The organism is Daejeonella oryzae DSM 19973, from assembly GCF_000422945.1.
GTDB classification, from domain to species: Bacteria; Bacteroidota; Bacteroidia; order Sphingobacteriales; family Sphingobacteriaceae; genus Daejeonella; species Daejeonella oryzae.
On the sequence record NZ_AUHA01000002.1, the window covers coordinates 807,398 to 922,740 of the forward strand.

Genomic DNA, 115,343 nt, shown 5'->3' on the forward strand with positions numbered 1-115,343 from the left:
GCTTTTGTACAATTTTTAGACAACAACATTCTGATGCCACGAATAGTAGGCTCTAAAGTAAAAATAAATGCCCTAAGTGCAATTGTGGGCGTTTTTATTGCAGGATCCCTTGCAGGGGTTTCAGGAATGTTTTTAGCATTACCTGTTATTGCAGTTCTGAAGATCATCTTTGACCGGACTGAAATATTTAAACAATGGGGTGTTTTACTCGGTGATGATATGCCTGCAAGAAGTCCAATGGGTTTTCCGGGATTGCGAAAAAAACGAAAACTTGAAGAGAAAGAAATTAAAGATTAAGTCATGACGGTTCTGTGATGCTTATTATCTTTTCGAAACAATATCTTTAAACCATCAAATATGATTATGAAACAAATATTTCTTTCTATAATTCTGCTGGCATTTTTAAGTTCTGCGACTCCGCCAAAGCAGAAAATTATTTATGATTTCAAGATCAAATCTATTGACGGCGGAACAATTGATTTCTCAAAATTTAAGGGGAAAAAGATCCTGCTGGTAAATACTGCTTCTAAATGCGGATATACCCCTCAATACAAAGCGCTTGAAAATTTATATCAGAAGAATAAAAAAAATCTGGTGATTATTGGATTTCCTTCAGATAATTTTGGAGGACAAGAATTTGAAAATGATTTAGATATCAAAGCTTTTTGTGAGAAAAATTACGGAGTTAGCTTTCCACTCACCACACGGGTAGATGTAAAAGGAGAAAAAATAACACCAGTTTTTAAATATCTTTCTAACAAGTCAGAAAATGGAGTTTTAGACGCAAAAATTGGATGGAATTTCAATAAATTCCTGATTGATGAGAAAGGGAAATTAATTGCACATTTCGGCAGCAATACAAAGCCTGATAGTGAGGAAATTTTAAAATATCTTAAGTAATAAATATCTTCTCAGTAAACCATTTACTGAGAAGATATTCTAAATTTTACTTTAATCCTAAAACATCAATTCCTTGTTCAAACACTATATCAACAGGAATTCCTTTTTCTCCCAGACGGTTTAAGTCAGATTGAAGCTCGGCCGGAATTATTGCATAATCTTTTTCAACTTTTTCAACTGCCGTTTTATCACCATTGCCCTGCAGTGTTAAAATAACCTTGCTTAGATCATTCATTGCAGTAGCAAATTTTTCAAAATTAACTTTATACGTTCCGTTGCTTGTGCGCTCAAATGCACCTTTTTCTTTAAAGAAATTAAAACATTGCATATTGGCTTTTCCGTGTGCACTGGCAGCGCCAAAACGTACTGAACGGAGAATTCCTGCCATGAATGTGGTATAATAATCCTTAATATCACCCTGCAATTCGCCTTTTTTAAGCAGACTGGTTACCATATATAAACCCAAAATATCGGCTTTGCCTTCTTCCAGCCAAGAGTTTTGTTCCTGTAAAGCTGCTCTCACATACCCTTTTCCATTAACGGTAGATTTAATTCCTAAACCATGTGCAACTTCATGAAACATTACATTTGAAAAGAAGGCATCAAATTTTATGTACTGCTGCTGCTCTTTATCAATGAGTTCATTTGCAATTGGAACCAGGATTTTATCGAATTTAGCACGCATAGCGTTTTTTAATTGCGATCTGCGGGTACCTTTCTTTTGCTGAATATCCTCATCATTAGGAAGATTTACAGCAATAGTTTTTGATCCTGCATTGCAATCGCCTGCGTAATAAACAATATCATACGCATTCAGATCTGAATCTGTACCTGGCTTTTCTGCTTTGTATTTTTCTTCAACGGGTAAGCCTTTTTGCAATTCGGGCAGCATGGTTACATATTTTGCAAGACGCTGGCTCCACTGCTTATCTTTTATCAGTACATAAGATTCAAAGGAAGAACGGGCACTGAATAATTTATCTTCGTAATTTTCAATCGGACCAATAATGATATCGATTCCATTATTTTTCATATCCATCCAGGCATAATCACTTGCTGTATAATTACTGCTGGTGAGTGCCTCAGCACGTAAATTCAGATATTTTTTTAATCCTGCATCTTCTGCAAGTTCTGCTGCCTGCTTTAATAAACCTGAGGCTTTTTGCAATTCATCTTTGTAAATTACATGATAAGGAATAGATTCCAGCTTTCCGGAGGCATTCCTTCGAATTACCGAATACTGCCCTTTTTTATCCTTTACATCAGATTTTTCGAGTTCTTCCTTCGTCATCCCGATAGGATAAAATCCCGCACCTTCGGGTTTTGGTCCAATCCCGTTAATAAATGGTTTATCCCCGTTTAATCTATCCCAGGGACCATAGTTCATTGTAAAGAATTCACGTGCTTTATCATCTTTAATGGTATTTAACAAGCTGTCTTTCTGCGGATAAGCCTGTTTCCAGAATAATTCATCCATTATTTGCGCCGCCTGAATTAACAGCGGAATCATTTTGCGCTCACTTTCAGAAAGACTTTGCATATCTGCAGTAAGTTTAACATTTTCATAAATTGGAAGCCTGTTATTCACATAGGTTTGCAACGAATCTACCGAGTCTGCAGATGCAGTGCTTTGCTGTCCGCCTGTATTGTTGCTGGTACAGGAGTTAAAAGTAATTCCCATCCCTAATCCCATAATTAAAATATTCCTGAATTGTCTATTCATTGTTGTCCTGATTTTTATAAAGATAAATATAGAATAAAATTCAGGAGAGCCTGAAAGAGGTGATATAGGTATTCACGTAATTACAAGCTAAATAATTAGAAGAACAACCGTTTAATTTTTAACGATGGTTAGTTCTACATTATTAGTCCCCTTTACTTTCATGGTCAAAGGATCAGAATCTTTTACAAACTGTCCGGTGTATTTAACTCCGTTCTCCGCTCCGCTGCTGAAGGTAAACTGGATGTCTAAATTATTGAATGAACCCGTAAATGTATTGCCATCCTCATCGCCGGTAAAATCTCCTTTGCTTACATTGGTAGCAGTTGGCAAAAACTGAAATAAAGTTCCGCGTGAACTTGACCATAAATTAGAAAAATTGGGGAAAAACAGACCCGCTGCTCCTCCTCCATCTTTGCCGCAGCCTGTTAACAAAATAAATAACAGGCAGGCTTTTATTAAAAGTTTTGTTTTCATGATATGAGTTTTATTAATTCTCTACTAAATCTGTATTTGTTAAGAGCGTAGTAAAACTTGCTATCCGCTCACCCAGACTATTTAACTTACGGCCTAAAGCTGCTGAGTGCTGGGATATATCCATTTCTAAAGCTTTCCCAAGATCCCGCTTCCGGGATTTGCTGGATTCTTTACTGTACTCATTTATGCGATCAAAAAAGGTGTAATTAATTTCTAGCAAATATGGTTTATGGATTTCCTCAATTGAATAGTCAAGCAAACTTGAAAATTTTAAAGAAAGCTCTTTGCTCTTCCAATAGGTGTTAATAGCCTGTTCATATGTACTTTTATTACTGTTCAGTAATTCAAAAATCTCGTTATAGCTTAAAATTGCTTCAGTAAATTGCTGTACGGCAGCACCATTTTCGGGATCTCTTTTTAAAGATGAAAAAGCATCGTTGGCATCCCGGGCTTCATTTAAATATTGATATAGCGCACTTGATATAAGGGGAAGAAATTCCATTCGTCCTTTTGCAAGCAATTTATCATCAATCTTAACCCTGCTACTTAGTAAAGAAACTATAGAATCATATCCTCTCCGGCTTTCTTCCTGCAGTTTCTTAATCAGCACCGCATCTGAACCTGCTTTTATCCTCGTCATTTCTCTCATCACTATCTTAACCGGATCGGGACCCGGTTTTGAAACATAAATATCTACAAATACTAAATTGTCTTTGGGAAGATTTGCTCTTCCTTCCATCGGATATTCGATGATATATTGTTTTGGATTGGAACTTCCAATATTGGCAAAGGTGATTTGATTAGGAATACTCAGGTTAATAATTCCCTGCGGATCTGTAGTAAGCTGCTGGCCATTTATCAGAAATTTAGAATTGGATAAAGCACTGTAATTAGAATAACGGATGCGGAATTTGTAGGAAGTAGTCTGAGCATTCGCCTCCAGCAAAATTAAATTTAAAAATATGATCAGATACTTAATCATGATCTTACTAGTTAGCAGATATACTTAAAAAATCATTTTCGCTTATTGTCCTCAAACTATTATAGATCTCCCGATTTCCTTTACTCACAATAATTCTGGTTTCAACCCCCGATTTGAAAGGCAGGATGGCTGAAAAATCACCGATACTATCCGTTTTGTATGTCTGCATTACTCCCTGGAATCTCACGGAAGCTCCGGCAATACCCGTTCTGCCGGGCAGCCGGATTACATTGCCCCGAACAGCAATGGAATCGAGTTTCTTTTGAAGATTCAGAGTTAAATTGGTATAAACTCCCGAATCGCTTAATACATAAACCGGCTTACCAACCAAATTATAACCTGGAATATCGGCACTGAGATCAATTTTTAAGCCTTTGTATTGGGGATTAATCCCTGTGAATGTTGCGGTACCTTCATTATCAACCTGCTTTAAACTGCTGTATTGCGCAATGCGAACTCGTACCTGCCCTTTTTTAATTGATTCTTCTAAACCTTCTGGGCCATTTAATAAAACAGAAAGGCTCAATGGACTATTTTCACCGGTACTTTCAGGCCGGTATTTATATCCCAGGTAAATAATTATAAAAAATATAACCGCCGGACCCGATAAATATAAACTTCGGTTTTGAGAACTGGCCTTAAAACGGGCTACAGATTTCATCGCTCCCGATAAAAAGGCTGTGGAGATTAAAGCAATAATCACCACAAGAAAAAAATAAAGCGGCATGCTGATGCTGATATCTTTACTGTAAACAATCAGCATATAGAAAAAAGCAACAAATAAGATAAAACCTATCAGCGAGACAACTATCCACAAGAGTGAAGAAGATTTCTGCATACGATCAATACTTAAAAAACTGGTATGAAATTAAGCCCCGGGATCTGAGTTTTCAGGACGTTAAACAGAAAAGAATACTAATTATTTTTCAGGCTTAATTAAAACTAAAATTGGTAATTGAAATTACAAATAAATTAGCTAAAGTGCTGAAATTTATAATTTTAAAAATCATTTTAAATCTCAGAGAACGATTTAAAAATGAATTCTTATTTAAAATCAGATGGCTTACGGCTGGCATTTACAATCAGTAAGCTTAACCTTTTAAATAATTTTGAAGACTGGGGAATTGGAATTGTAAACTCAATATTGGTTTTAATCCCAAATATTAATTTACTCACAAAACTGCGTTTTAAAACCATTTCGTATAGTAAGCTTATCAGGATAAATGTGCCTGAAAGAATCAGTATAAATTTAACGGCAACAGAAGTATCCATACGGATAACATAATAGCCTAAAATAACAATTACCGTTTGATTGAGAATGTAAAAAGGATAGACGGCAGTATTGGCGTATGTTAATGCTTTGTGCCCTATGTTTAAATATTGCTGCGAAAAACCGGTAATTGCAATGAGCCAAAACCACTGGTTTAAGGAAACTGCAAATAACTCTATTTTATGACTTATTACTTCGGGTAAGCCTAATGAAAATAAGTTTTGTCCGTCAGATCCTTTATACCAGAAAAAGCAAAATAATAAACCTGTAAACAAGCAACCTAAAAAAAATGCTGCTTTACGGTTGATCATGATAGATTTACTCACCAAACTACTGGTTAGAAAAAGAGCTCCGAATATAAAGAAGGGAAAATAATAGGCCATACTAGCTACATTGCTTCCTGGCTTGATGGAATTTAGTATGTAAAATGGGATTTGAAAAATAAGTATGGAAACAAAAAGCATGATCGGATGAGAAATTGCTTTTGTTAAATTATTTAATATTTGCTGAGTGCTTTCAGATTTTAATAATTGTAAAATTGGCAGTAGGATTAGCGTGTAAACAAAGATAAATGCCAGAAACCATAGATGCAGCCAGTGTAAATTTCCCTTTGGAAACCATTTAAACTCAAGTATACCGAGATAAAAATCATAATAACTTTGAGTAGATCCTCGAAAACGTTCTATGAAATAGATTTGCGGAGGAATTATCAATAACATTCCTGCAATCAGCGGAATCACAATTCGTATAAAACGATCTTCTATGAATTTGATGATAGATTTACGTTTCATTACAATGGCAATGGTAGCACCAGAAACCAGAAATAATAATGGCATTCGCCACTGACCTAAAAAGTTAAGAATATGATCAATACCTATAAAAGTTTCGGAATTTTGAATCCACCACATGTCATCTGCAAAAACCCTTGCGCTGTTAGAAACGATAAGTAAAGAAAATGCCAGAACTCTGAGCCAGTCTAAATAATAGTGACGAGGATTTTTATGGGTTTCGCCCGGGGTAATTTGATTCATAAACATATCTGAACTTTAGAATCCGTCAGATATTCAATAATAACAATTATTTACTGTTAGTTAAAAAATGATAGGATATTGTGACTTTTACACTATAGTTCATTTTGGCAATATCATGCTTCAAAGGATTTAAATACATATTTCAAATATTTCGACAGCAAAATTGTTACATTAAACTCAATAATTTTATATCGATTTCATGCTCTATAATCCTTTGCAAAAAGCAATTTTGCATTTCAGTTCGATTGTATTTTAAATTCAATATTATGAAATTACCCATTTATCAAATTGTTTCCGCCTGCCTTCTGGCAGTAACTATTACTTCCTGCGCCTCCAATCCATATGCAGTAACTAATCGCATCTATAAAAAACAAACCAAGGAGCTTGCAAAAACTATCCGGGAGATACCCGCAACTCAGGCAGGTCAGGATTGGGCCGGAACAACAAATTTCAGTTTAAGAAAACCCAATTATGTAATTATTCATCATACTGCACAAAATTCCGCAGAACAGACTCTCAAAACGTTTACAATGCCCAAAACGCAGGTAAGCGCCCATTACGTGATTGCCAAAGACGGAAAAGTGTACCATATGCTAAACGATTATTTAAGAGCCTGGCATGGAGGATCGAGTAAATGGGGAAACGCAACCGATATAAATTCATCTTCTATTGGAATTGAGTTGGATAACAACGGATACGAAGCATTTTCGGAGTCACAAATGGGCAGTCTGGTAAATGTATTATCTTCTTTAAAAACCAATTACAGCATTCCCACAGCAAATTTTATCGGACATTCTGATATTGCTCCCGGAAGAAAAGTAGATCCAAATGCTAATTTCCCTTGGAAAGATTTATCCGAAAAAGGGTTTGGACTATGGCCTGATGCCGTACTGGATTCAGTTCCTCAAAACTTTAACCCGCCGGAAGCCCTTCGTATTATTGGATATGATATTAAAAATTTAGAGTATGCAATTCGCTCCTTTAAGCTTCACTTTATACAGAATGACCTGAGTCCAATGCTTACAGAATTTGACAAACAGGTTTTATATAATTTGTATAAAAAATATTTATAAAAAATTCCTTCCGGTCAGCCAAATACACTGAGCTTACCGGAAGGAAAATTTCGTTAATTGAATCACTCTAAAATCAGTTCTTTTTTACTTCTTTAGCCCAGGCGTCTTTTAAAGTAGCTGTGCGGTTAAAAACAAGTTTTTCAGGAGTTGAATCTGTATCCAGTGTAAAGTATCCTTTCCGGATAAACTGATACCCTTTCCCGGGAATTGCATGAGTTAAATCAGGTTCGATAAATACATTCGGAATAATTTTTAAACTTTGCGGATTGATATAATTTTTAAAATCTCCCTCTTCTGAAGAAGGATCTTCTACCTGAAATAAGCGGTCATATAATCTGATTTCAGCAGTTTTTGCATGGCCTACACTCACCCAATGAATGGTTCCCTTAACACTGACTCCGCTTGTATCGCTACCACTTTTAGATTCGGGGATGTAAGTACAATGAACTTCTGTCACATTTCCGTTTTCGTCTTTTCTAAAATCGTGACACTTTACTATATACGCATTCTTTAAACGTACGCTCAAACCCGGACCAAGGCGGAAGAATTTTTTAGGTGCTTCTTCCATAAAATCTTCACGTTCTATCCATAGTTCTGCACTGAAAGGAATCTCGCGGCTGCCATCGCCATCTTCTGCTTCTGGATTATTTTCGCCGTTTAATATCTCCGATTTCCCTTCCGGATAATTGGTAATAATCAATTTTATAGGATCCAGAACAGCCATGCGTCGCCATGCAGATTTATTCAAATCCTCGCGAAGGCAAAACTCCAGCAAACTATATTCTATAATGTTTTCACGTTTGGCAACACCTATCCGCTCACAAAAATTGCGGATGGACAAAGGAGTAAATCCCCTTCGGCGAAGTCCGCTGATAGTGGGCATACGCGGATCATCCCAGCCTGTAACATGATTTTCATTTACAAGCTGAAGCAGTTTGCGCTTGCTCATAACTGTATAATTCAGGTTCAAGCGGGCGAATTCGTATTGTTTGGAAGGAAATATTTCCAGTTGCTCTATAAACCATTCGTATAAAGGACGATGAGGTATAAATTCAAGAGTACATACAGAATGGGTGATCTTTTCGATAGAATCACTCTGTCCATGGGCAAAATCATACATCGGATAAATACACCAGTCATTACCGGTACGGTGATGATGTGCATGCCTGATTCTGTACATTAATGGATCACGCATGTGCATATTGGGAGAAGCAAGATCAATTTTTGCTCGTAGTACTTTGGCACCATCGGGGTATTTACCCTCTTTCATCTCTTGAAAAAGCTGTAAGTTTTCTTCTGCGCTTCTGCTTCTGTTGGGAGTTGGAGTTCCCGGTTCCGTAGGAGTTCCCTTTGCCGCAGCAATTTCTTCGGCCGTACTGTCATCCACATAGGCAAGACCTTTGCCTATCAACATTTGAGCAAAAGCATACATCTGATCGAAATAATCAGAAGAATACAATTCCTTGTCCCATTCAAAACCAAGCCAATGGATATCCTGGCGAATGCTGTCTACATATTCGGTATCTTCTGTGGCCGGATTTGTATCATCAAAGCGGAGATTGGTTTTGCCATTATATTTTTGAGCCAGTCCAAAATTAAGGCAAATGGATTTTGCGTGGCCTATATGTAAATAACCGTTAGGCTCGGGAGGGAAACGGGTAAGAACCCGTCCGTCATTTTTTCCCGAACGGATATCATCCTCAATAATTTCTTCAATAAAGTTCAATGATCTTTCTTCGCTCATATTTATGCTACACTAAAAAAAGGCAGTATTTGCAAAAGTAGTAAAATTAGGATTGCCGAAATTCATTGATTATCAAATAGGCATAGAAATGGCCACAATCCATTTTTCTTATTACTTTTACTTCATATGAGTAAAGACTTTAATCGCCCTGTTCGTGTACTGGTAGCAAAAGTAGGTCTTGATGGCCATGACCGCGGAGCAAAAATCATTGCCACTTCCTTACGGGATGCGGGCATGGAAGTTATTTATACCGGTTTACGCCAAACCCCTGAAATGGTAGTCAATACTGCTTTGCAGGAAGACGTGGACGCTATCGGTATTTCTATCCTATCCGGAGCACATATGACTGTTTTCCCTAAAGTAATGCAAATAATGAAAGATAAAGGGCTGGATGATGTATTGGTTACTGGCGGCGGGATAATCCCCGATGCAGACATGGCCGCTTTAAACCAAATGGGTGTGGGTAAATTATTTGCTCCGGGCACTCATACAGCTGATATTGTTACCTATATTAAAGACTGGGTAAAAACCAACCGTAATTTTTAATTTTTATATCTTCAACCATCTCCCGGAATTTCCAATATAAATTCCTTTTAACTCTCTGTATTATGACTTACCAAAATCTTCTTCTTAAAATTAAGGACGGAATTTTATTTATCACCATAAATCGCGAAAGCAAGCTTAATGCTTTAAATAAAGCAACATTAGGGGAACTTCATTTCGCTGTGACTGATTCTTTTCATGATGATTCTGTTGCCGGAATAATTATTACAGGAGCTGGAGAAAAAGCTTTTGTTGCCGGTGCAGACATTTCAGAATTTTCTGATTTTAATGAGGATGAAGGCCGCAATCTGGCCCGTGAAGGTCAGACCAAAGTTTTTGATGTAATTCAAAATAGCGAAAAGCCAGTAATTGCTGCGATCAATGGCTTTGCGCTGGGCGGAGGATTAGAACTTGCTTTAGCATGCCATATTCGTATAGCCGCTGATAATGCAAAATTAGGTTTGCCCGAAGTGAGCCTGGGTTTAATTCCCGGATATGGAGGAACTCAGCGCTTAACCCAACTGGTGGGCCGCGGCAAAGCTTTAGAAATGATCCTTACCGCTGATATGATTTCTTCGGAAGAAGCATACCGGATTGGCTTAGTAAATTATTCTGTTCCTGTAGCAGAGTTGCTTCCTAAAGCAGAAGAGTTACTTCAAAAAATATTGAAGCGATCTCCTTTAGCAATTGGTGCTGCAATCCGTGCCGTTAACGCCGGATTGACTGATGGGGTGAATGGCTTTGATCAGGAAATTCAGGAATTTTCTAGTTGCTTTGGAACCCTTGACTATCAGGAAGGAATTCTTGCATTTAAGGAAAAAAGAAAACCTGATTTTCGAAAAAAATAGAATACTTTACAACAAGTTTTCAAATTTTAAGTATAAGGGATTAAGAGGAACGAAAAGACTCCACAATAAGGGTATGTAGTTTTAGAAAACACCAGAGTTTTAATAATGAAATTGCCGAATAAGATTAATACTTCTAATGAATAAAATTTTAATTATTGACGATGAGATCACTATCGGGGCACTGCTTTCTAAATTTTTATCCCGAAACGGGTTTGAAGTTAATGTTGCAACTTCCGGCCTTACAGCTTTCGAGTTTCTAAGTAAAGAAAAATACGATCTGGTTATATGCGACTATCGCCTGGAGGATACCGATGGCAGGGAAATCCTCAAGAAAATAAGGCTGGAGCATCCCGAAACAAGCGTTATTATTATTACAGGCTATTCTGACATTAAGATTGCAGTCGAATTAATTAAAATGGGTGCATATGATTATATCACCAAACCACTTTATCCTGATGAAATTTTAAATACAATTAATCAGGCGTTAGAACATCAAAAAAATAGCTCTACTGGCAAGGATGCAGAAAAAAGGCATATAATAAATGTCGATACGAGTAAATCGCAAACTGAACTGGATAATTTCATTACCGGAAAAAGTAAAGTTTCTCAGGAATTGGTCAGGCAGATAGGTTTAGTTGCTCCCACAAATTACAGTGTCATCATATCCGGCGAAAGCGGAACAGGAAAAGAATTTGTTGCTAAAAGCATCCACTTAAACAGTTTGAGAAAAGACGGTCCATTTGTAGCAATGGACTGCGGATCACTGACTAAAGAATTAGCCGGAAGTGAGTTTTTCGGTCATGAAAAGGGATCATTTACAGGGGCAATGTTCACTAAAATTGGCCACTTCGAATTAGCTAACGGAGGAACTCTTTTTTTAGATGAAGTAGCCAATTTATCATACGATTTGCAGGCAGCATTATTACGCACTGTCCAGGAAAGAAAAGTAAAGCGGATTGGAAGCACTAAAGAAATAGATCTGGACGTACGAATCATTGTAGCCACAAATGAAAATCTTTTAGAAGCGATTCAAAAAGGTCGTTTTAGAGAAGATCTTTACCATCGTTTTAATGAATTTAATATCTCTTTACCTCCATTAAGGGACCGCGAAAACGATATAATGGCCTTTGCCGAGGATTTTTTATCACGCGGAAATATAGAGTTGAACCGGGAAATTAAGGGCTTTTCTGAAGATGTTACTGAGTGTTTTAAAACATATGGCTGGTCTGGCAATATCCGGGAATTAAAAAATGTAATTCGCAGGGCTATGCTTTTAACAGAAGGAAATATTATCCAGCTAAATACTTTACCGCTGGAAATTTCAACATTTGCGAAAAATTCCTTTATTGAGAATGTGCTCAGTCAGAATATAAGTTCTACAGAAGTTACTAATCAGGGATATCTTAAAAACGTATCTATGGAAGCAGAATACGAAACTATTTTGCGGGTATTAAAAGAGGTGAAGTTTAATAAAACAAAAGCGGCCCAAATACTCAACATAGATCGTAAAACTCTCTATAATAAAATGAAATCAGTAAACCTCGAATAATTTATTTTATTACTGATATAGCTTTAAATAAGTCATTTAAACCCTTTTCTTTATTATAACACATTCCGCGATTTATAAATCTGAATCTTCAAAAAGATTTCAATAAATTGGCATGATGCTGGTATTGCCGGGTTTATTAAATTAATCATCCGGTTTTAAGGCAAAACATCCTTTATTTATGTCCATTTATAGTTATAAACAGCGCAATACGATTGTGCTGGCCATCCTTATTTTGCTTGGCTGTTTCGTTATTTATTCACTTCGAACAATTGCCGGTTCAGTTTTAAGTACAATTGTTTTATACACTATTTTGAGGCCCGTATTTATACACCTTACCGAAAAATGGATGTTAAAACGCTGGTTGGCTGCACTTCTTATCATTGTAATTTCACTCGTTTTAATTGTTGTACCATTTCTCACCCTCAGCTTTTTGGTTATTGGCAAAATATCAGAATTCAATAAAGACCCAATGCGTATTAAGGTCATTATTCAGAAAATAGATGATTTTGCAGGTTCTAAATTTAATCAGCCCGATCTGGTTGATAAGGGAATCCAGAAGTCAAGCGAAATTGCCACAGAATTATTCCCCTCAGTATTAGGCGGAGCAGCAAGCATTTTCCTTGGACTGGTTGTCATGTATTTTCTGTTATATTTTATGTTTGTTCAACGGGAAACGTTTGAAGGCGGATTGTTAAAGTATGCTCCTTTCAGAGAACAGAATGCATTAAAATTTGCCACAGAATTGCGAAATACAACCTATTCAAATGTTTTAGGTCAGGGATTCATAGCTGTTGTTCAGGGTGCACTGGTAAGTTTAGCATTCTTTATTTTTGGTATAAATGATGCCATATTTTGGGGAGTGATTTCTACATTCCTTTCATTTTTACCTGTAGTTGGTGCTCCCTTAATTTTTATTCCGGCTGCACTTATTGAACTGGCCAACGGTAATAATACAGCTGGTTGGGGAATTCTGTTATTTGGTTTCATTATTATTACCAATATTGATAATGTGATCAGGCTGTTGATTGCCAAAAAAGTTTCAGATACCCATCCAATAATTACCGTTGTTGGCGTAATCATTGGTATACCTATATTCGGAATTATGGGTTTGGTATTCGGACCATTATTGCTTTCCTATTTTATACTAACCATCCGGATTTATGAAACTAGTAAACTTGCCTCGGAGCGTTTAGAGCGGATTAAATTAGAGGAAGATGAATAATAAAAACAGTTTATTGACTTGAATTGTATATTATATTAATTAAACAGAACAATTTAAAAACTTTAAAATAAGAAAATCATGAATGATAATTCAAAAGTATTAGCCGCATTACTTGCCGGAATGGCTGCAGGTCTAGCAGTAGGATTTTTATTTGCCCCAGAAAAAGGATCAGAAACACGTGATAAATTAAATGATTCTTTAAAAAATCTAGCTGATAGCATCAAAGACAGAACTTCTGATGAACTAAGTAATTTATCCCACCTAAAAGATAAAGTAGTATCTAATGTAAAATCTAAATTTTCAACTGCAGAAAACGAAGCAGCAAATCTGGCCGATGATGCAAAATCAACTTTCAACAAAGCAGCTGATAGTGCTGGAAATAATTTTAATCAAGCTTAATTGCTTATCTAATTAGTGAACATGAAAGAAGTGGAAGAAGAAGAACCCGGACTTGTAGATAAAGTTAAAGAGTATATCCGGATCCGTAAAGATTTGGCCATGCTAATGATTGCAGATAAAGCCTCACAAGCAGCAGGAGGTTTAATTTCAGGTGCAATTCTTATATTCCTTGGATTTTTTGTTTTCCTCTTTGCAAATTTTGGTTTGGGATATTACCTGTCAGAAATTATAGGTAACAGTTATGCCGGATTCTTTATTGTTGCAGGTATTTACCTGTTAATTGCAATAATCGTTCTCCTCGTTAAAGAGAACAGTATTGAGAAACCATTTGCTAACAGAGTTATTAAAAAGATATTAGCAGAACGAAACGAAAGTATATATGAAAAGCAGAATTGAAACTACAGAAGATTTACATGCTGAGATACTTCGTTTAAAATTATTAAGGTATCATCAGGAAGCCGCAATTGAGCAGGATATTAAAGGGATTACTGATAAATTTCGCATTCCGGCTCTTTTACTCCACAGAATTCAGGGCTGGTTTGGCGATAATTCCGCAACTCATGCCAAAGGAGAACCGGAACACGATTGGGTAACCAATGCATTCCGTATCGGGCTGCCGGTACTTTTAAATAAAATGGTGTTTGGTAGAGCCGGATTTTTTATAAAGTCATTAGTCGCTTTAGCATCTCAAAAAGCAGCCACTAACGTTAATAAAGATGTGGTTACACATTGGATTGATAAAGCTGCTGATTGGATAAGAGGCGCATCTAAAAATCCTAAATCAAATAAAAATTTCGATTACGGAATTCCGCCTGATAGCGAAACTTATTAATTATAAGCCCGGAAAACCGGGCTTTTTTTATGCCTTATTTTTTATAAAATCAGCGTAAGCTAATTTTATCCCTTGTTCAAGCTCAATTGTATGTTTCCATCCTTTAGAATGAAGCTTAGAAACATCCATTAATTTTCTGGGAGTTCCGTCGGGCTTGCTTGAATCGAATACCAGCTCACCACTAAATCCAACTACATTCTGGATGATTTGTGCAAGTTCCTTAATACTTACATCTTCGCCGGTACCAATATTAATCAGGTTTGGCTCATCATAGGTTTGCATCAAATAATAACATGCCTCTGCAAGATCATCAGCAAATAAAAATTCACGCTTCGGATTTCCTGATCCCCAGATGGTAACAGAGTCTGCTCCACTCACTTTTGCTTCATGAAATTTCCGGATAAGAGCAGGAAGAACATGAGAATTTTCCGGGTGGTAGTTATCATTATAGCCATATAAATTTGTAGGCATTACCGATATGAAATTGCAATTATATTGATCCCGATAGGCGTCGCACATTTTAATACCGGCAATTTTTGCAATGGCATAAGGCTCATTTGTGGGTTCTAATACACCAGTAAGAAGGTATTCTTCTTTTAAAGGTTGGGGTGCCAGTTTGGGATAGATACAGCTGGACCCCAGAAAAAGCAGTTTTTTAACTCCGTTTAAATATGAATTATGGATAATATTATTTTGAATGGCAAGGTTCTCATACAGAAAATCGGCCCGATAGGTATTATTTGCCACAATTCCACCAACTTTAGCGGCAGCCAGGAAAACATATTCAGGTTTCTGGTCACTAAAAAAATCAGTTACCTGCTGCTGATTTCTAAGGTCAAGTTCTTTTGAAGTTCTGGTAATCAGATTGGTATAGCCTTCATTGGTTAACTTTCTTAAAATGGCTGATCCTACCATTCCACGATGCCCGGCGATATATACTTTAGCGTTTTTTTCCAATTGTTTTTTTGTTGAGAGGCAAATATAAAACTATTTTTGCAGGCTTAAGAACGATAGAATGGGTAAGGATAAATTACGGCGCTACGCAGAGATCTCCGATTTTAATAACGTTCATGAACTTGAAGAAGGGAAAGAACTTAAAGGAGCGTGGAATAAAATCCAGTTTGCCAATGAGCTTCCTGTAATTTTGGAACTTGCCTGCGGAAAAGGTGAGTATACGGTAAGTCTTGCCAAACTTTTTCCTGAGAAGAATTTTATAGGGATTGATTACAAGGGTAACCGAATTTGGAGGGGCGCAAAGACCGCTTTAGAAGAAAAAATACCCAATGTTGCATTTTTAAGAATCCAGATTGAACATATACTGGATTATTTTGAAGATGGCGAGATTTCTGAGATATGGATTACTTTTCCGGATCCGCAACCGCAGGAGAGCAGAGAGAAAAAAAGACTCACATCTCCCCGCTTTTTAGAAATGTACAAACGCATTTTAAAAAAAGGCGGAATTCTGCATCTTAAAACAGATAATGATGCCTTACATGCATATACGCATGAAAAAATCGCCGAACTCGGTTTACAGCTTCACGTACGAACGCAAGACTTATACCGTTCTGACTTTGCAGATGAAGTACTTTCAATAAAAACGTATTATGAGAAAAAGTATCTTGCTCATGATAAAAACATCAATTACCTGAAGTTTAGCTTCCAGCATTGACAACTGACTCTTTTTATGACCGTGTGCACCAAGTTGTGCGCTTAATTCCAAGTGGAAGGATAACAACTTACGGTGCTATTGCTGCATACCTCGGATCTAAGGGTTCATCAAGAATGGTGGGCTACGCCATGAATAATTCATTTACGGCAATCCCTCAGGTTCCGGCACACCGGGTTGTAAACAGACAGGGCTTACTCAGCGGGAAAGCTCATTTTGGCTCACCAACTCTAATGCAGCAATTACTGGAAAATGAGGGAATAAAAGTTATTGATGATAAAGTAGTCGATTTTAAAATTTTATTTTGGGACCCTGCTACAGAACTTGATTTCTGATTTACTCGGATAATTACATAATTTAAAAAATTTATTATGGGAAAACTAATAGAAGAATTTAACGGATATCGTAGCAAAATGAACGACCGGATCATGGAAAGTGCAAATACCAATATGAAACGGTTTTTAGCACTTGATACCACCACCTATGCCGAGGGCGCTTTAGATGTTAAAACCAAAGAGATGCTGGGTCTGGTAGCTTCTATGGTTTTACGCTGCGACGATTGCATCAAATATCATTTAGGCAAGTGTCATGAAGCTGGAGTAAACAGCACAGAGATGAATGAAATTTTCATGATCGCCAATTTGGTAGGTGGTTCTATTGTAATTCCGCATTACCGCAGAGCGGTTGAATATTGGGATGAATTATGTGCGCAATAGGGTTTAAAACAATTGATTTTGTTAATTTCATTTTTTAAGTTCTTGCTGCATGACAGACACTTCAAACTTGAATGATCCAAATATTACCCGCTGCACCTGGTGCGGTACAGATCCGCTGTATGTAGAATATCATGACAAGGAATGGGGAAAACCGGTATATGATGATAAAATCCTTTTTGAATTTTTGATACTGGAAAGTGCGCAAGCGGGATTAAGCTGGATTACAGTTTTGCGTAAACGCGAAAATTACAGAAAGGCTTTTGTTGATTTTGATGCAGAAAAAATAGCAAATTTCTCTGCAGATGACATTGAGCGTTTAATGCTTGATGCCGGCATTATCAGAAACAGACAAAAAATTGAAGCTGCAATAAATAATGCAAAGCTGTTTTTAAAAATTCAGGAAGAATACGGCAGCTTTTCTGATTATATGTGGGGATTTTTGCCTGATAAAAAACCTATACTTAATTCCTGGGAACAGAATTCCGGTTTACCTGCCCGGACAGAATTATCCGACAGAATAAGTTCGGATATGAAGAAAAAGGGCTTCAAATTCTTTGGAAGCACCATATGTTATGCGCACATGCAAGCCACCGGAATGGTAAATGATCATATTACCGGATGCATTTCACGCTAGTCCAATAAACATACTGCAATAAATCAGGATGTTATTAAATTTGAATGATCCTGACAATGGATAAAATTCTATACAATATACTTTAATAGCTCCGGCTAATGCTGAAGGTAGTAACAGCAATAAAGAACAATTTATACCAATGAAAAAACTATTTCTTTTAGACGCCTTCGCATTAATATACCGGGCACATTTTGCATTAAGTAAAAATCCAAGATTTACTTCCGGGGGATTGAATACCTCGGCCATTATGGGATTTACTAACACGCTTCTGGAAGTGCTGAGAAAAGAAAATCCAAGTCACATGGCGGTGGTTTTCGATACAGATGCCCCAACGGAACGGCATACAGATTACGCTGCGTATAAAGCACATCGTCAGGCCATGCCAGAAGATCTGGCATTGGCTATACCATACATTGTGCGCCTCATTGAAGGATTTAACATTCCGGTTATATTTTCTGATGGATATGAAGCCGACGACTTAATTGGAACTTTAGCCAAAAAAGCCGAGAAAGAAGGTTTTACAGTTTTCTGCATGACTCCTGATAAGGATTTTGGCCAGCTGGTTTCAGAAAATATTTTCATATACAAACCGGCCCGCATGGGCAACGGTATGGAAATCCAGGGAGTGAAAGAAATCCTGGAAAAGTGGGATGTTGAAAACGTGGAGCAGGTAATAGATATCCTGGGATTATGGGGTGATGCGGTGGATAACATTCCAGGTATACCCGGTGTGGGCGAAAAAACTGCCAAATTACTTATCAAGTCATACGGATCTATTGAAAATATTATTGCCAATAGTCATGAGTTAAAAGGAAAACTCCGCGAAAATGTGGAGCAATTTTCTGAGCAGGCACTTATTTCTAAGAAATTGGCAACCATCATGCTTAATGCTCCGGTAGATCTGGATGTAGATTCCTTACATGTAGATGAGCCAAACCGGGAAGTTTTAGAGCCATTATTTGCCGAACTAGAATTCCGGACCATTGGCAAACGTGTTTTTGGCGATGAGTTTAAGGTAACCGAAATAAGCACAGGGAGCACTTCGGGGCAGATGGATCTTTTTGGAACGGCTTCTACAAAGGAAAATACAGTTAGTAATGAAATCACTCCGCAGGAAGCTGCTCCTTTAAGGAATATTAATAACACAACTCATGAGTATCATCTGGCGGATTCGAAAGAGAAAAGACAGGACTTAATATCCATTCTCGGGCGGAATACCTCTTTTTGCTTTGATACAGAAACTACTCACCTGGATGCTAATGATTGTGAGCTGGTTGGATTATCTTTTTCTATTAAAGCGGGCGAGGCCTGGTATGTCCCCCTGTCTGCAGACCAGACTGAATGTCAAACCTGTATTGATGAATTCAGGGAGCTTTTTGAGAATGAAAGAATCGCCAAATCAGGTCAAAATTTAAAATATGATATATTGGTTCTCAGCTGGTATGGAATCAATGTAAAAGGCGAATTGTTTGATACCATGCTTGCCCATTATTTGCTCGATCCGGATTCAAGGCATAATATGGATCTTCTTTCAGAGAATTATCTGGGATATTCGCCGGTAAGCATTACCTCACTAATTGGAAATAAAGGCAAGAAACAAGGCAATATGCGTGATGTTGAGCTGGAGCTGATTAAAGAATATGCAGCCGAGGACGCGGATATTACGCTTCAGCTAAAAGATGTTTTTGAACCTCTGCTAAAAAAGGTTGATGCCGATAAGCTTGCCAAAGATGTAGAAAACCCATTGATTTATGTGCTTTGTGATATGGAACGCGAAGGCGTTAAAGTAGATCAGGAAGCTCTTGCCGAATTTTCTAAAACATTAAAAACAGATCTTAATCTGCTGGAGCATACCATATATGAAAAGGCCGGAGTCAAATTCAACATCGCTTCACCAAAGCAATTAGGCGAAGTTTTATTTGACAAATTACAGCTTGATCCAAAAGCTAAAAAAACAAAAACCGGGCAGTATCAAACCGGGGAAGATGTTTTAACAGGCCTGGCAAATAAAAGTGATATCGTTAAAGAAATTCTGGATTTCAGACAATTACAGAAATTAAAATCTACCTACGTAGACTCTCTTCCCCTATTAATCAACAAAAAAACCGGAAGAATCCATACTTCCTATAATCAGGCTGTTGCATCTACCGGGAGATTGAGTTCTAATAATCCCAATCTTCAAAATATTCCAATCAGAACTGAACGTGGACGTGAAGTAAGAAGAGCTTTTATTCCAAGGGATGAAAATCATGTTATTCTTTCTGCGGATTATTCACAAATCGAACTTCGCTTAATAGCCGAGATCAGCCGGGATGAAAACATGATGGAAGCTTTTGTACAAGGTCTGGATATCCACACGGCAACAGCTGCAAAAGTGTATGGCATTTCATTAGATGAGGTAACATCTTCTCAGCGGCGTAACGCCAAAGCGGTAAACTTCGGGATTATTTATGGACAGTCGGCTTTTGGGCTTTCCCAGAGTTTAGCTATTCCCAGAAAAGAAGCAGCCGAAATCATTGATAACTATTTTAACCAGTATCCGGGAATCAAAAAATACATGAATGATACCATGCAGTCGGCACGTGAAAATGGCTATGTAGAAACCATTATGGGCCGCCGCCGCTACCTGCGGGATATTAATTCTGCCAACGCAACCGTAAGGGGATTTGCAGAACGAAATGCAATAAATGCTCCTATACAAGGTTCAGCCGCTGATATGATAAAGATTGCCATGATTCATATTCATCAGGATATTATCGATCAGAAATTACAGTCAAAAATGACCATGCAGGTTCATGATGAATTGGTGTTTGATGTTCTGCGTGCTGAAGTTGAACCCATGAAAATAATTATCGAGAACAGAATGAAACATGCTATAAAGACTGAAGTGCCTATTTTGGTAGAAATTGGCCAGGGAAATAACTGGCTTGAGGCGCACTGATAATTCTATAAGTTCCAATTTTAATTCTGTTTACTGTATGATGACTGCTTAGGCTTCTATCCTCACTTAAATTTTACAACCATAAAATCTCTCTGATTCATCGATAAAACTTATTTAATTGATTAAAGAAGATTTTTTATTAATTGAATGTTTACTATATTGATATTCAATTATTCTTCCATGAATGTAATCCACCTGAGTGCCGAATGTTACCCTGTTGCAAAAGTTGGAGGCTTGGGCGATGTTGTAGGGGCCTTACCTAAATATTTAAATTCATTGGGCATAAATGCCTGCGTAGTGCTTCCGTATTACGATCGCAAATTTGTAAGGGAAAGTAATTTCGAAACCGTGTATGAAGGTTGCGGCAAATTAGGTCATCAAAAATTCGATTTTATTATTCTTAAAGAAATTACAGATAAGCTGGGGTTTCCATTATATCTCATCAAAATTCCGGGCCTTCTTGACCGTCAGGAAGTATATTCCTACCCTGATGAAACAGAACAATTTGTGGCTTTTCAACTGGCATTTTTAGAATGGATGGTTCAAACGAATAATGAACCTGATGTAATTCATTGTCATGATCATCATACGGGTCTTATTCCCTTTCTTGTTTCCCATTCTTCTCTTTATAATTCGTTAAAAAATGTTCCAACTATCTGCACTATTCACAATGGTGAATATCAGGGATGGATTGGATGGGATAAAGTAAGTTATCTGCCCGAGATTGATCTTTCAAAATCAGGTTTATTAGATTGGGGAGGATGTATTAATTCTCTGGCAACTGCTGTTAAATGCTGCTGGAGATTTACAACCGTATCGCCGGGTTATTTAAAGGAACTATCTGTTAATTCGAACGGACTTGAATTGCTTTTTCAGATGGAAGAAAAAAAAGGCATCGGAATTATTAACGGGATAGATACACAGGTTTGGGATCCAAAAACAGATGAACGATTAATCAAAAATTATGATGTTAAAAGCTTTACCGCGGGGAAAAAAGAGAACAAAAAACATTTGTGCAATCAATTTGAACTTAATGCAGATCTGCCGCTGATAGTATTTATCGGAAGGCTGGTAGGAGAAAAAGGTGCTGATCTTTTGCCTGAAATCATTAAGCAAACCTTTAAAGCCTATCAAAATAAAGTAAGCATACTGATTCTGGGTTCAGGAGAAAAAATTATAGAGAAGGAACTGCTGTCTCTTAAAGCTAAATACAAAAAACAGTTTGCTTTATTCATTGGTTACGATGAAGATCTTGCCCACAGAATTTACGCCGGAGCTGATTTTATTCTGATGCCATCGCGTGTTGAACCCTGTGGATTAAATCAGCTTTATTCCTTAAGATACGGTACCTTACCAATTGTTAACAATACAGGCGGATTAGGAGATACTATCATTGATTTTGAGGAAGCAAATGGATACGGAATTTTGTTTGATCATGCAGCTGTGTCTGACGCCATGACTGCTGTTGCAAGAGCAATTACACTTTATAATGATGAGAAAAAACTATCTCTGATAAGAAAAAAGATGATGAATTTGAATTTCTCCTGGGATAAATCAGCAAAAGAATATATACAATTATATAAAAGCTTAATAAAAGAAAAACATGGATTATAAAGTAATTTGCGTAGTACTTGGCGGCGGACAAGGTTCACGGCTATACCCATTAACATCAACCCGCTCTAAACCTGCTGTTCCAATTGCCGGAAAATACCGACTGGTGGATATCCCGATATCCAATTGCATGAATTCAGGTATCGAACGTATTTTCGTGGTTACCCAGTTTAATTCTGCTTCATTAAACAAGCATATAAAAAACACCTATCACTTTAGCATTTTTAGTGATGCATTTGTAGATATTCTTGCTGCAGAGCAAACTCCTCATAATACAACCTGGTTTCAGGGTACTGCCGACGCAGTTCGACAATGTGCGCATCATTTTGCTCAGCATGATTATGACTATTTGTTAATCCTTTCGGGAGATCAGTTATACCAGATGGATTTTCAGCAGATGATTAAAAACCACGTTGAAAATGGCGCAGAAATTTCTATAGCTACTATTCCGGTTCATGAAAGAGAAACATCTGCTTTCGGGATTTTAAAAACAGATAAGGATCATTTTATAACTGAATTTATAGAAAAACCTAAAGGTGATGTATTAGGAGATTGGGTATCTGATACCGGAGAAGCAATGAAAGCGCAGGGCCGGAATTATTTGGCTTCCATGGGGATATATGTATTCAATCGCGGGCTGTTATTAAGCCTTTTATCAGAAAATGATTATACCGATTTTGGTAAGGAACTAATTCCTCAATCTTTAAAAGAGCATAAAGTTATTAGCTATCAATACGAAGGGTATTGGACCGATATTGGAAACATTCATTCGTTTTTCGAAGCAAATATTGGACTAACCGATGATATTCCGCTGTTTAATTTATTCGATAAGCATCCTATTTTTTCCAGAGCCAGAATGCTCCCGCCAAGTAAAATTTCTGGTACTACATTAGAAAAAACAGTTATTGCAGATGGCTGTATCATTAATGCGAGCCGGATAGAGCGCTCAGTAATCGGAATCAGAACTCGTATTGGGTACGGAACTACAATTGTAAATACCTACGTAATGGGTAGCGATTATTATCAAACTTTAGACAAGCTGAATGAAGCCAAATCCGCAAGTCATCCTATAATGGGTATTGGCGAGCGCTGCTATATCAAAAATGCAATCCTGGATAAAAATTGCTTTATTGGAAATGATGTAAGGATTATTGGAAAGCCCGAAATGCCTGACGGGGATTTCGATAGTTATACCTGCAAAGACGGGATTATTGTAATTAAGAAAGGTGCCATTATCCCAAATGGAATGGTAATATCTTAAGCCTAATAAGTAGAAAACAAAAAAGCTCTCAAAGGGCTTTTTTGTTTATTAAAGAATTATAGAATCTCCAATAGGGAGAATCTTTAAATTTATTCCGGCAGCAGAAAACTTGCGTTTGGTTTCTTCCTCATCAATCATGATTACCGGGAAAGTGTTGTAATGGATAGCCACTACATTCTTACAGTTAATCAAACGACTTGCTTTTATAGCGCCATCAACTCCCATTGTAAAATTATCCCCGATAGGTAAAAATGCCCAGTCAAGGTGCTCGTCTGCCAGAAATTGCATGTCGGAGTGTAAAGCTGTATCACCTGCAAAATAGATTTTTGTTCCATCAGCATCAACGATAAATCCAGCCGGATTTCCTCCATAAGTCCCATCAGGCATTGAGCTTGAATGTAAGGCATGCACCATTTTCACTTGGCCGAAATCAAATTGGTATGATCCTCCGATATTCATAGTATGCGTATTAGAAATCCCCTTTGAGGATAACCAGGATACCATATCAGCAATGCAGATTACCTTCGCAGAACTGTTTTTTTGAATTTCTTCCAAATCAGCAATATGATCTTCATGACCATGCGACAGTAAGATATAGTCTGGTTTTAACTGGCTTACATCTATATGAGCAGCCAGCTTGTTAGGCCTGATGAAAGGATCAAAAAGCAATACATTAGCCGAGAGTTCCAGCTGGATGCAGGAATGACCTAAGAAAGTGGCTTTCATAATTTCTTCTTACTTACCAAAAATATTGCCTAATCCACCCATCATATCGCGGGTAGCAGCCTGCATTTCATTCTGACTAACTGTTTCTGCCTGTACCAATACTTTATTCATTACTGTTACCAGCAACTCTTCAAGTTCTTCCTTTTCGGCAGATTTTAGAAATTCAGAGTCAATTTCTATAGAGGTGATGGTTTTACTTGCAGTAGCATGTACTTTAATTTTTCCACCTTCTATTTCAGCGTTAACCGAAATATTATCCAGGTTTTTTTTTATCTCTTCTGCCTTCTTCTGAGCTTCTAATAGTTTATCGAACATATCATTTTGATTTATTCAAAATTAACATTCTTAATTCATAAAGGTTTAAATAGTGCTGCGGATAATATCCGGAGATAATGGTTTGGATATAAATCCGCTGACGGAAGAATATGTATGTGATCTTAAAATATCTTTTTCGTCAACAGATGAAGTCACAATAAAAATTCGGATGATTTTTATAAGTTCCAGACGAATAGTCTCAAACAGATCCAAAAAATCCCAACCATCAATAACGGGCATATTGAGGTCTAAAAGAATCACATCAGGCAATGCCTGAATATTTTTTTTATTGTTTTTTATAAAATCAATTGCTTTCTCAGCTTCTGTAAAGCTGGTGTAATCATCAAAAAGCTGATGCTTTTCGATCATAATTTGTGCTATCCGCTGATGTATTGAGTCGTCGTCAATTATAAATACTTTGCTCATTTTACTGGTAACGCCTCATAAATAATTTATTTCCAATTCTTCTGATATCCCAATGGCGATTAAGATATGAGAGCTAAAGGTATTATGTTTTGCGATATAAATCCTCTGGATTATTGGACACGTATTCAGTTTACGTTTAAAGATGGCTTAGGTTACAATAAAACTCTCTGATTTATTGGAGGATAATTAACCAAACCGTCCTATAATTATTTAAAATTTAATCATCCGAAGAATCTGAAGCTGTAATAGCAGAACCCCCGTTGCCGTAATAAGCGCTTTTTCGAACTACGGGCATATCAACCATTTTATATAATTCATCCAGCTTTAATAAACTTCCGTTTGTTAAATTACTCAGTAAAACTATAGTTACGTCATTTTTCATATCCCGAAGGTAAATATGCCTGAAACCATGCCACCAGCCTGTATGATATACAACCTTGTGGCCCCTATCATCAAACATTCTCCAACCGTAACCATAATTAAAATGTCCTCTTTCCATTTCGTTATGAGGTGCGTACATTGAATCTAAAGAGCTTTTCTTTAATATGCGGCCCTGGCGCATGGCACGGTCAAAAAGAAAAAGATCCTGAACAGTGCTGTAAACACCCTTATCACCAACCGGACCATCTAAAAAATTCTGCACTACTGAGCGTCTCCAGATCCTATCGTGCCCAACTACATCAACCGGAATTTTATCATACTTGACTTTCGAAAATACGTTGGTATTTTTCATTCCGCTTGGCTTGAAAACACGTTCTTTCAAAAACTGAGCGTATGTTTTGCCTGAAACTTTTTCGATTATAGCTCCCAATACCATATAATTGGAATTATTGTAATGGAATTTCCTGTCAGGCTTGTTGTAAGGTACCGGCTTATGTTCAGAAATTAAATTCATCACATCTGTATTAGACATTCCTTTACGCTTGTCTTTCCAAATATTGTCGGTAAAATAAACATAGTTCATCATCCCCGAACGATGAGTTAACAGCATTTTTACAGTAATGCCTTCATATGGAAAGTTGGGGAAAAATTCCTTTACATTCTGACTAAGTTTCAGCTTACCCTCCTCTACAAGAATCATGATAGCTGTAGCTGTAAAAGGTTTTGTTACAGAGGCCAGTTCAAATACAGAATTTATCTTTAAGCTATCGCGATGAAGATAATCTGCCCATCCAATTGCATTCTGATATACGATCTTGCCCTTTTGAGCTACCAGTACATTTCCGTTAAAAGCATACTTTTTATGAAGATTCTTCATGAATTCATCAATCTTTTTATTCCCTTTTTTGGGATTATAGATTAATGACAAGCTGTCGGCCTTTTTATAATCAACAGCATCAGCATGACTAATAATATTCTTTGAATTAGAAGAGTTACAGGATTGCAGAGTTAAAAAAGCAAGAATCAGAAAAAAAGTATGTCGCAAAAAACAGGTCATTATTGTAGTATCTGGATTATAAAATAAGAAAGTGGAAAATTAAAGATTATTGTACTGAAGATGGCAAAAGAGTTTTAAACAGTTATATGTACGGTTTTATTGCCACATTGTTTTTAAATTATTGTATTAAGGCAGATATGAAACTGTATAAGCTGGCCTCATTGTAATTAAAAAATATAAATTTGCAGCAAATCAAAAACTCACTCACGATGACTTACAGAGTAGAACATGATACCATGGGCGAAGTACAGGTACCCGCTGAAAAATATTGGGGTGCCCAGACTCAACGATCCCGAAATAATTTTAAAATTGGGCCGGAAGCATCTATGCCGGCAGAAATAATTGCAGCATTTGCATATTTAAAAAAGGCAGCGGCCTTTACCAATACTGATTGCGGAGTTCTGGCTTCTGAAAAACGCGATTTAATTGCTGCTGTATGCGATGAAATTCTGGACGGAAACCTTCGATCAGAATTTCCTCTGGTTATCTGGCAAACGGGTTCCGGAACCCAATCGAACATGAATGTAAATGAAGTTATTGCTAACCGGGCACACGTTTTACAGGGAAATAGCCTGGGTGAAGGAACCATGCTTGTTCATCCAAATGACGATGTAAACAAGTCGCAATCTTCTAATGACACTTTTCCAACGGCTATGCATATTGCAGCCTACAAAATGGTTGCCGAAGTAACTATACCGGGTGTTCAGAAACTTCGTGATGCACTGCAGGCTAAAACTGAAGCATTTAAAGATGTAGTTAAGATCGGTCGTACACACCTGATGGATGCCACACCTTTAACTTTGGGACAGGAATTTTCAGGATATGTTTCTCAGCTTAACCATGGATTAAAGGCATTAAATAATACATTAGATCACCTTTCAGAACTTGCTCTTGGCGGTACTGCGGTTGGAACCGGAATTAATACTCCAAAGGGATATGATGTAAAAGTTGCAGATTATATTGCACAGTTCACCAATCTTCCATTTAAAACTGCTGAAAATAAATTTGAAGCTTTAGCAGCACATGATGCCATTGTAGAAACTCACGGAGCATTAAAACAACTTGCGGTTTCCTTAATGAAAATTGCTAATGATATTCGGATGCTTGCTTCGGGTCCACGCTCAGGAATAGGTGAAATCCACATTCCGGATAATGAGCCGGGATCATCAATTATGCCGGGCAAGGTGAACCCAACACAAAATGAGGCTGTAACCATGGTTGCCGCCCAGGTAATGGGTAATGATGTTACAATTTCTATCGGTGGCTCTAATGGCCATTATGAGCTGAATGTTTTTAAACCTGTAATGGCGGCTAACTTTTTGCAGTCGGCCAGATTGATTGGTGATGCATGCGTATCATTTACAGATCATTGTGTGGTGGGAATTGAACCTAATTTTGCCGGAATTAAAAAGCATCTTGAAAATTCCCTAATGCTCGTTACTGCTTTAAATCCTCATATAGGTTATGAAAATGCTGCCAAAATTGCAAAAAAAGCTTTAAAAGAAAATAAGTCTCTCCGGGAAGCAGCTGTTGATTTGGGTTTATTAACAAATGAACAATTTGATCAATGGGTGCGTCCTGAAGATATGATTGGCGGACTAAAATAATTTTAAATACATCTCCCGAAAGGGAGATTTTTACCATTTGTATGAGTAAACTTTTCCCTGTATTTTTTCTTCTGCTGCTACTAATTTCTTCTTGCAAATTTAATCCCAATGTGCAGGATAAGGGAACTGAATATTTACAGGGAATTTGGCAGGAAAATAAGATTGAATATCAGGATCAGTTGCTGCAATATACTGCTCATACTTTTAAGTTCAGCTGCGACTCATTTTATATTACTTTCAATACCAAATCTAAGGTTAACATTTATCCGGACAGCTGTTTTAATAATGGAATATGGACTGAATATGCCAAGGGCGGATATGTCGTACAAAATGACACCTTATTTCTTTCAGGAACATATGCTAAATCAAATTTTAAGCAAAAAATCAGCGGCTGCTATCGAAACGGGCAATATCTTGAAACGTATATAATTAAAAAACATTCGGCTGATAGATTATATCTGGAAGGCCTGCAACAACATCAGCTTATAAAAATGTCATTAAACCAGAAATTAATCTGCAATCCTAAACCTGTAAAATAATATTTATGAAATCTACTGTTTTAACAAAGCTTGCTTTTATATGCCTGTTAATTTATGCACCCATTCAAACTATGGCCTGGGGCATGACCGGCCACAGAATTGTTGGTGAAATAGCGTCGTGCTATGTTAATAAACATGCCCAAAAAGAAATATCTCTGATTCTGGGATCGGAATCTTTAGCGATGTCTAGTAACTGGGCTGATTTTATAAAATCGGAGCCCGCATTTAATTATCTGGGCACATGGCATTACGCCAATTTTAAAGATCAGCTAAACTATCAGACGTTGAAAGATCAAATGGAACAGGATACAACCCTGAATATTTATAACAGAATCAAATTTATCAGCTCAGAACTTAAAAACAAGAATCTCGATAAAAGTAAAAAACAATTGTATTTGAGATTGCTGGTACATTTTGTTGGTGATATTCATCAGCCAATGCACATGGGTAAAAAAGAAGATAGCGGAGGTAATGGAATTAAGGTTTTCTGGTTTAACCAGCCATCAAATCTGCATCGGGTTTGGGACGAACAATTAATAGAGTATCAGCAACTGAGTTATACTGAATATACAAAAGTCATTAATCATGCAACTTCGCAGCAGGTAAAAAACTGGCAAAAAGATGATTTGGCAATCTGGGCGCATGAATCTTACGTGGCCAGCCGGAAGCTATACTCTGAAATAAACCCTGAAGAAAAATTGAGCTATAAATACAATTACGTAAATGTTGAGCTTCTGAATGAACGTTTATTAAAAGGCGGAGTTCGGTTAGGCGGTTTATTAAATCAGATTTTTTCAAATTAGTCAGAAATCTATCATCTGACTCATCTTTAAATGAGCTTCAATTTGATCAAATATCTGCAATAGATATTCTCATCCTTTTGAAGCTCATTTCCTTTAGTTGATAATTGTTTTTTACTGCAACAATTTCCGGGGGCAAATTAAAACTTAACCAGAGCATGGCTTTACACATTCTCTTAGTTTTGTACCTTTGGCCCCATGTCTAATATAAAGCCTGCTATTCCAAAAGGTACACGAGATTTTTCACCATCTGAAATGGTGAAACGCAATTACATTTTTGATACCATTAAATCCGTTTTTAAAAAATTCGGATATCAGGAAATTCAAACTCCAACTATGGAGAATTTATCCACATTAACCGGCAAATATGGTGATGAGGGGGATAAGCTGATATTTAAGATTTTAAATTCAGGTGATTATTTGGGCAAAGTAACATCTGATAAACTTTTAGACCTGGATTCCAATGGTCTGACATCACAAATTAGTGAAAAAGCGCTTCGTTATGATCTGACAGTTCCTTTTGCGAGGTACGTAGTGATGCATCAGAATGATATTTCCTTCCCATTTAAAAGATTTCAAATACAGCCTGTCTGGAGAGCAGACAGACCTCAAAAAGGTCGCTATCGCGAGTTCTATCAATGTGACGCTGACGTGGTTGGTTCAGAAAGTCTTTTAAATGAAGCAGAATTTATTTTAATATATGACGAAGCTTTAAAAAGTCTTGGCCTTACCGATTTCACCATAAAAATCAATAACCGAAAAATTCTTTCCGGAATTGCCGAAATAATTGGGAAACCCGAGCTTATAGTTGATTTGACTGTTGCTATTGATAAGCTGGATAAAATTGGTCTTGATGGGGTTTGTAAAGAATTAATAGAACGAGGGTTTAGTGAGGTGGATATTGATATTTTGAAGCCTGTTATTTTACTAGAGGGATCAAATACTGAAAAGCTGGATAAGTTAAAACAGGTGCTGGGTTCATCAGAAATAGCATTGAAAGGAATTTCTGAAATTGAAACCATATTTAACTATTTAGCCCATTTCAAAAAATTAAACGGAATATGTGAGTTAGATATAACTCTTGCAAGAGGGTTAAACTATTACACAGGTGCTATTTTTGAAGTCAAAACCAATGAAGTAGCTATGGGAAGTATTGGAGGCGGAGGCCGCTATGACGATCTTACCGGTGTATTTGGTTTAAAAAATCTTACTGGTGTAGGGATTTCCTTCGGTGCAGATAGAATTTATGATGTGTTATTGGAGTTAAATTTGTTTCCTCAAAACACTGAAGAAACAACGCGGGTTTTGATAAGCAATTTTGATTCCCAAGCTGAATTATTCGCTTTACCCATTCTGCAGCAACTAAGAGAGGCGGGCATTGCAACAGAGCTTTATCCATCTAATGCAAAGCTTAAAAAGCAAATGAGCTATGCCAACGACAAAAAAATACCTTTTGTTATTTTAATTGGCAGCGATGAAATGGCAAAAAATGTGGTTACACTAAAAAATATGGAATCCGGGGAGCAGACAAGAATACCAATACAAGATCTTGCTAAACAATTCTGATCCCGGTCTTTAAACTAAACAAAAAAAGCCTTGCAATATTTGCAAGGCTTTAAATATTTTAAAAAAATATTATTTAGTCACGACATGGGCAATGGAAGTTGATAGTAGTAACTTGTTTCGAAGCTACTTTTTCTCCATTGTCATTATAGGTTTGATTTGTTTTTTCTTGTTTCCAGGTCATCATTTTTGTATCTACATAAACAACCTCATAAGTTTGTGTTGATCCATTTTGTGTAAATGATATATAATTTTTACCATTTACATTTGATACAGAGTATGCAGAAGAAAATACAGCTTTATCCTGATTATCAAATTTATTAATGTTTTCGTTAATTATAACCTTTGTACCAGGCGTTGAATTTTGTTCAAAAACCTTGTTATTACTGGCATCAAAATAAGCCGAGTTTTCAGAAATAGTTAACCAGGTTCCGTGAAGTTGTTCAGAAACTGGTTTATTGATTTCTTTCTTTTGATCCTTTTTACATGCAGATGCTGTAAATAATGCGAGCAGGGATAGTAAAATAAGTCTTTTCATAGTAGTAGAATTAAAAATAGATAGATAATAATTATATATTAAAGATAGAAACTTTATATTGAATAAACAGATTCCGGTTAAAATGGTTTTAGTATAGTTTAAGTAAAAAATATAAACGAGTTAAAAATTTCTTTTAATCAATATAGGTATTAACAATAAATTTCATGCCAATATTTCTTTAAGTATGAAATTTATTGTGATAATTTCCGTATATTATTCAATAATATAGGTGTTTTAAATTCATGAATGAGCATTATCTGTTTTTAGTTAGCAAGCTGGATGAATTTATAAGGAAATATTATCTAAATAAAATTCTGAAGGGAAGCCTATACCTTCTTACTACTTTTTCAGGAGCCTACTTACTAGTTACATTTGCAGAATACTGGGGGAATTTCAATCAGCTAACCAGGGCTATTCTTTTTTACAGTTTTTTATCATTCAATTTATTTCTTCTCATCTACTTTATTGTTATCCCATTGCTGGCTTATTTTAAACTGGGGAAAATTATAAGCTATGAGAATGCTTCTATAATAATAGGCAACCATTTTCAGCCTGTGAAGGATAAACTTTTAAATACACTTCAATTAAAAAAACTAGCTCAGGAAGATATTGATCATCGCAGTTTAATTGAAGCGAGTATTAGCCAAAGAGTAAAGGAGCTTCAGCTTATACCCTTTTCTTCTGCAATACACCTTAAGGATAACACGAAGTATATTAAATATGCACTGATTCCCTTATCGGTAATTTTTTCGCTTTTATTTTTGGCTCCGTCGATATTAAATGACAGCACCAAGCGATTGCTTCATTTCAATAAAAACTTCATTAAAAAAGCTCCATTTGAAATAGAAATCCTCAATAAAAATTTAGTCGCACTTGAAGGAGAAGACTTTGAAATAAATATTAAGCTTTCAGGAAATGAAATTCCTCAGGAAATTTATATGGAGGATGGGAATAATACCTTTAAACTGGAAAAAGAATCTCTGGTGAGGTTCAAATATCAATTTAAAAATATTCAGCAGAATAAAACTATTCAGTTTTTAGCGGGAGATTATTTATCGGAATCATATATTATTAAGGTAAAAAAAAGACCCTCTCTTTTAAACTTTACGACCCGTTTAATTTATCCTGCATATCTTAATAAAAAGAATGAGGTTGTAAATAACACCGGCGATTTGAGAGTTCCTGTTGGCACAAACCTTATCTGGGATATCAAAACACAAAATACCGATCAGCTTAAATTTAATACTGAAGGAAGAAATACTACAATAAATCCCAATGCGGAGGGTTCTTTTAAAATAATTAAAAGAGCTTTAAGTAATTTCTCGTATAGCTTTATTCCTCTTAATGATGAGGTTAAAACCACCAATGATATCAGCTATACTATTCAGGTGATTCCTGATTTATATCCCGATATTATAGTAAAACAAAATGCTGACTCCGTTAATAACAAACTGATTTATTTTATAGGCCAGCTAAACGATGACCATGGTTTTAGCAAACTGACTTTTAATACAGTAGTAAGGGAAACAGATAAAGTCATTAAACGGAAAGTATTGAATATTCCCTTTAACAAAACCTCTAATCAAAGTTCTTTTTTTTATCCGTTTAACGTTAATAATCTGGAAGCCAATGCTGGTCAGACTATAGAATACTATTTTGAAATTTGGGATAATGATGGAGTAAATGGTCCTAAATCTAAAAAATCAGATATAAAATTATATACTCTTTTATCTGCAACTGAAACCGAAAAAAAGCTGGATGACGGAACGGAATCCGTAAAAAACAAAATCGAACAGGCAATCCGAAAAGCAGCTCAGGTTGAGAAAGAAGCCAGGCAGATAAATCAGTCCTTGCTGGAAAAGAAAAATCTCAGTTATGAGGACAAAAAACAGATTGATCAATTACTATCCAGGCAAAAAGAACTTGAAAATCTGGTGAAAGATATACAGAAAGAAAATAAACAGAATTTATTCAATCGGGAGGAGAATCAAGATCAGCGGCAAGAAATTCTTAAAAAGCAAAAGCAGATAGAGGATTTATTTAATAATATCCTCGATGAAAAAACCCGCGAAATTCTTAAGAATATCGAGAAATTATTGGAACAAAATAATAAAAACCTCACCAGAGATGAATTATCTAAAATGCAGGTTGATCAAAAATCTCTGCAAAAGGAACTTGATAGAATTCTGGAGCTATATAAACAATTAGAGTTTGATCAGAAATTGGCTGCCGCTACAGATAAACTTAAAGACTTAGCTAAAGACCAGGAAAATTTAAGTACCAAAACTCTTCAAAATAAGTCTGAAGTAAATCAGTTAAAACAGGAGCAAAAAGATTTAAAAAGTAAATTCTCTGAAATCCGTGAGAATCTAAATGAACTGGAAGAAAAAAATAAATCACTTGAACATCCCAATGATTTCACAAATCCGGATGAAGATCAGGAATCTATAGAAAACCTGCAAAAGCAAAGCAGTGAAAATCTGGATAAGCAAAATTTAAAATCATCGTCAGAAAAACAAAAAAAAGCCGCTGAGCAAATGAGTGAACTGGCTCAGAAATTAGAGAATATGCAGCAGCAGGAAGAAATGGAAGAAAATGAAATTAATATTCAGAGTTTAAGAGAAATTTTAGATAATCTGATCAGTACATCATTTGATCAGGAAAAAGTGATGCAGTCTCATCGCAACACAAATGTAAATGATCCCATTTATTTTTTAAATATTCAAAAACAAAAGGATATAAAAGATCATTTAAAGATGATTGAAGACAGCTTATATTCTTTGAGCAAGAGAGTGCCGCAAATTCAAACGGTTGTAAATAAAGAGATTCAAACTATTAATTTTAATGTTAAAACTGCTTTGGAAAGTTTAGCAGATAGGCAAACTGCTGAAGCTAACAGAAGCCAGCAGTTTGCAATGACTTCTATCAATAACCTTGCTCTTATGCTAAGCGAGGCATTAGATCAGTTACAAAAGGCTCAGAAAAACGCTAAGTCCGGATCTAAAGGAAAGAAAAGTCAAAGTCTTTCTCAGCTAAGCAAAATGCAGGATCAGCTAAATAAGAACATGCAAAAGGCCCGTCAACAAATGCAACAGGAAGGCAAAAATGGACAAGCCCGACAAGGTAAAGGCTCCATGAGTGAGCAGTTGGCAAAAATGGCCAGAGAGCAACAAATGATAAGGCAGGCTATGCAGGAAATTAACAGAGAATTAAATAAAGACGGTCAGAGTGGATTGGGGAATTTAGATAAGGTAATGAAACAAATGGAACAATCAGAGACCGATCTCGTAAACAGAAAAATCCAGCAAGAAACAATAATCAGGCAGCAGGAAATTTTGACAAAATTATTGGAAGCAGATAAAGCAGAAAGAGAGCGGGAACAAGACATTAAAAGAGAGAGTAAAAAGGGCATAGAATTAGCGCCAGATTACAAAATCTATCTTAAGGAATATCAAAAAATTAAACAAAAAGAAACAGAATTATTAAAAACAGTACCACCTTCTTTAAATTCATTTTATAAAATAAAAGTGGGAGATTATTTTAAATTCTTAAATTCGGGTAATTAATGAGCAGCAACTTGATTGATTTTTCAGATAGCACAGGTTTATATACCTTACAATTACCCTCCAGGTTAGACAGTATTACTACGGTTGAGAATTTTATTGATACCCTGCGTGATAAATATGACCTGAATGAGGAAACATATGCAAATGTCCTTATTTGCCTTAGTGAGGCCGTAATTAATGCCATCGTTCATGGCAATAAAGAACAGGAGGATAAAATGGTTTATCTTAACCTGGAGGTTGTATCAGGCAAGCGGCTTATTTTCACTATTGCCGATGAAGGCGACGGTTTTGATTATAATAATCTTCCCGATCCAACAGCCCCGGAAAATCTTGAAAATTTTAGCGGCAGAGGCGTGTTTATTATTAAAAAATTAGCAGACCAGTGTATTTTTAATACTAAGGGAAACGAATTGGAATTACATTTTAAAATCTAATGCCCCTTTATCCAATACATTTTTTTTCTGAAGACATTGTTTTTACCCTCAAACATAAATTACTTATCCGTTCCTGGATTGCTCAAACTATTAAATCAGAAGATTATACTCTAGGAGAGTTAAATTTTATTTTTTGCAGTGACGATTATTTGCTAAAAATTAATCAGGAATTTCTTAATCACAATACCTACACCGATATTGTCACATTTGATAATAGTGAGACTCCCAAAAATATTATTGGTGATATTTTTATAAGCATTGAACGTGTACGCGAAAATGCACTTAAATTTAGAGTATCACAAAGAGATGAGCTACATCGTGTAATTATACATGGAACGCTTCATCTCCTTGGATATACTGATAAAAATAAAAAATCTAAAACACTGATGACTCTGAAGGAAGACGAATATCTTGCTAAGAGGTCATTTTAATAAACATTATTGCATCGGAACTTCAATGATTAAAATCTGAGAATCTTCCAAAATATTAATATTTATATCACCCGTTTCAGAAATCCCAATAGCATCTCTTTTATTCAGCACCTCTCCTTCAACATCTATTTTTCCCTCAATTAAAAAGATGTAAGCTCCATTGCCGGGATGTTTAATAGTATAAGTTTCAGAAGCACTTGCATCAAATTTTCCCATAGAAAAAAATGCATCTTGATTTATCCACATGCTGTTTTGCTCTTCAGTTGGAGACACAAGCACATTAAATCCATTTCTATTGTTATCCAGATCAAATTTTTTCTGATCATATCTTGGATCAATATTATGATCTTTAGGAAATACCCATATTTGTAGTAAATTAACTTCTTCAGAATTAGATCCATTATATTCCGAATGCCTGATTCCTTTACCGGCCGACATAACCTGTACCTCTCCGGGGCCAATTAGACCCTCAGATCCAAGACTATCTTTATGTGCCAGCGCACCTTTAAGCGGAATGGTGACAATTTCCATATTATCATGTCCATGAGTACCAAAGCCCATTGATGCTGCAACTACATCATCATTTAAAACACGTAATAAACCAAAATTTACTTTGGCCGGATCATGATAATTTGCAAAACTAAATGAATGTGCCGCCTTTAGCCAGCCATGATTTTGAATGCCCCGATCTTCGGCCCGGTGAATTACCTTTTTCATATTTAAAAATTTAAATTACATGTTTAAACACACAACTTTTATTCCAAACTTCTTAATGCGTACCTTTGCAGCTATTTACAAATAAATTATGTCTAGTAAAGCGATTTTAATTGGAGCTAGCGGACTTATTGGCAGTCATTTATTAGAATTATTGCTTGCAAGTTCAGATTTCTCTGAAGTCATTACATTTTCAAGATCAAAATTACCTGTATCTGATAATAAATTAGAGGAGCATATTATTGATTTTGAAGAGCTTAATAAATATAAGGCATTAATTAAAGGAGATGTAATATTTTCTGTTTTGGGTACTACAAAAAGCAAAACATCTAATACTGCTGATTACCGGAAAATTGATTTTGAATATCCTGTTGAGTTAGCAAAATTCGGTTTAGAAAATGGGGTTAAACAATTTCATATAGTAACTTCTTTAGGAGCCGATGATAAATCTTCAAATTCCTATCTGAAAATGAAAGGTGAACTCGAATTAATACTTAAAAAGCTTAATTATCCATCTTTACATATTTATCAACCCTCTTATTTAGAGGGTGTTAGAAAAGATATCCGAATTTCTGATCGTATAATGCAGCCATTAATGAAATTTATTAATCCGCTGTTAAAAGGAAATTTAAAAAAATACAGGAGCATAAAGGCTTCTGAAGTGGCCAAAGCAATGATCAATCAGTCAGTTAAAGATTTATCAGGAACTTTTGTCTATACATCCAATAAAATAAAAGAATTAGTGTGAGTATTTTATCTACAGAACAATTAGGCCATGCATTTAATGATGCCTGGCTATTTAATGATTTATATGTTGGCTTTGCCAAAGGCGAACGGGTGGCTTTGGTTGGTGTTAATGGCACAGGCAAATCAACTCTGTTAAGAATTTTGTCAGGCTTGCTTTCCCCTACCGCCGGAAAGGTAGTTACTGAGAGGGATCTCCGAATAGGATATTTAGAGCAAGATCCCCAATTTAATAATCAGGTAACAATAAGCGATTTCATCTATTCAATAGGAAATATCCAGCAGCAACTGATACGGAAATATGAAGAAGAGCTTGAAAAAGTTCCTCATAACGAAGAAGTACTAAGCGAATTAATGGACGAGCTTAGCAACGAAAATGCCTGGGAATACGAATATGAAATTAAAACAATACTAGGAAGGCTCGGAATTCAGCATCTAGATCAGGAAATTTCGACACTTTCTGGCGGTCAGCGTAAAAGACTTGCTTTGGCAAAGCTTCTAATTGATGATCCTGATGTTTACATTCTGGATGAGCCGACTAACCATCTGGATATTGAAACCATAGAGTGGCTCGAGAACTTTCTGACCACCGGGCAAAAAACAATTATTTTAGTAACTCATGATAGATATTTTTTGGATAATGTTTGCAGCCAGATAATAGAATTAGACAGAGGGAAGCTCAGCCCTTATAAGGGTAACTACAGTTATTATCTCGAAAGAAAAGCTGAGCAAAATGCTGCAGATGACGCCTCTTTTGAAAAGAACAGTAACTTACTGAGACGAGAGCTAGAATGGATGAGAAGGCAACCTAAAGCCAGAACTACAAAATCCAAATCCAGAATTGATGCGTTTTACGATCTTGAAGATAAAACATCAGGGAGACAAGTAAAATCCAAATTAGAACTAAGCGTAAATGTTTCCCGACAAGGCAATAAAATACTTGAGTTGGAAAATGTAAGCAAAAGTTTTGATGGTAAAGTAATCATGCAAAATTTCAGTTACACCTTTAAAAAAGGTGATAGAATTGGTGTAGCAGGAAAAAACGGTTCCGGAAAATCAACATTGTTAAATTTAATTACAGGCCTTTATAAGCCTGAGTCCGGAAAAATTAATTTGGGGGAAACTACTTCATTTGGATATTACCGTCAGGGTGGTTTAGAATTTAATGATGACGACCGCGTAATAGATGTTGTTAAAAATGTAGCAGAGTATATTACAATGGCTGATGGTAAAAATCTTACTGCCGGTCAGGTTTTGACTCATTTCTTATTCCCTCCTGCTAAGCAGTACGGATATGTGAACAAGCTAAGCGGAGGCGAAAAAAAGAGGCTACAATTAATGCGGGTGCTTATGAAAAATCCAAATTTCATGATTCTCGATGAACCTACCAATGATTTAGATATAGATACATTAAATGTGCTTGAAGAATTCCTTTTGAATTTTCCAGGCGTTTTAATGCTTGTTTCACACGATAGATATCTTATAGACAGACTTACTGAGCAACTTTTCATATTTGAAGAGGGTGCAAATGTTAGAATCTATTCTGGCAATTACACAGACTATCGTTTTGAGCAGGAAGAATTAAAATCTATAAAAAAGGATGTAGCCAAAGTGGTCGAAACTGAAACTAGAAAGCCATCTAAAAAGTTAAGTTTTAAAGAGCAAAAGGAGTTATCTGATCTTGAAGAAGCCATTCAAATAGCTGAAGAAACTATAAACAATTTGACAATTCAACTTAATTCAGGATTAACCGATCATGATGAACTTAGAGCTTTAGCAACTAAAATAAAAGGTCTGAATTTAGAAATAGAGAATAAAACCAAACGCTGGCTCGAATTATCAGAACAATTATAAAATGAAATTATCTGATATTATCGCCTCAGCAGGTGTAGGCTTATTGTTAATCGCATTCCTTTTAAATTTATATAAAGTACTTGATACTGAAAGCAAATTATATATGATCTTAAATATCGCAGGGGCAGGTCTTTGCGGAATTTCATCGTATATGATCCAATTCTACCCCTTCGTTATCTTAGAAGGAGTATGGGTTGCTGTTGCGGCAGTATCGCTTTTAAAAAGTGTTTCACGTGAAACACAAAAATAAACACACTTAATAATTCGTTCCACGTGGAACAAACAATATCATGTTTAAAAAATATAACGTCATAGTAGTAGGTGCTGGTCACGCAGGTTGTGAGGCAGCAGCAGCAGCAGCAAACCTTGGATCATCCGTTTTACTTATTACAATGAACATGGGGACAATAGCCCAAATGAGTTGTAATCCTGCAATGGGTGGAGTTGCAAAAGGACAAATTGTAAGAGAAATAGATGCTTTAGGAGGTTATTCGGGAATAATTACTGATAAAACAACCATTCAATTTCGGATGTTAAACCGTTCAAAAGGACCTGCAATGTGGAGCCCGCGTGCTCAAAACGACAGAATGCGTTTTGGTGAAGAATGGAGACTTATGCTAGAACAAACTCCGAACGTTGATTTTTGGCAGGATACTGTAGTGGATCTATTATTAAATGGGGATAAAGTCTGCGGCATCAAAACCTCTTTGGGAATTGAAATCCAGGCAGACTCAGTTATACTCACCAACGGGACATTTTTAAATGGAATCATTCATATAGGTGAGAAAAAATTTGGAGGTGGAAGAACCGGAGAAAAGTCCGCTACAGGTCTTACAGAAAAATTAGTTTCTTTAGGCTTTGAAGCGGGCCGTATGAAAACGGGAACCCCACCACGCGTTGACGGAAGATCTCTTGATTATTCTAAAATGGAAGAACAATGGGGTGATCCGAATCCAGGGAAATTTTCATTCACTGATACAGCACTACCAATCAAACAAAAATGCTGCTGGATTACATATACTAATTTAGCAGTACATGAAACATTAAAAGAAGGATTTGAAAAATCCCCGATGTTTACCGGCAGAATTAAAGGATTAGGTCCACGCTATTGTCCCTCAATTGAAGATAAAATTAATCGCTTTGCTGAGCGTGAACGTCATCAGATATTTGTAGAGCCTGAAGGCTGGGATACCGTAGAAATATATGTTAATGGATTTTCAACTTCATTGCCGGAAGACGTACAGTATAAAGCAATAACTAAAATTGCAGGTTTTGAGAATGCTAAAATGTTCAGACCTGGTTACGCTATAGAATATGACTTCTTTCCACCTACTCAACTTGATTTAACGTTAGAAACCAAAAGAATCAAAAACCTTTTTCTGGCCGGTCAGATTAATGGAACCACAGGTTATGAAGAAGCAGCATGCCAGGGATTCATGGCAGGAATAAATGCACATCAAAAAATTAATGACCTTCATGAACTAATTTTAAAAAGATCAGAATCTTACATTGGAGTATTAATTGATGACCTGGTTACCAAAGGTACGGAAGAACCTTATAGGATGTTTACATCAAGAGCTGAACACAGATTACTGCTAAGACAAGATAATGCTGATATTCGTTTAAGTCCTATTGGATTTGAATTGGGACTAATAACTGAAGAAAGATTAGCTAAAGTGAATGCAAAAGTTAACAACTCAGACAAAATAGTTTCGTATTTGAAGCAAAAAGCAGTTCAACCAGGACAAGTTAATCAAATGCTCGAAGAACTTGGTACTGCACCTATAAATCAAAATGTTAAAATGTTTCAACTTATAACTAGGCCGCAAGTTACATTTGCCGACATGCGAAAATCTGATGTACCATTTGATGAATTACTAAATAAATTTGATCAGGAAACTATTGAACAAGCAGAAATTAAAGTGAAATATGAAAGCTACTTTGAAAAGGAACTGGAAATTGTGAACAAGATGAAACGTATGGAAAATCATGAAATCAATCCTGAGTTTAATTATATAAATTTAGTTTCACTATCAAAAGAAGCACGTGAAAAGTTAATGAGAATTAAACCAAGAACATTAGGACAAGCATCCAGAATTTCAGGTGTTTCGCCTTCAGATATTTCAGTTTTGATGGTGCATATGTCAAAATAATTATAAATTACTGATTTATAATCAGTTATATAAAATAAAAACAACATCAAATAATCGCGTATAAGCAATTATAAATTCTTTTTTGAATTATCTATTTCCAGACACTTTAAATTCGCCTAATGGCTTATAAATGGCTAAAAATAAAATCCTTCAATTTCACAAAATAATTTCACTTCATATTTCAATTATTTTTTTTGTTAGTGGCTGTGCGAGTGTTCAACAGCCAAACGGAGGACCCAAAGATACCCAGGCACCAAAAGTAACTAAAGAAGTTCCAGGAAATTTGACTAAGAATTTTAAATCTGAAAGAATAGAAATTCAATTTAACGAATTCGTTAAATTAAATAACGAATTTTCTGAAATAAGTATCTCCCCTGCCGTAGATGAGATGCCAATATTTAAGGCAAGAAAAAATATTCTCGATATTAAATTTGACAAACCACTTGAAGAAAGAACTACTTACACAATTAACTTTGGAAAATCAATCGGGGACGTTAATGAAAATAATCTGTTAAAAAATTATACGTATGTATTTTCTACCGGCGATCAGATTGATTCACTTTCAATATCAGGAACTGTAAGCAATTCATTAACTAAAGAAAAGTTAAAGGATGCCACAGTATTTATATTACCGGTAAGCAGGGACTCCATTTTCGGAAAGAAAAGAGCAAACATATTTACAACAACTGATTCCTCCGGGAATTTTGAATTAAAAAACCTTAGAGAAGATAAGTATCTCCTTTACGCACTTCTTGAGCAAAGCGGTGATCGCATATATAATTCTCCAGAGGAAGAAATTGGTTTTATTAAGGATACACTTAACCTTAATAAAAATATTAAAGACTTAACCATTGAAGTATTTAAAGAGCAGCCTGATATTTTCAGAGTACTTGATAAGAAAATTGAAAATGACGGCCGAATATTAGTGGCTTTTAATTTAGCCCTTAAAAATCCTTCTCTGGAAATTATAGAGCCGAAAGGTTTAAATTCTGAAAAAACGACAGAGTTTAGCAGTAAAATGGATTCGGCTATAATCTGGTTGCCAAATCTAACTTTTGATTCATTAAAAGTATCACTATCTGATCAGGGAAAAGCTATAGATACAATAAGCATTTATCGCAACAAAAAGGACACCTACAAAAGAGCCGTTTCCGTCAGTGATAATATGCCGGCTGCAAAACTAAAGCCAGGAACCAATCCCCAACTAATTTTTACATCACCGCTTGCATCTTTTGATCAAAGCAAAATTACTTTACTTTTAGATTCAAGTGCAGTTAAAACTTTTCAAATAGTAAAAGATAGTACGTCATCCAGAAGGTATGTGATGAAAAACTCCTGGAAACAAGGGAAAGAATATGATTTAAAGCTTGCAGAAGGCGCATTTAGTGATATATATGGAAATAAATCAAAAGTATATTCCAGAAAATTTACAGTAGATACAGAAGAAAATTATGGAAATATAGCCATTGAGATAACAGTACCTGATACAAGTAAAACGTACGTTATTCAATGGTTAAATGAACAAAATGTTCTGTTGCGAAAAGATGTGATTACAAAAAATACAGTTTTAAACTATAACAGATATCCTACCGCCAAGTATAAAATTAGAGTAGTTTATGATGCCAATAAAAATGGTTTATGGGATACCGGAAGTATAAAATTAAAGCTACAACCGGAAAAAGTATGGAATTTTGACAAGGTTTTAACTCTTCGGCCAAACTGGGATTTAGAGGAAAAACTTATTATTCCCCCTCTTGAGTAAACCATTTAGAATACATTATATAATTGTGAGGCAGTTTTTCTAAGAGCTCTTTCTGCTCACTGGTAATTGGTTTAATTTTTCTGGCTGGAATACCAGCGTACAAATAACCCGATTCGCAGACCGTATTTTCAAGAATAATGGCACCGGCAGCAATAATACAATACTCATTCACAATTGCATTATCCATTACTATAGCACCCATTCCAACTAAAACATGATCGTGTAAAACACATCCGTGTACAAGTGCATTATGACCAATAGAAACATTATTTCCAATCGTAGTTCCAGCCTTTAAATATGTACAATGAATAACAGCACCGTCCTGTATATTACTGTTATTACCAATTCGTATGTAATTAACATCCCCACGAATAACCGTGTTAAACCAAACCGAACAATTATCACCAATTACTACATCCCCTACAATTGTAGAATTTTCTGCAATAAAGCAATCATTACCTAATTTAGGATGAATTCCTTTTACAGGAAGTATTAAAGCCATAATAATAAATTTAAAAAACTGTATCCTCGGGAATATCCTTATGTACAGGATAATCTGTTGTATAATGCAATCCCCTGCTCTCCTTACGAAGCATGGCAGATTTTATAACTATAAATGAATTTTGAATAACGTTTCTCAATTCACATAACTTTAAGGATAACTTGGTTTCTTTATAAAAACTTTCTGTTTCCACATATAGCAAACCTAAGCGTCTCATAGCTCTTTCCAATCTAAAATCAGAACGAACAATTCCCACGTAATCACTCATTACCTTCTGAGTTTCCCGCAGGTTATGCGTTACAAGAATATCTTCATTAGATAACTGAGTATTGGTTTCGTCCCATTCAGGTATATTGTCAGGAATGGAAAACTGATTAAAATTTTGAGATGCATCCAGATAAATCCGATGGGCAAAAACAGCCGCTTCTAATAAAGAATTTGATGCAAGCCGGTTTGCACCGTGTAAACCAGTAGAAGCACATTCTCCACAAGCATACAACCTGGATATAGAAGACCTTCCATTCTCATCCACCATAATTCCTCCACACATATAATGCGCTGCCGGAGTCACCGGAATCATATCCTTTGTCATGTCGATTCCAATACTTAAACACTTTTCATAAATATTAGGAAAATGAGCTAGAATGTCTGATTTTAAGCGATGTCTTATATCCAAATAAACAAAATCATCTCCTGATTTTTTCATTTCTGCATCTATAGCACGGGCTACAATATCACGCGGAGCAAGTGATAACCGCTTATCATAAAGATGCATAAAATCATTTCCATTCTTCGTTTTTAATACTCCTCCAAAACCGCGAACAGCCTCAGAAATTAAAAAAGATGGATACTCTCCGGGATTATATAAAGCAGTAGGATGAAACTGAATAAACTCCATATTTCTAACCTTTCCTTTAGCACGATAAGCCATTGCTATCCCATCACCGGTTGCAATAACCGGATTAGTTGTATTATAATATATATGGCCTGCCCCGCCTGAAGCCATTACCGTAACTTTGGCCAATATCTTTTCAACTGTATTAATAGTAGTGTTAAGGGCATAAATGCCATAACAAACAATATCATCAGAACTTTTATCAATAAATTCTCCAAGATGGTGCTGGGTAATTAGCTCCACAGCAAAATAATGAGTTAATATTTCAATATTGGGATCTTTATGGATTTGTTCAAGCAAAGCCCTTTCAATTTCATATCCTGTAATATCCTTATAATGCAATACACGATGCTCGGAATGGCCTCCTTCTTTAGCCAGGTCAAAAATACCCTGCGTATTTTTATCAAAATGAGTTCCGTATTTTATAATTTCTTCGATCCGCTCCGGACCTTCTTTAACAACAATTTCAACTATATGCTCATCGCAAAGGCCATCTCCTGCTATTAAAGTATCTTCAATATGTTTATCAAAGGAATCTTCCTTATCTACCACTACAGCTACTCCACCCTGGGCATATTTAGTATTGGATTCATCTTCGTTAGCTTTGGTAACAATTAAAACTTTACCGTGACGGGCTGCTTTTAAAGCAAAACTCAATCCTGCAATTCCAGATCCTATAACTAAAAAATCTATATCCTTCATGTATTACACATTTATTATCGTGGTTTAAACATAATGTTAACAACCGTACCAAAGATGTTAATAATGTATTAGTACTATTTTAAAAGTTTTAAATCTTGTCGATAATTACTGAACCCCACCCTTTTTTAGTTTATTTTTGAAAAAGTTATCAGACCAAAAATTAAAGTTGTTCTACTTTTAAAAATTATAATAATTGAACATATAAGATTTAATAAAAAATTAGGGCTTATAAATAAATCTGATAATCAAATAGATATAACAATTAAAGTGTTAGCAAAATGTTAGTAAAAAGCTTAAAACAAGTATAGCAAAAAAAAGTATAGCTACTTTCTAACATAACTAACACACTAATAAACAATAAGAATCTATTTAAAGATTTAATTGTATTTATTGATGATGTTGAAAATGGATACCTTCGAAGAATTAAATGTGAAAGGTTTTATAGATGAACCGATAGATCCCACTATGGATCTTTTTGAAGAAATTAATAAGTTAAAAAAAGAGAAAAATGCTGTAATACTAGCCCATTACTACCAGGAACCTGATATACAGGATATTGCTGATTATATTGGAGATAGTTTGGGTCTTTCTCAGGAAGCGGCCAAAACTGATGCGGATATTATTGTTTTTGCCGGGGTTCATTTTATGGCCGAAACGGCTAAGATTTTATCTCCCGATAAAAAGGTTTTATTGCCTGATTTAAAAGCAGGATGTTCTTTGTCAGATAGTTGTCCGCCTCAATTGTTTGCAAAATTTAAAGAGAAATATCCCGATCATCTGGTTATAACCTATGTTAATTGTACTGCAGAACTGAAAGCATTAAGTGATATAGTTTGTACGTCATCCAATGCGGTTCAAATTGTAGAAAGTCTGCCAAAGGATCAGAAAATAATATTTGGACCCGATAGAAATTTAGGTGCATGGGTAGCTAAAAAAACTGGTCGTGATTTGGTTTTATGGAATGGCGCCTGTATGGTTCACGAAATATTTTCGCAGCAGCGCATTTTAAAATTGAAACAAAGACATCCGGAAGCAAAGTTTATAGCTCACCCCGAATGTGAAGAGGTTGTATTGCAAATGGCTGATTATATTGGCTCTACAACCGGATTATTAAAATATACAATTAATAATCCGGCAAATGAATTTATTGTAGCTACAGAAAGTGGAATTATTCACCAGATGGAAAAGGCAAATCCGGGGAAAGTATTTATTCCTGCTCCTCCTAACAATGCCTGTGCTTGTAATGATTGTCCACATATGAAGCGTAATACTCTTGAAAAAGTATATTTATGTTTAAAGAATGATTTGCCTGAGATTACAGTTCCTATGGATATAATTATGAAGGCTAAAAAACCAATTGAGAGAATGCTGGATATTTCAGAAAAATTGGGATTATAAGATTATAAAAGATGTTTGAAAATAAAGGTCGTACAGAGATTGAACAATTAGGTGAATTTGGTTTAATAGATCACCTGACTAAAAATATAAAATTAACAAACAAAACCTCTGTTAAGGGAATTGGTGATGATGCCGCAGTTCTAAATTTTTCGAATAAAAAAACGCTTATCTCAACAGATTTACTACTTGAAGGAATTCATTTTGATCTGGCGTATACACCACTTAAACACCTTGGATATAAGGCCGTACAAGTGAACTTAAGTGATATATATGCAATGAACGGTACTGCCAGTCAGATAACTGTTTCTATTGGAATATCAAGTAAATTTCCGCTTGAAGCAATTGAAGAATTATACCAGGGTATTACAATTGCATGCGAAAAATACGATGTTGATTTGGTTGGAGGAGATACCACATCTTCAAAACAAGGATTAGTTATTAGCATAACTAGTATTGGCTATGCTGATGAAAAGTCTATTTGCTATCGTAATGGTGCTCAAGAAGGAGATCTTCTATGTGTATCTGGCGATTTAGGCGGAGCTTATATTGGTTTGCAATTATTAGAAAGGGAAAAGAATATTTTCCTTGACAATCCGCAGATCCAGCCAGATTTGGAAGGGAAAGATTATATAGTTGAAAGACAATTAAAGCCTGAAGCAAGAAGAGACATTGTGGATGCTCTTCAGCTCATGAAAGTAAAACCAACTTCTATGATTGATATTTCTGACGGTTTGGCTTCAGAAATATTGCATTTATGCAAGCAATCTGACAAAGGGTGTAATTTGTATGAAGAGAAAATTCCCATTGATCCTATGACCTACGACACTGCAAGAGATTTTGGAATAGATCCAACAGTTTGTGCATTAAATGGTGGTGAAGATTACGAGTTATTATTTACTGTAGATCAGAAAGATTTTGAAAAAATAAAAAATAACCCGGATATATCGATCATTGGTCATATGACCGAACCGGCATCAGGTGCTCATTTAATTTCCAAATCGGGAATTGTTCATCCAATTAAAGCACAGGGCTGGAATTCATTAAAGCCAAATGAAGAATAAATTTGAGTTAATTTTCGTGATCAGCTAAAAATTTCTGGTCAATCTGCTTGCTTGCTTTGGCACCAAGATTTTTAATTTTATTAGCTGTATTGGTAAGATTTCCAGTACCGTTTGATAATTTATTAAGCGCTTTATCATAAGCTTCATGACTTTGCCTGATATTTTTACCAATATTATCCATATCAGTAAGAAACCCTACAAATTTATCATACATCTGCCCGCTAAGTCGGGCAATTTCCATTACATTTCTATTTTGCCTTTCCTGTCTCCAAATACTGGCTATGGTTCGTAATGTGGCAAGTAAAGTCGAAGGACTTACAATTACTACTCTCTTATCCCAAGCATAATTAAATATTTCAGCATCTTGTTGTACCGCTATACTGAAGCAAGATTCAATAGGGATAAAGAGCATGACAAAATCGGGTGAATTTATTTTTTGCAGATCGCTGTAATTTTTTGATGAAAGATCATTAATGTGCGTTTTTATGGAAGTTATATGCTGCTTTATAAAGGCGTTTCTATCTTCTTCTACATCACATTCAACTAATTTAGAATAAGCTATTAAAGATACCTTAGAATCTATAATAAGGTGCTTATCATCAGGTAATTCAATAATAACATCTGGCTGGAACCGAAGTCCATCTGCAGACAGATAACTATTTTGAATTCTGTACTCCTGATCTTTAACTAATCCTGATCGCTCTAAAATACGCTCAAGGATCATTTCGCCCCAATTACCCTGTTTCTTATTATCACCTTTTAATGCTTTGGTTAGATTTTGAGTTTCCAGGCTCATTGTTTTATTTAAATCAACCAACTGACTGATAACACCTTTTAAAACATTCCTTTCATCAGCTTCAGTTTTATAAACCAGATCAACTTTATTTTCAAATGCTTTAATATTTTCTTTAAGGGGATTTAATAAAATATCCAGATTAATACGGTTCTGTTCGGTAAATTTTTGAGTTTTTTCATCAAGAATTTTAGCTGCTATTAATTCGAAATCCTTGTTAAATCGCTGTTGATTTTTTTCTCTCTCATCATTTAGTTCTGCAATTTTTTCTTGCTGCGCTTTGTAATATGATTTAGAACTTTCAAGCGATTGGTTTGCCAGAGATAATTTGTCTCGTTCCTGCCGAAGTTCTGAATGCAATCTCTCCTGATCTGATTTAAGCAAACGGGTAATATTCTCCTTCTCTAATTCTATATTTTCTGCACGTTCTTCTGCTTTTGCAAGTTTCATTTTTAAAGCTTCATTTTCATGAATGAGTACAGTATGATCTGTGTGTATACCTGAATTTGGCTTTTTAATAAAGAAAAATAAAAGAACAAGAAAAATAGCTGTACAAGCTAATAAAACGGAAATATCCATGCTAAAATTTTTATTACGAAGATACTTAAAATGAATTTATTCTCAAGATAGTACTAATTTAATTAGATATTTTATGAGGATAAAATAAGATTTGCTACCTGCTCTCCCATCAAACTTCCAATAGCTATTCCCATTCCGTTGCACCTTACAGCGCAAAAAACATTAGGTTGCAGTTGTGTAATTATTGGTTTTAAAGTTTCTCCGAAAGCCATAATTCCACTCCAGCGTTGTTCTATTTTAACCTTTATTCCTGGTAATATTACTTCCTGTAAAAGGTTTTCAAGTTGAAATTGTAAATGATCAGTTATTCCCATTTGCTGAGTTTCTTCTGCTTTAAAATCTAAATTTCGCCCTCCTCCAATTAAAATTCGGTTATGAATATTTCTGAAGTAATAGTATCCTTTGTCATAATGAAATGTTCCTTTTATTTTTAAATCTTTAATAGGTTCGGTAATCAAAACCTGCCCCCTTCCAGGTTTAACATCCAGGTCTGGAAATAAATTTGAAATAAAGGCATTTGTAGCTAAAACCACTTTTTTTGTTTGAAAAATTCCCTGATTACATATCAGATTTAGGTGAGAATCTGTTTGTTCAATACGCTGTAAATTGCAGTTATTAAAAATAGAAACTCCTAGGTATTGAACTCGTTGGATAAAGACTTTCATCATTTTTCCGGTATCTATTTGCCCTTCATATTTATTTTGAATTATAGTTCTAACATCCCCAAAACCAAATTCTGATATTTTAGCATTATTTACTGCAAAAATGTCAGGCATGGGTAATACGCTATTCAGTAATTTATTGAAGTAGTTAATCTTATCTGTACATAAATCAGAGAAGTTGGTTTCAGCATTTCTAAAAATTTCGTAACCGGAATTCAATTGATAATCAATCGGTTGTTTACCTACATATTTAAGTAATCTTTCCAGGCCTTTCCAGCGCATTGAAACAACTTCTAAAAGTTCATCTTCAGTAGATGTTTCTAATTCCTCTATCATTTCAGAAATGCTTCCAAAGCATGCAAAACCAGCATTTTTTGTACTTGCGCCGGAAGGTAAAAAGCCGGCATCGAGTATGGCGATGTTTAGCAAAGGCTGGGCTAATTTTAAATTCAATGCTGCACTTAAACCTACTATTCCGCTTCCAACAATAATTACGTCATAGTTTGAAAAAAAGGAATTTTGTTCCCAATAGGAAATGGAAGTATTCATACAGTCTTTATATCTAATTCCGGATTTGGTAAGCTAATTGAAAACTTAATGTAAAATTTTAAAAGAAATTGTAGTATTATACTGCTAATAATAAATAGGAATACTTTTTGAACAGCATTAATAAAATTAATAAAATATGAGTGCATTAGTGTTAATGATAGGTATTGCGGTGATAAGTTTCATTGTGCAATGGCGATTCAAAAGTAAATTTAAAAAATACTCTGAGATGCCGCTTAGTTCCGGTTTAAGCGGCAAAGAAATAGCCGGTAAAATGTTAGCTGATAATGGAATCTTTGATGTGGAAGTAATTTCTGCCGAGGGAAAATTGTCTGATCATTATAATCCTGCAAATAGAACAGTTAATTTAAGTCCTGAAGTATATCACGGCCGAAGTGTAGCGGCTGCCGCGGTTGCCTCTCATGAATGTGGTCATGCGGTACAACATGCTAAAGCATATTCCTGGCTGCAGTTCAGATCAGCAATGGTTCCAATAGTAACTGTTTCATCAACAATTATACAATGGACCTTAATGATTGGTGTATTATTAATGATTTTCTCCGGAAATATTATGGTTCTGGCAGTAGGAGTTGGAGCTCTTGCACTAGTTACCTTATTCAGCTTTATTACTTTACCGGTAGAATTTGATGCAAGCAGAAGGGCATTAGCCTGGTTACAAACAAATAGGGGAATTATGCAATCTGAAGTTGAGAATTCTCAGGCTAAAGATGCATTATGGTGGGCTGCAATGACCTACGTAGTAGCTGCATTAGGATCGTTGGCAACATTAGTATATTATGCAAGCATGCTTGTTGGACGAAGAGATTAAAATATATTCTAACAAAAAAACCCGCAGATTTCTGCGGGTTTTTTTTTCTTCTGCCAGGATAAGTAACAGAAATTATTTCTAATTTAATTTGTAAGGTGCGATTAAATAAAACTCCGGAATGCTTACCAAAAATCTTTCTTCATCAAGCATTCGTTTCATTTCATAAAAGCCTTTCATACTTCCTATATCAGTTTTTAAATTACATCCGGACACATACTCATGGTTTTCACCTGGATCAATAACCGGTTGTATCCCTACAACACCTTCTCCATCTACTTCCCGATGCGCACCGTTAGAATCGAATATATCCCAATGACGATTTAGCAGCTGAACACTGTAATCTGTCATGTTTTCTATATTTACTTTATAAGCGAACATGAAATGTTCGTTTCCGGGATTTGAATATTCAGGTTGGTAAATAGTTTCTACCGACACTTTTACACCCTCTGTAATTGCGGTTACCATAAAACAATATTTTTATTCAAGTTAATAATATAATTTCAATACCTAAAACTAGGCCAAAACAGAATCGAACTGCTCACCAATTTCAGTGAGAACAGTATGAATCTCCTCAATGTTTTCCAGAGACACCAATTTCATTCTGTATTCTTTAAAATTTGGAATTCCTTTGAAGTAATTTGAATAATGTCTGCGCATTTCAAAAATTCCTGTTTTCTCACCTTTCCAGATAACTGATTTCTCAAAATGAGTACGACAAACATCTACCCTTTCCTGAATTGTGGGACCGGATAAGTATTCTCCGGTTGCAAAAAAGTGTTTAATTTCTCTGAAAATCCAGGGATATCCAATTGCTGCACGGCCAATCATAATGCCGTCTATTTCATACTCAAGTTTCCAGTTGGCTGCCTTTTCTACGCTGTCAACATCTCCGTTTCCAAATATTGGTATTTCAATTCTTGGATTTCTTTTAATCTCGCGTATCAAAGTCCAGTCGGCGCTGCCTTTGTACATTTGCGATCTGGTCCTTCCATGAATGGTTAGAGCTTTAATACCAATATCCTGTAATCTTTCGGCTACTTCGTAAACATTTTTAGTATTGTCATCCCAGCCCAGCCTGGTTTTCACCGTTACAGGAAGATGGGTGGCTTCTACAACAGCTTTTGTCATTTTCACCATTTTGTCAATATCCTGTAAAAGGCTTGCTCCGGCACCACGGCAGGCTACATTTTTAACCGGACAGCCGTAATTTATATCAATAAGATCAGGCTTAACTACAGTGGCAATACGTGTTGCTTCACGCATGCTTTCAATATCACTTCCAAAAATTTGAATTCCAATAGGGCGTTCATATTCAAAAATATCAAGTTTCTGCCGGCTTTTAGCGGCATCACGAATTAATCCTTCAGAAGATATAAACTCTGTATACATCATATCTGCGCCGTTTTGTTTACATACAAAACGGAATGGCGGATCACTTACATCTTCCATAGGCGCCAGCAAAAGCGGGAACTCTCCTAAATCTATATTTCCAATCTTAACTGACATTAGCTATCTTCAACGCGATTATTCTGATATTCTTCGAAAGCGCAAAATTACAAATATTTACTAACCATGCCGGTATACGGGTCAACTGAACGTCATCCTTTAATATCCTTAATATTATTGTTATTGCTAATTCTGGCCGGCTTGTTTGTTTTTACCTTAATCGGGATCATTGCAGGTGGTATTTTATACGGTAGCCAAGATCTTTTAAAATTCTTTTCAGGCGATTTCTCAAATAACCTGAATCTTACAAAACTGATTCAGATAGTCTCTGCTATAGGAATGTTTATTGTGCCTGCCTTGTTTTTTGCCAGGCTAGAAAGTGTAAACTGGATGCGGTATTTAAAATTTAATTCTGCATCACCACTATTATTTTTACTTGTGGTTCTGCTGATGTTCAGTTCCACACCTATGCTGGAGCTTTCTGTAGAAGTCAATCAGAATATGAAGCTTCCGTCATTTATGCAGGATCTAGAAACCTGGATGAGAAATCAGGAAGACCATCTGGCCGAATTAACCAAACAGCTTCTTAAAATGAACAGCGCTACAACATTGGCAGTAAATCTGCTTATGTTAGCCGTTTTGCCTGCTATTGGCGAAGAACTTATTTTTCGCGGAAGCCTGCAAAAAATCTTTACAAAAATGATTGCCAATTATCATTTTGCAATCTGGATTACAGCTATAATTTTCAGCGCTTTTCATATGCAGTTTTATGGATTTTTGCCTCGAATGTTGCTGGGAGCAATGTTTGGATATTTGCTGGTATGGAGCAATTCTATCTGGATTCCGATCTTAGCTCATTTTACTAATAATGCAATCGCGGTAATGTCTGCTTACCTTTACCAGCAACAAGGACTTTCTTTGGAGAAGATTAATGAATCTCAATCATTTTCACCCGTGTTTTATTTGGCAAGTTTAATTTTAACTGCAGTTTTGCTCTGGTTTTTTTACAATCAATCTAAAAGATCAATACTCACCGAAAACACAAATGGAACAGGGCTGGATTAAAATATATACCTCAAATGATTTTTTTAAATCGGAAATTGTACGCCAGGTTTTAATTGATCATGAAATGGAGGCCATCCTTATGGACAAGCAGGGATTTCCATATCGTATTGGTGAGGTTGAAGTATATATACACAGAGATAATTTTAACAAAGCAATAGAACTGATTGTAAAGAACGAATTATAATAAAAATGAAGACAAGGGCAATTACCGGATTTTTTTTTGTGGCTGTTATGCTCGCTTCAGTTTTACTGGGAGCCTATGCTTTTACTCTATTTTTCTTAATTCTGAGTGTTTTAAGTGTAGAAGAGTTTTATAAACTGGTAAGCACCGAAACTGTTAAACCCCAAAAGAGATGGGGTTCTGCTCTGGCCATCAGTATATATTTACCGCTTAGTTTATATTTTTTTAAGGATGAGCCGCTAATTTATGTTCTTATTTGTGTGCCGGTTATAATTCTGATTATAGTTGCCGAGTTGTATCGTAAGCATCTCAATCCCTTTCATAATATAGCTTATACCCTGTTTGGTGTAATATACGCAGTATTGCCATTTTGCTTCTTTTATGGATTGGCCTTTACAGATGGCACATATTCAGGAAATTATCCATTAGGTTTTTTAATTCTTTTATGGGCTAGCGATACCGGTGCTTATTTGTTCGGCGTCAATTTCGGGAAACATAAATTATTTGAGCGGCATTCTCCCAAAAAAACCTGGGAAGGTTTTTTTGGCGGTATGATCACCAGTGCAGCTGCAGCACTGATTTTCAGTTTTTATTTTACCGAGCTAAGCCCATTAAATTGGATTGTTATTTCTGTAATTATTGTAACCGGCGGAACATTGGGTGATCTTTCTGAATCAATGCTGAAAAGAAGTTTATCAGCTAAAGATTCCGGAACCATGCTTCCCGGTCATGGAGGAATTCTCGATCGTTTTGATGGATTGCTATTAGCTGCACCTTTGGTATTTGTATATTTGCAATTTATAAAGGCTTTTTAACCTCAGCATATTTATTAAATTGATATCCAACAAGATATTTTAAGTGTTGCAAAAGTCTGGAATGATTTTTAACATCACTTTATACGAACATTCATTTAATGGAACATCAAATCAACCCATCTCCAGAAGATTATTCTGATAAATCAATTAAGAAAGACAGGTCTTTACTTTACATGGGAAGTATTCTTGCTGTGATCATTTTAGTGATGGGTTACTTAACCTTTTTTGTAGATGATGTTAGTAAGCTTTTTTCATCAAAAGAAGAAACGGTTAATCTGGTGGACGATAAATCTGACATTTTAGATGAAAATGCTGCCATGAGCGATGCCGAAGTCCGGAGATCTCTTGTAAAATTTATTGAAGCATTTTATTTTGATCAGCGCAGAGGCTATTTTGATCCGCCAAGTTATTTTGCCAGCATTACCCAAACCTATTATAATTTTCATAATCTAACGTATCAGCGCCTTCGCGATATTCATAATAAGCGATTAAAAGAGATGCGCAATCTCGATCAAAATTGGATTGTTTCTTCCTTAGATTTTAAGCGTGAAGGATCAAAGCTAGTTGCCACGTATTGGTTAAAGGTTAGTTATTTCAAACCTGCTTGGAATAAGCAGGAATCGGCCGATATAAAACATGAAATGATTATTGAAGAGGATGGCAAAATATCTTCACTAAGAGAACTGGAAGTAAAAAACTTTAATTCTTATGAGGTTGCGCCAATTATTGATACTTTGGGAGGAGAGGATACCAGCTGGCAAGATCCGCAGGGGAATATAGATGAACCCGTTCAAAATTCTGAAGCCCCTTCCACAGAATCTGAGGCAACTAAATACGAAGGGAGATTATATGATTTAGGTTCCGTAGAAACCTCTCCGGAGTATCCGGGAGGGAACAAAGCTCTCGGCAAATTTCTGGGTTTAAATTTAAAGTACCCGCAGGCGGCTCGCGAAAATAATACGCAGGGAAAAGTTTATGTTGGTTTTGTAGTGGAAAAAAGCGGACAGTTATCCGATCTCAAAATTATTAAAGGTATTGGGTACGGATGTGATGAAGAAGCTTTAAGAGTTCTTAAAAACAGTATTGCATGGACGCCGGGTATGATTGGAGGTAAACCTGTCAGAACTTCTTACACGCTCCCAATTACCTTTCAGGTTGCTAACTAACAAGTTGTGGCTGTGCAATTTCTTCCAGAATCTGTATGGCCATATCTAATGATCCAACGTGTTCAACCGACAGGCGAAGTGTACTTTTTATTTCTCTGAGATTACTGATACGTGGGTGAGCCTGTAAAAATTGTAATACTCTATTAAACTGCTCGGTTTCAAAATAAGCAGACTGCTGGTTGCTTATAAAGTATCCTTTCAACACATTTTTCTTTAAAGAAAGCTTTTCAAAACCAATCTGTTTTCCCAGCCACTGTAACCTCCAGGTTTTAAGCAACTCGCTAACCGGTGAAGGAATAGGGCCGAAACGATCAATTAATTGCTGCTCAAATTTTGAAAGTTGTGCCTCATCTTCTACTTTAGAAAGTTCAGTATATAAATTATATCGTTCTCCAATATTGGTTACATATTCATCAGGAATTAATACTTCCAGATCTGTATCAACCTGGGTGAATGTAATAAATGGCCTTGGTTTCTCATCCGTAAAAAGGTCCTTGAATTCATCATCTTTTAATTCCTGGATGGCTTCGTCCAAAATTTTATGATACATATCGAAGCCTATTTCGGCAATAAAACCACTTTGCTCGGCTCCTAATAAATTACCGCTTCCGCGGATATCCAAATCCCTCATTGCTACGTTAAAGCCGCTTCCAAGATCTGAGAATTCTTCAATAGCGCTCAGCCGTTTGCGTGCTTCATTTGTTAAAGTAGATAATGGCGGACTCAGCAGATAACAAAATGCTTTTTTATTGGACCGGCCCACCCGTCCCCGCATTTGATGCAGATCGCTCAAACCAAACATATGGGCGTGATTTATCAGAATTGTATTTGCATTGGCGATATCCAAACCAGCTTCAATAATAGTTGTGGCCACCAAAACATCAAATTCGCCATTCACAAATCTCATCATTACATCTTCCAGAGCATCTCCTTCCAATTGTCCGTGTGCTATACCTATCCTAGCTCTTGGAACCAGCGTACTAATTAAACCACCCAATTGCATCAGATCCTGAACCCGATTATGGACAAAGAAAATCTGACCACCGCGATCAATTTCATATTCTACGGCCTCCTTAATTAGCTTTTCATTAAATACATGTAGTTCTGTAACTACGGGTTGCCTGTTAGGCGGCGGCGTGCTGATTATACTCAAATCACGTGCACCCATCAGAGAGAAATGCAGCGTTCTTGGAATTGGTGTGGCAGTGAGGGTTAATGTATCTACGTTCACCCGAAACTGCTTTAACTTTTCTTTTACGCTAACGCCAAATTTTTGCTCCTCATCAATAATCAGCAATCCGAGGTCTTTAAATTTTACATCTTTGCTTACAATTCTGTGCGTACCTATGATAATATCTACTTTTCCTTCCGCCAGTTTTTGAAGCGTTTCTTTTATCTGTTTATTGGTTTTAAAACGGTTGATGTAATCAATATTGCATGGAAAATCAGCTAACCGGGATGAGAAGGTTTTAAAATGCTGCAGGGCCAGAATAGTAGTTGGAACCAGAATGGCAACTTGTTTACTATCGGCAACAGCCTTAAAAGCGGCCCTTATAGCGATTTCAGTTTTGCCGAATCCAACATCACCGCAGACCAGACGATCCATTGGGTGAGGTGCTTCCATATCCCGCTTAACATCTGCAGTGGCTTTTACCTGATCAGGCGTATCTTCATAAATAAAAGAAGCCTCCAGTTCTGTTTGTAAATACGTGTCGGGATAAAAAGCATTCCCGGTTTGAGATTTCCGTTTAGCATATAGCTTAATCAGATCACGGGCAATATCCTTAACTTTTTTTTTGGTTGTTTTTTTTAACTTATCCCAAACATCTGTTCCCAGTTTATTCATTTTAGGGACAGCCCCATCCTTGCCCGAATATTTTGAAATCCTGTTAAGCGAATTGATATTTACATACAACAAATCGTTATCGGCATAAACCAAACGAATCATCTCCTGGCTTTTTCCATTAACCTCTACTTTTTCAAGTCCGGCATATTTCCCAATTCCATGGTCGATATGAGTTATGTAATCGCCGGGTTTTAATTCTCTTAATTCTTTTAAGGTGATGGCCTGGGTACGTACATACCCTTTTTTTAATTTGTACTTATAATAACGATCGAAAATTTGATGATCTGTATAGCAGGCAAGTTTAAGTCCCTGATCAATAAAACCTTCTCTTAAGGATAAATGAACCGGAGTGAATTTGGTTTTTTTATCAATGTCTTCAAAGATGCTGTATAGCCTTTCTATTTGTTTGGTTGAATCTGTAAAAATGAAATTCTGAATATTCTGCTCTTCATTTTGCTTCAGATTATGGATTAAAAGGTTGAAATCTTTGTTAAAAGATGGCTGAGGCTTAATATTGAAATTTATTACCTCAGTTGGGTGGTAAAAAAATTGTTTACCAAACTCAAGAATTGTGAAATCATGCAGCTGATCGGACAATAGTTTTTCATCTGTAAAACTAAATATTGGATCGAGCCACTGAGGATTTTGTTTCTTATCGGCATCTGGTAAGGCTTTCCAAAATTCTGTTGCTTTCTTAAATCCGTCACGAATTACATCCAGTGAAAATTCTACATCCTTAAACCATACCAGAGTATCCTGCTCTATGTATTCAAGTAATGAAATATTATGTGTGCTTAAAAATTTTGATTGAACGTTTGGAACAATCGTGATGCTTTTAACCTGTTCAACCGATAACTGATCTTCAATTTCAAAGGTTCTGATGCTTTCTATAAAATCAGCAAAAAACTCAATTCGGTAAGGAAGATCATGAGAGAAAGAAAAAATGTCAACAATTCCGCCGCGGATGGAAAACTGCCCGGGCTCATACACAAAATCGACTCTGTCAAAATCATATTCTATTAAAAACTCGTTGATAAAATCAATATTGAGTTTATTGCCGGTGGCAATTTCGAGTGTGTTTTTTTCTAGTGCTTCACGGTTTATTACTTTTTCGGCTAAAGCTTCCGGGTATGTAACAATTAACTTTCCAAATTCTGACGAATGATTTAATTCATTTAAGACTTCGGCCCGCTGTAACACATTGCCACTGTCTACCTGAGTAAATTCAAATGATTTTCTGAAAGATGAAGGGAATAGTAAAACTTCTTTCTGAAGCAGGTTTTCCATATCACTTAGAAAATAAGCGGCCTCTTCCCGCTCGGGCAGTACAAAGATCATACTGCGATGCTGTAAAAAATACAGGGCTACAGCAAGAACGGCATCACTTGATCCTACGAGGCCTTTTAAATGAAGTCGTGAGTTTTTGCCGGCATTAATCAGTTTAGCCAGGCCATCAACACGATTGTCAGATTTATATAAATTTAAAATATCACGAATATCCACACAGCTAAATTTCGAAGCAAATATACAAGTAACGAGGTTTATAAACAGGTTAACCAATCAAAGTTTAGTTGGTTTCTATTAATACTTTACTTTTTTTTAACTTAGATCAATGCCTGATGTTTTATGAACAGCATATTTTTTACCATAATTTATAAACTATGAGAAACGCAATTAAATATGGCCTTCTGATTGGAATTTTTAGTGGGATCTGGATACTGATTATGCATTTTGCAGGAGTTTATAATAAGGATTATCCAAGAACAGATAATTTATCATGGCTTGAATATGCTTCAATAATTATTCCCTTTACCGGATTGTATCTGGGTATTAAAAATTTCAGAGATCATATTAATACGGGCCGTATGGAGTTTTTTGAAGGACTTTTTGAAGGTTTTAAGATCATAATTGTGGGAGGTGTAATTACTGCTTTTTTTGCCGTAGTATATGTTCAATATTCGCCAACAGTACTCAATACTGATTATATGGGGCGTATTGGCGGAGCCGGATTGATAGGTATATTGTTTAATCTCATCATATCTTTAATGTTGATGAACAAGCAAAAAAACCTCTAAGATGTTCCGGAACATTCCCCTTGAATTGCTCATTTGGATTGCCGCGTTAACAATCTTAATTTTTTCTAATCCATACTATCATTATTCAATTTGCCCATTAAAAAATCTGCAGGTAAACTGGTGTCCGGGCTGTGGTTTAGGTCGGTCTATATATTATATTTTCCGAGGAGATTTGCAATCTTCCATAAATCATCACTGGCTTGGAGTTCCGGCAGTATTCATTCTTTTTCAGCGAATCTTTCAATTATTCCGGATGTTTTTTAATCAATCTGTTCTAATAAAATCTTAAAATGATAGATCAATCTTTATTTATGAATTTAAAAGGGGTTACTCCAGATGAATATCAATTCCTGCAAAAAATAACCGAAGGTTTGGATGAAAGCCAGGCCAGATTTTTTATGATGTATTACTCAGGCAAAAGGAAAAGCCCTCAGGATATTTTATTATTTACGTTGCTGGGTTTTGTGGTTGTAGCCGGTGTTCAGAGGTTTGTAATCGGACAGATTGGTATGGGATTATTGTATTTACTTACTTTCGGCTTATGTTTCATTGGCACAATAGTCGATCTGATAAATCATCGCAGCCTTGCCGAAGAGTATAATAGGCACACCGCAATTGAATGTGTAAAATTAACTCGTTACAGTGTCAATTCTGCAGATAATTTTAATAGATGAAAATTGTATTTAAAATTTCAGGCTGTAAATTCCCATTATAATTACGATTCCTGTAAATGCGCTGTTTTCCTTATTAATCCAAATTTGGAGATCGTTTCAGTAATAGAGTAAATTCGCAGTATGAAATTATCGCAGATATCCACTTTTTTAGAAAAGATTGCTCCATTATCTTATCAGGAAGATTATGATAATTCGGGGCTAATAGTTGGTCATCCGGATCAGGTTGTCAGCGGAGCTGTAATTTCAGTGGACTGTACTGAGGATGTGATTGATGAAGCTATACAAATGGGATTTAACCTCGTTATTTCTCATCACCCTATAGTTTTTAAAGGGATGAAAAAGTTTACGGGAAAAAATTATGTGGAAAGGGTAATTATTAAAGCAATCAAAAATGATATTGCAATTTATGCCATCCATACAAATTTTGATAATGTACTTAATGGGGTTAATAAGAAGATTTGCGATATTATTGGACTGGTTAATTGCAGTATTCTTTCCCCTAAAACTAATTTGTTGAAGAAGCTAGTTACTTTTTCTCCCATATCTCACGCCGAACAGGTAAGAAAGGCATTATTTGAAGCCGGCGCAGGAAATATTGGGAATTATTCAGAATGCAGCTTTAATGCAACCGGGAACGGCACCTTTCTGGCCGGCCAAAATACAGATCCTTATGTCGGCCAAAAAGGCATCAGGCATATTGAAGAAGAAGTTAGAATAGAAACCATTTTTCCGGGGCATATTGAGCGTGAAATACTGCAGGCACTGCATTTAGCCCATCCATACGAAGAAGTAGCCTATGATCTTTATAATCTGGAAAACAAATATAGAGAGGTAGGATCTGGAATGATTGGCAATCTGGAGATAAGTATGGATGAAGATGCCTTCCTGAATCATGTTAAAAACAAGTTAAATGCTAAAGTTATCAGGCATACTCAATTAAGAACCAGAAAAGTGAACCGGGTAGCAGTATGCGGCGGGTCGGGAGGATTTCTTTTACCAAAAGCTATTGCTGCCGGAGCAGATATTTTTATAACTGCCGATTATAAGTATCATGAATTTTTTGATGCAGATAAAAAAATAGTGATTGCCGATGTCGGACACTTTGAAAGTGAGCAATTTACACAGCAACTATTATTGGAAATAATTACAGAAAAATTTCCTAACTTTGCCCTCCGTTTAACAACACAAAATACAAACCCCATAAATTATTTGATTTAATGGAACAAACTGTAGAACAGAAATTAAAAGCATTATACGAGCTTCAAACTATTCACACCCAGATTGATAAAATTCGCCAGGTTCGTGGCGAACTTCCAATGGAAGTATCTGATTTGGAAGATGAAGTTGCTGGTTTAGAAACCCGTATTCAAAAAATAAAAGGCGAACTTGATGAGCTTGAGGATTCCATTGTGACCCGCAAGAACATGATCAAGGAAGCATTGGCTGCTACTAAAAAGTATGAAACCCAGCTTAACGATGTAAAAAATAATCGTGAGTACGATGCTATTTCGAAAGAAATAGAAATTCAGGGTTTAGAAGTGCAGGTTTCTGAAAAGAAAATCAAGGAACACGGTTTTGAAATTGCCAACCGCACGGATGGTTACCAAAAAGCTTTAGCTGATCTTGCCGAACTTAAAAAGAATTTAGAGCTTAAAAAAGCAGAATTAGATACCATTACTTCAGAAACCGAAAAGGAAGAAGCTGTTTATCTGAAAAAAGCAGAAGAAGCAGAAAAACATACCGATGAGCGTTTGTTAATTGCTTACAACCGTTTACGCAACAATGCAAAAAATGGTCTTGCTGTTGTAACTATTCAGCGTGATTCATGTTCAGGTTGTTTTAACCAGATTCCTCCTCAAAGACAATTGGATATTCGCCAGCGTAAAAAAATTATTGTTTGCGAGCATTGCGGACGTATTTTAGTTGACGAAGGTTTTGCACTGGAAGAAAATCCGGTAGCTGAATAAGTTGTAATTCAAATCATATAAAAAAAGCGATCCGTTTTCCGAATCGCTTTTTTTATACTTAAAGCTGAATTGTTTATTAAAATCTGTAAACCATAGAATTGATATTCATTCCCGCTCCTACCGAGGCTAAAACTACTATATCGCCGCTATTGATTTCATGGTCTTTCAATTGGTGCTTCAATATCAGATCTAACAATGTTGGAACGGTTGCTACAGAACTGTTTCCGTATTTGGCAATAGTCATCGGCATAATAGTAAAGGGCACTTCTTTAATATCGTAAAGCCTGAACAATCTTTTAAGAATAGCCTCATCCATTTTCCCGTTCGCCTGATGTACAAGCACCTTTTTAACATCCCGGATATCTAAACCGGCTTTATCAAGGGTTTGCTTAATTACAAGGGGAACATTGGTTAAAGCATATTCATATATTTTCCGGCCATCCATTTTTATAAACAGGTCTTCGCTTACAAAATCGGGTTTGCTTGATTTTCCTGAATAGAGATAGAAGGCCTCGGCCGAAGTATGTGTTTGAGTTTTGTGCGTCAGTATGCCCTTGTCCGTACCTGCTTGACCTTCCAGAATGGTAGCACCTGCTCCGTCTGAATATATCATACTGTCTCTGTCGTGAGGATCTGTAACACGGGATAAAGTCTCTGTCCCGATAACCAATACCCGCTGTGCGTCACCTGACCGGATAAAATAATCAGCCTGGATCATTCCCTGTAACCATCCCGGACAACCAAAAGGTAGATCATAAGCTACACAGTCTGGATTTTTAATACCCAGTCTGTGTTTTATTCTGGAGGCTAGTGTAGGTAAAACTGTTGCCCGGGTGCCGCCATGTTCTATATCACCAAAATTATGAGCAACAATAATATAGTCCAGCGTTTCTGGATCAATAGTGGATGATTCAAGGGCATTTAATGCAGCAAAATATCCAAGATCCGAAGCATTGTGATCCGGATTTGCATAGCGGCGTTCTTCAATTTCAGTAATATCTCTGAATTTGGTTATTACATCAGAATTTTCACGTATGATTTTTTCACCGTCTTTTTCATAAAATTCATGCTGTAAAAATTCATCATTTGAAACGATATTTTCAGGAACAAAATTTCCTGTTGCGACTATAATTGATTGAATTTTAGAACTCATTAGTTGATTATGAACTAAATACTATATTGGTTTATTGTTTTTAAAGGTAATAATTAATATCATTTCAACAAATGATCAAATGTCAAATTCAAGTTGTTTTCCATTAGAAGGACTGAACAAGCTGAAATCAAGCGGAGATGCATAACAGTCGCTCATATACTTTTTAATCGACATATTAAAAAGCTGGTGGATGCTCTCAGCAATCTTGCCTTCACCACGCATTCTCTTTCCCCAGCGACTGTCATTCAATTTGCCCCCGTGACAATCTGCGATCATGTTTAACACTTTATCGGCCCTGTCCGGAAAGGTTTTGTAAATCCAATCGGTAAAGATTTCGGCAATTGAACCATTAAGGCGCACTAAAGTAAAAGATGCTCCCTGAGCTCCAGCCTCTGCTGCAGCTTTTATAATAGCAGGAATTTCGTCACTGTTAAGTCCAGGTATAATTGGGGCAAGCATTAATTTAACAGGTATATTCTCAGATCGAAGAATTTTGATCAATTTAATCCTACCTAAACCGGTTACAGTTCTGGGTTCCATTTTTAAACGCAAATCCTCATTTAAGGAATTTAAGGTAATAGCAATATGCACCAGATTTAAGGAGGAAAGCTTCTTCAAAAGATCAAGATCTCTTAGCATCAAATTATTTTTGCTGATTATACTAACGGGATGTTTGTATTTTAAAAAGATCTGCAAAAGCTGACGTGTTATTTTTAATTTTCGCTCTATTGGCTGATAACAGTCGGTGTTGCCTGATAGCATGATGGGCGAAGGAATATAGTTTTTCTTATTAAAGTAATTCTCAAGTAACAAAGGAGCATCTTTTTTAACAATAATCTTTCTTTCAAAATCCAGCCCGGCACTAAACCCATAATACTCATGAGCATTTCTGGCATAACAATAAATGCAACCATGTTCACAACCCTGATACGGATTTATTGAATGCATAAAAGGCAAATCAGGACTGTTGGAAATACTTACAATTTTTTTGGGGTGTTCTTCAAAAAATTGAGTTGATGAATTATTTAAAAGTGGCTCGTCCAGTCCTTCTATATGTTCTGTTACGTACCTGTTATTTAAAAATTTATTGTGAGTATTTATTTGAGATCCCCTGCCCTTAAAAACCTCCTTATTATCTGCATGCGACATATGCAAATTTGCTAAAATATTTAGTAAGATAAACACATATTTAACTTTTAACTGAAGCTATTTTTTATTTTAATTTCATTTTAAAAAATACTTATCTAAAAATAATTTATTTATAACAACCTTAATAACAACGATATAATTTAAAATAATTTGATATAGCTATTGCCTTTACGGATTGATATAATTAAATTTAAGTAACAACTAAATTCATTCGCTATGATGACTAAACAAGAAATTGAATCGAATGCAACTGATGTTTTAAATGAGGCGGAAAACTCAGATAACACAATACAACAGTTCACACTAATATGGCAGGGAACTGTTAAACCTGCTTTAAGTCTGGTGAAATTAATTACCGGAAAAAGGATAGATGAACGTCTGGATAAACTCATTGCAGCCGCCGATGGAATTTCGGATGGTACAGGTGATCAGGGGAAATTTTGTATGGTTTATAATACTTCTCAAATTAAAACTCTCCTAAAAACAATTCAAATTTTTACAGGTCCGAAAGTGGATAAAGCACTTCAAAAATTCATTGGGATTGCAGACGGGATCTGTGAGCATGAGGATGAAGAGACTCCCGAAGCTTAAGTATATTTTATTTTTCCTGCTCTTTTATTAAAGTATTTTCCACCCGGATAAATAACATTATGTAGATGTAAATACATAGCTCATGTTTAATAGCGTAGCATTAGATGTAGTAATTGGTCTGATTTTCATTTTCCTTTTATATAGCCTCCTTGCGACTGTACTAGCAGAAATTATAGCTACGAATTTGGGTTTAAGAGCACGAAACCTGAAAGAAGCAATAGACCGGATGCTGAATGATGAGAACAGGAAAGTTAAATCAATGTGGCAAAAAGGTTGGTTTCTGGATAAAATTGTCAGAATTATGGATTCTGTGCGGCTGATGAAAAATCCTAAAAACAAACACATCACCAATTTTTATAATCATCCGGAAATTAAGTATTTAGGAAGCTCAGGAATTTTTAGAAATCCGTCATCGTTTAAAGCTGTCAGTTTTTCTAAAACATTGCTCTATATTTTAAGCGGCACCGGTCCTCTTGATCCTGCCAAGATTGAAGCTTCGCTGAGAAATAATGCTCCCGATATTTTAGGTAAGGAAACCGCATCTTATGTGCTCAGTCTCTGGGAAGAATCATATGGCAATATAACCCGGTTTAAGCAACAGTTAGAAGCCTGGTTTGAAAGAACCATGGAACAGGCTACGGAGTGGTACAAGCGAAAAATTCAGTTTGTTCTCATGGCAATTGGCTTTTTTCTGGCTGCGATATTTAATGCTGATACATTTGTGATCGTTAAAAAACTATCCAGTGATAAAAGTGCCCGGGAGCAAATGGTTAATCTTGCTCAGTCCTATCAGCAAAATAACAAGCAATCTCCTGAAAACATTAAAGCAGCATTAAGCAAACAAGAGGCTCAGGAATATTCCAAAAAGCTCGATTCTTTACTGGTAGTGCGAAAAACAATTGATGAAGCGGTTATAAATGCGAATACATTACTTGGTGTTGGCAGCTGGCTTCCTGATAAAATATTGGTAAAGGCCGATCCCGTTAATAAAACTAAAATTTATCCTGCCGTGATAGAAAAAGAGTTGCTCCCACGTGATAAATCCCTTAAAGAATTAAAGAACAATTACTACCTGAATTTCAATACTGGCGATAAGCTGATCTATTTTTTTCGGATTATTAAAAAGCATTTCTTCGGATTTTTACTTACCGCAATTGCCATTTCACTTGGGGCGCCTTTCTGGTTTGATTTGCTCAACAAACTGATGAAACTAAGGAGTTCTATCAAACAAGAAAATGCATCAACCAATACTATGGACGATAACCGGGTTGCACCTTCAAGCTCAGTGAATGTAAAAACTTCTGATACAGATACGGAACTGAATACTGGGAATACTAATCCGGCAACAACATAAATTATTTTAGAATACCTTAAAATTCCAATATGAAATCTAAACTAAAATTGCATCCGGATATTTTTAAATTATTCTGGATAATTGTGGTTTTATCCACCTTTTTTACCGCTTGCAGAGTTACATTTATTTCAGGTTACGATCCTTTAATTGACGGAACAGCTACTAAAATAAAGCGTGATTTCAACCTGCATTTTATTAAGCTTCAGAGAACTCTTCAGGATACTGATCCCGAAAACCAAAAATTTGAAAATTTTCTTGAGTATTACGACAACCTGGAAGTTGATCTGATGGTTGTAAAAGATCGCACACAATTTCTGGAAAGTAAATCAACACAAGTTAAAAAGCAAGTAAGCAACCTGGATAGTGCAATGCGGGTATTTATAAAGATTCATAAAGCGGGAATGGCCGATAGCCAGATAGACGATCGAAGAGATATTAAAAATGCAATAAACAGCAGCATCGATGCCGTCATCAGGCTTCAGGAAGAGTTAAGGACAACCGGAACAATCAACAATAAAAATCAATAGGTATGGCTACTTTGGACTTTAAACAGGTATTGAAAGAAAGCGTCTCAGTTTCTAAAGACATCCTGAAGAAATCATGGAAAAATTTGGAACCGTATGCTGAACATGAATTCAGACAATTTGCAGAGAACGCCGAATTCCTGGCAACCTTAAAATTATTAGGCCAGATTGATGAAGAAGAACTAAAGGCCCGAATAGAAATTCAACGATTATCCTTAAAAAATGTACTCCTAACCATTGAAGGAATTGGGCTAGTTGCTGCTCAAAATGTGGTTAATGCAGTTTTTTCAATTGTTCAAAAAGCTATTGAAACTGCTTTAAATATAAGCTTGCCGTTTACTGCCCTGTAAAATTCAAAGAGCAATTTCCAAGGCTAGTAATTTATGTAAACCAAATACACAAGTCATGAAAATATTAAATCATCTTTTATATAAGGATAACGGAAATCAGGTAAACTACAAAGCGACTCCGAATAAAGGCGGAAAATATCTGCCAAAATACCTGATTATGCATTATACTGCAGCTACAACAGAACAATCTGCTATAAGCTGGTTAACAAGTCCGGTGGCCCAGGCATCAGCACATTTGGTTATTGGAAGAGAAGGTACGGTAACGCAACTGGCTCCATTTAATATTATAACCTGGCATGCCGGCAAAAGTACCTGGGGAGGTTTAATCGGGATGAATAAATATTCAATCGGTATAGAAATGGTAAACGCCGGGAGATTATCTAAAATCGGGGAAAATTTTATCTGTCCGGTAGATAAGAAAGAGATTAATAAAGATGATGTAATAGTAGCCACACATAAAAATGAAAAGCATGAATCTATCTGGCAGGAATATACACCCATCCAATTAGAAGTATCTCAGGAAATTGCCTCATTGCTTGTTAAAGCATATCATTTGCTTGATATATTAGGTCACGATGATATCTCTCCTATCAGAAAATCCGATCCCGGACCGGCTTTTCCAATGAAAAGTTTTAGAGCAAGAGCAATGGGAAGGAAAAATGAGGATTTGGATTCATACATTACTACCACCATTTTAAATATTCGGTCCGGACCGGGCACTTTTTACGAAATGCTGGCGAAACCTCTTCCGGAAGGTACCCGGGTTACATCTCTTAAAACTGAAGGGAACTGGTCATTTGTTGATGTGGAAGATATTGTAGACGGACAGATGGACCTGGAAGGATGGGTTTTTACCAAATATTTGGGGAAAGCGTAAATCTGAGAAGATGTCGTATAAAATTCTTTCGATGGATGGCGGAGGATCCTGGGCAATTATTCAGGCCAGAGTTCTGATGGACATTTACGGCGATATTGGCGGGCATGAATTATTAAGAAAATTTGATATGGTGATAGCTAATTCAGGCGGAAGCCTGATTTTAGCCTGTATGTGTAACGACATGCGATTGAGTGAAATTATTACTGTTTTTAGCCATCAGCCCAACCGGGAACAGGTTTTTTCTAATTTAACATTCTGGGAAAAATTAAAAATTACCAACTTAATAAGCTTTTTACGAGCCAAAACCACCATTGGTCCAAAGTACAGTACAGATCGAAAGCTTAGCGGATTAATTAAGATTTTGAAACAGAATGATCATCTGTTTAATGATAAAATAATTAGCGCTCCAATAGTAGAAACACCTTTACTCGAGCTTCCGGATATAATAAAAAAGAGTGATCTGCAAATTCTGATTGTGGGCTTTGATTATTTTCGGGAAAGAGTGAGTTTTTTCAGATCTAATACAGGCAGCAATACCGATAAATTCAGCAAAGGAAAATACTATTCCATTACTTTGGCACATGCAATTCATGCCTCAAGTAATGCGCCCATAAACTATTTTGATTCGCCAGCTGCGGTAAAAGTGAACTTGCTGAATGGAAATGATACCCGTAAAACCTGGTTTTGGGATGGTGCAGTTTCCGGATTTAACAATCCCGTTTTGGCGGCTGTAATAGAAGCTATTACCAATAATCATTCAGATCCAAAAGAGCTGTGCATTCTTTCCCTCGGTACAGGAACAGGAGGCAGGGCCATCATAAATGATTATGAAAATTCAACTAATCCAACAATAAGCGCTATTTATAGAACTAATAAAACGAATCCGTTGGCGCAAACAGATAATACGTTTAATTTTCTTCGTGATGTGAAGAAGATGTCTACAAGTATTTTGGGAGATCCGCCCGATTCTGCCTCATTTATTGCTTATTCCATTCTCGATCCGGGCTTAAGCAACAAGGCCAATTTAATTAGAATTAATCCCTGCATAAAGCCCGAACTCGACTCCAATAATTATTTTATTCTTCCCCAAGTATATAAAGAGGATACCAATGGCATGGATAAGTTTATCAAATTAATAGACATGGATATGGATGCAGTTAAGCAAGAGGAGGTTGACTTAATTACAGACCTGTGTGATAAATTTATTATTGACATCGATAAGCCTAGTTTGCCAAATCAATTTATCCGGGGAGATAGTCAGAATGGGCTTGGTTTTGGAACCTACAGGGAAGCAAAGGAAAAATGGTTGCCCTTTATTTAGGGATTTAAAATTTAGCGCTATGAAACGAATCATAACCTGCTCCGACGGAACATGGAACAAGCCTAATGGAATGTATAATGGCAAACCTGTGAGAACGAATGTTCAGAAGATATTTGAAAGCATTTGCAACCGTGATGACCTGAATGTAAATCAAATAAAATATTATGACGAAGGGATTGGTGCCGAAGGAGGTTTTTTTAGTCAGATGATTCATGGTGCAACGGGAAAAGGAATTGATCAGAATATAATTGATATCTATAAATTTATTATCTGGAATTATGAACTTGGTGATGAAATTTATTTGTTTGGTTTTAGCCGCGGAGCTTATACAGCCCGCAGTTTAGCAGGATTAATCCGCAACAGCGGAATTTTAAAAAATAATGATCTGGTTAAAATAAATGAAGCGTATAAAATCTATCGCGATCGGAACAATAAACGCCTATATCCAAAAGGGGATGAGGCTATTTCATTCCGGGAGAAATACGCTCATGAAGATATGCGGATTAAATTCATAGGTGTTTGGGATACCGTTGGTTCTTTAGGTATTCCTTCCAGATGGTTTCAGTGGTTTAACAATCGTAAATACCAATTTCACGACACCAAATTAAGCAGTTCTGTTGAATATGCTTATCAGGCCCTGGCTATTGATGAGCGCAGGAGTAATTTTCAGCCAACATTATGGCAGCTAAGTGATAAGGTAAAAGATAACCAAGTACAGCAGGTAATGGAGCAGGTTTGGTTTACCGGTGTTCATTCAAATATTGGAGGTGGTTATGATGATGAGGGATTAAGTGATATTGCCTTAAACTGGATGATAGAAAAGGCTACAGGGGCAGGATTAGGATTTGATCAGAAATATATTGAAGCTAACATCAAACAGAATGAAAACGGGATGTTATATAATTCAAATAAATTTCCTTTTTCATTGCTGCCAGATTACGTACGACCTGTAAAAAAAGCGGCATTGTCCAATGAAAATATTTGCCCGCTTGTTTTTGAACGGGTAAAAAACAATGAAAAATATAAGCCCGAGAATTTAAAAGACTGGTGTTAATTACAGTTCAACAAGCTTATTTTGATAACCAGGAAAGCTTTTACTAAATTTAAAAACAACTAAAAAAAATTACTACTATGGCACATTCTATTGAATTCGAAAAGCTTGTAGATGAAGTTAAAAAGAATATAGCTGAAATTTCGGTTTCTGAAACTTTAGAAAAATTAAAAGAAGGAACCAATTTAATTGATGTGCGGGAAGATAATGAATGGGATAAGGGTCACATAAAAGGAGCCGTTCATTTGGGCCGCGGAATTATTGAGCGAGATATTATAGACCAGTTTCCTGATAAAAACGCCGAACTGATATTGTATTGCGGTGGCGGATTTAGGTCAGCACTTTCTGCAGAAAATCTTCAAAAAATGGGTTATCAAAATGTGTTTTCGATGGCCGGAGGCTGGCGGGCATGGCAGGATGCAAATGGTCCGGTAGAGCTTAAATAAAGATTTTGTAATATCGTTTTTTCTATCCCTCTATTAAAAACACATATAGTTCTTTAGGGCCGTGGGCACCTAAGACTAAAGTTTTTTCGATATCAGCTGTGCGGCTTGGCCCTGTGATGTTAGAAATCATTGATGGCAGATCTGAACCATACTTATCCTTCAAAGCTTTAAACCCGTCTTTAAGGTCTAAAACCAATTGAGAGGTATAAGCCAATACAATATGAATATGTGGGTAAATGCTCAATCTGCGCCCGGCTGCATTTGCATTTGTAACCAGAATACTTCCATTCCTGGCAATAAGGGATTCACAAAGAGTAATTCCAACCTCAGCTTGTAGAAAATCAGTATCAGTACTGTAAAAAGGGTATTCGTATGTGGTCAATAAATTCTGAAGGGCAGGTTCCCAGCAATAAATTTTTCGCAGGCTTTTCTGATCAGCCAGGTGAAGCAGATTTTCTATAAATTGGATCTCATCTTCGCAATACACAAACTGACCGGATACAGCAGTTAATTGTTCGGCAAAAAGCACTTCCAGATATTCAGAATTCTCTTCGTAAAGAGCAGTATCTTCCAGGTTTGGATATGGGTTATCTCGTTTCTCAAGAAGAGCTTTGCGGATCTTCTTAAGCATTTTTTCTTTGGAAGTAGTTTCTCTCATGAGCTTAAAAAATCAATCCGCAGACATAGCTGCGGATTGAATAGTATATACGAATTTAAAGATTAGTCCAGTGCTGAACGATTTTCAGGAAGATCAGCATTATGATCTATAACTCCTTCGTGTTCCAGATTTTCTCTAACTTCATTACCAACTTCCGGCACGCCGTTTACAAATTCATCATACGTTGTGCGGTTGTCAAACGGACGTTTACCAAGGATTTCTTCAAGATCAGACTGGAATAAAATCTCTTTTTCCAAAAGCTTATGAGCCAGCTTTTCTAAACCATCGCGTTTTTCTGTCAGTAAAGCTTTTGTGCGCTGGTAAGAACGATCTATCTGCTCCCGAACTTCAATATCTATAATCTCAGAAGTTTTTTCTGAATATGGCTTGTTAAACTGATATTCACCTTGCGTATCATTAAATGATACATTACCTACACGTTCATTCATACCGTAAATGGTAACCATGGCGTAAGAAAGTTTAGTGATCCTTTCCAGGTCATTTTGTGCTCCGGTAGAGATCTTGCCAAATACAATATCTTCTGCCACACGACCACCCAAAGTCATACACATTCCATCAAGCAGCTGCTCTGTGGTGTATAAAAATTGTTCTTTAGGCAAATATTGTGCATAACCTAAAGCAGCAACTCCGCGGGGAACAATCGAAACTTTAACTAAAGGATCGGCGTGTTCTAAAAACCATCCCGCAATAGCGTGACCTGCTTCATGATAAGCAACAATTCTTTTTTCTTCTGGAGATATGATTTTGTTCTTTTTCTCCAATCCGCCAATTACCCTGTCAATTGCATCCTGAAAATCGTGCATATCAACAGCTTGTTTGTCGCGACGGGCAGCAATTAAGGCTGCTTCATTACACACATTAGCGATTTCAGCACCTGCAAATCCGGGAGTCTGAGCAGAAAGTTTTTTAGCATCCACTGCTTCAGCTAATTTCAATGGCTTCAGGTGAACTTTAAATATTTGTTCACGGCCTACTAAATCGGGCTTATCAATAGATATTTGACGGTCAAATCGTCCCGGACGCAAAAGTGCTGTATCCAGCACATCCGGCCGGTTGGTTGCAGCAAGAATTATAATTCCTGAATCTGTTCCAAATCCATCCATCTCAACCAATAATTGATTTAAGGTATTTTCACGCTCATCATTTCCTCCAACAATATTATTCTTTCCACGAGCACGGCCTATTGCATCAATCTCATCAATGAAAATAATGCATGGAGCTTTGTCTTTTGCTTGTTTAAATAAATCGCGGACACGTGATGCTCCAACTCCAACAAACATTTCTACGAAATCAGATCCTGATAAAGAGAAAAACGGAACCTGCGCCTCACCTGCTACGGCTTTGGCCATTAACGTTTTACCTGTTCCGGGTGCTCCTACTAGTAGTGCTCCTTTCGGAATTTTACCACCCAGATTGGTATATTTTTTAGGATTTTTAAGAAAATCTACAATTTCCATAACCTCCTGCTTGGCTTCTTCCAGTCCGGCAACATCATTAAATGTTATAGAAACCTGAGTTTCTTTATCAAATAAGGTTGCTTTACTTTTACCGATATTGAAAATCTGGCCGCCAGCTCCACCTCCGGAACCACCACCCATTCGCTTCATGATAAATACCCAAAAGCCTATCAGCAATAAAACCGGCAGAATAAAGGACATAAACCAGCCAGCCCATGGACTTTCGCGTGTTTCGATAATTAATGGTGTGCGCTGATCAGCAGGAAGATCTTTTTCTGCATCTTTTAACTTAGCCTGTATACCATCAAATGATCCGTCAGTAAAAACATAATGCGGATTATTTGCAGACATATTGAAATTGCTCTTTTCGCGAAGGTCATTATACTTGGCCTGATTTAATCTGTCCTTTTTAATGTATACTTCAACAGCTATCAGGTCATTGCTCTTATAGGCAACAAGCTTTTCTACATCACGTGGCTTTAGAATTTCGTTCTCAAATTTCTGATAAGTTATAGTCTTCGCATTATTCCCGCTAAACATATATTGAACCACAAAAAGACCAATAATTATTGCGGCATAAAGCCACATAATATTAAATTTTGGAGTTTTGGGAATGATTTTTTTACCAGGTATTTTTTTTATTGGCTTTTTATTTTCTGATTTATTCTCTTTCATTTTCTTATTTCAACAAGAATGTATTATGATTAACGAAACGCGGGTAGATATGGTTTAGGCACTTTTATAAAACTGCATTTCTGCATCGCCCCATAAATCTTCGATCCCGTAAAATTCGCGTTTCTCTGTTTTAAAAATATGAACTACAACGTCTATATAGTCCAGAAGAATCCATTCGCCATGCTGTAATCCTTCTTTTCTTTTGGGGTCCTGTTTTAATGCTTTGTAAACTTCTTCTTCTACGCTGGCTGCAATGGCTTTAACCTGAGTAGCAGAATCGGCGTGGCAGACTACAAAATAATCGGCTACCGAACTATGTATATTTCTGAGATCTAAACGTACAATGTCATTTCCTTTTTTTTCCTGAATTCCATAAACAACTATTTCTGAAATGGAAGTAGATTCTAGTGCAAATTTGTTTTTTACCATTAAAAAATTTTAGTTTTGAACAATTAATTTAGTGCGTCTGAACTTTGCAAAATAACATTTTTTTAGGATTATTTGTAGGACATAATATTGTCACATTAAAAAAGGTCGACTCCACCAATACCTATTTAAAGCAAGCTTTGTCAAAATCTAAGCCATTTGCAGAAGGCACTGTAATTATGGCAGAGGAACAATACCAGGGCAGGGGACAAACCAGCAACACCTGGATAAGTCAGGCTGGTAAAAATTTGACTTTCAGTATCCTTCTAAATCCCAGTTTTTTAGATGTGAGTAAGCAGTTTGTCTTAAATAGAGCTGTTAGTTTAGCTTTAAACGATGTTTTAAGAAAATATTTTGGGGATGAAGCTAAAATAAAATGGCCTAATGACAGCTATGTAGGCAATCAGAAAATTGGCGGAATGTTAATTGAAAATATCATTCAGGGAATTCAGCTGAAGCATGCCATTATCGGAATAGGTTTAAATGTAAACCAGATTGAGTTCCCTTCTGAACTTAAACATATAAGCTCATTTAAAAAAATCTTACACGCTGATTATGATTTACAATCTATATTAATCGAAATTTGCGCCGCCATTGAAGCTAGGTATCTTCAACTAAAATCGGGGAAGTTTGACTTGCTTGATACGGAGTATTTCGAAAAATTATACCAGGCAAACGAATGGAAATCCTATAAAATTGACGGAATAATTCAACCGGGTAAGATTTATGGGATTAGCGCTGAGGGTTATTTGCAAGTTGAAACAAAAGCAGGTTCCCGGTCATTTGGAATAAAAGAAATTGAATTTATAAAATCCTGAGCATTTATTGAGTATGTTGAGGCCTATTTGATCAGGATTTTATTGTAAAAAAATATTATTTGAATGAAAAAATTAATAACGCTTATTTTAATTTTTGTTGCATTTACTACACAGGCTCAAATTTTTGAACCTGTAAAATGGAGTTTTTCATCCAAGACGATTAGCGATACAGAAGCAGAACTCCTGATTACAGCAAAAATTGAAAAGGGCTGGCACGTGTATTCTCAGTTTATTGCCGAAGGCGGTCCCATTCCTACCTCCTTCAGCTTTGTTCCCTCCAAAGATTATAAGCTTACAGGGAAGGTAAGTGAAAGTCCTAAAGCAATTACAGCTATTGATAAAACTTTCGATATGGAGATAGCCTGGCATAAAGATCAGGTTACTTTTATTCAGAAAATAAAATTACTTAAACCTAAGACCACCGTTTCCGGTAAGCTTGAATTCATGGTTTGTAATGATGAGAGATGCCTTCCTCCGGCCGAAGTCGAGTTTAAAATTTCGGTAGATGCCGGAAAAGAATCCCCGCCTGTAACCGCCCTTTCTGCCCCGCCAGCTCCTGTTGATACACAGCAAACATCTATTAGCCCTACACCAAAAACTATCTACGATTCGGTGGCTGAATCAACCCCTGTTTCTTATTCAAATTCTGCCAAAAAAGAGTCAACTTCTTTCTGGGGAATTTTCATTGCAGGTTTTATAGGCGGATTGGCAGCATTTTTTATGCCCTGCATTTACCCGATGATCCCTTTAACAGTTTCATTTTTTACAAAAAAAGCAGGGTCAAGAGCTAAAGGGATTCAAAGCGCTATCATTTACGGCCTGTCTATCATTATTATTTATGTGGCTCTCGGCTTATTAATTACATTAATTTTTGGAGCGTCCGCATTAAATGAAGCTGCAAGCAGCGCTACTTTTAACCTCTTGTTTTTTGTTGCATTATTAATATTCGGAATTTCATTTTTAGGAGCATTTGAAATTACTCTACCCTCCGGGCTGGTAAATAAAATGGACGAAAAATCAAATAAGGGCGGCTTTATAGGATTATTTTTCATGGCATTTACACTTGCCCTGGTTTCTTTTTCATGCACCGGACCCATCATCGGAACGTTGCTTGTTGATGCAGTATCTAAGGGATCTTACCTGGGGCCCGCAATTGGAATGCTTGGCTTTTCATCGGCTTTAGCCATACCTTTTACATTGTTTGCAATTTTTCCTTCCTGGTTAAAAGAAATGCCCAAATCTGGCGGATGGTTAAATACCGTAAAGGTTTCGTTGGGATTTTTAGAAATAGCTCTGGCTTTCAAATTCTTATCGAATGTTGATCTGGCTTATCATTGGGGGATTTTCGACCGGGATGTTTTCCTGGCTTTATGGATCATCATATTTGGAGTTTGGGGCTTTTACCTGTTGGGAAAAATCAAGCTATCGCACGATACCGAAATCAATTTTATTTCGCTACCGCGATTATTCTTTTCGATGTTTATTTTAGGCTTTACATTGTACATGATACCAGGCTTATGGGGTGCGCCTCTAAAAGCAATCAGTGCCTGGCTGCCTCCTCAAACTACGCAGGAGTTTGATCTTTATTCAAATAAAACTTCATCTGCTGAATCCGACTCTACGGAATCTTCGGGCAAGAAATACGCTGGTTTATTCCACGCACCTCATGGACTGGATGCATTTTATGATTATGAAGAAGGATTAGCTTATTCTAAAAAAGTTAATAAACCTGTTTTAATTGATTTTACCGGATGGAGCTGTACCAATTGCCGTAAAATGGAATCCAGTGTCTGGTCTGATAAGCAGGTTTTAAATCTTTTAAAAAACGATTATGTTATTATCTCACTTTACGTGGATGATAAAACTGAACTGTCTCCCGGGGAAAAATACACTTCTTCGTTTAGCGGGAAAAAGATTAATACCATCGGGCAGAAATGGAGTGATTTTCAGGCTTCAAAATATGGAACCAATTCTCAGCCATATTACGTAATAAGTGATTACAACAAGAGTATGCTTGTAGAGCCGCAAGCTTTTAATTTGGACATTAATAATTACATTGAATTTTTAAATAGCGGCAAATCTGCTTTTAGCCGCAGCAAATAATATGAGTAAAATTAAAAATATCGGAGTTTTTACTTCAGGGGGCGATTCTCCAGGGATGAATGCAGCTATACGTGCCGTGGTTCGAACCGGATTATATTATGATCTGAAGGTTACCGGAATAATGCGGGGTTATGATGGAATGATCGGGGGTGATTTCGTTCCAATGGAAAGAAAGTCTGTAGCTAATATTATTCAAAGAGGCGGTACAATTTTAAAAACTGCCCGCAGTGATGAATTTCGTACAAAGGAAGGTCGTAAGAAAGCTTTTGAACAAATCAGCAAATTAAATATTGATGCATTAGTAGCAATCGGGGGCGACGGAACTTTTACGGGCGCTAATTATTTTATCGATGAGTTCAATATTCCGGTAATGGGATTGCCGGGTACAATTGATAATGATCTTGTTGGAACCGATTTTACCATAGGGTATGATACAGCTATAAATACAGTTGTAACAGCTGTTGATAAAATCCGTGATACAGCCGAGTCGCATGATCGGTTGTTTATTGTTGAAGTAATGGGAAGAGATTCGGGACTTATTGCTTTGCGGACAGGTATAGGCGTGGGAGCAGAGTTTATATTAATCCCGGAAACCCGTACGGATCTTAAAGCACTTTTAGACCGACTTGGAAAAGGCAGAAAAAGTAAATCTTCTAAAATTATTCTTGTAGCCGAAGGGGATGATGCCGGCGGAGCATTTGAAATTGCTAATGCGGTAAAATCTAAATATCCAACTATTGATACCCGGGTGTCTATATTGGGGCATATTCAGCGTGGCGGTCCGCCATCTTGTATGGACCGCGTACTTGCAAGTCGACTTGGAGTGGCAGCAGTAGAGGCATTAATGGAAGGCCGAAAAGGGGAAATGGTTGGAGTAGTGAATCAAAAAATACATTACACTCCTTTTGGTAACGCCATTAAGCATATATCAGAAGCTAATCCGGATCTGTTAAAGATTGTTGAAATTCTGTCATTGTAATAAACAGTAAATGGACCAGATTAAAAAGCATTTTCAGGAAGCATCCACTGTTTTGCAGGATTTTCTGGCAGATGAACAGAATTTTTATAAAATTGAAGAAGCGGGTACCATACTGGTTTCTTCCATTAACTCCGGAAAAAAAATAATTTCATGTGGTAACGGTGGTTCTATGTGCGATGCCATGCATTTTGCTGAAGAATTATCCGGCAGATATCGGAACGACCGCAGAGCCTTACCGGCAATTTCAATTTCAGATCCGAGCCATTTATCATGTGTAGGAAATGATTATGGCTATGCTTATGTTTTCTCCCGCATGGTCGAAGCTATTGGTCAGTCGGGAGATGTTTTGTTGGCAATAAGCACCAGTGGCAATTCTGAAAATGTCATTCTTGCGATTAAAGCAGCAAAAGCTAAAGGAATGAAAGTTATTGGCTTAACCGGAAAGAACGGCGGTGAAATGGCTCTTTTATGTGATGTTGAAATCCGTGCTCCTTTTACTGAGTTTGCAGACCGGGCACAGGAAATTCATATCAAGGTGATTCATTCTCTGATAGATTTCGTGGAAAAGAATTTTTAATAGTATTCACATCCGGATCAAGGCTATAAGTTATTTCCACTATTTTGTGGATAGCCTGATCCAGATCCTGCATACATTCTTCCAGGTAATTAACTATTTCCAGATTATAAGAATCCTTAATTTTTGATTTATCAAACAAGCTAAGCAAGCCAAGCATAGATGCCACCGGTCCACGAATGTCATGCGATGCAAGTGAAGCTATTTTTTTTAGTGTTTGGTTCTGAGCAATAATTTTTTCTTCAAAATTTACTCTCTGGGTAATGTCGTGGGCAAAACATCCAACACCTATAATTTCATTACTGCCGTTGCTTATAGGATTAAAACTGACTTCAGCCTGTTTACTTTCTCCTGTATCAGTCTTATCATATTCCAGCGTGATTGTGTGTTTTTTCCCGGCAAATGCATCATCGTAGAAATTCTTCCACCTGCTATTTATTTCATCCCCTAAATCTTCATAGAAAACACAGTCTCCAATACTCACTGCCAGTCCTAATTTCCGCATTAAGTAATATTTATAGGATCTGTTGGCTGATAATAGCTGGTACTTTATATCAATATACCACATCAGGTTATCGGTATTATTTATCAATGCATCCTGATCAGCTTTTTTTGTCTCCGTCATATTTTCTCTGCTCTGAATCTTTTTATGTATGAAGACATTTGATAATAGCCCTAAATTTCACATCAGCTTGTTCTCTTTTTAAATCAACAGTTGAATTAATAATTTCAATTTCAAAGTTTCAAATTGGTTTATAGGAGAATCTCTGTAATATAATATAGGTATTTACCACGGGCCGGTATGTAAGTATCAATAACGTTAGGGCATTAAGAATCATATAAAGAAGACTCTTTTTATGAAAAAAATAAGCCGGGCTAAATGTACTTATTCTATAACCACTGCCGTTCCGCTGGCACTAACCATAAGCATGCTGCCATTGCTGCCAAGTGTTTCATAATCCAGATCAACAGCTAAAATAGCGTTGGCTCCTAATCGTGCGGCCTGCTCCTGCATTTCCCGTAAGGCAATATCTTTGGCCTCTCGCAAACCTTCTTCGTAGGAACCAGAGCGTCCTCCAACGATATCCCGGATTCCTGCAAAAAAATCTTTTACAATATTGGCTCCGATAATAGCTTCTCCTGATACAATGCCGATGTAACGGGTAACTTTTTTGTTTTCGATGTTATTGGTGGTGGTAACAATCATGGTTTTATTTTTGAATTTGTTTATAATAATTTATCTGCTACTTCAGTCCAGTTATTTACTCTTTCGTAATGGGTAATAAGGAGATTGTGCGGCGATGTAAACAATAGTTTTCTGCCTTTAAAATTACTGAAGTTTTTGATCCGGTCATCAATCAGTATATCTGTATCAACTATTTTATCCCCGCAAAATACAATATTTGTCCAGGGTATAAAAGGGAAATGCTCTGCCAGCCAGTCGTATTTATCAATCAGTGAATTTCTGAACTCTAATGCAGCAGAAACGATATATATATCGTAATGATTATTGAGTGCTTTCATCACTTCCTGGCTTTTATCGATTACGGGAAGATCTCTGAAAAATCCTGGTTCATTAATATATTCATACCATTTATCTTTAGCATGTTCCGGTACGTGATGATGAATTTCATTTCCCGGACTTATTTGCAAATCTAAAGGAACATTATAATCCCGGTTATAGAGTGCTATAAATTTAGAAAGCGGATCGGCCAGCACCTCATCCATATCCACTGCGATTCTGAGTTTTTTATGGTTCATCCTCAAAAATAGGATATTACATTTTTTAAATTAGAATTATTTATATCTTTGCAGCCCCGCAGAATAGACTCCGGGAAATATGTTGAATACATAAATACTTAAAAAATGGCAACTAAAATCAGATTGCAAAGATTTGGTAAAAAAGGAAAACCTTTTTATCACGTAGTGGTAGCAGATTCTCGTGCACCAAGAGATGGTAAATTCATCGAAAGATTAGGATCTTACAATCCAAACACAAATCCGGCTACAATCGAAATTAATTTCGATAAAACTTTAGACTGGATGAACAAAGGTGCTCAGCCAACCGATACTTGCCGTGCAATTCTTTCATACAAAGGAATTTTGTACAAAAAGCATCTTGAAGGTGGTGTTAAAAAAGGCGCTTTAACTGCTGAACAGGCTGAAACTAAATTTACTGAGTGGTTACAAAGTAAAGAAGGTAAGATTGAAGGCAAAAAAGAAAACTTAACTAAATCTAAGGAAGAAGTTAAGAAAATTGCTTTAGCTGCAGAAGCTAAAAAGAAAGAGGAAATGGCCGCCGCTATTACAGCTAAAAACACTCCTCCGGTTGAAGAAGTTGAAGAAACTATTGCTGAAGAAGCTACTGAAGAATCAGCAGAAGCTCCTGCTACTGAAGAAAGTACAGAAGAAAAAACCGCAGAATAATAAATTTTATCATTCTAAACCCGCAGGGTTTGCGATAGCGAAGAATCTCTCAAAGCAGAAGTTCTTCGCTATTGTTGTTTTAAACTTAATTTTTATGAAAATAGAGGATTGTTTTTACATCGGATATGTGACCAAAACCAAAGGTCTGAAAGGCGAAGTGCAAATCTTTTTTGAATATGAAGAACCCGAAGATTTAAAACTGGAAACGGTGTATGCCGAGATAAATGGAAAACTTATTCCCTATTTCGTATCCTCCAGTAAGCTTCAGAATAACCAAACCGGTAACTTTTATTTTGATGATGTGGATCATATCGACAAAGCCGAAAAACTGGTCAGGAAAAAAATATATCTTCCTAATTCAGAAAAGCCAGTTCGAGATGAGGATGAATTTCTGATCACCGATTTGAAGGGTTTCATCGTACATGATAAGCATTTTGGCGAATTAGGTGAAATCATCGAGATACATGAATATCCTCAGCAATTTGTAGCAGTGGTACCTTATAAATTTCGTGAAGTGATGTTTCCGCTGAATGATGACCTGATCGAAGAGATTGACCAGGAAAACGGAATCCTGAAAGTAAATCTTCCGGAAGGATTGGTTGACTTATATACCCAAGAATAATTTTTTGTCAAAAATATTTGACATTTGTCAAATTTGTTTTACATTTAATCAAACAAATTTGACGTTATGGAAAATCGATTTTTACTTCCGCATTCCTTCCAAATGGTTGGTTGGATTATGTTTATTCCCTTTTTATTTTTAGGAATCGCACATCTCTATTTTGATTTTAACTTCAGTTTCCTGGACTTCCATTTGCCCGCATATTCCCGGGATTCTCTCTATACTAAAGGAAACCTGACTGATGAGATTGCGGCCTTAGGATTAATCATAAGCCTGATGATGATAGGATTTTCGAAAGAGAAAATAGAGGATGAACAGATTGCCAGCCTTCGTCTGGACTCCTTGCAATGGAGTATCTATGTTAATTATCTCGTACTGGTTCTTGCTATCATATTCATTCACGGGATGGGCTTTTTGGTTGCGATGGTGTATAACATGTTTACTGTATTGATCTTCTTTATCATCCGTTTTCGCTGGGCAGTCTATCGTGAAACAAAATTGTTAAACAATCAGCAGCTATGAAAAATAAAATAAAGATAGAGCGGGCTATTAAAAATTTAACTCAGGCGGATCTTGCAGAACTTGTGGGAGTTTCACGGCAAACAATTAATACCATAGAATCGGGCCGCTACGTTCCGTCCACTGTTTTGGCTTTAAAAATCTCAAAAGTCTTTGGCGTACCCTTTGATGAGATTTTTTCACTGGAAGAGTCCGACTAACTGATTATAATTCTCAATTCTTAATTCTCAAATCTATCTTTGCACATGCGTTTTGATATAATCTCTGTTTTGCCCGCTTTGTTAGAAAGCCCTTTTGCTCATTCAATTTTACAGCGGGCACAGAAAAAAGGCTTGTCAGAAATACATGTACATAACCTTCGGGATTATTCCACACATAAGCAAAAATCTGTTGATGATTATCAGTATGGCGGGGGCAGCGGCATGGTAATGAGCATCGAGCCGTTTGCAAACTGTATGGATTATTTAATGTCTGAGCGTGACTATGATGAGATTATTTTCATGACTCCGGATGGGGAAACATTAAAGCAAACGATTGCTAACGAGCTTTCTTCCAAAAAAAATATCATCATTCTTTGCGGTCACTACAAAGGCATTGATCAGCGCATACGCGATTTGTATGTTACCCGTGAGATATCTATAGGTGATTATGTGCTTTCGGGTGGAGAATTGCCGGCAGCAGTTTTAGTTGATACTGTTGTGCGTCTTTTACCAGGTGTTTTAAATGATGAAACTTCTGCCCTTTCTGATTCTTTTCAGGGAGAATTGCTGGATGCACCCGTTTACACCCGCCCTGCAGATTGGAAAGGACATAGGGTGCCTGATATTTTACTGAGCGGAAATGAAGCAGCGATAAATAATTGGCGCCACGACCAGGCCCTGGAGCGCACCCAGAAACGCCGGCCGGATTTGCTGAAATAAAATTGATGTTTTAATCTTTGTTATTAAAGGAGCAATTGGCATTAATCAATAAAAACAAAGAAAAATGAGCAACCCTGAATTTAATATTCGCGAGTATTTTCCAATTACAGATCCGGTACTGATTTTTTCAGTGGTGCTTTTCATAATCTTAATAGCTCCGATAATATTAAAAAGATATAATATTCCCAATCTCATTGTTTTAATTATTGCAGGAGTCATTGTGGGTCCAAACGGATTAAATATTTTGCTCCGTGACCAGAGTATGGTGCTTTTTGGCACAGTGGGGCTTTTATATATTATGTTTATTGCCGGCCTGGAAATAGACATGAATGACTTTATCCGAAATAAAAATAAAACACTGATACATGGTTTTTTAACCTTAGTTATTCCCGGAATAATGGCTGCTTTGGTGGGATATTACATTTTAAACTTATCCTTCATTTCCTCATTGTTGTTTGCAAGCGTTTTATCTTCCCATACATTGCTTGCGTATCCCATAATCAGTCGCTTAGGAATAACAAATTCCAGAGCTGTAAGCATTGCCGTTGGCGGAACTATAATTGCAGATACCGGCGCACTTCTTATCCTGGCGATGATTGCCAATTACACCAAAGGAGCGCTTGATTACATTTTTGCCATACGTATGGCTATATCGCTTTCCATTTTCGGATTTGTAATCTTTTACGGCTTCCCTAAAATATCCCGATGGTTTTTCAAAAACTTTGCAAGCGAAGGCGTTTCTCAATATATTTTTATTCTTGCACTGGTTTTTCTTGCGGGATTTTTAGCCCACTTAGCAGGAATAGAACCGATTATTGGTGCGTTTTTGGCAGGTTTGGCGCTAAACAGAATGATTCCGCATTCTTCCCCATTAATGAACCGAATCGAATTTGTTGGGAATGCTCTTTTTATCCCATTTTTCCTGATCAGTGTCGGCATGCTTGTCAATCTCTCGGTGGTATTTAAAGGAATAAATGCAATCGCTGTTTCAGGCGTTTTAATAGTTGTGGCAATTAGCAGTAAATGGATTGCAGCATTTATTACTCAGAAAATATTTCGCTTTAGCTCTACAGAAAGAAATTTGATCTTTGGATTAACTACGGCCCGGGCTGCTGCCACACTTGCCTCTGTACTTATTGGTTTCCTGCTCGGATTATTATCCGAAGAAATTCTAAACGGTGCAATTATTATGATCTTAATCACCTGTTTAGTGAGTACACTAATTGTGGAACGGGCCGGCCGAAAACAGGTTATGGAGGAAGAAGTAAGCATTCCTGAATTGCCAATAGAAAATCCCGAGCGAATTTTAGTCCCTATCTCTAATCCGGAAAGCATTGAAAAATTAATTGATTTTGCCGTAATGCTGAAAAAGCCGCGGTCAGCAGAACAAATTTTTCCATTGATAGTCATTCCGGATGATGATGCCACCCACGAGCATGTTATCCGCAGTTCCAAGATTTTAGATAAAGCTGCAAAATTTGCTGCTGCTTCAGATAACGGAGTAACCGGAGTCACCAGGGTTGATATGAACATTGCAAGCGGCATTCTCAGGGCTATTAAAGAATTGTCTATTACTCAGGTTGTCATTGGATGGCATGCCCGCCACACCGCTAAAGAATGGATATTTGGAAGTGTACTTGATAATTTGCTCGAGCGGTCGGGAAAGATGGTTTTGGTAACTAATTTTGTGAACCCCTTAAATACTACCCGCCATATTGTGGTTGTAGTTCCATCATTTGCAGAATTTGAGTCCGGCTTTTTACATTGGACATCTACTCTGATTACTCTTGCCAAACAAGCCGGAGCAGAACTTAAATTTTACGCTTCTGCAGCAACCAACAATCAGTTTAAAAAGGTTTTTGCCGAAAGTAAAACCAGCGTACCTACTCTCTATGAAGAGTTTAATAATTGGGATCAGTTTAAAAAATTTGAATCCATTGTTGAAACTGATGATTTGCTTGTGGTTATCAGTGCAAGAAAGGCCTCTATTTCTCATCATTCAGATTTGGATAATACACCCCGGCTTTTAAGTAAACATTTTAGTGATAAATCTTTTGTGGTTATTTATCCTGAACAAAATAACCTGTTTAATACAGATCCTGCATACAGCATTCAAACATTAAAATATACTGATTAATCAGTAGCCGAAATCCCCGAAAAGGATGGTAAAAATGTTTATTATTTATAAAATGTGGAAAAAGTTTAATCAGGCTTTTTTAAATTGAAAAATTTACCTAATATTGCAGTCCGATTTTTAGGGTCTAAAAATCGACTTTAAGAGCTTAAAATCATGGATTTAGTAAAATTTGTAGAAGAGCAGTTAGCGGCGAAAAAGGAAGTTCCTGCATTCAAAGCCGGAGATACTGTTAGCGTTCATTATAAGATTCGCGAAGGAAATAAGGAACGTATCCAGATATATCAGGGTGTTGTTATTCAGCGGAATAGTGCAGGTGTAAACGAAACATTCACTGTTCGTAAAATGTCTAATGGTGTTGGTGTAGAACGGATATTCCCCATTAATTCCCCAAACATTGATAAAATTGATGTAAACAATCATGGAAAAGTGCGTAGAGCAAAATTGTTCTACTTACGCGAGTTGACTGGTAAAGCTGCTCGTATCAAATCTAAGAGAGTTTAATTTATTTCATATTTACGAGCCTCCCTTCCGGATTAATTCAGGATGGGAGGCTTTTTTGTTTTTATGCTTTGACAGGGCCTGTCATCAATATCAGCATTCATGCTATTTTTTGCCTGGTCATGATTATCTGTATTATTTGAAAGTACAATGAAAGAACTATTAAAACGCTTTGAAGAAAAGCGTCCCGAAATCATATTTGAATGGAAAGATGCCGAAACAGAGGCAGAAGGCTGGGTAGTAATTAATTCTTTACGGGGCGGAGCTGCTGGCGGTGGTACGCGTATGCGTAAAGGATTAGACAAACGCGAGGTAGAATCATTAGCCAAAACGATGGAGGTTAAATTCACTGTTTCTGGTCCGCCCATTGGTGGTGCAAAATCCGGAATCAATTTTGATCCCGCAGATCCTCGTAAAAAAGGCGTGTTAGAAAGATGGTACAAAGCCGTTATGCCACTGCTTAAAAGCTATTACGGTACCGGTGGCGACTTAAACGTGGACGAAATCCATGAAGTAATTCCTATTACAGAAAACTACGGATTATGGCATCCTCAGGAAGGCGTTATTAACGGACATTATCATGCACGTGTTAATGAGCGCATTCATCAGATTGGCCAGCTTCGTTACGGAGTTTCCAAGGTTTTGGAAGATATTAACTTCTCCCCTGATATAAAAAGAAAATATGTGGTTGCTGATATGATTACCGGTTATGGTGTTTCTGAATCTATCAGGCATTTTTATAATTTATATGGCGGAGATATTAGTGAAAAACGTGCCATTATCCAGGGTTGGGGAAATGTTGGCGCAGCAGCCGCTTTTTATCTGGCGCAACAAGGTGTAAAAGTGGTGGGAATAATAGATCGTGTTGGCGGTTTATTAAAACCGGAAGGTTTTACATTTGAGGAGATCAGAACCTTGTTTTTAAACAGAAAGAGCAATACACTGGTTGCAGATAACCTGATTCCTTTTGAAGAAATTAATAAATCCATGTGGAATACCGAAGCGGAAATTTTTGTACCGGCGGCAGCTTCAAGACTTGTTTCTGAGGCTCAGGTTAAAAGTTTAATCCAAACAGGCCTGGAAGTTATTGCTGCGGGCGCTAACGTTCCGTTTGCAGATCAGGAAATCTTTTTTGGTCCTATTATGGAGCATGCCGATAATAACATTGCGGTCATTCCTGATTTTATATCCAATTGCGGCATGGCACGGGTTTTTGCTTACCTTATGGAGAGAAATATCGAAATGAGTGACGCAGCGATATTCAGCGATGCATCAAAAGTAATTCGCATAGCGATTGAGAAAATTCATGAGAAATCATCAAACAGAACCGAGCTTTCTAAAACAGCTTTTGAAATTGCTTTGGAACAATTAGTTTAACCTATGGATTTAACTTATTTAAATCATGTATTTTTAGGAAACAGCATTAAGAGCTATGTTCTTGTTGCCCTGATCTTATTCTTTGGATTGCTCTTAAAACGAGTGATTTCACGGCTTTTAAGTAAGTTGCTATTTAAATTATTTGGCCGTTTTGGAGATCATGCAAATCCGCAGGTATTTGTTTCATTGCTCATTCGCCCAATTGAATTCCTTTTATTTATTGTGGTAATCTATTCGGCCATCAATCAACTGAGCTATCCGCTTAATGAAGTGATTTTTAGCCGGGAAATTACTGTGGATAAAGTTGTTTCAAAATACGAGATAACTCCGATTCAGATTTTTGATAAATTATTCCTGTTTCTTTTTATCATTTCCATATTCTGGATAGTTCTCCGGATTATTGATTTTATTTCCCATGTTTTTCTTTACAAGGCATCACTTACTGATTCTAAATCAGATGATCAAATGGTGCCGTTTGTAAAAGAACTCTTAAAAATTCTGACCATAATTTTCGGAATTTTTGTGATGATGGGAGCTGTTTTCGATCTGAACGTGGCAACTATTATTGCTGGTTTGGGAATCGGCGGAATTGCAGTCGCATTAGCGGCTCAGGATACCCTTCAGAATCTGCTGGGCTCGTTTACTATTTTTGCTGACAAGCCCTTTGTGGTTGGTGATTTGGTAAAACTGGATAAGTTTGAAGGAACGGTAGAAAAAGTAGGTTTCAGAAGTACTTTGCTACGAACCCTTGATAAAACGATGGTCATTATTCCCAATAAGAAAATGACAGATACTCCTCTTGAAAATCTTACTCTGCGTAATTTAAGGCGTATGAAGTTTAATGTAGGCTTAAAGTACGATACGCAGGCGGCTACTATGCTGAAGATTTCAAGAGAAATCGAAGAATATGTAAATAAGCATCCTTCTACAAGTAATGATACTCTTGTAACATTTGATTCTTTTGGTGATTCTGCCTTAAATATTCAGGTTTTATACTTTATAGCCATTGTAGAATACAATGAATATATGCACATCAGGCAGGAAATCAATTACCAGATTATGAGAATTGTAACAGAAAATGGGGCCGGCTTTGCATTTCCTTCTCAAACTGTTTATCATGAATATACCGGCAAAGAGCCCGGTGTTGAAGACACAAAAAAATCCGTTTAGTTTTAAACGGATTTTTTTAATGAAGCGAATCTTAATCTACATTTCTAACTCTTTTTAAGAGTTGTTTTTGCAGCAGGAGCTGCCTTCTTTGATTTCATATCCATGCAGCATTCGTCCCCTTTTTTACAATCTTTTTTTGTACTTGTTACAGTTTTGGATTTATCTGCAGATTTAGTTTTAGCAGGCTCAGTTTGAGCTGAGACAGCAGAAATACTTACTGCAAGAACCAACAGTGTGAATATTTTTTTCATCTGGAATCGGGTTTATTATTAGCGTTTAGTAAGATTTAGATTTGTATTTATGTTAAATTTAAGAATAATTTATTTCTGTTTATCAGGCTTTTAATTCTGCCAGAATAGTAATACCACCTTTTACAGTATCCCCCAGATTAACATTTATTTCTGAACCGATGGGTAAAAAAACATCTACTCTTGAACCGAATTTTATGAAACCGAACTGTTCTCCCTGTTGTGCATTATCTCCATCTTTTGAATAGCATACAATCCTTCTGGCCATAGCGCCCGCAATCTGGCGGAACAGGACAGAAACCCCATTCCTGGTTTCTACAACAACTGTAGTCCGCTCATTTTCTGTAGACGACTTTGGATGCCATGCCACTAAAAATTTACCGGGATGATATTTGAAAAATTTAACGACTCCGCTGATTGGATATCGGTTTACGTGAACATTTATAGGGGACATGAAGATAGAAATCTGAATACGGCGATCTTTAAGATATTCAGTTTCTTCGGTTTCTTCTATAACTACTACTTTGCCGTCTGCCGGACAAACAATCTCATTTTCTGAGGCAACAGTTTTAATAGATGGACTGCGGAAAAATTGAAGAATTGTAATAAAAAGTAAAAATGATAAAATGTAAACGGTCCAGTGTAACCAGTCTGTGCCGGGTACAAAAAAATGTATAGCTGCATTTAAGATAAATATAAACAGAATGCAAAGAGCAAGGGATGTATACCCTTCTTTGTGAATAGTCATTTGAAAATAAAATTAAATAAGGTGCAAAAATGCAAATTTTTTACTCTGTACAAAGATTAATAATTTACGAGGCATAAACTGGCCGGTCAGGTTTCTGTTGGTACGTGCTCTGCCCTGTAAATGTCTTTTAAATTACGACCCAGACCATTGTAATCAAGTCCGTAACCAATTACAAATTCATTAGGTATTTCAAAACCTACGTACGTAATTTCTTCCAGATCCTGGTTTAACTTGCGGGGTTTCAATAATAGGGTACATACATTTAATGATGCCGGATTATGCTCTTTAATTATATCAATAACATGTTTTAGTGTATTGCCTGATTCAACAATATCTTCAACAATAATTACATCCCGGTCTTTCAGATCCATGTACAGGTCAATTTCCTTTCTTATTTTTCCGGTACTTTGATCCCCCTCATAGGATGAAACTTTAATGAAAGTTACTTCAGAAGAAATACCAACCTCTTTCATTAAGTCTCCAAGAAACATAAAGCTTCCGTTTAAAACCCCAACAAAAACCGGAACGCGTCCTTCATAATCTACTTCCAGCTGAATGCCAATTAAACGAATTCGTTTTTTGATCTGATCATATTCTATCAGCAGTTCAAAATCTTTCTGATCTATCTGGATGTTCATGGCTTAAAAATACAAATCAGAACTTAATTTCCGCCACTTTTCTGCCGGGCTTCTTTTTCCCTGCGGCGCTGTTCACGGCGCTCCTGGCGCAACTCCGCAGGTGTTTTTTCTTTGGTGGCGCTTGATTTTGATTTGCCGATATCATTCACATTAATGGTATCAGGTTTACGCTTGCCAAAAATTTGCTGTAAAATACTTACTGAGCTTTCTTCCTCATCTTCATATAAGCTATCTGCCAACAAAGAATCCGCGGGTGGCATTTGTGTACGCAGACTTTCTCTTAACCGAACACCATAAAATCCATATACGTTAGAATCTGGCTGAGCCAAACCTCTTCGCTGCATAATTCCACCAATAAGCCTGAAATATCCGCGTAAGCCGGTTTTTAAAGTTCCGTCGCCCTGGAAATAATACATTCCTGATTTTGGTTTCGGAACAATACTGGCGAGGAAAATACTTTCTCCCAAATCAAGCTGTGAGGGGTGTTTATTGAAATAATGCCTGGATGCTTCACCAATTCCGTATACATTTTTTCCCCATTCAATAAGATTCAGGTAGACTTCGAACATGCGTTGTTTGGATGATAGATTAGTATTTTCAATAATCCACACAATCAGAATTTCTTCAATTTTACGGGCAATGGTTTTTTGCCGGTTGAGATAAACATTTTTTACCAGCTGCATTGAAATAGTACTTCCGCCGCGTTTAAATGCTTTTTCTTTAAAATTTGTAGCTATCGATTTGCGGATTGATTCTTCTACAAAACCATTATGACTGTAGAAAGATGGATCTTCGGCAGTTAATAAAGCATTTCGCAGGTAGGGCGAAATCTGGTTAATGGGAGTATAATCCGGATTTTGAGGACCAATTGTTATGTTCCTCATCGGTTTACCGTACTCGTAAGGTGTATAAACAAAGCTGCTGTTTATTTTACCAAGATTGGTAGCTCCCCAGTTTACTACTTTGAAATTATTTTTTCTGAGTCTTGAATCAAATACAACCTGGTCCGGATATTTGGTGTCAAGGCGGAAATTTAAATCATACTGGAGTTTGCCGGTCACTTTCATCCCATCCAGAGATTCAAATAAGCCATGAGGAAATGCATCGAAAAGTTGCTGAGCATCTAATTCTTTTGTTCTTAATTTCAGCTCATAAATTTTGTTAGCTCCCAGTGTATATTTAATAAAAGGATTTGCTTCTATGTTTTGAAGATGAATAGTTGAAGTACTGTCTATTGAGACATAATTTTCTCCAAAAACCATATCAGCATCTATAGAACCGCTCGGAACTACAATATCATTACTTGCTATTCGGGGATGGTTTACCAGAAGATTTTTAACCGCCCAGGAACCAGATATTTTAAATTCATCTCCATCTCGCTGCACCCGTTTCATTTGCGTGCTGATGGTGTCGAAATTTAATTTCAAGCCGAGCTTTTTTTCCAGATACGGAAGCTCCACTTTCTTTCCATCGGCAAAAAGCATCAGATCCAGTTGCTTGTCTCCCGGATCTACACTTCCCTGAACATGCCAGACAGATTCTTTTCCGTTAATCAAAATGGTTGATTTTACCTGTCCGTTATCAATGGTTGCTGAGCTGGTATTGAGGGTAATTTTATTGGCATTTTCCTGAAGCCTGATTTCAAAATTCCGGATATCCATATCATCCGGGATTTTGTACAGCATTTGGTTAAGAAGATTGTTGGCAAGTTCGGCAAGATTTACTTTATGAGATGATTTGACAGAATCCACACCTTTTTTGCGGAAAAGAAAATCATAATTACTGATACTGTCTTTTTTCCTCAGGCTAATCCAGGAGTCAGTCATAGAAACTTCTGCCAGTTTGATGTCTCCCAAAATCAGCGGGAAGAGCTTAATACCTACCTTGAAATTTTTAATGAATGCCAGACTGTCCCTGTTTTCGGGAACGATAGAAATTTCCTCAAAATCAATTGTTTTTAATCCTGCAAAGCGGGCGGTTTTAATTTTTACATTGAGGTTATAATCATTTTTGGCCTTTCTTATTGCTTTTTCAATGGCTACTTTCAGTAAGGCTTCCCGTTTTGTATAAGCGATGGATCCGCCTATTAATATGATGAGTAAGAGGGATGCAAGTATTATTCCGCCAATTTTATAATATTTCTCTGGTCTTTGCATGGGGCTGGTTTACACAGTATAAAGCTCTCAGCGTAAAAAACGTTTTTACTAATTGAATATTCTGTGAGTCAAATATCTGTAAAAAGAGGCATTAAACAATTTTTACGCTTGTGGTTTAGTATTTTTGCCCGCAAAACTTTATACTTTCTTCATAAAAATGATCAGCCAGGAACAGGTACTAAATGCCTTGCGTTATGTAGAAGATCCCGATCTTAAAAAAGATCTGGTTAGCTTAAACATGATTGAGGATATCCGGATAGATAATAATAAATTAAGTTTTTCGGTGGTGCTTACCACACCGGCTTGCCCGATGAAAGCGATGCTTGAAAACGCCTGCAGAAATGCAATCGCACATTTTATCAGTAAAGATATTATTGTGGATATCAATATGACCTCCAGGGTTACCAGCCGGCCTACACCCACCTTATCTAATATAAAAAACATTATTGCGGTTGCTTCGGGTAAAGGCGGAGTGGGTAAGTCAACGGTTGCCGTAAATCTTGCTCTTGGCCTTTCTAAAAAAGGAGCAAAAGTTGGATTAATAGATGCAGATATCTACGGACCTTCAATTCCGATGATGTTTGGAGTAGAAGGAGAGCGTCCAAGGGCGTCAGAAAATGCAGAAGGGAAAACACGGATAGAGCCAATTTCAAAATACGGTATCAAATTATTATCCATCGGTTTCTTTACAGATCCCAATCAGCCTGTACCCTGGCGTGGTCCAATGGCATCTAACGCCATCAAGCAGTTGTTTAACGATGCCGACTGGGGCGAACTGGATTACCTGGTTGTTGATCTTCCTCCGGGAACGGGAGACATCCATATTACCATTACTCAATCGTATCCTATTACAGGTGCTGTAATTGTAACTACACCTCAAAATGTGGCTCTTGCCGATGCACGTAAAGGAGTTGGAATGTTTTTGATGGATTCAATCAATGTTCCTTTACTGGGAGTGGTGGAAAACATGTCCTATTTTACGCCGGCCGAGCTTCCGGAAAATAAATACTATATTTTCGGTAATGGCGGTGGCAGAAAATTAGCCGAACAGTTTAATACTACTTTTTTAGGGGAGATCCCGCTGGTTAAAGGAATCAGCGAAAGCGGTGATGAGGGAAGGCCTGTAATTTTACAGGATAATGATGTGATGAGTCAGGCATTTATGCATATTGCAGAAAGAGTAGCGCAGCAGGTTGCTATTCAGAATGCCCGTATTTAAGCAATTTTTAAAATTAGTATCTTTAAAAAAATATTAACACATCATGGATTTGCTAGAAAAAGTTGAGAACGCACTTAATACCATCAGACCTTATCTTGAGGCGGATGGCGGAAATGTATCTGTAGAAGAAATTACTGCAGACAACATTGTGCGTTTACGCTTGCTTGGATCATGCGGATCATGTCCGATGAGTATCATGACACTCAAAGCCGGTATTGAACAAGCTATAAAACGTGAAGTTCCGGAAATTGAAGGTGTTGAAGCAGTTAATCTTACCGACATGGATGATCCAAACGCAGTAATGCCGGAGCGTTTACAATAGATCTTTAAGGCATAGCCTAATTGCAAATGTCTGTTTAACACTATTTAACAGAAGCTGGGTCCGATTTTTGATATATTTGATTTATGCGTAATTGCTTGTTCCTCTTCTTTATATTATTATCGGGATACGGTTTTGCTCAAACTCCGGATAAAAGATTAATTCAATTCTCGGGAGTTGTTATAAATCCTGATAGTAACTCTGTTGTTCCGTACGTAACGGTAACCAATGTTTCGTCACGCAATCAGGTATTTTCAGCTAATTATAAAGGATACTTTTCATTTGTAGTTCATGAGGGCGATACACTCGTTTTTAGTGCCATCGGCTATAAGCGTGAAGGAATCCTTGTTCCCATAAACCTTCCGGATAATAAGTTTACGGTGATGATGAAACTGAAGCAGGAAGCTATTAACCTCCCCGCTGTACAGGTTTATCCCTGGGCTAGTACTGATGAATTTAAGAAGCAATTTCTGACCATGAAATTTGCAGATGATGATCTGGAGATTGCCAAAAAGAATGTTTCCAGAGAAAATCTTTCAGCTCTTTCAGCAAACCTGCCTCGAGACGGACAGGAAATGCAGAGCTATAATTTCCAGAATAACCATAGTAATCTGGTTAATAAAAACATGAACCAGAGAATGGCTAATCCTTTATTAAATCCATTTGCATGGGGAGCTTTGATTCAGCAAATTATGCAGGGCGATAAAAGCCGGAGCAAAGACTAATATTTTGATTACTATCTTCTGTTTTTCCCGCCTTTATTTCCCCCCTTTAAAGCTGGAAATTTCATTTTATAGTCCACTTTAACATAACCTTTAGAAATAGAATCTAACCGGTTTTTTAGCATGGCTTTGCGTAGAGGGCTCAACTTATCTGTAAATAACTTACCTTCTATATGATCATATTCATGCTGAATAATCCGGGCAGATAATCCGGAATAACTCTCTTCATGATGAACCCAATTTTCATCGTAATAAGAAATGGTTAGGTTTTCCGACCGACTCACATCTTCCCGGATATCCGGAATACTTAAGCAACCTTCATTAAAGGACCATTTATCGCCGGTTTCTTCAAGTATTTGGGCATTGATAAAAATTTTACGGAAATTTTTTAATACGATATCGTCTTCTGCAAAGGGAGCGGCATCTATCACAAATAAGCGCAGGGATATGCCTATCTGAGGTGCGGCAATACCTACCCCGTGGGCATTGTACATGGTGTCAAACATATTGGCGATAAGAGCTTCAAGGTCGGCATAGTCCTGAGGAATGTCGAGGGCTTTTTTACGTAATACCGGATCACCGTAAGCAATAATTGGCAGTTTCATGTTGCAAAAATAATATTTTAGGACTTAAGATTGCCTTGGTTCGAAAACAAGTGTAGAAAGTTGCTCTTTATTAAACATTTGATTGGCTATTTCTAATAGTTGAGAAGCCGTAACCGCATTGATTTTTTCAAAAACTTCCTCCAAGGAATCTACTTTGCCGTAATCCAGCAAACTTTTTGCCATTGAAATAATCAGGCCCATCCGGTTTTCCTCACCAAGCGCTATCTGGCCAATAAATTTCTGTTTTGCCTGGTGAAGTTGTATCGCTCCCAGGGCATTATCAGTCAATTTCTTTAATTCGCGATAGACCAGCTTCATGGCTTTTTCAGTTTTTTCTGGATCAGTTCCAAAATAGATTGAAAAAATACCGGTATCACTCATGGGTGTATAATTCGATTCTATGGAATAAGCAATTCCATGCTTTTCCCTGATTTCTAAATTTAAACGCGAACTCATGCCGGTTCCGCCCAGCAAATTATTTAAAAGTAAAAAACCTATTTTATATGGGTGATGGATATCATATGAACGATTTCCAATTACGCAGTGAGTCTGGTTTATTGGCCGGGAGAATGTTTGAATAACAGGCCGATACGCATTGATTTTTTCACGTTCTCTTGAAGGTAAGTTAGATTTTATTCCTCCAAAAATTTTCTCTGAAATTTTGATGACTTTTTTAAAATCATAGTTTCCCAATACACCGATGATGATTTCATCAGTTCTGTAATTTGAATTGATAAACGAAAAGATATCTTCTCTCTTAAAAGTTTCCACAGTATCAGGAGTTCCCAGGATATTTCTGCCAAGGGAATGGCCTTTAAAAAGTAAATCTTCAAAATCATCATTTACCGCTTCATCCGGCTGATCCTGGTAAGAAGATATTTCGTCAAGGATGACTTCCTTTTCCTTCTGCATTTCATCTTCCGGAAATACTGAATGGAATACGATATCTTCGAATAAGTCTAAAGATCTTTCCAGATGTGGATTTAAAAAAGATGCGTGAATGCAGGTATATTCTTTGGTGGTATACGCATTCAAATCTGCGCCGACTAATTCAAGCCTGTTTAAAATCTGTGCGGTACTCCGGCGCTCTGTTTTTTTAAACAGCAAATGTTCTATAAAATGAGCTAATCCATTATTGGCATTATTTTCATCGCGGGAGCCTGCATTTAAAATGATGCATGCATGGGAAATACTGGAAGGATTGGGTTTGTGAAGTATTCGAATACCATTGGAAAGAGAATGTACCTGATAATCCATATTCTGCGAATTTATATAAAAGCTATGAATATAGGTTTATTTCAGTCTGCTTAGGTTACTTGGGAAATTGATCAGCTTAAAGATTACCATTGTTAATTATCCCTTTCATCGCTGATTCCCGAATATGGTTTTCTGCGATTCGGTTTAATTTATGGTCGGTGTTCTTTTCTTCTTCCAGAGTTAAATTTAAAAGATCTGCAGCCTGATTAAATCCAAGAACTTCAGCAAGTATTCTTAAAGTTCCGTAAGATGCAATCTCATAATGTTCTATTTTCTGACTGGCGGCAATAATTGCTACATCACGAGTCATAGATCCGTTTTCAGTTGCAGATAAAATATTTTCTGCTTCTTTAATCATGCCATCCATGGCTTCGCACTTCTTAGATTCTGCTTTTTCATCCAGTCCGGCAAAAACCTGTTCTAATCTAACAACCTGGTTTTCGGTTTCACTTAAATGGTTCTCAAGTAATTCACGCAATTGGGAAGAAGTGGTTTTTTTTGCAATTCTGGGTAATACTTTGCAAAAGCTCTTTTCAGCCCAGTAAATATCTTTTAAAGCTTCAATAAAAAATGCCCTTAATGCCGAATTTTCTCCTTCCGAAATATCTGTTACTGAAAGTGATTGTTTTACTGCCATTGATTTACTCCTTATACTTCGCAATGATGAATAACATTACCACTATGAGATGGTTTAAGGAATAATCATGCCACTAAGCTCATTATTATAATAATTAGTGTTTTAACTTGCCTTTGTAGGTTTTCTTAAAAAGCTGGTACCGCGGAATAGATACTGCTCTTACATACGTATTATTGGGATTATTTATGATGTAATTCTGATGATACTCTTCTGCTCTGTAAAATTCTTTTAAGGGCTTTAACTCCGTTACTATGGGTTTTTTAAACCTACCCGATTTACTTATTTCACGCACTCCCTGCTGAGCTAATTTCTGTTCGGCGGCTGAGGAATAAAATAAAATAGAGCGGTAAGATGATCCTCTGTCAGGGCCTTGTTGGTTTGCTGTAGTCGGATCATGAGATGCAAAAAATACTTTTACTAATTCAGCGTAGCTAACTATTTTAGGATTATAATAAACCAACACGGTTTCTGCATGCCCCGTTGTTTCGGTATTAACAAGGTCATAGGTTGGGTTTGGAGTAGTTCCACCTGCATAACCGGATATAGCTGAATCAACACCAGCAACATCTTCAAAAATATGCTCAGAACACCAAAAGCAACCTTCGGCAAAAGCTGCAATTGCCTTACCGGGAGGGGCTGTCAGCCTGATTTTTTTAACGTCAGTTTTCTTAGATTGGGCATTGCATGATAACATGCCGAAAGAGATAAATATTAAAGCCAGGGCGGATGTAAAAAGTTTCATTTTATTTTTTAGTACAATATACGCGAAGCAACGAAATTTGGCTTTTACATTCTGTAATGTGAATGTCAAGCTTAAAACGCGGAGCGCTTTGATTGGTGCTAATGAGAATGGACCGTATTTAAGAATTAGCCTGCCCAGCCTTCGCGGTCCAAACTTCTGTAGTGAATAGCCTCCGCTAAATGCTCCAGGTCTATTTCATCACTTCCGGCCAGGTCTGCAATAGTTCGTGAAACTTTAAGGATCCGGTCATAGGCCCGTGCTGATAACCCGAGTTTTTCCATTGCTTGCTTCAGCAATAACTGACCAGCTTCGTTTATCCGGCAAATATCACGAACGGTCTTCGGACTCATCTGAGCATTACAAAAAACATCCGCTTTTTCTTCAAATCGCTTTAACTGAATATTGCGGGCATTTATAACCCGCAAGCGAATCGTGTCGCTTTTTTCGGCCAACCGATCAGAAGATAGTTCATTGAAATTTACCGGAGTAACTTCTACATGCAAGTCAATGCGATCAAGCAGAGGACCGGATATTTTGCTGAGATATTTTTGAACAATCCCGGGAGGGCAAATGCAATCTCTTTCCGGATGATTGTAAAAACCGCAGGGGCATGGGTTCATAGAAGCAACCAACATAAAGCTTGCAGGATAATTAACAGAGGATTTAGCCCTCGAAATGGTCACTCTTCTTTCTTCCAGAGGCTGCCGCATAACTTCCAGAACGGTTCTTTTAAATTCGGGAAGCTCGTCTAAAAATAGAACACCGTTATGAGCCAAAGAAATTTCTCCGGGCTGTGGATTGGTGCCGCCACCAACCAGTGCAACATCGCTTATAGTATGGTGAGGAGAACGGAATGGCCTTACAGTCATTAAGGAATCTGAAGCGGATAGCTTACCTGCTACAGAATGAATTTTGGTGGTGTCGAGCGCTTCATACAAATCCAAAGGTGGTAAAATAGTAGGCAACCTTTTAGCCAGCATGGTTTTTCCGGCACCCGGCGGACCAATTAAAATCAGATTATGCCCACCGGATGCTGCAATCTCAAGGGCTCTTTTAATACTTTCCTGACCTTTAACATCAGAAAAATCATTTTCATAATTACTTACATTATTTAAAAACTCCTCCCGGGCATTTACTACTGTTCTTTCAAGCTTGACTTCTCCGTTAAAAAAACCGATTACATCAACAAGACTTTCTACCGCAAACACTTCAAAATCGGTAACAATAGCGGCTTCGCGGGCATTTGCTTTGGGAAGAATTAACCCTTTAAATCCATCTTTACGGCCTTGTATAGCAATTGGTAAAGCCCCTTTTATAGGTTGCAAACCGCCATCCAGTGATACTTCACCCATAATAAGATACTCTTTTAGTTTTTCGCTTTCAATCTGGCCTGAAGCGGCAAGAATTCCTATCGCGATAGCAAGGTCATAGGCTGATCCTTCTTTACGAATATCTGCGGGAGCAAGATTAACCACAATCTTTTGGCGGGGCATGGTATAACCGGAATTATTGATTGCGCTTTCTACCCTCAGCATACTTTCTTTTACCGCATTATCAGGCAAGCCAACTACAAAATAAGTGGTGCCGCTGCTGATATTGACTTCGATGGTAATGGTAATTGCTTCTATTCCATAAACGGCACTTCCAAAGGTTTTTACAGGCATTTGTGAAAGCTTTTTACCTAAAATACAGAATTTTAATTATAAAAAAACCCTGTGCATTTTGATCAGCACAGGGTTTTAAAATCAATTTTTTGAATGATTATTTCCCAAAAGGCATTTTAGGCATACCACGCATCATTTTTGCGGCTGCCGCCGGATTTGAAAATTGTTTCATCATTTTACGCATGTCTTCAAACTGTTTTATGAGTTTGTTTACTTCTGTAATATTGGTTCCGGATCCGTTTGCAATTCTGGTTCTTCGGCTTTGATTGATAGAATCCGGGTTTTCACGTTCATACGGTGTCATCGAACGGATGATAGATTCAATTGGCTTAAATGCATTATCGTCTATATCGATATCTTTTATAGCTTTCCCAACTCCGGGAATCATGCCCATCAGATCTTTCATGTTACCCATTTTTTTGATCTGCTGTATCTGGCTGATAAAATCGTTAAAATCGAATTTATTTTTGCGGATCTTTTTCTGGATTTCGGCGGCTTCTTTTTCATCAAACTGCTGCTGTGCACGTTCAACCAATGAAACCACATCACCCATACCCAAAATCCGGGAAGCCATTCTGTCCGGATAGAATACATCAAGCGCTTCCATTTTTTCGCCGGTTCCGATGAATTTTATGGGCTTATTTACAACAGATTTTATGGAAAGTGCCGCACCACCACGGGTATCACCATCCAGTTTGGTTAAAACAACACCTGTGAAATCTAAACGATCATTGAAAGCTTTGGCTGTATTTACCGCATCCTGCCCTGTCATGGCATCAACCACAAATAAGATCTCATGCGGATTGGTTGCAGCTTTTACATCCGCAATCTCATTCATCATCTGCTCGTCAATAGCCAAACGACCGGCGGTATCAATAATTACAACATTGTTTCCGTTCTTTTTTGCTTCGGCGATACCGGCTTTTGCAATAGAAACCGGATCCTTAGAATCAGCATCTGTAAATACAGGAATACCAACCTGACCGCCGAGAATTTGTAACTGGTCTATTGCCGCCGGACGATAAACGTCACAGGCTATCAGTAAAGGCTTTTTGCCTTTTTGAGTTTTTAAAAAATTTGCCAGCTTACCGGTGAACGTGGTTTTTCCCGCTCCGTTTAATCCGGCAATCAAAATAATGGTGGGATTTGTCGTTAAGTTAAGATCCTGAACGGTTCCTCCCATCAACTGGGTCAACTCGTCATTCATCACCTTAGTTAGCAACTGACCCGGCGAAATAGATGTTAAAACATTTTGACCCAGAGCTTTTTCTTTTACATCATCAGTAAAAGCTTTGGCAGTTTTATAGTTAACGTCAGCATCTAAAAGAGCTTTGCGAATCTCTTTCATTGTTTCGGCAACGTTTATCTCTGTTATACTTCCCTGGCCTTTCAGAACCTTAAAAGCTCTGTCGAGTTTATCCTGTAAATTTTCAAACATGGTTTCTCAAAATGTTAATCGGCCAAAATTAGCAATATTCTAAAGAACTTGGTAAGGGTAAAGAATATTGACTAAAATCTCCTGCAAAAATTTTTTCCTCCGGGATTTATTGCGGCTTTAAATTAACCAGGATAGACTCTTCTAAAATATTTCACCGCCTTTTTTCGGCCCTTTACCGAAAACTTCAGGCTTCCTGCCTTTTTGTAATTGTCGTGCTATACGCCAGAGGCTACATTTGGTTCAACAATTCCAAAACAGAGAAATTAAAGAGGAAATTCTCTGAAAATAATGATGGGGAAATTTTAACAAAATTTAACACATGTTGCTGCAGCTTTTTTTATCCGCACAGCGTCATATGACTAATTGATTAAGCAATTGAATACTTGCCTGTAACATGACAGGATTAGAAATATCTAAAAAATTTAAACAGATGAATAAACTAGTACTTTTTACCCTGCTTGGAGCAAGTATTTCATTTTTTAATGAAGTACGGGCTGCTGATAAGGAACCTGAGATAAAAAAAATTAATGCCATAAGAATCGATAAGGCTCCTAAAATTGACGGGATTTTAGATGACGAGGTTTGGAAATCTGCTCCAATAGCAAGCGGTTTTGTGCAGTTAAGACCTGTGCCGGGGCGTATGGAGAAAGATAATCAGAAAACAGAAGTACGCATTGTGTATGACAATGCCGCCATTTATGTATCTGCTAGAATGCATGAAGTTAGCCAGGATAGTATTGCCCGGCAACTGGCGCCCCGCGATCAGGTGGGCAACGCAGATTTCTTCGGGATCGTTTTTGATACCTATCTGGACAAAATTAATGGTAACGGATTTTTTGTAACCGCTGCCGGCTCGCAGTTTGATGCCAAATATTCTGCCAGCGGAAATGAAGATGAATTATGGAACGCGGTATGGGAAAGTGATGTTAAGATTGATGAAACGGGCTGGAGTGTCGAAATGAAAATTCCGTATTCTGCATTGAGATTTTCAAGCAATGATATTCAGAAATGGGGAGTGAATATGATCCGTAAAAGGCAGAATGTTCAGGAGCAGTTTTTTTGGAATCCCCTTGATCCAAATAAAAATGGATTTATTAATCAGAGCGGCGAGCTGACAGGAATATCCAATATAAAGGCGCCGATGCGTTTATCCTTTTCGCCCTATATTTCAAGTTATGTAAACAACTACCCTTATAATCAGCCCGGCATTAAAAATACAAGCGGCTCATTCAATGGCGGGATGGATATTAAATATGGTATCAATCAAAGTTTCACTTTGGATATGACCCTAGTTCCGGATTTTGGACAGGTACAATCAGATAATCAGGTACTAAACCTTACACCTTTTGAAGTTCAGTTTAATGAGAACAGGCAATTTTTTACCGAAGGAACTGAGCTTTTCAGTAAGGGAGATTTGTTTTATTCCCGTCGTATCGGGTCAAATCCTACTTTCTTAGGACCAGCAGAAACCAATCCCGGCGAACGGATTACTGCATATCCAACAGAAAGCAAGCTGCTGAATGCGACAAAAATATCCGGGCGAACTGCTAAAGGGTTGGGAATTGGATTTTTTAATGCCATTACCAACCGCATGAAGGCTTCCCTGGAAGACGATCTAGGAAATACCCGTTTGGTGGAAGTGCAGCCTTTAACCAATTACAATATTTTTGTGCTAGACCAGTCTCTTAAAAATAATTCCTCATTAAGTTTTATTAATACCAATGTTCTTCGTCAGGGTTCGGCGTATGATGCAAACGTATCTGCGGTGGATTTTAATCTGAATGATAAAAAGAATGTTTGGAACATAAAGGGAACCGGCCGCATAAGTTATCTGAAGGGCGGAGAGTTTAACAGCGGGCAGGAAGGCTATAGTTATGACCTTAAGTTTGGAAAGCAAAGCGGAAAGTTCGTTTATAATTTTCTTCAAAAATTAACCACCGATACCTATGAGCAAAATGATCTGGGCATATTATTCAACAGAAATTTTTTAGATAATTCTGTATTTGGAGAGATCAATTTATACAAGGGCAAAAAATTATATAATGAATTGCATGCTTTTGTTCAGCTTAGATATTCCCAGAGATATAAGCCAAGAACCTATCAGAATTTTGTAGCAAGTAGCGGAATGTATATGCAGTTTAAAAACCTGTGGTCTGTAAATGCAAATGTAGAATGGCAACCAGAAGGAAATGACTTTTATGAATCCAGAAACGGATTGGTTTACAGAACTCTTGGAAATAAATTTGCCGGACTAAACCTGAGTTCTAACAATTCTAAAAAATATAACGCCGGTTTTTACTCATACATAACCGCAGAAAAAAGGTTTAAAGGAAAAGGACTCGATCTGGGTTTTTATCAGAATTACCGGATTAATAATAAGTTTAGCGTAGGTAATGATTTTAGTTACGAACCGCGTTTCAACTATTCCGGTTGGGTAGGTTCATTAAATAACCAGACAATATTCTCACGCTTTGACCGCCAGACGGTTGTAAATTCAGTTGATGCCAAATACACATTTAACACTAAAATGGGAATCAATTTAAGAGCCCGCCATTACTGGTCAAACCGCATTAACAAAGACTTTTATAATTTGCTTGCAGACGGAAATCTTGAAGCAACGAGCAACCGGGTGGAAGGCGCAAACCGAAACTTTAATACCTTCAACCTCGATATGAATTATGTATGGCAATTTGCTCCCGGAAGCGAGCTAACCATTACCTGGAAAGATGCTTCAATTGCTTCAGAAAATTCAGTATTAAAAGGCTACGGAAATAATTTCGACCATATTTTTAAGTCTCCGCAGAACAATAGTCTTTCATTTAAGATTTTGTACTACATAGATTATTTGCAGCTGGCCCGCAAAAGATAGTTTTGATTATGATTAATTTGATTAGGTATCAGCTTTCGCTGATGCCTTTTTTATTGAATACCTTTTTTATTGAATATTTATTACAACGTCTTAGCGGTTGATTTTATAGACCAATCCCAGCGAAAGCGTTTGGCTTGCCTGAATTTTGTTGGCCGTGTCATCATCATAAAGCGCAACTCCGCTTACTGCCACATTAATTAGTTTGTTAACCCGTGCAGTGATGGTTAAATCAAGGCGATGGTCTATCCCGCTTAATTTATCGTAGCTGGCAAACATCGCATAGCGGCTTTTTAAATTTATATTGCTTGCAATATCTTTATCAATTGATCCTACTACCTGAAAAGCCAGCTCATTCCTGAATCTTTTTCCGGGAGTAACCCCAAAGTTTTTTGGATTGGTACGATACAGGCCCGTATCCAGAACAAAGGTTTGTCTTGCCGTTCCGGTTCCTATCCTCACAAAGAAATACTTAACGGGCTTATATTCAAATCCAATAGATTCTGTTAAATAACCGGGCGACATAAACCGGGATAAAAGGGTGCGGGTTTCTTTTCCTTCCGCATTTTTGCTGAACGAATAGCCCAGGTCAAACTGCGATTCGTAGTTTAATGATCCGAAGAAATACCAGGATTTGGAGAGTTTTAAAGCCACTTTATTATCCCAAAATATTCTGTCGTTGGTTTTGCGTTCCAGTTGCCCCCTGTTTTTTAGCTTGCCGTATTGTAGCAAAACCTCTGAAACAAAGTTTTTATCATCCTTGGTGTAATCTGATTTATAATTAAACTGGGAGCCTAATGCCAGCGTATTTACCCCGCCGCTGCTCCAGTTATCACTAAAAGAAGCCTGGTTAAAATTAATGCCGAAAGAAATCCAGTTACGCCAGTAATTCATCCGGATATCTATTTCTGACTCTGGAAGAATTATGGGTTTTAAAGTCAGATTGGGTCTGCCAACTGGCAGACTGTTCTTCCGCGGATATTGCCGAAGTTCATTAAGCAATAAAGTATCAGGTTTCGGAATCGTGTCCTGAGCTTTCGATTGATTCAGAATAGCGGAACTTAAAAAGAAAAATAGGATCAGAAATCGCGTAAGCATTTCACAAATAAACCTAAAAATGAGGTTTATTTAAAATTGAGCTTTCATTATCTTTTTAAAAAGTTTACCCAGGCCCAAATTTTTCTGCTTTTCAGATAATCGGTATGACCGTCTTTTTCATATGCTTCGCGTTCGAAAACGATGTTTAAGTAAGCCTGATGATGATTTTTGTAAATTGCCAGATTAATTAAATAGTTTATTAAATAAAGCAAATAGAATGGAACAATCAGCAGTTCCAATTGCTGGCGAAGATGAATTTTTTCGTGATCAATAATCTGCTTATCTTTTTTTACATGAAGGTATTTAACCAGAATAAAAGGAAACAAAGCCATCCCGGTAGATGGTAGAAATGGAACGTGGACAATCATGAATCTCATTAACTCTATTCTAAAGGAGGCAGCCTGAATGCAGATGGATTTTGTACATATTTCTGATAGCTGCTTCTTATAAACTGGATCAGTTCATAGTCATATGCTTCAATCACAAAATTATAAGAAGGTTTGTATTGCTGGATAAAATCAACCAGCTTATCGCCTTTTAAACCTGTTACGCTCGACACCAGATTTGGGTTGTAGCGGTAATTAATCATCGCCTCGTTATAATCTCGTTCTATAATGCGCTGCAGTTGTCGTGCATTTTTCCCTTCGCGGCTAAGCAAATTATAAAGAGCGTTGATGCTGAGTCCGGCACCCCCCGCACCACTGCTGCCGCCCTGGGTAAACACATCCTTTACAGTTCCTTTGCTGTAGGCGTCTTTATATTCTTTGCGGGTTTCTTTTAGCTGATCTTGCGGAGTTTTTAAGGTATCAGTAATCCGTACTTCTTTCAGCAGAATACTTTTGCTCTTCAGGTAAAACAAAAGGGTAGTTTGGCTGCTCACCCGGATGGTATCTACATTGTAACCTTGTAAAGCAGCAACCAGAATGTCGCCGACAGATGCAGTGGTTGTAAATTCACCTTTGCTGTTATTGTAAAATCCTTTGCCGGTACTGGTATTGTATATGTAAACCCGTGTCAGTCTTTGTTTGCTGTTCAGGTCAAACACAATTCCCTGAATAGATTTTTCCTGTGCAATCAGTTCTCCGGCCAGCAGACAAAAAGCAAAGAAGACAAGAACTATTTTTTTCATCGCTTAAAACTAGAGCAAATAATTTTGAGGTTATACCTTTTAACAAAACTTAACATTGTACAAGGTATGCAGCCTGATTATTTAGACACCAGCAATAACTGACCCAATTGAATATCTTCTTTCTGCAGGTTGTTCAAAATCCTGATTTCCTCTATCGTTAATGAAAATCGACGACTAATAGAATACAACGTATCGCCCTTTTTTACCTCGTAAATTTTCATAGCCACGGCGGGACGGGCATTTTCTTTCGTTTCCTGCGGAATGTTGTTTACTATTTGAGCCAGCACTTTATCCTCCCGGATAATTTTCTCTTTTTCATTTTCCCTTCGGTCATACTGGTCCAGATTATAACGCTGCACCAGGCTGATCAGCAGTTCCGGGTATTTCGGATTTGTAGCATAACCTGCCTGTTTTAAACCGTAAGCCCAACCCTGATAATCATTTTTATCCAGCTCAAACAAGGATGCATAACGTTTCCGTTTTAAAAATTCTGAATGATCTCTGAACGATTCTTCGGCGTTGGAGTAAACCCTGAAACAATCATCAATTTTATCATCATCTCTCAATACAGTTTTGCCACGCCATTCGGGTGTGCACTTAATACCGAAATGATTATTCGCCTCGCGGGCAAGGGTGCTGTTTCCGTTTCCGGATTCGAGTAATCCCTGCGCCAATGTAATGCTTGCCGGAATTCCCGATTTATTCATTTCGCTTATCGCGATAGCTTTATAGCGGTTAATATAATCCAGACCAGAATACCGGTTAATGAGCGTATTTTCTGAAAGCACTTTTTGCCTTGCCGGAGCAGCAGGCGTATTTACAGTAAGCTTTTTGGTACTGCAGGAACTTAGAATAATGGTTGTAAATAGCAGGATCAAAAGGGATGGTTTCATATACCGACTAAAGCTTTAATTTTTGGCCAATTTGTAAAGTATTGCTTCTCAGGGCGTTTTTCTGCTTGATTTTTTTAACAGAAAGACCAAATTTATCAGCAATCTCATTTAAGCTGTCGCCTTTTTTCACTTTGTAGATCTTAACACTCGAAGCAGTTTTAATGCTGGTTTTAGAAGGGCCAATCGGCTTATTATACCCTGCGGCTTCTGCATAATCTGCAGGGCGATTATCAAACCGGTATAATTTATATTTTTTGATGGTTCCTAAAACCTGGCTCGCCCATGTTTTACTGGCCGCGTAACCTCCGCGACCAATACCTAAAACCCAGTTACGGTAATCGTAGTCAGAGTATTTATTAAATAAGTAGCTAAACTGTTTCCGGTTAGCCATCATGGAAATAAAGTCCTGATAAGAAGACTGTGCAGAGCTGTAATCTTTATAGGAAGACCGAATTTGTTTGTTGGAGTTGCGGCCTTTCATCCCAAAATGATTGTTCATGTACCGGGCAATTTTACTTGTGCCGTTGCCAGATTCATGCATGGCTACCGCTAAAATTACACTTGCCGGAATACCATGCTCATTCATTTGCTGGATGGCCAGATCTTTATACGTTTCTATATAATTCGGACCGCTTGTTTGTGCTATTGATACACTACTTATGAGTATAAGTACGATCGATAAAATTTTTCTCATAATTATTTTTTTCTGATAATCAGCAAACCGTCGCGTACCGGAAGTATTAACTTCTCAACCCGCGAATCATTGTTTACCATCAAATTAAATTTATTTATTTCTAAGGTGTCTGTGTCTGTAGCTTTTGCAGAAAGAACTTTACCGCTCCACAAAACATTGTCGACAATTATCAACCCTCCGGATCTCAGTTTGTCAAAAATCAGCTCGTAATATGTGCCGTTGTTTTTCTTATCAGCATCAATAAAAACAAGGTCGAAGGTTTCGTCCAGTTCCGGAATAATATTCAGCGCATTTCCCAGATGATAGCGAATTTTTGAACTGTAAGATGATTGATTAAAACTGGCGGAGACCATATCTTCCAGTTCGGTATTCTTATCAATTGTGTGGATGATTCCGTTTTCAGAAAGCCCTTCTGCAAGGCATAAAGTAGCATATCCGGTATAGGTGCCAATTTCAAGAATGCGTGCCGGATGAGTTAATTTACTCAGCATGCTTAACACCCGGCCCTGGTAATGACCCGAAAGCATGCGGGGCATTAATACCTTTAAATGTGTCTCCCGGTTGATGTGTTTGAGCAGATCATCCTCAGGTTCACAATGTTTCTCCAGGTAGTTTGTAAGTTCATCGCTTAATAACTCCATGGGCGCAAAGATAATAATTTTTATTTTTTGCGATTTTCAGCCCAAAAAAGTCAAACGAAAAGCAGAATTTTTTACTCAGTAATTCATGAAATATGGTGAAGATTTTGTTTGAATAACCGCTTCCCGCTACTACTTTTCTTCTTCCTCTTTTTCTATCACCGCTAAGGCCAGGCGGATTTTTAAATAGGAAATACTTTCATTAAGATGGTCAAAAATCGGTTTCATGGCTTTACTCTTTCCGCCTAAAAACCGAAGCGCCTTTTTAACCTGATCTACCTCTGTCCAGCTTACAAATTCTTCCAGACTGCTGATGTTTCCGCGGAGATATAAGTAAGCCAAATGAGAATACGCAGTCTGCGGACTCATTTTTCGTTGGCTGGCTATCTCCTCGGGCTTTAAGCCCTGCTGATAAAGTAAAAGTGTTTCGCGGTAGGTATCGCCTCTTTGTTTTTTTGATTCGCCCAGAAAATCCAGAATTGCGTTTATGAATGCCTGTCCGTAGCGTTCCATTTTATGCTCGCCAACGCCTGTAATTTCCAGCATTTGAATTTGGTTTCTCGGCTTTTCTGAAGCCATAGCCTGCAGGGTAGCATCGCTGAATATGATATACGCCGGAACGTTTTCTTTCATCGCAAAATCACGGCGAACGTTTCGCAGGATGTCGAACAGTTCTTCGGTGGGAGCAAGCACCCGTTTCACTTTTTTCTCCCGGGAGGAAATCTCTTTCAAATCCAGCACCTGCAACACTGTAAGTTCAATCCGCTTTTTCCCGAATAAAATATCTCTGCCGGCAGCGGTAAGTTTCAGCGCAAAATTTTCATCGTAAGCAATTTCCAGTACACCCAGATTCAGCATTTGCATGAGGTAGCGCTGCCAGTCCAGACTGCTGATATCCGAGCCGGCACCATGTGTTTTCAGCTGATCATATTTTGCATGGGTAATTTCTGCCCGCATAGATCCCCGCAATACATCAATAACCATTTGCGAACCTTCTTTTTCTGACATGCGGACAATGGCGGATAAGGCTTTCTGCACAATGACTGTTCCGTCGAAATGTTTTCTGGGATTTTTGCAGACATCGCAGTTGCCGCAATTCTCCGGCAGTGTTTCCGAAAAATAATTCAGCAATATCTTGCGGCGGCAGCTGTCGGCCTCGGCATAGTGCTGAATACGCTTTAATTTTTCTAAATTAATCTGAGCCTGTCCGCCTTCGCTGGCAAACTTGTTCAGTAAAATTATATCTGCATAGCTGTAATACAAAATGGTTTCAGAAGGCAAACCATCGCGGCCGGCACGACCAATTTCCTGGTAATAGCCCTCCATGTTTTTGGGCATGTTAAAGTGGATCACCCAGCGTACATTGGATTTATCGATTCCCATACCGAAGGCAATGGTGGCGCACACAATCTGCAGGTCATCATTAATAAAATCTTCCTGCACGCTTGACCGGTCATCCGCATCCATGCCGGCATGATAAAAATCAGCCTTAATTCCCGCCGACTTCAGTTTTTCGGCTACCTCTTCGCATTTATTGCGGCTTAGACAATAGATTATTCCGCTTTGATTATTGCGGCTTTTTATAAAACTAATGATCTCTTCTGTTTTTTGTTTTGGCTTTACGCCGATGCGGACATCCAGGCTGAGGTTTTTCCGGTCAAATGAAGAAACAAAGAGTTTGGGTTCACGCAATTTTAATTGTTTGCTGATATCTTTTCGTGTCACCTTATCGGCGGTAGCGGTTAAGGCAATAAAAGGAATTTCGGGAAACCGCTCCCTTAAAAAACCCATTTGAATGTATTCAGGCCTGAAATCATGTCCCCATGAAGAAATACAATGTGCTTCGTCAATTGCAAACAAAGCCGGTTTTGCCATCCGGGTAATTTGGTCCAGATCAGTGAGCAGTTTTTCGGGAGAGACGTACAGCAATTTAATGTCTCCGCGGAAGCAGGCTTCCAGAATTTCCTGTTGCTGATTATAATTTTGTGTGCTGTTTAAAAATTCGGCGCTGATGCCATTCACTTTCAGAGCGTCAACCTGATCTTTCATGAGTGAAATTAGGGGCGAAACCACAATACAGGTTCCGTCCATCAGCATGGCCGGAATCTGGAAACAAATGGATTTTCCTCCGCCGGTAGGCATTAGAACTAAGGCATCTTTTTTATCCAGAACCCGTTCAATAATTTCGGCCTGATGAGGGCGAAACTGGTCGAAACCGAAATACTTTTTAAGAATTTCCTGAGCGGATGATATCATAGAACAGACGGGTTTTTTATAGAAGATAATTCTTTTTTTCGAGGTAGGACTGCAGAATAATGGTAGCCGAAATAGTATCCACCCGTTCCTTATTCTGGCGGTCTGATTTTTTAAAACCGCTTTGAGCAATGGTTGCCGCAGCCATTTTGGAAGTAAAACGTTCGTCGATGCTTTCAATGGGAATATGCGGAAAGCTCTTTTTTAACAGCGTGATAAAACCTTTTACATGCTGGGCCGATTGTGATGGCGAGCCGTCCATTTGTTTGGGTTCGCCAACCACAAATAATTCTACCTGCTCGGCAAGCATATATTTTTTTAAATATTCGGCCACGTCTTTCGGATGTATGGTTCCCAAGCCGGTAGCAATCAGCTGCAAAGGATCTGTAACAGCCATGCCGATACGTTTGGTTCCATAATCAAAAGCAAGGATGCGGGCCATTGTAGTTTAGTGCTTGGTATGTATTATTTATAATTTTTGCTGCAAAGATAGGATTGTGAACCGGTAGAATATTTGACTGTTGGTAAAATACTCGGGGGATATGCATGGGGCTTATTTTTAAAAACATGACAGCAAAAAGATGCGGATATAACTCAAAATTAATTATCAAATTTATCTTTAAGACAATTTACGGCACTGCTGTAAAATGCTGCATAAACAAATCGAATACCTTTAAGTAACATCGGTCTACCTAAAGTGTCAGATCAGTAGACAATTAAATTTCACTTTTTTCCTATGAAAAGTTTAGTGCTTAATCCGCCTTCGCAAAGGGGCAATACGTTGTGCTTAATATAAATAAACCAGATAAATGAATATCAAAGAGCTAAATTCAACATCAGAGATTGATAAAAACATTAAACTTAAAGGTGTATATCTTCAATTTGAAAAACTACTCAGTGAAATGCGAAAAAGGGATTTGCCAGACTCGTTGGTGCTCTCTGTTAATCATGATATTGACGAGCTGAATTCAATTTCAGGCTCAGAAGCTGAATTAAGGAAAACATTAAAGAGAAAACAAACAACCATTATCAAATCCCTTGAAAAAGACCTGAAGCTGGTGCCTAAAAATTATTATCGTAATATCTGGTTAGCGGTTGGAATGGCTGCAATTGGGATTCCGCTTGGTGTTGCTTTTGGAGCAAGCGTCGGGAATATGGCTTTTTTAGGTATAGGATTGCCAATTGGTCTGGCTATCGGAATTGCAATAGGTACAGGAATGGACAAAAAAGCATTTGAAGAAGGAAGGCAGCTGGATCTGGAAATTAAACACTAAAACGCTGCCGTTTCCGTAATGGCTTTTGTATTTGAGCTGTAAGAAAATTAATAAAAAGATATTGAGCTATTGGAAATAGATACGCAGGGTTTTATCTTAAGTGATAACATGCGTATCCTTACTTGTTAGTTGTAATTTTAAAACTACGGAGCAAAATACACCGTGAATTTAAAATGACTACGATCAAGGCAAAAATCTATTCAACTCTGATTTTACTTTCATCCGGTACATACTTTTTCTTAGCTTACATCGGCTATAAGGGTCACAACGTTGACTTAGAAAAAGTAAGAATCTATTCAAGAAATGTAACAGATATTGGAGAAATGATTCGGCATTCTTCTAAACATAGCTCAAAAGTATTTTATTAACGCTCCAAGACCTAGACCAAACTCTTGGTGTTTATAGATTGAGCACCGGGAGCCATCTTCTCAATATTCTTAGCATGTAATTATTACTATAAGAACGTCCTCAGAAAAAATACAGTGTTGAAAGACGACGAACTTTTCGTATCAAACCAACAGCTAACAACAGTTTGCAGCAATGCCGGTTCCGGTGGTTTATGAAAGTTGGGATTTTATAATATCTTTAGTGCTAGAATGTTAAGACACTGCTTTTTATCCAGCACTGCACCAAGTATCAACGTTGTCCGCCCTACCAAAATTCAAAATTATGAGATTAATTTCCTTCGAAATTGAAGAGAGAATGAGAGCATTAGGCTATTACCAAATAGCTGGTGGAATTTATGGAGTTTACGCAGCGATCCAACTATTTATTCAGGAATCAACTTTAGGTGGCTTAACTATGCTCCTATATATTTTTGGATTTAGTCTATTTGGATTTTCCATATATTGTGGTAATCTTTTACGAGTAGCAAATATAAAAGGCATAAACCTCTCTCTATGGAATCAAATAATTCAAGTCCTTCAATTTAGCATCTCATCAATTGCGTTCGGTTATTTCTCTGGAATTAGATTTTCGTTCGGTTTTGATTGGTCAGATAGGTTTATACCGGATTTTGCACTTTCATTGTCGGGATTTTCAGTAGGCTACAATACAAATGCAACCACTGATTTTTTATTGATGATAAATGGATTTCCTTTAATAATTATATACCTATTAGACAAATTAGAAGATAAAATTGAGCAACGAAAAAAGTTAATCGAACCAGACGTAGGTAAGGAGTTAAATAGTTAAACGAAACTAAAAAGTACGAAAGAACAACAACAGCTTTAAACAATAGGTGTTGCAGTGGTTTTATAAAGCCGGTGTTTTTTATTACTTTGAATTTATGAAAGATATTAAGTATCCAAGGTCATTTTCACACATTGGAATTTCAGTACCCGATATAGAAGGGGCGGTAAAATTCTACAATGAAGTAATGGGATGGTATATCATTATGAAACCATCTATTGTTAAAAAAGAAAGAGAAACTGCTATTGGCCAAATGTGTATTGATGTGTTTGGTGAAGATTGGCAAGAATTTGAAATTGCGCATATGTCTACTTCGGATGGAATAGGAATAGAACTATTTAGTTTTCCGAATGGAGAAAAAAATGCTCCTGAATTTAAACCTTTTAATACGGGTCTGTTTCATTTTTGTGTTCAGGATCCAGACATTGAAGGCTTAACTAATAAAATTGTTGAGAACGGTGGCAAGCAGCGTATGCCGATAAGGGAATATTATCCTAATGAAAAACCCTACAAAATGGTTTATGTAGAAGATCCATTCGGAATTATTTTTGAAATTTATACACATAGTTATGAATTAACTTATTCTTCTGGAGCATATCAAAAATAGAAGACTGCATACAATTTCAAGAGTGTTTAATTTGCGGGTCCATGGATACCGCAACATTTTCTGTTTCATAAATTGATTATCATGAATGTTGACAAACTCAACGAAACGCTTGATATCTGGATTACTGCTTTAAAACAATATGACTTCGACACTTTAGTTGCAAAACCTGATTCCGAAAACTGGTCACTTGGTCAGGTTTTCCGGCACCTGATTAATGAAACAAGTTATTATATTGGGCAAATCGAATATTGTCTGACCCACCATGAAAATAGTCTGGAACAAATGGAGGAAAATGCCGGACTTATATTTGCCAATAATGAATTCCCCAATGAAAGAATTAAAAATGATTCCCCGTCATCTCAAAATGTAAAGCAACCGGTAAAAAAAACCGAGTTACTTGAGGAAATGCATTTTTTAAAAACCCAATTAAATCAGCAGTGGAAAAAAATTAATGAAAACGTATCATCAGGCAAAACAAGACACCCCGGACTTGGATACTTCAACGCCCGGGAATGGTTTCAATTTTCTGAATTGCATTTGAGACATCACCTGAGACAAAGAAAAAGAATTGAAATTTCTATAAAATATCTCCCGCAAAATAATTGTTAACGAAAATGACGAACGGATAAAAGTGCTTTGCTATCCGGCATGGCATGCACCGAATTTCCTATACTTCGCAAATTTTCAAACCTTTATAAAATCCCCAAACTAATCAATTGGCATTCTTTAAAACCTTAAAATCAATCTTCCCCGCGGTTTACAATATCTAAGTACAACTTACAGCGTACTTTTTACTATTTTGGCTGCATGCAGTTCAGTGATATTATCGGGCAGGAAGAAGTGAAGCAGCATCTGGTACAAACGGTGCTCGAAAACAGGGTGAGTCATGCGCAGTTATTTTTGGGTCCGGAGGGTTCAGGGAGTTTGGCGCTGGCGCTTGCTTACGCCCAGTTTATTTCCTGCCTGGAGCCCGGCCCTGCCGATAGTTGCGGACATTGTTCCTCCTGTCGCAAGTACAGCAAGCTGATTCATCCCGATCTTCATTTTTCTTATCCCTTTTTCGCCAAAAAAGCGGAGGATACGGCGCTGAAGTATTTGTCGGAATGGCGTGAAGCCTTTCTTTCAAATCCGTACTTAAACCTAAATGAATGGAGAAATCAGCTGGATGCAGAAAATAAACAGGCCAATATCAATATTGCTGAGTGCCACCAGATTATTCATAAGCTGAGCTTAAAGCCCTTTGAGTCTGAATACAAGGTGATGATTATGTGGCTGCCGGAGCATCTGGAAAAAGAAGGAAATTCGCTGTTAAAGATTATTGAAGAACCCGCACAAAAAACACTGTTCCTGCTGGTGGCACAAAATCAGGATCAGATATTGCAAACCATTATTTCCAGAACGCAACTGGTTAAAATCCCCCGCTTAAAAGACCGGGATGTTTCTGAATTACTGATGTATAAAAAAGGAGTATCAGAAACCAAAGCATCGCAAATAGCTTACCTGAGTGAAGGAAATCTGCAGGCAGCGCTCACGTTTTTACAGTCCGATGAAAATGATAATTTCCAGCTTTTTTCGGCCTGGATGCGTATGACCTATGCTGATCAGGGAGGCACTATCCTCGAGTTTGTAGACAAAGCGGCCAAGCTGGGCAGAGAAAACCAGAAGAATTTCCTGCGTTTCGGCATCAATATGATCCGCGAAAGCGTCCTGATTTTGTCGGGAGCTTCTCAGCTCGTTCATTTGTCGGATGCCGAACTAAATTTCATCACAAATTTCAGTAGGTTTATGGACCTTCAAAAAGCGGAGGCTATTTCGGGAGAACTGGAGAAAGCGCATTATCATGTGGAGCGCAACGCCAATCCTAAAATTTTATTTTTAG

118 protein-coding genes (2 of these 118 running past the window's edge) are annotated in these 115,343 nt (G+C 37.0%); 72 read left to right on the forward strand and 46 right to left on the reverse strand.

Annotation, left to right across the window (positions count from 1 at the left end):
* Positions 1–297, forward strand: partial view of an AI-2E family transporter gene (locus G521_RS0103930; protein ID WP_026897366.1) — the end only. 819 nt of this gene lie to the left of the window's left edge; only the last 297 of its 1,116 coding nucleotides appear in the window; its start codon lies off the left edge, out of view; its stop codon occupies positions 295–297.
* Positions 298–363: 66 nt separating this feature from the next.
* A complete protein-coding gene (locus tag G521_RS0103935) occupies positions 364–900 on the forward strand; it encodes a glutathione peroxidase (protein ID WP_026897367.1) in 537 nt (178 codons plus the stop codon).
* 46 nt (positions 901–946) lie between these two features.
* Here the strand turns inward: G521_RS0103935 and G521_RS0103940 are convergent, their stop codons facing one another.
* The 5 genes from G521_RS0103940 to G521_RS0103965 form a co-directional block, all read right to left on the reverse strand.
* Complete coding sequence (locus tag G521_RS0103940; protein ID WP_026897368.1) at positions 947–2,623, reverse strand: dipeptidyl-peptidase 3 family protein; 1,677 nt, start codon at positions 2,621–2,623, stop codon at positions 947–949.
* 111 nt (positions 2,624–2,734) lie between these two features.
* Complete coding sequence (locus G521_RS0103945) at positions 2,735–3,097, reverse strand: hypothetical protein (protein WP_026897369.1); 363 nt, start codon at positions 3,095–3,097, stop codon at positions 2,735–2,737.
* A gap of 13 nt (positions 3,098–3,110) precedes the next feature.
* Positions 3,111–4,079, reverse strand: coding sequence for a hypothetical protein (locus tag G521_RS0103950; RefSeq protein ID WP_026897370.1), 969 nt, complete (start codon positions 4,077–4,079; stop codon positions 3,111–3,113).
* Between the two features lie 7 nt (positions 4,080–4,086).
* Entirely contained in the window at positions 4,087–4,917 is an 831-nt protein-coding gene (locus G521_RS0103955; RefSeq protein ID WP_026897371.1) for a hypothetical protein, read from the reverse strand.
* 206 nt (positions 4,918–5,123) lie between these two features.
* Positions 5,124–6,380, reverse strand: a complete 1,257-nt coding sequence (locus G521_RS0103965; protein ID WP_162141782.1) for an acyltransferase family protein — start codon at positions 6,378–6,380, stop codon at positions 5,124–5,126.
* A 266-nt stretch (positions 6,381–6,646) separates the two neighbouring features.
* Between G521_RS0103965 and G521_RS0103970 the strand changes: the two genes are divergently transcribed.
* Positions 6,647–7,453, forward strand: a complete 807-nt coding sequence (locus G521_RS0103970; protein WP_026897373.1) for an N-acetylmuramoyl-L-alanine amidase — start codon at positions 6,647–6,649, stop codon at positions 7,451–7,453.
* A gap of 73 nt (positions 7,454–7,526) precedes the next feature.
* Here the strand turns inward: G521_RS0103970 and G521_RS0103975 are convergent, their stop codons facing one another.
* Positions 7,527–9,197 carry a glutamine--tRNA ligase/YqeY domain fusion protein gene (locus G521_RS0103975; RefSeq protein WP_026897374.1) on the reverse strand — a complete coding sequence of 557 codons (1,671 nt, stop codon included), beginning with the start codon at positions 9,195–9,197 and terminating at the stop codon, positions 7,527–7,529.
* Between the two features lie 126 nt (positions 9,198–9,323).
* Here G521_RS0103975 and G521_RS0103980 point away from each other — a divergent pair, with 126 nt between their 5' ends.
* From G521_RS0103980 to G521_RS0104010, 7 genes are all read left to right on the forward strand, one after another.
* Complete coding sequence (locus G521_RS0103980; RefSeq protein WP_026897375.1) at positions 9,324–9,743, forward strand: cobalamin B12-binding domain-containing protein; 420 nt, start codon at positions 9,324–9,326, stop codon at positions 9,741–9,743.
* Positions 9,744–9,805: 62 nt separating this feature from the next.
* Positions 9,806–10,588, forward strand: a complete 783-nt coding sequence (locus G521_RS0103985; RefSeq protein WP_026897376.1) for an enoyl-CoA hydratase/isomerase family protein — start codon at positions 9,806–9,808, stop codon at positions 10,586–10,588.
* A 136-nt stretch (positions 10,589–10,724) separates the two neighbouring features.
* A complete protein-coding gene (locus tag G521_RS0103990) occupies positions 10,725–12,137 on the forward strand; it encodes a sigma-54-dependent transcriptional regulator (RefSeq protein WP_026897377.1) in 1,413 nt (470 codons plus the stop codon).
* Positions 12,138–12,315: 178 nt separating this feature from the next.
* Complete coding sequence (locus G521_RS0103995; RefSeq protein WP_026897378.1) at positions 12,316–13,359, forward strand: AI-2E family transporter; 1,044 nt, start codon at positions 12,316–12,318, stop codon at positions 13,357–13,359.
* A 78-nt stretch (positions 13,360–13,437) separates the two neighbouring features.
* A complete protein-coding gene (locus tag G521_RS16430; protein WP_051189442.1) occupies positions 13,438–13,758 on the forward strand; it encodes a YtxH domain-containing protein in 321 nt (106 codons plus the stop codon).
* Between the two features lie 21 nt (positions 13,759–13,779).
* Positions 13,780–14,154, forward strand: coding sequence for a phage holin family protein (locus G521_RS16435; protein WP_036678111.1), 375 nt, complete (start codon positions 13,780–13,782; stop codon positions 14,152–14,154).
* The gene (locus tag G521_RS0104010; protein ID WP_026897379.1) at positions 14,138–14,590 is read left to right on the forward strand and encodes a hypothetical protein; all 453 of its coding nucleotides are present in this window, start codon (positions 14,138–14,140) and stop codon (positions 14,588–14,590) included. The genes G521_RS16435 and G521_RS0104010 overlap by 17 nt, the downstream gene beginning before the upstream one ends.
* Positions 14,591–14,617: 27 nt before the next feature.
* Here the strand turns inward: G521_RS0104010 and fcl are convergent, their stop codons facing one another.
* Complete coding sequence (fcl, locus tag G521_RS0104015) at positions 14,618–15,547, reverse strand: GDP-L-fucose synthase (RefSeq protein ID WP_026897380.1); 930 nt, start codon at positions 15,545–15,547, stop codon at positions 14,618–14,620.
* A gap of 58 nt (positions 15,548–15,605) precedes the next feature.
* On the opposite strand from fcl, the gene trmB reads away from it, so the two are divergent.
* The 7 genes from trmB to G521_RS0104050 all read left to right on the forward strand — a co-directional run bounded on the left by trmB (position 15,606) and on the right by G521_RS0104050 (position 23,419).
* Positions 15,606–16,259 (forward strand): tRNA (guanosine(46)-N7)-methyltransferase TrmB, encoded by a 654-nt coding sequence (trmB, locus tag G521_RS0104020; RefSeq protein ID WP_026897381.1) that lies wholly within the window; start codon positions 15,606–15,608, stop codon positions 16,257–16,259.
* On the forward strand, positions 16,256–16,591 hold the full coding sequence (locus G521_RS0104025; protein ID WP_026897382.1) for an MGMT family protein: 336 nt from the start codon (positions 16,256–16,258) through the stop codon (positions 16,589–16,591). The genes trmB and G521_RS0104025 overlap by 4 nt, the downstream gene beginning before the upstream one ends.
* Before the next feature lie 36 nt (positions 16,592–16,627).
* A complete protein-coding gene (locus G521_RS0104030; protein WP_026897383.1) occupies positions 16,628–16,972 on the forward strand; it encodes a carboxymuconolactone decarboxylase family protein in 345 nt (114 codons plus the stop codon).
* A 49-nt stretch (positions 16,973–17,021) separates the two neighbouring features.
* Positions 17,022–17,606 carry a DNA-3-methyladenine glycosylase I gene (locus G521_RS0104035; protein ID WP_036678114.1) on the forward strand — a complete coding sequence of 195 codons (585 nt, stop codon included), beginning with the start codon at positions 17,022–17,024 and terminating at the stop codon, positions 17,604–17,606.
* 139 nt (positions 17,607–17,745) lie between these two features.
* Positions 17,746–20,547, forward strand: a complete 2,802-nt coding sequence (polA, locus tag G521_RS0104040) for a DNA polymerase I (RefSeq protein WP_026897385.1) — start codon at positions 17,746–17,748, stop codon at positions 20,545–20,547.
* A 180-nt stretch (positions 20,548–20,727) separates the two neighbouring features.
* A complete protein-coding gene (locus tag G521_RS0104045; protein WP_036678481.1) occupies positions 20,728–22,161 on the forward strand; it encodes a glycogen synthase in 1,434 nt (477 codons plus the stop codon).
* Positions 22,151–23,419, forward strand: coding sequence for a glucose-1-phosphate adenylyltransferase (locus G521_RS0104050; protein WP_026897387.1), 1,269 nt, complete (start codon positions 22,151–22,153; stop codon positions 23,417–23,419). Before G521_RS0104045 ends, G521_RS0104050 begins: the two co-directional genes overlap by 11 nt.
* Before the next feature lie 48 nt (positions 23,420–23,467).
* On the opposite strand, the gene G521_RS0104055 is transcribed toward G521_RS0104050, so the two are convergent.
* The 4 genes from G521_RS0104055 to G521_RS0104070 form a co-directional block, all read right to left on the reverse strand.
* Positions 23,468–24,145, reverse strand: coding sequence for a metal-dependent hydrolase (locus tag G521_RS0104055; RefSeq protein ID WP_026897388.1), 678 nt, complete (start codon positions 24,143–24,145; stop codon positions 23,468–23,470).
* Positions 24,146–24,154: 9 nt separating this feature from the next.
* Positions 24,155–24,460 (reverse strand): YbaB/EbfC family nucleoid-associated protein, encoded by a 306-nt coding sequence (locus tag G521_RS0104060; protein WP_026897389.1) that lies wholly within the window; start codon positions 24,458–24,460, stop codon positions 24,155–24,157.
* Positions 24,461–24,505: 45 nt separating this feature from the next.
* Entirely contained in the window at positions 24,506–24,886 is a 381-nt protein-coding gene (locus G521_RS0104065) for a response regulator (RefSeq protein ID WP_026897390.1), read from the reverse strand.
* Between the two features lie 217 nt (positions 24,887–25,103).
* The gene (locus G521_RS0104070) at positions 25,104–26,324 is read right to left on the reverse strand and encodes a serine hydrolase domain-containing protein (RefSeq protein ID WP_036678117.1); all 1,221 of its coding nucleotides are present in this window, start codon (positions 26,322–26,324) and stop codon (positions 25,104–25,106) included.
* Positions 26,325–26,533: 209 nt separating this feature from the next.
* Between G521_RS0104070 and fumC the strand changes: the two genes are divergently transcribed.
* The 4 genes from fumC to hisS all read left to right on the forward strand — a co-directional run bounded on the left by fumC (position 26,534) and on the right by hisS (position 30,836).
* The gene (fumC, locus tag G521_RS0104075; protein ID WP_026897392.1) at positions 26,534–27,931 is read left to right on the forward strand and encodes a class II fumarate hydratase; all 1,398 of its coding nucleotides are present in this window, start codon (positions 26,534–26,536) and stop codon (positions 27,929–27,931) included.
* Positions 27,932–27,972: 41 nt separating this feature from the next.
* Positions 27,973–28,470 carry a hypothetical protein gene (locus G521_RS0104080; protein ID WP_026897393.1) on the forward strand — a complete coding sequence of 166 codons (498 nt, stop codon included), beginning with the start codon at positions 27,973–27,975 and terminating at the stop codon, positions 28,468–28,470.
* A 5-nt stretch (positions 28,471–28,475) separates the two neighbouring features.
* Entirely contained in the window at positions 28,476–29,273 is a 798-nt protein-coding gene (locus tag G521_RS0104085) for a S1/P1 nuclease (RefSeq protein ID WP_026897394.1), read from the forward strand.
* A 195-nt stretch (positions 29,274–29,468) separates the two neighbouring features.
* Positions 29,469–30,836 (forward strand): histidine--tRNA ligase, encoded by a 1,368-nt coding sequence (gene hisS / locus G521_RS0104095; RefSeq protein WP_026897395.1) that lies wholly within the window; start codon positions 29,469–29,471, stop codon positions 30,834–30,836.
* Between the two features lie 73 nt (positions 30,837–30,909).
* Here the strand turns inward: hisS and G521_RS0104100 are convergent, their stop codons facing one another.
* Positions 30,910–31,371, reverse strand: a complete 462-nt coding sequence (locus G521_RS0104100) for a hypothetical protein (RefSeq protein ID WP_026897396.1) — start codon at positions 31,369–31,371, stop codon at positions 30,910–30,912.
* Positions 31,372–31,613: 242 nt separating this feature from the next.
* On the opposite strand from G521_RS0104100, the gene G521_RS0104105 reads away from it, so the two are divergent.
* The 3 genes from G521_RS0104105 to ybeY are packed head-to-tail and all read left to right on the forward strand — an operon-like array spanning position 31,614 to position 35,802.
* A complete protein-coding gene (locus G521_RS0104105) occupies positions 31,614–34,937 on the forward strand; it encodes a coiled-coil domain-containing protein (protein ID WP_026897397.1) in 3,324 nt (1,107 codons plus the stop codon).
* Positions 34,937–35,371 carry an ATP-binding protein gene (locus G521_RS0104110; protein ID WP_036678122.1) on the forward strand — a complete coding sequence of 145 codons (435 nt, stop codon included), beginning with the start codon at positions 34,937–34,939 and terminating at the stop codon, positions 35,369–35,371. The genes G521_RS0104105 and G521_RS0104110 overlap by 1 nt, the downstream gene beginning before the upstream one ends.
* Complete coding sequence (gene ybeY, locus G521_RS0104115; RefSeq protein ID WP_026897399.1) at positions 35,371–35,802, forward strand: rRNA maturation RNase YbeY; 432 nt, start codon at positions 35,371–35,373, stop codon at positions 35,800–35,802. Before G521_RS0104110 ends, ybeY begins: the two co-directional genes overlap by 1 nt.
* Positions 35,803–35,808: 6 nt before the next feature.
* On the opposite strand, the gene G521_RS0104120 is transcribed toward ybeY, so the two are convergent.
* Complete coding sequence (locus G521_RS0104120; RefSeq protein ID WP_026897400.1) at positions 35,809–36,519, reverse strand: pirin family protein; 711 nt, start codon at positions 36,517–36,519, stop codon at positions 35,809–35,811.
* Positions 36,520–36,607: 88 nt separating this feature from the next.
* Here G521_RS0104120 and G521_RS0104125 point away from each other — a divergent pair, with 88 nt between their 5' ends.
* The 5 genes from G521_RS0104125 to G521_RS0104145 all read left to right on the forward strand — a co-directional run bounded on the left by G521_RS0104125 (position 36,608) and on the right by G521_RS0104145 (position 43,029).
* Positions 36,608–37,264 carry an NAD(P)H-binding protein gene (locus tag G521_RS0104125; RefSeq protein WP_026897401.1) on the forward strand — a complete coding sequence of 219 codons (657 nt, stop codon included), beginning with the start codon at positions 36,608–36,610 and terminating at the stop codon, positions 37,262–37,264.
* Positions 37,261–39,114: an ABC-F family ATP-binding cassette domain-containing protein gene (locus G521_RS0104130; protein WP_026897402.1), complete on the forward strand. Its 1,854-nt coding sequence runs from the start codon at positions 37,261–37,263 to the stop codon at positions 39,112–39,114. The genes G521_RS0104125 and G521_RS0104130 overlap by 4 nt, the downstream gene beginning before the upstream one ends.
* Position 39,115: 1 nt before the next feature.
* A complete protein-coding gene (locus tag G521_RS0104135; protein ID WP_036678127.1) occupies positions 39,116–39,364 on the forward strand; it encodes a CBU_0592 family membrane protein in 249 nt (82 codons plus the stop codon).
* Positions 39,365–39,404: 40 nt separating this feature from the next.
* The gene (mnmG, locus tag G521_RS0104140; protein ID WP_026897404.1) at positions 39,405–41,267 is read left to right on the forward strand and encodes a tRNA uridine-5-carboxymethylaminomethyl(34) synthesis enzyme MnmG; all 1,863 of its coding nucleotides are present in this window, start codon (positions 39,405–39,407) and stop codon (positions 41,265–41,267) included.
* 130 nt (positions 41,268–41,397) lie between these two features.
* Complete coding sequence (locus tag G521_RS0104145) at positions 41,398–43,029, forward strand: Ig-like domain-containing domain (RefSeq protein WP_026897405.1); 1,632 nt, start codon at positions 41,398–41,400, stop codon at positions 43,027–43,029.
* On the opposite strand, the gene G521_RS0104150 is transcribed toward G521_RS0104145, so the two are convergent.
* Positions 43,010–43,531, reverse strand: a complete 522-nt coding sequence (locus G521_RS0104150; protein ID WP_026897406.1) for a gamma carbonic anhydrase family protein — start codon at positions 43,529–43,531, stop codon at positions 43,010–43,012. The two genes, G521_RS0104145 and G521_RS0104150, sit on opposite strands and share 20 nt — an antisense overlap.
* A 10-nt stretch (positions 43,532–43,541) precedes the next feature.
* Positions 43,542–45,128, reverse strand: a complete 1,587-nt coding sequence (gene nadB, locus G521_RS0104155) for an L-aspartate oxidase (RefSeq protein WP_026897407.1) — start codon at positions 45,126–45,128, stop codon at positions 43,542–43,544.
* A 405-nt stretch (positions 45,129–45,533) separates the two neighbouring features.
* On the opposite strand from nadB, the gene nadA reads away from it, so the two are divergent.
* Both nadA and thiL read left to right on the forward strand, forming a co-directional pair.
* Complete coding sequence (gene nadA, locus G521_RS0104160; protein ID WP_026897408.1) at positions 45,534–46,526, forward strand: quinolinate synthase NadA; 993 nt, start codon at positions 45,534–45,536, stop codon at positions 46,524–46,526.
* An 11-nt stretch (positions 46,527–46,537) separates the two neighbouring features.
* Positions 46,538–47,587 (forward strand): thiamine-phosphate kinase, encoded by a 1,050-nt coding sequence (thiL, locus tag G521_RS0104165; RefSeq protein ID WP_026897409.1) that lies wholly within the window; start codon positions 46,538–46,540, stop codon positions 47,585–47,587.
* 7 nt (positions 47,588–47,594) lie between these two features.
* Here the strand turns inward: thiL and rmuC are convergent, their stop codons facing one another.
* Together rmuC and G521_RS0104175 are read right to left on the reverse strand one after the other, a co-directional pair.
* Positions 47,595–48,959, reverse strand: coding sequence for a DNA recombination protein RmuC (gene rmuC, locus G521_RS0104170; RefSeq protein ID WP_026897410.1), 1,365 nt, complete (start codon positions 48,957–48,959; stop codon positions 47,595–47,597).
* Between the two features lie 71 nt (positions 48,960–49,030).
* Entirely contained in the window at positions 49,031–50,170 is a 1,140-nt protein-coding gene (locus G521_RS0104175) for an NAD(P)/FAD-dependent oxidoreductase (RefSeq protein WP_036678130.1), read from the reverse strand.
* A 136-nt stretch (positions 50,171–50,306) separates the two neighbouring features.
* Between G521_RS0104175 and G521_RS0104180 the strand changes: the two genes are divergently transcribed.
* A complete protein-coding gene (locus tag G521_RS0104180; protein ID WP_026897412.1) occupies positions 50,307–50,996 on the forward strand; it encodes a zinc metallopeptidase in 690 nt (229 codons plus the stop codon).
* Positions 50,997–51,074: 78 nt separating this feature from the next.
* On the opposite strand, the gene apaG is transcribed toward G521_RS0104180, so the two are convergent.
* Both apaG and dusB read right to left on the reverse strand, forming a co-directional pair.
* The gene (gene apaG / locus G521_RS0104185; protein ID WP_026897413.1) at positions 51,075–51,461 is read right to left on the reverse strand and encodes a Co2+/Mg2+ efflux protein ApaG; all 387 of its coding nucleotides are present in this window, start codon (positions 51,459–51,461) and stop codon (positions 51,075–51,077) included.
* Positions 51,462–51,509: 48 nt separating this feature from the next.
* Positions 51,510–52,502, reverse strand: coding sequence for a tRNA dihydrouridine synthase DusB (gene dusB / locus G521_RS0104190; RefSeq protein ID WP_026897414.1), 993 nt, complete (start codon positions 52,500–52,502; stop codon positions 51,510–51,512).
* Positions 52,503–52,568: 66 nt separating this feature from the next.
* On the opposite strand from dusB, the gene G521_RS16440 reads away from it, so the two are divergent.
* The 4 genes from G521_RS16440 (at position 52,569) to G521_RS17665 (ending at position 55,669) form a co-directional block, all read left to right on the forward strand.
* Complete coding sequence (locus G521_RS16440; RefSeq protein ID WP_051189445.1) at positions 52,569–53,507, forward strand: CPBP family intramembrane glutamic endopeptidase; 939 nt, start codon at positions 52,569–52,571, stop codon at positions 53,505–53,507.
* On the forward strand, positions 53,488–53,691 hold the full coding sequence (locus G521_RS0104200; protein ID WP_026897415.1) for a DUF2007 domain-containing protein: 204 nt from the start codon (positions 53,488–53,490) through the stop codon (positions 53,689–53,691). The genes G521_RS16440 and G521_RS0104200 overlap by 20 nt, the downstream gene beginning before the upstream one ends.
* 5 nt (positions 53,692–53,696) lie before the next feature.
* Positions 53,697–54,503, forward strand: coding sequence for a phosphatidate cytidylyltransferase (locus tag G521_RS0104205; protein WP_026897416.1), 807 nt, complete (start codon positions 53,697–53,699; stop codon positions 54,501–54,503).
* A 98-nt stretch (positions 54,504–54,601) separates the two neighbouring features.
* Positions 54,602–55,669 (forward strand): energy transducer TonB, encoded by a 1,068-nt coding sequence (locus G521_RS17665; RefSeq protein WP_051189447.1) that lies wholly within the window; start codon positions 54,602–54,604, stop codon positions 55,667–55,669.
* Here the strand turns inward: G521_RS17665 and mfd are convergent.
* On the reverse strand, positions 55,662–59,018 hold the full coding sequence (gene mfd / locus G521_RS0104215; RefSeq protein WP_026897417.1) for a transcription-repair coupling factor: 3,357 nt from the start codon (positions 59,016–59,018) through the stop codon (positions 55,662–55,664). The genes G521_RS17665 and mfd overlap by 8 nt on opposite strands.
* 158 nt (positions 59,019–59,176) lie before the next feature.
* On the opposite strand from mfd, the gene G521_RS0104220 reads away from it, so the two are divergent.
* The 5 genes from G521_RS0104220 (at position 59,177) to G521_RS0104240 (ending at position 62,231) form a co-directional block, all read left to right on the forward strand.
* Complete coding sequence (locus G521_RS0104220) at positions 59,177–59,590, forward strand: DUF4199 domain-containing protein (protein WP_026897418.1); 414 nt, start codon at positions 59,177–59,179, stop codon at positions 59,588–59,590.
* Position 59,591: 1 nt separating this feature from the next.
* Positions 59,592–59,879, forward strand: a complete 288-nt coding sequence (locus tag G521_RS18480) for a DUF2752 domain-containing protein (RefSeq protein WP_036678133.1) — start codon at positions 59,592–59,594, stop codon at positions 59,877–59,879.
* A 1-nt stretch (position 59,880) separates the two neighbouring features.
* Positions 59,881–60,264, forward strand: a complete 384-nt coding sequence (locus tag G521_RS0104230) for a TM2 domain-containing protein (protein ID WP_026897419.1) — start codon at positions 59,881–59,883, stop codon at positions 60,262–60,264.
* A gap of 120 nt (positions 60,265–60,384) precedes the next feature.
* Positions 60,385–61,482, forward strand: a complete 1,098-nt coding sequence (locus G521_RS0104235) for a Nif3-like dinuclear metal center hexameric protein (RefSeq protein WP_026897420.1) — start codon at positions 60,385–60,387, stop codon at positions 61,480–61,482.
* Positions 61,482–62,231, forward strand: a complete 750-nt coding sequence (locus G521_RS0104240; protein WP_026897421.1) for a zinc ribbon domain-containing protein — start codon at positions 61,482–61,484, stop codon at positions 62,229–62,231. The genes G521_RS0104235 and G521_RS0104240 overlap by 1 nt, the downstream gene beginning before the upstream one ends.
* 76 nt (positions 62,232–62,307) lie before the next feature.
* Here G521_RS0104240 and G521_RS0104245 read toward each other — a convergent pair whose 3' ends face one another.
* Complete coding sequence (locus G521_RS0104245) at positions 62,308–63,384, reverse strand: 3-oxoacyl-ACP synthase III family protein (RefSeq protein WP_026897422.1); 1,077 nt, start codon at positions 63,382–63,384, stop codon at positions 62,308–62,310.
* A 75-nt stretch (positions 63,385–63,459) separates the two neighbouring features.
* On the reverse strand, positions 63,460–64,533 hold the full coding sequence (locus G521_RS0104250; RefSeq protein WP_026897423.1) for a PA0069 family radical SAM protein: 1,074 nt from the start codon (positions 64,531–64,533) through the stop codon (positions 63,460–63,462).
* 216 nt (positions 64,534–64,749) lie between these two features.
* Here G521_RS0104250 and G521_RS0104255 point away from each other — a divergent pair, with 216 nt between their 5' ends.
* The 8 genes from G521_RS0104255 to G521_RS0104290 all read left to right on the forward strand — a co-directional run bounded on the left by G521_RS0104255 (position 64,750) and on the right by G521_RS0104290 (position 71,047).
* The gene (locus tag G521_RS0104255; RefSeq protein WP_155975657.1) at positions 64,750–65,124 is read left to right on the forward strand and encodes a hypothetical protein; all 375 of its coding nucleotides are present in this window, start codon (positions 64,750–64,752) and stop codon (positions 65,122–65,124) included.
* An 82-nt stretch (positions 65,125–65,206) separates the two neighbouring features.
* Positions 65,207–66,478 (forward strand): hypothetical protein, encoded by a 1,272-nt coding sequence (locus G521_RS0104260; protein ID WP_026897425.1) that lies wholly within the window; start codon positions 65,207–65,209, stop codon positions 66,476–66,478.
* Between the two features lie 29 nt (positions 66,479–66,507).
* Complete coding sequence (locus tag G521_RS0104265) at positions 66,508–67,005, forward strand: hypothetical protein (RefSeq protein ID WP_026897426.1); 498 nt, start codon at positions 66,508–66,510, stop codon at positions 67,003–67,005.
* A gap of 2 nt (positions 67,006–67,007) precedes the next feature.
* Entirely contained in the window at positions 67,008–67,352 is a 345-nt protein-coding gene (locus tag G521_RS0104270) for a hypothetical protein (protein WP_026897427.1), read from the forward strand.
* Between the two features lie 55 nt (positions 67,353–67,407).
* Positions 67,408–68,229 carry an N-acetylmuramoyl-L-alanine amidase gene (locus tag G521_RS0104275; protein WP_026897428.1) on the forward strand — a complete coding sequence of 274 codons (822 nt, stop codon included), beginning with the start codon at positions 67,408–67,410 and terminating at the stop codon, positions 68,227–68,229.
* Positions 68,230–68,239: 10 nt separating this feature from the next.
* Positions 68,240–69,550: a patatin-like phospholipase family protein gene (locus G521_RS0104280; RefSeq protein WP_026897429.1), complete on the forward strand. Its 1,311-nt coding sequence runs from the start codon at positions 68,240–68,242 to the stop codon at positions 69,548–69,550.
* Between the two features lie 19 nt (positions 69,551–69,569).
* Complete coding sequence (locus G521_RS0104285) at positions 69,570–70,604, forward strand: DUF2235 domain-containing protein (protein ID WP_026897430.1); 1,035 nt, start codon at positions 69,570–69,572, stop codon at positions 70,602–70,604.
* A 77-nt stretch (positions 70,605–70,681) separates the two neighbouring features.
* Entirely contained in the window at positions 70,682–71,047 is a 366-nt protein-coding gene (locus G521_RS0104290; RefSeq protein ID WP_026897431.1) for a rhodanese-like domain-containing protein, read from the forward strand.
* Between the two features lie 22 nt (positions 71,048–71,069).
* On the opposite strand, the gene G521_RS0104295 is transcribed toward G521_RS0104290, so the two are convergent.
* The 3 genes from G521_RS0104295 to rsfS form a co-directional block, all read right to left on the reverse strand.
* Positions 71,070–71,705, reverse strand: a complete 636-nt coding sequence (locus G521_RS0104295; protein ID WP_026897432.1) for a LutC/YkgG family protein — start codon at positions 71,703–71,705, stop codon at positions 71,070–71,072.
* A 62-nt stretch (positions 71,706–71,767) separates the two neighbouring features.
* Positions 71,768–73,858 carry an ATP-dependent zinc metalloprotease FtsH gene (gene ftsH / locus G521_RS0104300; RefSeq protein WP_026897433.1) on the reverse strand — a complete coding sequence of 697 codons (2,091 nt, stop codon included), beginning with the start codon at positions 73,856–73,858 and terminating at the stop codon, positions 71,768–71,770.
* 54 nt (positions 73,859–73,912) lie between these two features.
* Positions 73,913–74,287 (reverse strand): ribosome silencing factor, encoded by a 375-nt coding sequence (gene rsfS / locus G521_RS0104305; RefSeq protein ID WP_026897434.1) that lies wholly within the window; start codon positions 74,285–74,287, stop codon positions 73,913–73,915.
* A gap of 44 nt (positions 74,288–74,331) precedes the next feature.
* Here rsfS and G521_RS0104310 point away from each other — a divergent pair, with 44 nt between their 5' ends.
* The 4 genes from G521_RS0104310 to lpcA all read left to right on the forward strand — a co-directional run bounded on the left by G521_RS0104310 (position 74,332) and on the right by lpcA (position 78,761).
* Entirely contained in the window at positions 74,332–75,102 is a 771-nt protein-coding gene (locus G521_RS0104310) for a biotin--[acetyl-CoA-carboxylase] ligase (protein ID WP_026897435.1), read from the forward strand.
* Between the two features lie 63 nt (positions 75,103–75,165).
* Complete coding sequence (locus tag G521_RS0104315; protein ID WP_026897436.1) at positions 75,166–77,205, forward strand: protein-disulfide reductase DsbD family protein; 2,040 nt, start codon at positions 75,166–75,168, stop codon at positions 77,203–77,205.
* Position 77,206: 1 nt separating this feature from the next.
* On the forward strand, positions 77,207–78,184 hold the full coding sequence (gene pfkA / locus G521_RS0104320; RefSeq protein ID WP_026897437.1) for a 6-phosphofructokinase: 978 nt from the start codon (positions 77,207–77,209) through the stop codon (positions 78,182–78,184).
* Positions 78,185–78,194: 10 nt separating this feature from the next.
* Positions 78,195–78,761, forward strand: coding sequence for a D-sedoheptulose 7-phosphate isomerase (gene lpcA, locus G521_RS0104325; protein WP_036678139.1), 567 nt, complete (start codon positions 78,195–78,197; stop codon positions 78,759–78,761).
* On the opposite strand, the gene G521_RS0104330 is transcribed toward lpcA, so the two are convergent.
* The 3 genes from G521_RS0104330 to G521_RS0104340 all read right to left on the reverse strand — a co-directional run bounded on the left by G521_RS0104330 (position 78,715) and on the right by G521_RS0104340 (position 80,519).
* On the reverse strand, positions 78,715–79,383 hold the full coding sequence (locus G521_RS0104330) for a PAS domain-containing protein (RefSeq protein ID WP_026897439.1): 669 nt from the start codon (positions 79,381–79,383) through the stop codon (positions 78,715–78,717). The genes lpcA and G521_RS0104330 overlap by 47 nt on opposite strands.
* 261 nt (positions 79,384–79,644) lie before the next feature.
* Positions 79,645–79,965: a heavy metal-binding domain-containing protein gene (locus G521_RS0104335; protein WP_026897440.1), complete on the reverse strand. Its 321-nt coding sequence runs from the start codon at positions 79,963–79,965 to the stop codon at positions 79,645–79,647.
* Positions 79,966–79,985: 20 nt separating this feature from the next.
* Positions 79,986–80,519, reverse strand: a complete 534-nt coding sequence (locus G521_RS0104340) for a 5' nucleotidase, NT5C type (protein WP_036678142.1) — start codon at positions 80,517–80,519, stop codon at positions 79,986–79,988.
* Positions 80,520–80,624: 105 nt separating this feature from the next.
* On the opposite strand from G521_RS0104340, the gene G521_RS0104345 reads away from it, so the two are divergent.
* The 9 genes from G521_RS0104345 to G521_RS16460 all read left to right on the forward strand — a co-directional run bounded on the left by G521_RS0104345 (position 80,625) and on the right by G521_RS16460 (position 88,428).
* Positions 80,625–81,185, forward strand: coding sequence for a 30S ribosomal protein S16 (locus G521_RS0104345; RefSeq protein WP_026897442.1), 561 nt, complete (start codon positions 80,625–80,627; stop codon positions 81,183–81,185).
* 94 nt (positions 81,186–81,279) lie between these two features.
* Entirely contained in the window at positions 81,280–81,807 is a 528-nt protein-coding gene (rimM, locus tag G521_RS0104350; protein WP_026897443.1) for a ribosome maturation factor RimM, read from the forward strand.
* Positions 81,808–81,873: 66 nt separating this feature from the next.
* A complete protein-coding gene (locus G521_RS0104355; RefSeq protein ID WP_026897444.1) occupies positions 81,874–82,329 on the forward strand; it encodes a hypothetical protein in 456 nt (151 codons plus the stop codon).
* Positions 82,326–82,526: a helix-turn-helix transcriptional regulator gene (locus G521_RS0104360; RefSeq protein WP_026897445.1), complete on the forward strand. Its 201-nt coding sequence runs from the start codon at positions 82,326–82,328 to the stop codon at positions 82,524–82,526. Before G521_RS0104355 ends, G521_RS0104360 begins: the two co-directional genes overlap by 4 nt.
* A 45-nt stretch (positions 82,527–82,571) precedes the next feature.
* Positions 82,572–83,246 (forward strand): tRNA (guanosine(37)-N1)-methyltransferase TrmD, encoded by a 675-nt coding sequence (trmD, locus tag G521_RS0104365; RefSeq protein WP_026897446.1) that lies wholly within the window; start codon positions 82,572–82,574, stop codon positions 83,244–83,246.
* Positions 83,247–83,310: 64 nt separating this feature from the next.
* Complete coding sequence (locus tag G521_RS16455; RefSeq protein WP_051189449.1) at positions 83,311–85,383, forward strand: cation:proton antiporter; 2,073 nt, start codon at positions 83,311–83,313, stop codon at positions 85,381–85,383.
* 153 nt (positions 85,384–85,536) lie between these two features.
* On the forward strand, positions 85,537–85,884 hold the full coding sequence (rplS, locus tag G521_RS0104375) for a 50S ribosomal protein L19 (RefSeq protein ID WP_026897447.1): 348 nt from the start codon (positions 85,537–85,539) through the stop codon (positions 85,882–85,884).
* 147 nt (positions 85,885–86,031) lie between these two features.
* Entirely contained in the window at positions 86,032–87,258 is a 1,227-nt protein-coding gene (locus tag G521_RS0104380) for a Glu/Leu/Phe/Val dehydrogenase dimerization domain-containing protein (RefSeq protein WP_026897448.1), read from the forward strand.
* A gap of 3 nt (positions 87,259–87,261) precedes the next feature.
* Entirely contained in the window at positions 87,262–88,428 is a 1,167-nt protein-coding gene (locus G521_RS16460) for a mechanosensitive ion channel family protein (protein ID WP_051189450.1), read from the forward strand.
* Positions 88,429–88,472: 44 nt separating this feature from the next.
* Here the strand turns inward: G521_RS16460 and G521_RS0104390 are convergent, their stop codons facing one another.
* From G521_RS0104390 to G521_RS0104405, 4 genes are all read right to left on the reverse strand, one after another.
* Entirely contained in the window at positions 88,473–88,679 is a 207-nt protein-coding gene (locus G521_RS0104390; RefSeq protein ID WP_026897449.1) for a hypothetical protein, read from the reverse strand.
* A gap of 82 nt (positions 88,680–88,761) precedes the next feature.
* Positions 88,762–89,424, reverse strand: a complete 663-nt coding sequence (locus G521_RS0104395) for a phosphatidylserine decarboxylase family protein (protein WP_026897450.1) — start codon at positions 89,422–89,424, stop codon at positions 88,762–88,764.
* Positions 89,425–89,510: 86 nt separating this feature from the next.
* Positions 89,511–90,062 (reverse strand): hypoxanthine phosphoribosyltransferase, encoded by a 552-nt coding sequence (hpt, locus tag G521_RS0104400; protein ID WP_026897451.1) that lies wholly within the window; start codon positions 90,060–90,062, stop codon positions 89,511–89,513.
* A 23-nt stretch (positions 90,063–90,085) separates the two neighbouring features.
* The gene (locus G521_RS0104405) at positions 90,086–92,218 is read right to left on the reverse strand and encodes a biosynthetic peptidoglycan transglycosylase (protein ID WP_026897452.1); all 2,133 of its coding nucleotides are present in this window, start codon (positions 92,216–92,218) and stop codon (positions 90,086–90,088) included.
* A 157-nt stretch (positions 92,219–92,375) separates the two neighbouring features.
* On the opposite strand from G521_RS0104405, the gene G521_RS0104410 reads away from it, so the two are divergent.
* The 3 genes from G521_RS0104410 to G521_RS0104420 all read left to right on the forward strand — a co-directional run bounded on the left by G521_RS0104410 (position 92,376) and on the right by G521_RS0104420 (position 94,481).
* Positions 92,376–93,437 (forward strand): Mrp/NBP35 family ATP-binding protein, encoded by a 1,062-nt coding sequence (locus G521_RS0104410; protein ID WP_026897453.1) that lies wholly within the window; start codon positions 92,376–92,378, stop codon positions 93,435–93,437.
* A 43-nt stretch (positions 93,438–93,480) separates the two neighbouring features.
* Entirely contained in the window at positions 93,481–93,759 is a 279-nt protein-coding gene (locus tag G521_RS0104415; protein WP_026897454.1) for a NifU family protein, read from the forward strand.
* Between the two features lie 83 nt (positions 93,760–93,842).
* A complete protein-coding gene (locus G521_RS0104420; protein ID WP_026897455.1) occupies positions 93,843–94,481 on the forward strand; it encodes a carboxypeptidase-like regulatory domain-containing protein in 639 nt (212 codons plus the stop codon).
* Positions 94,482–94,492: 11 nt separating this feature from the next.
* Here the strand turns inward: G521_RS0104420 and def are convergent, their stop codons facing one another.
* The 6 genes from def to ffh all read right to left on the reverse strand — a co-directional run bounded on the left by def (position 94,493) and on the right by ffh (position 100,821).
* Positions 94,493–95,083 (reverse strand): peptide deformylase, encoded by a 591-nt coding sequence (def, locus tag G521_RS0104425; RefSeq protein WP_026897456.1) that lies wholly within the window; start codon positions 95,081–95,083, stop codon positions 94,493–94,495.
* A gap of 24 nt (positions 95,084–95,107) precedes the next feature.
* Positions 95,108–96,340, reverse strand: coding sequence for a M16 family metallopeptidase (locus G521_RS0104430; RefSeq protein WP_026897457.1), 1,233 nt, complete (start codon positions 96,338–96,340; stop codon positions 95,108–95,110).
* Between the two features lie 76 nt (positions 96,341–96,416).
* On the reverse strand, positions 96,417–96,977 hold the full coding sequence (locus tag G521_RS0104435) for a YciE/YciF ferroxidase family protein (protein WP_026897458.1): 561 nt from the start codon (positions 96,975–96,977) through the stop codon (positions 96,417–96,419).
* Between the two features lie 94 nt (positions 96,978–97,071).
* Positions 97,072–97,719 carry a peptide-methionine (S)-S-oxide reductase MsrA gene (msrA, locus tag G521_RS0104440; protein ID WP_026897459.1) on the reverse strand — a complete coding sequence of 216 codons (648 nt, stop codon included), beginning with the start codon at positions 97,717–97,719 and terminating at the stop codon, positions 97,072–97,074.
* A gap of 125 nt (positions 97,720–97,844) precedes the next feature.
* Positions 97,845–99,383: a YifB family Mg chelatase-like AAA ATPase gene (locus G521_RS0104445; protein WP_026897460.1), complete on the reverse strand. Its 1,539-nt coding sequence runs from the start codon at positions 99,381–99,383 to the stop codon at positions 97,845–97,847.
* Positions 99,384–99,480: 97 nt separating this feature from the next.
* Positions 99,481–100,821, reverse strand: a complete 1,341-nt coding sequence (gene ffh, locus G521_RS0104450) for a signal recognition particle protein (RefSeq protein WP_026897461.1) — start codon at positions 100,819–100,821, stop codon at positions 99,481–99,483.
* Between the two features lie 430 nt (positions 100,822–101,251).
* On the opposite strand from ffh, the gene G521_RS0104455 reads away from it, so the two are divergent.
* A complete protein-coding gene (locus tag G521_RS0104455; protein ID WP_026897462.1) occupies positions 101,252–103,690 on the forward strand; it encodes a DUF5916 domain-containing protein in 2,439 nt (812 codons plus the stop codon).
* A gap of 90 nt (positions 103,691–103,780) precedes the next feature.
* Here G521_RS0104455 and G521_RS0104460 read toward each other — a convergent pair whose 3' ends face one another.
* The 8 genes from G521_RS0104460 to ruvX form a co-directional block, all read right to left on the reverse strand.
* The gene (locus G521_RS0104460) at positions 103,781–104,785 is read right to left on the reverse strand and encodes a DUF3078 domain-containing protein (RefSeq protein WP_036678150.1); all 1,005 of its coding nucleotides are present in this window, start codon (positions 104,783–104,785) and stop codon (positions 103,781–103,783) included.
* Between the two features lie 47 nt (positions 104,786–104,832).
* Positions 104,833–105,162, reverse strand: coding sequence for a hypothetical protein (locus G521_RS0104465; protein ID WP_026897464.1), 330 nt, complete (start codon positions 105,160–105,162; stop codon positions 104,833–104,835).
* A 5-nt stretch (positions 105,163–105,167) separates the two neighbouring features.
* Positions 105,168–105,914 carry a peptidase associated/transthyretin-like domain-containing protein gene (locus G521_RS0104470; RefSeq protein ID WP_026897465.1) on the reverse strand — a complete coding sequence of 249 codons (747 nt, stop codon included), beginning with the start codon at positions 105,912–105,914 and terminating at the stop codon, positions 105,168–105,170.
* A 77-nt stretch (positions 105,915–105,991) separates the two neighbouring features.
* Positions 105,992–106,807, reverse strand: a complete 816-nt coding sequence (locus tag G521_RS0104475; protein WP_026897466.1) for a glucosaminidase domain-containing protein — start codon at positions 106,805–106,807, stop codon at positions 105,992–105,994.
* A gap of 7 nt (positions 106,808–106,814) precedes the next feature.
* The gene (locus tag G521_RS0104480; protein ID WP_036678153.1) at positions 106,815–107,501 is read right to left on the reverse strand and encodes a glucosaminidase domain-containing protein; all 687 of its coding nucleotides are present in this window, start codon (positions 107,499–107,501) and stop codon (positions 106,815–106,817) included.
* A gap of 2 nt (positions 107,502–107,503) precedes the next feature.
* Complete coding sequence (locus G521_RS0104485; RefSeq protein ID WP_026897468.1) at positions 107,504–108,142, reverse strand: O-methyltransferase; 639 nt, start codon at positions 108,140–108,142, stop codon at positions 107,504–107,506.
* Between the two features lie 129 nt (positions 108,143–108,271).
* Positions 108,272–110,395, reverse strand: a complete 2,124-nt coding sequence (gene recQ / locus G521_RS0104495; RefSeq protein ID WP_026897469.1) for a DNA helicase RecQ — start codon at positions 110,393–110,395, stop codon at positions 108,272–108,274.
* 16 nt (positions 110,396–110,411) lie between these two features.
* Positions 110,412–110,834, reverse strand: a complete 423-nt coding sequence (ruvX, locus tag G521_RS0104500; RefSeq protein ID WP_026897470.1) for a Holliday junction resolvase RuvX — start codon at positions 110,832–110,834, stop codon at positions 110,412–110,414.
* A 367-nt stretch (positions 110,835–111,201) separates the two neighbouring features.
* On the opposite strand from ruvX, the gene G521_RS0104505 reads away from it, so the two are divergent.
* From G521_RS0104505 to G521_RS0104530, 6 genes are all read left to right on the forward strand, one after another.
* A complete protein-coding gene (locus G521_RS0104505) occupies positions 111,202–111,666 on the forward strand; it encodes a hypothetical protein (RefSeq protein WP_026897471.1) in 465 nt (154 codons plus the stop codon).
* A gap of 173 nt (positions 111,667–111,839) precedes the next feature.
* On the forward strand, positions 111,840–112,034 hold the full coding sequence (locus G521_RS0104510; protein WP_026897472.1) for a hypothetical protein: 195 nt from the start codon (positions 111,840–111,842) through the stop codon (positions 112,032–112,034).
* 301 nt (positions 112,035–112,335) lie between these two features.
* The gene (locus tag G521_RS0104515) at positions 112,336–112,860 is read left to right on the forward strand and encodes a hypothetical protein (RefSeq protein WP_026897473.1); all 525 of its coding nucleotides are present in this window, start codon (positions 112,336–112,338) and stop codon (positions 112,858–112,860) included.
* Positions 112,861–112,954: 94 nt separating this feature from the next.
* The gene (locus G521_RS0104520; protein ID WP_026897474.1) at positions 112,955–113,464 is read left to right on the forward strand and encodes a lactoylglutathione lyase family protein; all 510 of its coding nucleotides are present in this window, start codon (positions 112,955–112,957) and stop codon (positions 113,462–113,464) included.
* Between the two features lie 81 nt (positions 113,465–113,545).
* Positions 113,546–114,073, forward strand: coding sequence for a DinB family protein (locus tag G521_RS0104525; protein ID WP_026897475.1), 528 nt, complete (start codon positions 113,546–113,548; stop codon positions 114,071–114,073).
* Between the two features lie 198 nt (positions 114,074–114,271).
* Positions 114,272–115,343, forward strand: the 5' portion of a protein-coding gene (locus G521_RS0104530; protein ID WP_026897476.1) for a DNA polymerase III subunit. 74 nt of this gene lie beyond the right edge of the window; only the first 1,072 of its 1,146 coding nucleotides appear in the window; the start codon lies at positions 114,272–114,274; its stop codon lies off the right edge, out of view.

Coding starts and splice junctions, on each gene's coding strand:
- G521_RS0104460 (WP_036678150.1), bottom strand. CDS start 104,785: ATGCTTACGCGATTTCTGATCCTATTTTTCTTTTTAAGTTCCGCTATT.
- G521_RS16455 (WP_051189449.1), top strand. CDS start 83,311: ATGAGCAACCCTGAATTTAATATTCGCGAGTATTTTCCAATTACAGAT.
- G521_RS0104280 (WP_026897429.1), top strand. CDS start 68,240: ATGTCGTATAAAATTCTTTCGATGGATGGCGGAGGATCCTGGGCAATT.
- thiL (WP_026897409.1), top strand. CDS start 46,538: ATGTTTGAAAATAAAGGTCGTACAGAGATTGAACAATTAGGTGAATTT.
- G521_RS0104085 (WP_026897394.1), top strand. CDS start 28,476: ATGAAATCTACTGTTTTAACAAAGCTTGCTTTTATATGCCTGTTAATT.
- G521_RS0104480 (WP_036678153.1), bottom strand. CDS start 107,501: ATGAGAAAAATTTTATCGATCGTACTTATACTCATAAGTAGTGTATCA.
- nadA (WP_026897408.1), top strand. CDS start 45,534: ATGGATACCTTCGAAGAATTAAATGTGAAAGGTTTTATAGATGAACCG.
- G521_RS0104415 (WP_026897454.1), top strand. CDS start 93,481: ATGGATTTGCTAGAAAAAGTTGAGAACGCACTTAATACCATCAGACCT.
- lpcA (WP_036678139.1), top strand. CDS start 78,195: ATGGACCAGATTAAAAAGCATTTTCAGGAAGCATCCACTGTTTTGCAG.
- rsfS (WP_026897434.1), bottom strand. CDS start 74,287: ATGGTAAAAAACAAATTTGCACTAGAATCTACTTCCATTTCAGAAATA.
- apaG (WP_026897413.1), bottom strand. CDS start 51,461: ATGGTAACCGCAATTACAGAGGGTGTAAAAGTGTCGGTAGAAACTATT.
- G521_RS0104295 (WP_026897432.1), bottom strand. CDS start 71,705: ATGAGAGAAACTACTTCCAAAGAAAAAATGCTTAAGAAGATCCGCAAA.
- G521_RS0104200 (WP_026897415.1), top strand. CDS start 53,488: ATGGAACAGGGCTGGATTAAAATATATACCTCAAATGATTTTTTTAAA.
- G521_RS0103995 (WP_026897378.1), top strand. CDS start 12,316: ATGTCCATTTATAGTTATAAACAGCGCAATACGATTGTGCTGGCCATC.
- mnmG (WP_026897404.1), top strand. CDS start 39,405: ATGTTTAAAAAATATAACGTCATAGTAGTAGGTGCTGGTCACGCAGGT.
- G521_RS0103975 (WP_026897374.1), bottom strand. CDS start 9,197: ATGAGCGAAGAAAGATCATTGAACTTTATTGAAGAAATTATTGAGGAT.
- G521_RS0104390 (WP_026897449.1), bottom strand. CDS start 88,679: ATGAAAAAAATATTCACACTGTTGGTTCTTGCAGTAAGTATTTCTGCT.
- G521_RS0104135 (WP_036678127.1), top strand. CDS start 39,116: ATGAAATTATCTGATATTATCGCCTCAGCAGGTGTAGGCTTATTGTTA.
- G521_RS0104340 (WP_036678142.1), bottom strand. CDS start 80,519: ATGAACCATAAAAAACTCAGAATCGCAGTGGATATGGATGAGGTGCTG.
- G521_RS0104485 (WP_026897468.1), bottom strand. CDS start 108,142: ATGGAGTTATTAAGCGATGAACTTACAAACTACCTGGAGAAACATTGT.
- G521_RS0104240 (WP_026897421.1), top strand. CDS start 61,482: ATGGAACAAACTGTAGAACAGAAATTAAAAGCATTATACGAGCTTCAA.
- msrA (WP_026897459.1), bottom strand. CDS start 97,719: ATGAAACTTTTTACATCCGCCCTGGCTTTAATATTTATCTCTTTCGGC.
- G521_RS0103990 (WP_026897377.1), top strand. CDS start 10,725: ATGAATAAAATTTTAATTATTGACGATGAGATCACTATCGGGGCACTG.
- G521_RS0104515 (WP_026897473.1), top strand. CDS start 112,336: ATGAGATTAATTTCCTTCGAAATTGAAGAGAGAATGAGAGCATTAGGC.
- G521_RS0104260 (WP_026897425.1), top strand. CDS start 65,207: ATGTTTAATAGCGTAGCATTAGATGTAGTAATTGGTCTGATTTTCATT.
- G521_RS0104360 (WP_026897445.1), top strand. CDS start 82,326: ATGAAAAATAAAATAAAGATAGAGCGGGCTATTAAAAATTTAACTCAG.
- G521_RS0103985 (WP_026897376.1), top strand. CDS start 9,806: ATGACTTACCAAAATCTTCTTCTTAAAATTAAGGACGGAATTTTATTT.
- G521_RS0104285 (WP_026897430.1), top strand. CDS start 69,570: ATGAAACGAATCATAACCTGCTCCGACGGAACATGGAACAAGCCTAAT.
- trmB (WP_026897381.1), top strand. CDS start 15,606: ATGGGTAAGGATAAATTACGGCGCTACGCAGAGATCTCCGATTTTAAT.
- G521_RS0104445 (WP_026897460.1), bottom strand. CDS start 99,383: ATGCCTGTAAAAACCTTTGGAAGTGCCGTTTATGGAATAGAAGCAATT.
- G521_RS0104125 (WP_026897401.1), top strand. CDS start 36,608: ATGTCTAGTAAAGCGATTTTAATTGGAGCTAGCGGACTTATTGGCAGT.
- G521_RS18480 (WP_036678133.1), top strand. CDS start 59,592: ATGTTCCGGAACATTCCCCTTGAATTGCTCATTTGGATTGCCGCGTTA.
- fumC (WP_026897392.1), top strand. CDS start 26,534: ATGACTTACAGAGTAGAACATGATACCATGGGCGAAGTACAGGTACCC.
- G521_RS0103955 (WP_026897371.1), bottom strand. CDS start 4,917: ATGCAGAAATCTTCTTCACTCTTGTGGATAGTTGTCTCGCTGATAGGT.
- G521_RS0104150 (WP_026897406.1), bottom strand. CDS start 43,531: ATGGCTTTAATACTTCCTGTAAAAGGAATTCATCCTAAATTAGGTAAT.
- G521_RS0104435 (WP_026897458.1), bottom strand. CDS start 96,977: ATGGCAGTAAAACAATCACTTTCAGTAACAGATATTTCGGAAGGAGAA.
- G521_RS16460 (WP_051189450.1), top strand. CDS start 87,262: ATGGATTTAACTTATTTAAATCATGTATTTTTAGGAAACAGCATTAAG.
- G521_RS0104525 (WP_026897475.1), top strand. CDS start 113,546: ATGAATGTTGACAAACTCAACGAAACGCTTGATATCTGGATTACTGCT.
- ruvX (WP_026897470.1), bottom strand. CDS start 110,834: ATGGCCCGCATCCTTGCTTTTGATTATGGAACCAAACGTATCGGCATG.
- rplS (WP_026897447.1), top strand. CDS start 85,537: ATGGATTTAGTAAAATTTGTAGAAGAGCAGTTAGCGGCGAAAAAGGAA.
- G521_RS0104430 (WP_026897457.1), bottom strand. CDS start 96,340: ATGGATTATCAGGTACATTCTCTTTCCAATGGTATTCGAATACTTCAC.
- ybeY (WP_026897399.1), top strand. CDS start 35,371: ATGCCCCTTTATCCAATACATTTTTTTTCTGAAGACATTGTTTTTACC.
- G521_RS0104380 (WP_026897448.1), top strand. CDS start 86,032: ATGAAAGAACTATTAAAACGCTTTGAAGAAAAGCGTCCCGAAATCATA.
- G521_RS0104055 (WP_026897388.1), bottom strand. CDS start 24,145: ATGAAAGCCACTTTCTTAGGTCATTCCTGCATCCAGCTGGAACTCTCG.
- G521_RS0104505 (WP_026897471.1), top strand. CDS start 111,202: ATGAATATCAAAGAGCTAAATTCAACATCAGAGATTGATAAAAACATT.
- pfkA (WP_026897437.1), top strand. CDS start 77,207: ATGAGTAAAATTAAAAATATCGGAGTTTTTACTTCAGGGGGCGATTCT.
- G521_RS0104405 (WP_026897452.1), bottom strand. CDS start 92,218: ATGCAAAGACCAGAGAAATATTATAAAATTGGCGGAATAATACTTGCA.
- G521_RS0104395 (WP_026897450.1), bottom strand. CDS start 89,424: ATGACTATTCACAAAGAAGGGTATACATCCCTTGCTCTTTGCATTCTG.
- G521_RS0104470 (WP_026897465.1), bottom strand. CDS start 105,914: ATGAAAAAAATAGTTCTTGTCTTCTTTGCTTTTTGTCTGCTGGCCGGA.
- G521_RS0104220 (WP_026897418.1), top strand. CDS start 59,177: ATGAGAAACGCAATTAAATATGGCCTTCTGATTGGAATTTTTAGTGGG.
- G521_RS0104520 (WP_026897474.1), top strand. CDS start 112,955: ATGAAAGATATTAAGTATCCAAGGTCATTTTCACACATTGGAATTTCA.
- G521_RS0104290 (WP_026897431.1), top strand. CDS start 70,682: ATGGCACATTCTATTGAATTCGAAAAGCTTGTAGATGAAGTTAAAAAG.
- G521_RS0104050 (WP_026897387.1), top strand. CDS start 22,151: ATGGATTATAAAGTAATTTGCGTAGTACTTGGCGGCGGACAAGGTTCA.
- G521_RS0104475 (WP_026897466.1), bottom strand. CDS start 106,807: ATGAAACCATCCCTTTTGATCCTGCTATTTACAACCATTATTCTAAGT.
- G521_RS0104235 (WP_026897420.1), top strand. CDS start 60,385: ATGAAATTATCGCAGATATCCACTTTTTTAGAAAAGATTGCTCCATTA.
- dusB (WP_026897414.1), bottom strand. CDS start 52,502: ATGTCAGTTAAGATTGGAAATATAGATTTAGGAGAGTTCCCGCTTTTG.
- G521_RS0104420 (WP_026897455.1), top strand. CDS start 93,843: ATGCGTAATTGCTTGTTCCTCTTCTTTATATTATTATCGGGATACGGT.
- hpt (WP_026897451.1), bottom strand. CDS start 90,062: ATGAACATCCAGATAGATCAGAAAGATTTTGAACTGCTGATAGAATAT.
- G521_RS0103950 (WP_026897370.1), bottom strand. CDS start 4,079: ATGATTAAGTATCTGATCATATTTTTAAATTTAATTTTGCTGGAGGCG.
- G521_RS0104070 (WP_036678117.1), bottom strand. CDS start 26,324: ATGACCTGTTTTTTGCGACATACTTTTTTTCTGATTCTTGCTTTTTTA.
- G521_RS0104205 (WP_026897416.1), top strand. CDS start 53,697: ATGAAGACAAGGGCAATTACCGGATTTTTTTTTGTGGCTGTTATGCTC.
- G521_RS16430 (WP_051189442.1), top strand. CDS start 13,438: ATGAATGATAATTCAAAAGTATTAGCCGCATTACTTGCCGGAATGGCT.
- G521_RS0104030 (WP_026897383.1), top strand. CDS start 16,628: ATGGGAAAACTAATAGAAGAATTTAACGGATATCGTAGCAAAATGAAC.
- G521_RS0103970 (WP_026897373.1), top strand. CDS start 6,647: ATGAAATTACCCATTTATCAAATTGTTTCCGCCTGCCTTCTGGCAGTA.
- G521_RS0104230 (WP_026897419.1), top strand. CDS start 59,881: ATGATAGATCAATCTTTATTTATGAATTTAAAAGGGGTTACTCCAGAT.
- ftsH (WP_026897433.1), bottom strand. CDS start 73,858: ATGAAAGAGAATAAATCAGAAAATAAAAAGCCAATAAAAAAAATACCT.
- G521_RS0104410 (WP_026897453.1), top strand. CDS start 92,376: ATGATCAGCCAGGAACAGGTACTAAATGCCTTGCGTTATGTAGAAGAT.
- rmuC (WP_026897410.1), bottom strand. CDS start 48,959: ATGGATATTTCCGTTTTATTAGCTTGTACAGCTATTTTTCTTGTTCTT.
- def (WP_026897456.1), bottom strand. CDS start 95,083: ATGAAACTGCCAATTATTGCTTACGGTGATCCGGTATTACGTAAAAAA.
- G521_RS0104060 (WP_026897389.1), bottom strand. CDS start 24,460: ATGTTCGATAAACTATTAGAAGCTCAGAAGAAGGCAGAAGAGATAAAA.
- G521_RS0104105 (WP_026897397.1), top strand. CDS start 31,614: ATGAATGAGCATTATCTGTTTTTAGTTAGCAAGCTGGATGAATTTATA.
- G521_RS0104455 (WP_026897462.1), top strand. CDS start 101,252: ATGAATAAACTAGTACTTTTTACCCTGCTTGGAGCAAGTATTTCATTT.
- G521_RS0104270 (WP_026897427.1), top strand. CDS start 67,008: ATGGCTACTTTGGACTTTAAACAGGTATTGAAAGAAAGCGTCTCAGTT.
- ffh (WP_026897461.1), bottom strand. CDS start 100,821: ATGTTTGAAAATTTACAGGATAAACTCGACAGAGCTTTTAAGGTTCTG.
- G521_RS0103935 (WP_026897367.1), top strand. CDS start 364: ATGAAACAAATATTTCTTTCTATAATTCTGCTGGCATTTTTAAGTTCT.
- G521_RS0103945 (WP_026897369.1), bottom strand. CDS start 3,097: ATGAAAACAAAACTTTTAATAAAAGCCTGCCTGTTATTTATTTTGTTA.
- G521_RS0104275 (WP_026897428.1), top strand. CDS start 67,408: ATGAAAATATTAAATCATCTTTTATATAAGGATAACGGAAATCAGGTA.
- G521_RS0104120 (WP_026897400.1), bottom strand. CDS start 36,519: ATGAAAAAGGTAATTCACCGGGCCGAAGATCGGGGCATTCAAAATCAT.
- trmD (WP_026897446.1), top strand. CDS start 82,572: ATGCGTTTTGATATAATCTCTGTTTTGCCCGCTTTGTTAGAAAGCCCT.
- G521_RS0104315 (WP_026897436.1), top strand. CDS start 75,166: ATGAAAAAATTAATAACGCTTATTTTAATTTTTGTTGCATTTACTACA.
- G521_RS0104145 (WP_026897405.1), top strand. CDS start 41,398: ATGGCTAAAAATAAAATCCTTCAATTTCACAAAATAATTTCACTTCAT.
- G521_RS0104250 (WP_026897423.1), bottom strand. CDS start 64,533: ATGTCGCATGCAGATAATAAGGAGGTTTTTAAGGGCAGGGGATCTCAA.
- recQ (WP_026897469.1), bottom strand. CDS start 110,395: ATGATATCATCCGCTCAGGAAATTCTTAAAAAGTATTTCGGTTTCGAC.
- hisS (WP_026897395.1), top strand. CDS start 29,469: ATGTCTAATATAAAGCCTGCTATTCCAAAAGGTACACGAGATTTTTCA.
- G521_RS0104100 (WP_026897396.1), bottom strand. CDS start 31,371: ATGAAAAGACTTATTTTACTATCCCTGCTCGCATTATTTACAGCATCT.
- G521_RS0104345 (WP_026897442.1), top strand. CDS start 80,625: ATGGCAACTAAAATCAGATTGCAAAGATTTGGTAAAAAAGGAAAACCT.
- G521_RS0104245 (WP_026897422.1), bottom strand. CDS start 63,384: ATGAGTTCTAAAATTCAATCAATTATAGTCGCAACAGGAAATTTTGTT.
- G521_RS0104080 (WP_026897393.1), top strand. CDS start 27,973: ATGAGTAAACTTTTCCCTGTATTTTTTCTTCTGCTGCTACTAATTTCT.
- rimM (WP_026897443.1), top strand. CDS start 81,280: ATGAAAATAGAGGATTGTTTTTACATCGGATATGTGACCAAAACCAAA.
- G521_RS0104255 (WP_155975657.1), top strand. CDS start 64,750: ATGATGACTAAACAAGAAATTGAATCGAATGCAACTGATGTTTTAAAT.
- G521_RS0103940 (WP_026897368.1), bottom strand. CDS start 2,623: ATGAATAGACAATTCAGGAATATTTTAATTATGGGATTAGGGATGGGA.
- G521_RS0104465 (WP_026897464.1), bottom strand. CDS start 105,162: ATGAGATTCATGATTGTCCACGTTCCATTTCTACCATCTACCGGGATG.
- G521_RS16435 (WP_036678111.1), top strand. CDS start 13,780: ATGAAAGAAGTGGAAGAAGAAGAACCCGGACTTGTAGATAAAGTTAAA.
- G521_RS0103980 (WP_026897375.1), top strand. CDS start 9,324: ATGAGTAAAGACTTTAATCGCCCTGTTCGTGTACTGGTAGCAAAAGTA.
- G521_RS0104035 (WP_036678114.1), top strand. CDS start 17,022: ATGACAGACACTTCAAACTTGAATGATCCAAATATTACCCGCTGCACC.
- polA (WP_026897385.1), top strand. CDS start 17,746: ATGAAAAAACTATTTCTTTTAGACGCCTTCGCATTAATATACCGGGCA.
- G521_RS0104330 (WP_026897439.1), bottom strand. CDS start 79,383: ATGACGGAGACAAAAAAAGCTGATCAGGATGCATTGATAAATAATACC.
- G521_RS0104175 (WP_036678130.1), bottom strand. CDS start 50,170: ATGAATACTTCCATTTCCTATTGGGAACAAAATTCCTTTTTTTCAAAC.
- G521_RS16440 (WP_051189445.1), top strand. CDS start 52,569: ATGCCGGTATACGGGTCAACTGAACGTCATCCTTTAATATCCTTAATA.
- G521_RS0104510 (WP_026897472.1), top strand. CDS start 111,840: ATGACTACGATCAAGGCAAAAATCTATTCAACTCTGATTTTACTTTCA.
- G521_RS0104110 (WP_036678122.1), top strand. CDS start 34,937: ATGAGCAGCAACTTGATTGATTTTTCAGATAGCACAGGTTTATATACC.
- G521_RS0104045 (WP_036678481.1), top strand. CDS start 20,728: ATGAATGTAATCCACCTGAGTGCCGAATGTTACCCTGTTGCAAAAGTT.
- G521_RS0104010 (WP_026897379.1), top strand. CDS start 14,138: ATGAAAAGCAGAATTGAAACTACAGAAGATTTACATGCTGAGATACTT.
- G521_RS17665 (WP_051189447.1), top strand. CDS start 54,602: ATGGAACATCAAATCAACCCATCTCCAGAAGATTATTCTGATAAATCA.
- nadB (WP_026897407.1), bottom strand. CDS start 45,128: ATGAAGGATATAGATTTTTTAGTTATAGGATCTGGAATTGCAGGATTG.
- G521_RS0104065 (WP_026897390.1), bottom strand. CDS start 24,886: ATGAGCAAAGTATTTATAATTGACGACGACTCAATACATCAGCGGATA.
- G521_RS0104335 (WP_026897440.1), bottom strand. CDS start 79,965: ATGATTGTTACCACCACCAATAACATCGAAAACAAAAAAGTTACCCGT.
- G521_RS0104180 (WP_026897412.1), top strand. CDS start 50,307: ATGAGTGCATTAGTGTTAATGATAGGTATTGCGGTGATAAGTTTCATT.
- G521_RS0104355 (WP_026897444.1), top strand. CDS start 81,874: ATGGAAAATCGATTTTTACTTCCGCATTCCTTCCAAATGGTTGGTTGG.
- G521_RS0103965 (WP_162141782.1), bottom strand. CDS start 6,380: ATGAATCAAATTACCCCGGGCGAAACCCATAAAAATCCTCGTCACTAT.
- G521_RS0104265 (WP_026897426.1), top strand. CDS start 66,508: ATGAAATCTAAACTAAAATTGCATCCGGATATTTTTAAATTATTCTGG.